Genomic DNA, 85,755 nt, shown 5'->3' with positions numbered 1-85,755 from the left:
CCGCCCCTCTCGCCCCTCCTCCCGCCCTCCCGGATCAGGCTCAGTTCCAGCCATCGTGGCGCCCGCCTCGCCCGGTTGCTCTGCGCGCAGCAGCTCGACGAGTGGGGGATTCCCCGTACGGGCTCTGCCTCCGCCGTGATCACCGCTGTCGTCGCCGAGTTCGCCGCCAACGCCGTCACCCATGGGCGTACTCCCGGGCGGGACTTCGAGGTGCGGCTGACCCTCGCGGCCGAGCTGGTACGGGTCGAGGTCATCGACACCCGGCCCGACCGGCTTCCGCGCGCGCCCGGGATCTCGCCCCCGCCGCCGCTCGACTCCACCGGTGGGCGCGGGCTGTTGCTCGTCGCCGCCTACGCCGAGCGGTGGGGGTGGGTGGTGCGCGACCCGTACACCAAGCTGGTCTGGGCCGAGGTGGGGTACGACGCGTGAGGCCGGGGTACGGGGAGCGTTCCCCCGTACCCCGGCCCCCTCAGTCAGCGATCCTAGAAGTCGTCGTCGAACCCGACCGTGCCCTCCACCGCCACCTGGTACGCCGAAGGACGGCGCTCGAAGAAGTTCGTCAGCTCCTGCACGCCCTGCAACTCCATGAACGAGAACGGGTTCGAGGAGCCGTACACCGGCGGGAAGCCCAGCCGCTGGAGGCGCTGGTCCGCCACGCACTCCAGGTACTCGCGCATCGACTCGGTGTTCATGCCCGGCAGGCCCTCGCCGCACAGGTCGCGGCCGAACTGCAGCTCCGCCGCCACGGCCTCCTTGAGCATGTCCGTGACCTGCTGCTCCAGCTCCGCGTCGAAGAGTTCCGGCTCCTCCTTGCGGACGGTGTCCACGACCTCGAACGCGAAGTTCATGTGCATCGTCTCGTCGCGGAAGACCCAGTTGGTCCCCGTGGCCAGGCCGTGCAGCAGGCCGCGCGAGCGGAACCAGTACACGTACGCGAAGGCGCCGTAGAAGAACAGCCCCTCGATGCACGCCGCGAAGCAGATCAGGTTGAGCAGGAAGCGGCGCCGGTCCGCCTTCGACTCCAGGCGGTCGATCTTCTCGGCCCCCTCTCCGTCAAACACGGCCATCCACTTGAAGCAGAACTGCGCCTTCTCGCGGATCGACGGGATCTCCTCGACCGCGTCGAACGCCGCCGCCCGGTCCGCCGGGTCGGGCAGGTACGTGTCCAGCAGCGTCAGATAGAACTGGACGTGCACGGCCTCCTCGAAGAGCTGGCGCGAGAGATAGAGCCGCGCCTCGGGGGAGTTGATGTGCTTGTAGAGCGTCAGCACCAGGTTGTTCGAGACGATCGAGTCGCCCGTCGCGAAGAACGCGACCAGTCGGCCGATCATGTGCTGCTCGCCAGGGGAGAGCTTGGCGAGGTCGGCGACGTCCGAGTGGAGGTCGACCTCCTCCACCGTCCAGGTGTTCTTGATCGCGTCGCGGTAGCGCTCGTAGAAGTCCGGGTAGCGCATGGGCCGCAGGGTCAGTTCGAAGCCCGGGTCCAGCAGGTTCTTCTGTGCGGAATCAGTGGTGGTCATTACTGGCATGCCTCGCAGGACTCGGGGTTCTCCAGGGAGCAGGCGATCGCGTCTTCGGCGGAGATGACCTCCGTGGACGCCGCCTGCGCGGGTACGGGGGTGGGCTCCGGTCGGGGCGACGCCGACGCCTGCTGCGAGCCCGCCGCGCGCGCGATCTTCGTCGCGGGGCGCGAGCGCAGGTAGTACGTCGTCTTGAGCCCCTTCTTCCAGGCGTACGCGTACATCGAGCTGAGCTTCCCGATGGTCGGCGTCTCCAGGAACAGGTTCAGCGACTGGCTCTGGTCCAGGAACGGCGTACGGGCGGCGGCCATGTCGATCAGGCCGCGCTGCGGGATCTCCCACGCCGTCCTGAACAGCTCGCGGACCTCGGCCGGGACCCAGCCGAACCCCGCCACCGAGCCGCTGGACTCGCGCAGCGCCTCGCGGGTCTGCGCGTCCCACACGCCGAGCCGCTTCAACTCGTCCACCAGGTACGAGTTGACCTGGAGGAACTCACCCGACAGCGTCTCGCGCTTGAAGAGGTTGGAGACCTGCGGCTCGATGCACTCGTACACGCCCGCGATCGAGGCGATGGTCGCCGTCGGGGCGATCGCCAGGAGCAGCGAGTTGCGCATGCCGGTCTCCGCGACCCGGGCGCGCAGCGTGTCCCAGCGCTCCGGCCAGTTCAGCTCCACGTCGTAGTGGTCGGGGTGCAGGACCCCGCGCGCGGCGCGCGTCTTCGACCAGGCGGGCAGCGGGCCGCTGCGCTCGGCGAGGTCGCAGGACGCCTCGTAGGCGGCGAGCATGATCCGCTCGGCGATCTTCGTGGAGAGCGCGGCGGCCTCGGCGGAGTCGAAGGGCAGCCGCTTCTTGAAGAAGACGTCCTGGAGACCCATCGCGCCCAGGCCCACCGGGCGCCACTTGGCGTTGGAGCGGCCGGCCTGCTCGGTCGGGTAGAAGTTGATGTCGACGACGCGGTCGAGGAAGGTCACGGCCGTGCGGACGGTCTCGTCCAGGCGCTCCCAGTCGATTTCGCCGGAGGCGAGGACGAACGCGCCCAGGTTGATCGAGCCGAGGTTGCAGACGGCGGTCTCGCCGTCGTCCGTGACCTCCAGGATCTCCGTGCAGAGATTCGAGGAGTGGACGGTGTGGCCGGGCTCGGCGGTCTGGTTGGCGGTACGGTTCGACGCGTCCTTGAAGGTCATCCAGCCGTTGCCGGTCTGGGCCAGGGTGCGCATCATCCGGCCGTACAGCTCGCGCGCCGGGAGAGACCTGCGGGCCAGGCCGTCCGCCTCCGCCTTGCGGTACGCGGCGTCGAACTCGTCGCCCCACAGGTCCACCAGCTCCGGCACGTCCGCCGGGGAGAACAGCGACCAGCGCCCGTCGGACTCGACCCGGCGCATGAACTCGTCCGGGATCCAGTGCGCGAGGTTCAGGTTGTGCGTACGCCGCGCCTCCTCGCCCGTGTTGTCGCGCAGTTCGAGGAATTCCTCCAGGTCCGCGTGCCAGGTCTCCAGGTAGACGCAGGCCGCGCCCTTGCGCCGGCCGCCCTGGTTGACGGCCGCGACCGACGAGTCGAGCGTGCGCAGGAACGGGACGATGCCGTTGGAGTGGCCGTTCGTCCCCCGGATCAGCGAACCGCGCGAGCGGATACGGGAGTACGACAGGCCGATCCCGCCCGCGTGTTTCGAGAGGCGCGCCACCTGGTGGTAGCGGTCGTAGATGGAGTCCAGCTCGTCCAGCGGGGAGTCCAGCAGATAGCAGGAGGACATCTGCGGGTGGCGGGTGCCGGAGTTGAAGAGGGTGGGGGAGGAGGGGAGGTACTCCAGTCGGCTCATCAGCTCGTAGAGCCGCCCGACCTCGGCCACCGCGTGCTCGCTCTCGTCCTCGGCGAGGCCGGCGGCGACGCGCGCCATGAAGTGCTGCGGGGTCTCGACGACCTGGCGGGTGATCGGGTGGCGCAGCAGGTAGCGGCTGTAGAGCGTCCGCAGCCCGAAGTAGCCGAAGCGGTCGTCACCCGCGGGGTCGATCATCGCGTCGAGCCGGTCCGCGTGGAGCGCCACGAAGGCGGCCGTACGGTCGGCGATCAGGCCCTCGCGGCTGCCGACGGCGACGGAGGCGGAGAAGGACACCGCGCCCTGGGTCGCCGCCTCGTCCGCGATCGTGCGGGTGAGCAGCCGGGCCGCGAGCCGGGAGTACGCCGGGTCCTCGGAGATCAGCCCGGCCGCCGCCTCGGTGGCCAGCTCCCGCAACTCGGCCGCGTCCGAGCGGGCGTTGCGGCCGCGCAGCGCGGCGGCGGCGACCCGGCCCGGGTCGGTGTCGGGCAGATCGGCGGTGAGGTCCGTCAGGGTCCGCAGCAACGCGGTGCCGGGTCCGTCGGCCGTCGGCTCGGCGGTTTCCGTAACGGCTGAGACCGGATCGGCTGGCGCGATGGTCACGGTGATGCTCTCCCTCGCTCGGCTCTGGACCGGCGGAAGGGGAGAACGGGGGAGGCCGTACGCGGGGGTCCGCGGCCCGTTTCCGGGCAGCACCGCCTGCGTACCGCGCCCACCCGGCCCAACCGCGAGGCCCGGACGTCTGGACGTCCGGATCGGGGCGAGCCGGACGTACCGTCGGCAGGTACCCGGACTTACGCGGGCGTGACATATCACGCCAACGCATACCGTTGCGGGACAGTTCCGGATTCGCACCGGATTCCCCTGCGTCGACAGCGAGGTCGAGCATACATCTGGGGGGCGCGCGGTGCGCCACCCCCCAGATGTTGTGTCGTGGGTCGCCTGCGGTAGGGGCGCCGATGCCGGTGCCGGTACGGCCGCCGGGACAGCGGACGGGCCGCCGGGCCCCCGTGGGGAGGCCCGGCGGCCCGTGGTCGTGGCGGCGCCGTACGCCGCCGTGGCGCGGCGGTTCAGCAGCAGCGGAAGCCCTCGCGCGGGTCGGCCTCGCGGGCGTCCGTGCGGCTGCGTTCGAAGGCGCGGCGGGTCATGATCCGGGCCTCCGGGTCGTGGGCGGCCGTGTGGGCGACGTACCAGTCGTACGCCGACTCGCCGGTCAGCTCCCGCACGTACCAGCGGATCCGCCCGGCGATGTGCCGCGCCCTGGCGGTCACGGACGCGGTCACGGACGCGGTCACGGACGCGGACGGGTCCATGGAGGCCGATGCGGTCACCGACGGGTCCACGGACGCGGACGGGTCCACGGAGGCCGATGCCGTCACGGACGGGTCCACGGGCGCGGTCATGACGCGCCGCTCCCCGCGCCCGCCGTCACCTTCGCCTCGGCGGCGGCCAGTTCCGCCTTCTCCTCCGGGGTCGGGAACATCCCCGCAGGGGCGGTGATCCGGGACCTGACGTACGGTGCCTCCGACAGCGCGACGCTCTCCGGGGCGCGGATCGCCCTGACGCAGACCCGCGCGGCGTCGGCGATGACCACGAGGATCAGCAGCGCGAAGAGGGCCGACAGGACCCCGTCCACGGTGGAGTTGGTCACGACCGTGTGCATGTCGTCCATCGTCTTGGCGGGCGGCAGCACCTCGCCCCGGTCGATGGCCGACTGGTACACGTCGCGCTGGGTGAAGAATCCCACCTTCGGATCGCCGGAGAAGATCTTCTGCCAGCTCGCGGTGAGGGTCACGGCGGCGTCCCAGGCGAGCGGTACGGCGGTCACCCAGGCCCACTTCAGCCGGCCGGACTTGATCAGCAGCGTCGTACAGACGGCGAGGGCCACGGCGGCGAGCAGCTGGTTGGCGATCCCGAACAGCGGGAAGAGCTGGTTGATGCCGCCCAGCGGGTCGTGGACACCGACCCACAGGAAGTAGCCCCAGCCGCCGACCACCACCGCGCTGGCGAACCAGACGCCCGGCTTCCAGCTGACCTGGCGCATCGGCTTGTACACGTTGCCGAGCATGTCCTGGAGCATGAAGCGCCCGACGCGGGTGCCCGCGTCCACCGTCGTCAGGATGAACAGCGCCTCGAACATGATGGCGAAGTGGTACCAGAACGCCTTCAGCGCGGTGCCGCCGAGGACGGACGAGAAGATCTCCGACATGCCGAGGGCGAAGGTCGGCGCGCCGCCGGTCCGCGACAGCAGGCTGGTCTCCTCGACGTCCTTGGCCGCCTGGGCGAGCTGGTCGGGCGAGATGGTGAAGCCGAGGTTGGCGACCGCCTGCGACGCCGATTCGACCGTACCGCCGATGACCCCGGCCGGGGAGTTGACGGCGAAGTACAGGCCAGGGTCGATGACGCAGGCCGTGATCATCGCCATGATCGCGACGAACGACTCGGTGAGCATCGCGCCGTAGCCGATCATCCGGATCTGGGTCTCCTTCTGGACCATCTTCGGGGTGGTGCCCGAGGAGATCAGGGAGTGGAACCCGGAGAGCGCGCCGCACGCGATGGTGATGAAGACGAACGGGAACATCGATCCGGCGAAGACCGGACCGTCCCCGCGGCTCGCGAACTCGGTGACCGCGTCCATCTTCAGCGTCGGCAGCGCGATGACCACGCCGAGCGCGAGCAGCACGATCGTGCCGACCTTCATGAACGTCGACAGGTAGTCGCGTGGCGCCAGCAGCATCCACACCGGGAGCACGGAGGCGAGGAAGCCGTACGCGATCATCCAGATGACCAGCGTGCTCGCTTCCAGCGTGAACGTGTCGGCGAGCGAGGACTCCGCGACCCAGCCGCCCGAGACGATGGCGAGCAGCAGCAGCGCCACGCCGATGACCGAGACCTCGGTGACCCGGCCGGGCCGCAGCACCCGCAGATACACCCCCATGAACAGGGCGATCGGGATGGTCATGGCGATGGAGAAGACGCCCCACGGCGAGTGGGCGAGGGCGTTGACGATGACCAGTGCCAGTACGGCCAGCAGAATGATCATGATCATGAAGACGGCGACGAGCGCGGCGGCGCCGCCGAAGGGGCCGATCTCGTCCCGGGCGATCTGGCCGAGCGAGCGGCCGTCGCGGCGGGTGGAGAAGAACAGCGTCACCATGTCCTGGACGGCGCCCGCGAAGATCACGCCCGCCACGATCCAGATGGTGCCGGGCAGATACCCCATCTGCGCGGCGAGGACCGGGCCGACCAGCGGACCGGCGCCCGCGATCGCGGCGAAGTGGTGGCCGAAGAGCACGCGCCGGTCGGTGGGGTGGAAGTCGACACCGTTGTCGAGCCGTTCGGCCGGGGTGGCGCGGGTCTTGTCGACCTTGAGCACCCGGTTGGCGATGAAGCGGGAGTAGAAGCGGTAGGCGATCGCATACGAACCGAGGGCCGCGGCCAGCATCCACGCGGCCGACACCTCCTCGCCGCGGGAGAGGGCGAGCACCCCCCAGCCCGCCGCGCCCACCAGGGCGACCAGCGCCCAGACGGCGATCGATCTGGGAGTGAGCTTCGGGGCCTTGCCCGGTGCGGCTCCGGGGGCGGCTTCGGGCACGGCGTCGGACGCGTCGGTCGGTGCGGGCTCTGGCATGGCGCGTGGTCCCCTCACTGGTCACCTGCTGAACACGCAGGAAAACTAAGCCAGGGGATCGGCCGCCGTCACCCCCCGTCCGGAGATCGGTACGGAAAGTGTGGATTCGGCGCGGAGTTGGTGACGGTTTCGCCGAGTCGGCGCGAGTTGGTCAGTGCGCCGGGCGCCTGAGCCGGGCCACGAACTTGTAGCGGTCGCCGCGGTAGACGGACCGTACCCACTCCACCGGTTCGCCCTGCGCGTCCAGCGAGTGGCGCGAGAGCATCAGCATGGGCAGGCCGACGTCCGTACCGAGCAGTCCCGCCTCGCGCGGGGTGGCCAGCGAGGTCTCGATGGTCTCCTCGGCCTCGGCCAGATGGATGTCGTACACCTCGGCCAACGCCGTATAGAGGGAGGTGTACTTGACCAGCGAGCGGCGCAGCGCGGGGAACTTCTTCGCGGACAGGTGCGTGGTCTCGATGGCCATCGGCTCGCCGCTGGCCAGCCGCAGCCGCTCGATGCGCAGCACGCGTCCGCCGGCGGTGATGTCGAGCAGTCCCGCGAGGGTGTCGTCGGCGGTGACGTAGCCGATCTCCAGCAGCTGCGAGGCCGGTTCCAGGCCCTGGGCCCGCATGTCCTCGGTGTACGAGGTGAGTTGGAGGGCCTGGGACACCTTGGGCTTCGCCACGAAGGTGCCCTTGCCCTGGATGCGCTCCAGCCGTCCTTCGACCACCAGCTCCTGGAGGGCCTGGCGCACGGTGGTGCGGGAGGTGTCGAACTCGGCGGCGAGGGTGCGCTCGGGGGGTACGGGGGTGCCGGGCGGCAGGGTGTCGGTGATGTCCAGCAAGTGCCGCTTCAGCCGGTAGTACTTGGGTACGCGCGCGGTACGGGTGGGCGTGCCGCCCTCGGTCTCGCTGCCGACCCCGTCCGTGGCCATGCCCTGCCTTCCCGACTCCTGCGCTGCTGCGGTCACCGGCTCCTCCGTCTGTCGCGGCTCACATGGTGACACGGTCCGGCCACGGGGTGTCGCCCTCACTCATGTGTCGGTCCGGTAACGGACGTGACAGCCCTTCTTATACACCCTTGACACCCCTAAAGGTCTAGGCCAAGCTCCCGGTACTGGTCTAAACCATTAAAGACCAGGTCCCGGCCCCAGCGGTACTTGTCAGCGGTTCTTGCCGTACGTGTCAGTACTTGTCTTGAGTCTTCGCGGTCTTCGCGGTGGGCAGGGGGGTTGCAGGCATCCCTTGAGGAGGATGGCGTGAAGCGCAAGCTCATCGCGGCGGTCGGCGTCGCGGGCATGATGTTCGGCGTAGCGGCGTGTGGATCGGACGACAGCTCGGCGTCCAAGGACCCCAAGGACCGCGCGGAGACCCTGACCGTCTGGCTGATGTCGGACGCGCAGAGCACCTGGCCGGAGCTGGTCAAGGACGTCAACGCGCAGTTCAAGGAGAAGTACCCGAACGTCAAGGTCAACGTCAACTACCAGCAGTGGGCGGACAAGGCCAAGAAGCTGGACGCGGCGCTCTCCGGTGACAAGTTCCCGGACGTCGTCGAGCTGGGCAACACCGAGACCATGACGTACATCCTCAACGGCGCTCTCGGCGAGATCGACCCGAAGAAGTACGAGAACTCGGACACCTGGATCAAGGGTCTGAAGGACACCTGCTCCTTCGAGGGCAAGCAGTACTGCGTGCCCTACTACGCCGGCGCGCGCGTGGCGATCTACAACAAGGACATGTTCAAGGCCGGAACGGGCTCCGACGAACTGCCCGCCACCGAGGCCGACCTGACCAAGGCGCTCGACAAGATCCAGGCGAAGAACGGCAAGGACAAGGCGTTCTCGCCGCTCTACCTGCCGGGCCGCTACTGGTACGCCGCCATGTCGTACGTCGCCGCGTACGGCGGGCGGATAGCCGAGTACGACGAGGGCGCCAAGGAGTGGAAGTCCACGCTCTCCACCCCGGAGGCCCAGAAGGGCATCCAGCACTTCGTCGACCTGGTGAAGAAGTACAACCACGGCGACAAGACCAAGGACGAGGCGGACCACGCCAACGTCATGGCCAACGAGAAGACGGCCCTCCTCTACGGCAACGGCTGGGAGTCCGGCAGCGTCATCGACCCGGCCCAGAACGGCAACCCGAAGCTGAAGGACAAGATCGGCACCGCCGGGATGCCCGGCCCCGACGGCAAGGCCCTGCCCTCCTTCATCGGCGGCTCCGACCTCGCCACCATCTCCAAGTCGAAGATCCAGGACCTCGGCGAGGAGTGGATCGCGGCCTTCACCAGCGCCAAGTCGCAGGAAGTGCTCGCCTCCAAGAACATCCTGCCGAACAACACCAAGCAGCTGGAGCCGCTGAAGTCCAACCCGGACACGGCGCCCATCGCCAACGCCGTGCCCGACGCGTGGTTCACCCCGATCGCCCCGGGCTGGACCGCCATCGAGAAGAAGGAAACCCTTGAGGTGATGCTGCTCGACATCATCAAGGGCAAGTCGGTGGCCGACGCCACGAAGGCGGCCGACGCGGAGATCGACAAGATGATCAACGAGGAGTCCTGAGCCGACGGCTCACCGTTGATCGTCCGCGGGAGGGGGCGGGGTCCGAGGTCCGTACCGGGCCCCGGACCCCGCCGTCTCCCGTCCTCCGGTACCAGGTCCGAACGGAAGGCCAGCACACGTGAGTGCCGCCGAGATGAAAGCAGCCGACCCGCCGGCAGCCGCCGCACCGGTCCCCGTAGGGGCCGGCGACCCCCGGTCCCCCCGGCCGTCCGAGCCGCCGCCGCGCGCGCGGCGCAAGGCCGGTGCGCTCCTGCCCTACCTGCTGATAGCCCCCGCGTTCGTCGCGATCGCCGCCGTCTTCGTCTGGCCGCTCGTGAAGACCGTCCTCATGTCGTTCCAGGACGTCGGCAGACGGGAGCTGTGGAGCGGACAGGCCGCTCCCTGGGTGGGCTTCGAGCAGTTCACCAACATCCTCGGTGACGGCGAGTTCTGGGCCGTCGTCCTGCGGACCGTCGTCTTCATGGTCATCTGCGTGACCGTCACCATGGCCGCCGGTCTCGGCATCTCCATGCTGATGCAGCGCATGGACACCTGGGTACGGCTGCTGCTCACCGCCGCCCTCGTCGCCGCCTGGTCGATGCCGCTGCTGGTGGCGACCTCCATCTTCCGCTGGTTCGCCGACTCCGACTACGGCGTCCTCAACATGGTGCTGACCAAGTACCTCGGCGTGGACGCCCAGGGCCACAACTGGTTCCTCGACCCCAAGCAGGGCTTCGTCATCATCGGCGCCGTCGTCGTCTGGGGCGCCATCCCCTTCGTCGCCGTCACCCTCTACGCGGCGCTCACCCAGGTCCCCAAGGAGCTGGAGGAGGCCGCCGCGCTCGACGGCGCGGGCGTCACCGGGATCTTCCGGTACGTGACCTGGCCGGTCATCAAGCCGGTCTTCCAGATGGTGGGCACCCTGTCCGTACTCTGGGACTTCAACGTCTTCGGCCAGGTCTTCCTGATCCGGGGCAACAAGCCGGAGCCCGAGTACTCGCTCCTCGGCATCTACTCGTTCGAGAAGGCGTTCGAGTCCAACTCGTTCAGCCAGGGTGCGGCCATCTCCCTCATCACGGTCCTGCTCCTGTCCGGCGTCGCCGTGTACTACCTGCGCCAGCTGCTCAAGATCGGAGAGGTCGAATGAGCGCCTCCACCCCCCAGACCCTCCGGCCGGACCGCAAGAAGAACCGGCTCGTCTACAACCTCCTGGGCCTGGGCGTGTTCGTCGTCATGGCCTTCCCGGTCTACTGGCTGCTCATCAGCTCGCTGCGGCCCAACGTCGAGATCCGCAGCTACGACCAGACCCTGTGGCCCTCCTCGTTCACGCTCGACAACTTCCAGCGGGCCGTGAACCAGCCGAACTTCTCCACCGCCATCCAGTCCAGCCTGATCATCTGCGGCACCGCCGTCCTCGGCGGCATGCTGCTGGCCACCATCGCGGCCTTCGCCATCGGCCGGTTCCGCTTCCGCGGCCGCAAGTTCTTCATGATCGTGCTGCTGACCGTGCAGCTGCTGCCGCCGACCGCGATGCTCATCCCCATCTACATCCAGCTCAACGACCTGGGCGGGCTGAACGAGTACTGGGGCGTCATCGTCATCTACCTGGTCTCGACGCTGCCCTTCGCGACCTGGATGATCCGCGGCTTCGTCATCAACATCCCGCAGGAGCTGGAGGAGTCCGCGATGGTGGACGGCTGCGGCCGGATGGGCGCCTTCTGGCGGGTCACCTTCCCGCTGCTCGCCCCGGGGCTGGCCGCCGCCGCGATCTTCTCGCTGATCACGGCGTGGAACGAGTACCTGCTCGCCTACGTGCTCCTGCAGGACAACGACAAATACACGCTGAACGTGTGGCTGATGAACTTCACCACCTCGCGCGGCGTCGACTACGGAGCCCTGATGGCCGCCTCCACCCTGATCGCCATTCCGGTGGTGGCCTTCTTCCTCCTCGTGCAGAAGTACATGGCGACCGGCCTCACCTCCGGCGCAGTGAAGGGTTAGGAACAGCCGATGACGACGCTCGCATCCTCCACCGACCAGCTCACCCGCGACGCCCTCGCCGTCCTCCAGCCCGGGTTCCTCGGCACCACCGCGCCCGACTGGCTGCTGCGCAGGCTCGGCGAGGGGCTCTCCTCCGTCGGGCTGTTCGGCCGCAACGTCGACTCGCCCGAGCAGCTCGCCGCGCTCACCGAGCGGCTGCGCGCCGAACGCGACGACGTCCTCGTGGCGATCGACGAGGAGGGCGGCGACGTCACCCGGCTGGAGGTACGCCACGGCTCCTCCTTCCCGGGCAACTACGCCCTGGGCATCGTCGACGACCCGGAACTCACCCGGAGCGTCGCCCGCGAGCTGGGCCGCCGGCTCGCCGAGTGCGGGGTCAACCTCAACTGGGCGCCGTCCGCCGACGTGAACTCCAACCGCGACAATCCGGTCATCGGGGTGCGCTCGTTCGGCGTACGGCCCGAGCTGGTGGCCCGGCACACCGCCGCGTATGTCGAGGGGCTCCAGAGCGCCGGGGTCGCCGCCTGCACGAAGCACTTCCCCGGGCACGGCGACACCGCCGTGGACTCGCACCTCGCGATCCCCCGGATCGACGTGGACCTGGACACCGTGCACGCCCGTGACCTGCTGCCCTTCCGCGCGGCGATCGCGGCGGGCTCCAAATCGGTGATGAGCGCGCATATCCTGCTCCCCGCGCTCGACCCCGACCGCCCGGCGACCCTCAGCCGGCGGATCCTCGGCGGTCTGCTGCGCGAGGAGCTGGGCTTCCAGGGGCCGATCATCACCGACGGCATGGAGATGGCCGCCATCGCCTCGGCGTACGGAGTCGAGCGCGGCTCCGTCCTCGCGATCGCGGCGGGCGCCGACGCCATCTGCGTCGGCGGCGGCCTGGCGGACGAGGAGACCGTACTGCGGCTGCGCGACGCCCTGGTGACGGCGGTACGGGCGGGCGAACTGTCCGAGGAGCGACTGGCCGACGCCGCCGCGCGGGTGCGCGGACTCGCCGACTGGGCGCTCCGGGCCAGGGGGACTTCGGGGCCGGGCGCGGACGCGCGGGAGGGGACCGCGCCCGGTACCCCGATCGGGCTCGTCGCGGCCCGCCGCGCGGTACACGTGACCGGTACGGCCGCGCCGCTCACCCGGGCGCCGTACGTCGCCGCCCTGAGCCCCGTCGCCAACATCGCCGTCGGCGACGAAACCCCGTGGGGCCTCGCGGCGGAGCTGGCCCGGCTGCTGCCCGGCACCCGGTCCGGCACCTACGGCGCACCGGCGGACGCGGACGCGGGCGCGGGGACGGGCGCGGGGACGGCGGCGGCGGGACCGGCCGCCGAGGTGCTCGCGGCGGCGGGCGACCGTACCGTCGTCGCCGTCGTGCGCGACGCCCACCGCCACCCCTGGATCGCCGAGACGCTGGACGCCCTGCTCGCGGCGCGCCCCGGCACGGTCGTCGTGGAGATGGGCGTCAACGAGGCGGAGCCCAAGGGCGCGCCGCACATCGCCACGTACGGCGCCGCGCGGGTGTGCGGCCGGGCGGCGGCGGAGATCATCGCCGGCCGGAGCTGACGGAGCTGACGGAGCCGACGGAGCCGACGGAGCCGACGGAGCCGACGGGCCGACGGGCCGACGGAGCCGGTCGAGCTGAGGGACCGTACGACACTGCCGGGCCGCCTCGTGAGGGGCGGCCCGGCAGTGTCGTACACGGGGGAAGGGAAGAGGAGGGAGCGGAGGGGGCGGCTCAGATGCCCTGCCACTCCGGCTTCGCCGCGAACGTCGCGCGGAAGTAGTCGGCGAGCTTCAGCCGCGAGGCCGCCGCCTCGTCCACGACCACCGTCGCGTGCGGGTGCAGCTGCAGCGCGGAGGCGGGCACCAGGGCCGCGACCGGCCCCTCGACGGCCTGCGCCACCGCGTCCGCCTTGCCCTCACCGGTCGCCAGCAGCACCAGGTGACGGGCTTCCAGGATGGTCCCGATGCCCTGCGTGATGACGTGGTGCGGGACCTCGTCGGGGCTGTCGAAGAACCGCGCGTTGTCCTCGCGGGTCTGCCGGGTCAGCGTCTTGATCCGGGTCCGGGAGGCGAGCGAGGAGCAGGGCTCGTTGAAGCCTATGTGGCCGTCCGTGCCGATGCCGAGCAGCTGGAGGTCCACCCCGCCCGCCCCGGCCAGCGCCCGGTCGTACGCCTCGCACGCCGCCTGGACGTCCTCGGCGCTGCCGTCCGGGCCCAGGAAGGCGGCCTCGTCGAGACCGAGCGGCTCGACCACCTCGCGCAGCACCACGGAGCGGTACGACTCGGGGTGGCCCTGGGGCAGCCCCACGTACTCGTCCAGCTGCGCGATCCTGGCCCGCGACACGTCCAGCGCACCGGCCCGCACCAGCGCGGTCAGCGCCCGGTAGACGGGCAGCGGCGTCGAGCCCGTCGCCACCCCGAGGAGCGCGTCGGGCCTGCGGCGCAGCAGTGCGGCGACACTGTCCGCGATGAGCGCGCCGCCGGCGGCGGCGTCCTTGACGATGACAACTTCCACGCGGGGACCTGCCGATCTGGGTCTGAGGATGACTCACGCCTACGACCATTGTGGTATAGACCAATTCTAGCAGAGGGCGCCGGGCGCGCCCCGGCCCGGTGGCGGGGGATCGGCGGACCGTGGTCGACTGGGGTGTGAGCGACTGGGAGGCGCCGGAGATGGCTGCCGGGTATGCGCAGGACGGGCCCGTCGAGCGGCCGGGACGGCTGATGTCCGCCGAGGTGCTGGAGCAGCCCGAAGTGCTGCGGCGCGTCCTCCAGGACGGCGCGCCCCGCATCCGCGAGGTCGCCGCCGTGATCGCGGCCAGGAACCCGCGCTTCGCGCTGCTGTCCGCCCGGGGCACCTCCGACCACGCGGCGCTCTACGCCAAGTACCTGCTGGAGATCCGGCGCGGGCTGCCCTGCGGCCTGGCGTCCATGTCCACCACGACGGCCTACGGCGCCCGCCCCGACCTCACCGGGGTGCTGTTCGTCGCGGTCAGCCAGTGGGGCGGCTCGCCCGACCTGGTCGCCTCCACCTGGGCCGCCCGGGAGGCGGGCGCGATCACCCTCGCGGTGACCAACAACCCGGACTCCTCGCTGGCCGCCGTATCGGAGTTCCACATCGACGTACTGGCGGGCCCGGAGCGGGCGCTGCCCGCCACCAAGTCGTACACCGCCTCGCTGCTCTCCCTCTATCTCTTCGTCGCGGCGCTCGGCGGCGGCGAGCGGGGCGAGGACCACGACGACGGCCGCGCCCTCGCGCTGCTGCCCGACCTCGCGGAGCGGATCGTGGAGCGCCGCGACGAGGTGCGCGCGCTCGCCGCCCGCTACCGGTTCGCCGAACGCGTCGTCGTCACCTCGCGCGGCTACGGCTACCCGACCGCCCAGGAGGCGGCGCTGAAGCTGATGGAGACCTGCTACCTGCCCGCGCTCGCCTTTTCCGGCGCGGATCTGCTGCACGGCCCGCTCGCGATGATCGGCGACACCTCCGCGGTGCTCGCGGTCGTCCCCGACGGCAAGGGCGGCGAGGCGCTGCGGCCGGTGCTCGACCGGCTGCGCGCCCGGGGCGCGGATCTGTTCGTGGTGGGTACGCGGGCGGAGGCGGCCAAGGGCTCGGTGGGCTTCGCGCTGCCCACGGAAGGCGTTCCCGAGCGGCTCCAGCCGATCCTGGAGATCCTGCCGCTGCACCTTCTGACGTACGAACTCGCCCTGCGGCGCGGCCACGATCCCGATGTCCCGCGCGCCATGGCCAAGACCCCGGAATCCAGCTGACCCGTCCGGCTCGCGACTCCCGGGCCGGGCGGCACCCGCGGGCCGCGGCGCCGCGACGGGACCCTCAGCCCGTCGGACACCGCAGCCCCGAATGCTCCGGCCGACGGGTGTGCGGTCCCGCGCGGCCGTGCGAGGGGTCCCGTCGCAGTCAGGGCAGAGAGCGCCCGGAACCCCGGTCCGCCCTCCTGTGCGGGGAGGGCGGAGGCTCTGACATCAATTGTGGACTAGACCATTCTTCGCTGTCCATGCGTGCGCCGGGCCTATTTCCCCCGACCCGGAGCCCCTGGAGCGCGTCTCCCCGGATTCCCCGAGCCTATTTCCCCGCGCCCGCCCCGGCCAGACCTCGATCCGTACGGATCGGCCGGCCACGGGTACGCTCGCGGGTGTGCCCTCCATGAACGACCTCGTACGCCAGCACACCTCCCTCGGTGAATCCGACCTGGAGTGGCTCCATCTGCTGGTCTCGGAGTGGCAGCTGCTCTCCGACCTCTCCTTCGCGGACCTGGTGCTCTGGGTCCCCACCCACGACGGCACCCGCTATGTGTCCGTCGCCCAGATGCGCCCCAACACCGGCCCCACCTCCTACCAGGACGACATGGTCGGCCACCTCGTCCCGCGCGGCCGTCGGCCGCTGCTCGACGCGGCGCTCGACGAGGGCCGCATCGTGCGCGAGGGCGACCCCGAGTGGCGCGAGGAGGTGCCCGTACGGGTCGAGTCCATCCCCGTACGCCGCGACGGCCGGGTCCTCGGCGTCATCGCGCGCAACACCAACCTGCTCACCGTGCGCACCCCCAGCAGACTGGAGCTGACCTACCTCCAGTCCGCCTCCGACCTGGCCCAGATGATCGCGGCGGGTTCCTTCCCGTTCCCCGGCCAGCAGGTCGACATGGACGCCTCCCCGCGCGCGGGCGACGGGCTGATCCGGCTGGACGCCGACGGCATCGTCCAGTACGCGAGCCCCAACGCCCTCTCCGCGTATCACCGGCTGGGACTCGCGTCCGACCTGGTGGGACACCACCTCGGCAGGACCACCGACGAACTCGCCCCCGCCCGGGGTCCGGTGGACGAGGCCCTGGTCAAACTCGCCAGCGGCTACGCGCCCCGCGAGGCCGAGGTCGAGGGCGGCGACGGCGTCATCCAGCTGCGCACCATCCCGCTCAAGCCCAAGGGGACCCGGATCGGCTCCCTGGTGCTGCTCCGGGACGTCACGGAACTCCGGCGCCGCGAGCGCGAGTTGATAACGAAGGACGCCACCATCCGGGAGATCCACCACCGGGTGAAGAACAACCTCCAGACCGTCGCCGCGCTGCTGCGCCTGCAGGCCAGGCGGATGGAGTCGGAGCGGGGCAGGGAGGCGCTCAACGAGGCCGTGCGCCGGGTCGGTTCGATCGCCATCGTCCATGAGACCTTGTCTCAGAATCTGGACGAGCGGGTGGAGTTCGACGAGATCGCCGACCGGGTGCTGGCGATGGTCTCCGAGATCGCGCCGGGGCAGGTCGTCTGCCGCCGGACCGGCCGGTTCGGCGTCCTCGACGCGGAAGTGGCCACTCCGCTCTCGATGGTGCTCACCGAGATCCTCCAGAACGCGCTGGAGCACGCCTTCGCGCCGGGGGAGCGGGGCACGGTCGACGTGTCGGCGGTGCGCGGCGGCGACGCGCAGGCCGGCCGGGTCGACCGGGCCCGCGCGGACACCCGGCTGATGATCACCGTCCAGGACGACGGGCACGGGCTGCCCGAGGGCTTCGACCCGCAGCGCGGCGGAAACCTCGGGCTCCAGATCGTACGGACCCTGGTGGAGGGCGAGTTGGGCGGCACCTTCGACATGGTGCCCGCGCCGGGGCGCGGGACACGGGTGATGCTGGACATTCCGGTGAAGCCGCACAAATAACCGTATTCGCGGCCCGGTTCACCGCCCGGTCCGCCCCCGGCTCACTTGCGGGCGCGTGTCACCCGTACGGGTACAGCAGCGAGCCCCGGACCGTGATGACGGTCCGGGGCTCGGTTCGAAGCTCACACTGCGATGCGCATCGGGGGGTACTGCGCGCTGCGGTTCGGGGGCGGGGCTATGCGTACACGCTGTACGCTCCGCCGTCCAGGGCTCGTGGCAGGGGGCTTCAGGCGGTCGCGTTACGCGCCCGGTTGCGAGCGGCACGGCGCTTCATGGCGCGGCGCTCGTCCTCACTGAGGCCACCCCAGACACCCGAGTCCTGACCGGACTCGAGCGCCCACTGCAGGCACTGCTCCATGACGGGGCAGCGACGGCAGACGGCCTTGGCTTCCTCGATCTGCAGCAGCGCAGGACCGGTGTTGCCGATGGGGAAGAACAGCTCCGGGTCTTCCTCGCGGCAAACGGCGTTGTGACGCCAGTCCATGGCTGCTACCTCTCTTGTGTATGTCGTACGTGTTGCTTGTGAATGTGAACGCTTTCACGAATCCCTCGACAGGGGAAGGGCCGACCGGCAGTGAAACCGCTGCGGTCCTTGTGTTCGAGGAGGGGTTCTTGCTCTCAGAGAGGCCGGTGTTGCGGGCCGTCCCGATCGCCATGTAGAGATTCGCAAACCTCGGCGGCGGATACAACCCCTTCCGGAAAGTTTTTTTGGATTCCTCGGTGTCGACTAGGTCACAGCCGTACTTCCATGGGGTGGATGCCAGCCTAAACGTTCGAGTGAAAGGACTTTGGCCGCTTCCACTCACACAATCACACGCAGTGCCCGTCGTACGCCTGTGAACGTCACGCTCGTACGCACTCCTAGATGGTCACCGTCCATCTGAAAGGGGAGGGGCGCCTTGGAATGCAAGGTGAAGTCGGTGAGGTCGTGCAGCGAGACGGCATGCCGTCCCTGGGGGCCCCGATCGGGGGTGGACGTCAGCAATTGGGTGGCGTATCTGGCCGCCGTGGGCGTCGACATCCTGGTCAGCCCGAGCACGTCGAGAGCCGAGTCGAAGGACGCCGCCGGGGACGCGTAGACGGGACGATTCCCCAGGTAGGTCCAGGGAGCGGTATTGCAGATTATGGAGACGACGAGATCCTCCACCGGATCCTCGCCGGGGCGCTCCAGCGTGATCACGCCATGCCGACGGTGCGGCTCCTCCAGGAACTGCCGTACCACTTGGCGCATATAGAGAGCGTGCGTCGAACGCTTTCCGCGTTCCCGTTGCTGTTCGACCCGGCCGATCACTCCCGCGTCGAATCCGAACCCCGCGCAGAAGGTGAACCAGCGGGACGGCACCGATTCGTCGTCCGTGCCCGGCGTTCCGGCCGCCAGTCCCAGACCGACCGTACGTTCGCTCCGCAGCGCGAGCGCGTCCAGAATCGCGCCGGTCGCCTCGACCGCGTCATTGGGCAGCCCGAGCGCACGGGCGAAGACATTGGTCGAGCCGCCCGGGACGACCGCGAGGCGCGGCAGCCGGTCCGGATCGGGTCCGTTGTGCAGCAGACCGTTGACGACCTCGTTGACCGTGCCGTCCCCGCCGAGCGCCACGACCAGCTCGATGTCGTCGGAGTCCGCTGCCTGCCTGCCCAGATCGCGGGCGTGCCCCCGGTACTCCGTGGTCACCGCCTCCAGCTTCATCTCGCTGGCCAGCGCGTGGATGAGTACGTCACGGGTGCGGGCACTGGTGGTGGTGGCTGCCGGGTTGACCACGAGAAGTGCGCGCATGCCGAGCAGATTACCGGCCTGGCGCCCCGGGGTCGTCCCCGGGACGGCGGGCGCCCGGTGCCCCGGGCGGGACCGCGCCGACACGGCGGGGCCCGGCCGTTACCCTGCAAGGGTGAGCACCAGCGACAAGGGAACCACCCCCAAGACCACCCCCAAGACCACCCCCAGGACCGACTCCAAGGCCACTCCCAGGACCGGCTCCGGGACCGGCCCCGCGACCGCGTCCGCGCCGTCCCCGGCCGACGAAGGACCGCGCCCCGGCCGGCTGACCGCCGCCGCGGCCGTCTGCGGTCTCGAAGGGCTGGCGCTGGCCGTCGGCGGCGTCTACCTGCTGGTGATGGGGCTGCTCGGGCGGCCCGACAGCCCGGCACAGGCCGAGATGGGCGGGGTCACCCTGATCGCGCTCGGCGCGATCCCGCTGCTCGCCGCCCGGGGGCTGCTGCTGCGCCGGAGCTGGAGCCGGGGCCCCGCGATGATCACCCAGATCATGGCCCTGCCGGTGGCCTACACCCTGCTGACCTCGACGGGCGGACTGATCCCCGCGGGGATCGCGCTCGCGGTCGTCGCGGTGACGGGGCTGGTCCTGATCCTCAACCCGGCGACCACCGAGGCCCTGGGCATCAGGGGCCCGGCGCGGGACGCGTAGGACCGGTCGGGCGGGGGAGCGGTCGGGCGGCCGTGCGGCGGCCCCGCAGGGCCGCCCCACCCGTACGGGTGCCCGTACCGGTGGTACCCGCGCCGCCTACTCCTCCACGAGCAGCCGCTCGCGCAACTGCGCCAGCGTGCGCGCCAGCAACCGGGAGACGTGCATCTGGGAGATGCCGACCTCCTGCGCGATCTGCGACTGGGTCATGTTGCCGAAGAAGCGGAGCAACAGGATCCGCTTCTCCCTCGGCGGCAGATCCTCCAGCAGCGGCTTGAGCGACTCGCGGTACTCGACGCCCTCCAGCGCCTCGTCCTCCGAGCCCAGCGTGTCCGCCACGGCCGGGGACTCGTCGTCCGTGTCCGGGACGTCCAGCGACAGCGTGGAGTACGCGTTGGCCGACTCCAGGCCCTCCAGCACCTCTTCCTCCGAGATGCCCAACCGTTCCGCCAGCTCGTGGACCGTGGGGGAGCGGCCGTGCTGCTGCGACAGCTCGGCCGTCGCCGTCGTCAGGGAGAGCCGCAGCTCCTGGAGGCGGCGCGGCACCCGTACCGCCCAGCCCTTGTCGCGGAAGTGCCGCTTGATCTCCCCGACGACCGTCGGGGTCGCGTAGGTCGAGAACTCGACCCCGCGCTCGGGGTCGAACCGGTCCACCGACTTGATCAGACCGATGGTCGCGACCTGGGTCAGATCGTCCAGCGGCTCCCCGCGGTTGCGGAAGCGCCGGGCGAGATGCTCGACCAGCGGGAGGTGCATACGCACCAGCTGATTGCGCAGATCCGCCTTCTCCGGCGAGCCGTCGGGCAGTTTGCCCAGCGCGATGAACATCGCCCGCGCCCCGCTGCGGTCATGTGGATCGTGGTGCTGCTCGCTCATAAAGGCCGCCCGCTCTGCCTGCGCCTGCTCCGCCGCGGCCGTGTGGCCGTCACTTCCGTCCTCCGGGCGCCCGTCCTCCGGGTGGGGACGGGCCTGCTGCTCAGGGATGCCCGCGGGGGAGCGCACCGGCTCCGCCGGAGCCTCGTGCCCTCCCCGCGGTTCCTGTGGGATGCGCCCCTCGTCACGCATCGGACCGTCCCCGTTCGTCACGCCGGCCCGGGTCCCGCGCCGCGCTGTTTGTACAGGCTGATGGTGACCGTACGGTCCTCGGCGACCGTCGAGTCGACCTTGCCGGCCAGTGCGGAGAGCACCGTCCAGGCGAAGGTGTCGCGCTCCGGCGCGCGCCCGTCCGTGGTGGGGGCCGAGACGATCACTTCGAGTGAGTCCTCGACGAGACGGAACACGCAGCTGAGGACGGAACCCGGTACGGCCTGCTGAAGCAGGATCGCGCAGGCCTCGTCCACCGCGATGCGGAGGTCCTCGATCTCGTCGAGGGTGAAGTCCAAACGCGCCGCGAGGCCGGCCGTGGCCGTACGCAGCACAGACAGGTAGGCACCCGCAGCGGGCAGCCGGACTTCCACGAAGTCCTGGGTCCCGGGCTCGCCTGCGATCTGGGACACCCTCACCTCCAAGGTGGCACAAGCTCTTCAGGGCTCCGGGACGGGGAATGTCCAGGAGCCTCGCGGTACGTGTCGTTACGTAGCCGGTCTGGAGTGGCGACGCTATCGCGATCCATGCCGCCGTGTCGCCGGGACCCCCGTCCGACGACCGTCACTCATGGTAAGCATATGGGCACGGAAAGTCGCTAGGGGTCTGCGGCCGTCAATTATGAAGAACCGGCGGAGGGTTGACGTACCCAGCCCTCACACGATCGAACCGTCCACGAAGCACCACCGCCACTCCTCCCCCGGCTCGAAACTGCGCATCACCGGGTGCCCCGTCCGCTCGAAATGCCCGGTGGCGTGCTGGTACGGCGAGGAGTCGCAGCACCCGACCTCACCGCAGAGCAGGCACATCCGCAGCTGCACCGGGTGGCTGCCGGCGGCCAGGCAGGCGAGGCAGGTCTCGCTCCGAGGGGCGGGCTCGGGGCGCGGCAGATCGGCGACATGCGCACACTCGCTCATGATTGCCAGGTTACGACGCGCGCGCGGCCGGCACCGGGCGGGCGTACCAGGTCGGACGGGTCGGACGGGCCGGGCAGGCCGGACGGGCCGGGCAGGTCGGATAGGTCGGACGGGCCGGGCAGGCCGGGCGGGACGGAGCAGAGATGGACGTGTTGCCGCTGATCGCGCTGGTGGCGGGCAGCGCCGCGATCGCCGGGGTGGCGCGCAGGACGCCGGTGGCCGCGCCCCTGCTGCTGGTGGCCGCGGGACTGGTCGCCGCCTACATCCCCGGTGTGCCCGCGTACACCCTCGATCCGCACATCGTGCTGCCGCTGCTCCTGCCACCGCTGCTCTACACGGCGGCCGTGGACAGCTCGTATCTCGACCTGCGGGCCAATCTGCGGCCGGTCGCGATGCTCTCGGTCGGCTACGTCCTGTTCGCGACGCTCGCGGTCGGCTGGCTGGTCCATCTCATGGTGCCCGATCTGCCCACGACCACCGCGCTGGTCCTCGGCGCGGTCGTCGCGCCGCCGGACGCCGTGGCGGCCACCGCCATCGCCCGCAGGCTGGGGCTGCCGAGCCGGATCACCACCATCCTCCAGGGCGAGTCGCTGCTCAACGACGCGACCGCGATCACCGCGTTCAAAGTGGCCCTGGCGGCAGCCGTCGGCACCGGATCGAGCTGGGGCGAGGGGATCGGCGCGTTCGCGCTGGCCTCGGTCGGCGGGGTCGGGATCGGGCTGGTGCTGATGGTGCCGCTGCACTGGCTGCGTACGCATCTGACCGAGGCGCTGCTGCAGAACACGCTGTCGCTGCTCATCCCGTTCGTCGCCTACGCGGCGGCCGAACAGGTCGGCGCGTCCGGGGTGCTGGCCGTCGTGGTGGTCGCCCTCTACCTCGGCCACCGCTCCTGGCAGGTCGACTTCGCGACCCGGCTCCAGGAGGCGGCGGTGTGGAAGATGGTCGCCTTCGTCCTGGAGTCGGCGGTCTTCGCGCTGATCGGGCTGCAACTGCCCGTCGTCCTGCGCGGGCTCGGCGAGTACGGGGTCGGGCAGGCGCTGCTGTACGCGGTCGGGATCTTCGTGGCGGTGGTGGCGGTCCGGTTCGTCTGGGTCTATCCGGGGACCTTCCTGCCCCGCCTGCTGTCCGCCCGGATCCGGGCGCGCGAACCGGACACCAACTGGACGGCCCCGCTGATCATCGGCTGGGCCGGGATGCGCGGCGTGGTGTCCATGGCCATCGCGTTCTCCATCCCGCTGACGCTGAGTGACGGAAAGCCGTTCCCCGGCCGCAATCTCGTCCTGTTCCTGACCTTCGCCACGGTGATCGGCACCCTGGTCGTCCAGGGGCTCACCCTGCCGCCGCTGATCCGGCTGCTGAAGGTGCCGGGCCGTGACCGGCAGGCCGAGACCCTGGCCGAGGCGCAGGCCCAGAGCGAGGCGTCCACGGTGGCCGAACGGCGGCTCGACGAGCTGCTCGCCGACGACCGCAACGCGCTGCCGCGGCCCCTGGCCGACCGGTTGCGCACCGTGCTGGAGCGCCGCCGCAACTCGGTCTGGGAGCGGCTGGGCGCCGTCAACGAGGTCACGGGCGAGTCGGCCGACGAGACCTACCGGCGGTTGTCGCGGGAGATGATCGAGGCCGAGCGCACGGTCTTCGTGGAGCTGCGGGACCGGCGGCGGATCGACGACGAGATGCTGCGGACGCTGCTGCGCAGACTGGACCTGGAGGAGGCGGCGGCGTACCGGGAGAGCGAGTCGGACTGAGACGGGCCGGATCGCGCGGGGTCGCGCGGGTTGTGCGGGGTCGCGCGGTGGCGCGCGGGTGGTGCGGGGTTACGCGGTGGGCTCCGGTACGCCGGTGATCACGGCGGCGACGGCCGTGCCGGGCGCGAAGGCGCCCTCCGCCGCCAGCGTCGTCAGGCCGTACAGCATTTTGGCGACATAGAGACGTTCCACCGCGAGCCCGTGCCGCTGCTCGAAGTCCGCCGCGAACGACTCCAGTTCGGCGGAGGTACGGGCGAAGCCGCCGAAGTGGAACCGGTCGTCCAGCGTCCAGGCGGCGGTGGGGGCGGCGAAGGCGGCGCGCTGGAGATCCCGGGTCGCGGCGTCCAGGAAGCCACCGCGCAGCACCGGGAAGCCCAGGGCCCGCTGCCCGGCGTCGAGCCCGGCGGCAAGCCCCGCAAGGGTTCCGCCGGTCCCGCAGGGGACGGCCACGGTCTCGGCTGCGCCGCGCAGCTCCCGGCCCAGGTCCACGCAGCCGGTCACCGCGAGCGCGTTGCTGCCGCCCTCGGGGAGGAGGTAAACGGAATCCGGATCGAGGCCCGCGTCGGCAAGCAGCGCCGCCACGTGGGCGGGCTCCGCCGCGCGCCGGTAGGCGGCGCGGTCCACGAAGACCAGCCGCATCCCGTCCGCCGCGCAGCGGGCGAGCGAGGGGTTGAGCGGGCGTCCGGCCAGTTCGTCGCCCCGTACGACGCCGACGCTGGCGAAGCCCAGCAGCCGGCCGGCCGCGGCCGTCGCGCGCAGGTGGTTGGAGTACGCGCCGCCGAAGGTCACCAGGGTGCGCCGGCCGCTCTCCGCCGCCGCGCGCAGATTGGGCGCCAGCTTGCGCCACTTGTTGCCGGGAGGGTACAGGTCCACTGGTCCAAGCGCAGCTGAATCCCACTCCAAAGTGGCATGGATAAGGTCTTCACGCTTCAGCAGCAGTCGCACACCCTGGCGCTCGAATCGTTCATCCTGGACTTCCTGCACGGGCGAGGAGGGTCGAGGCTGGAGTGCGGTGTCAAGGTCTACGGGCAGGCTCACACAGTCATTGTGAACGTCGCTTTCCCCCGTGCCGTCAAGGCGTACGGGGCACGCCCCGGCCCCAGAGTTCCTCCGCGTGCTCCGCGAACCTGTCGAACATGCCGCTGTCGCCCTGACGGCGCAGGTGCAGAAGCGGGGAATCATGGCCGACGAGTCGGGCCAGGTGAGGCGTCACGAGAGCGTCGTGGTCGAACCTGAAAACAGACAACGACACATGGTTCACAGCGTCGTCAGCCCTGCTGAAACGCGTCTCCAAGCCGTCTACGGAGCCGAGGCGTCCTAGGTGCTCCAGGCTGATCCTGATGCGAGTGGACACGCTCAGAGCCACATCCTCGATGGCCTCGCGCTGGCGGGTCACCTCGCCCTCGGGGTCACCCAGCAGAAAGCGCACTCTGCACCCTGAATCGATCTTTCGTCGCAGTGTGTCGACGAAGGCTGGTTGTTCGAGCCATACGAAGTAGTTCGTATAACCGGCCAGGAAGATCTCTTCGGTAGCACCTTCGATCAGTTCGCCCCACACCGTTGAAGGGCAGGCGGACCGGTAGGGGTAGGCGTGCACCAGTTCCCGGTCATGACCCGTTTTCACACGCTCCTGCACAGCCTTTGGCCAGATCATCTCTTCGTCCACCTTCAGCGCCTGGCAGGCGTCGACACGGTTCCTTGCATGGGGTACCAACTCTGCGTCTGCCAGCCACCGCTCCACCGTCTTGGGCGCCACACCGATACGGGCAGCAAGCTTCCGGGGAGTGAGCTTCGCATCCGCCATAGCCGATCGTAGAGCGACGTTCAAGACTTCTCCCCGCGACGTTTGGGCCTTCTTGAACCGTAGCGACCTATGTCTCAACTGTCTCTGCTTTGAGGGGAGATACGTCCGGAAAGGGTGAGCAGCATCACACCCATGAACAGCGAGAAGACGACTATGGACGGCCCCCCGCGCCTCATGCTCCCCCCGGAGCTTCCGCGACCGGCCAAGGGGTGTGATGTCTGCGCGGCCTTGGCCAAGCAGCGGCAGGAGGCCCGGGACCGGGGTGATTACTCGGCGGCGACGGACGCGAACGTGGAGATCAGTAATCACCCCCACAGGACCAGGTGACGCCGCTCATGAATTGGAGGTGACGGCATTGGATATGCAGCAGTGGCGCGATGGCCGAAAGTCGGCCGACGACGCGACATACGCACTCAAAGAAGCCCTGGCGGCATGTGGCTTTCCTGAACATCAGTACCGCCATGCCCGGCCTGTGCTGCCCCACTCCGGACGGCCATACGTGCACCTTGGGCTTATCCCCGCCGCCATGGTGGAGAAGATCGCCGAGGCATTGAGACGCGAAGCGTCCTCGAAGCCGTAACGGTCTCCGTGAGCTGAGCCCCTCTGGTTGCGGACCCAGGGGGGCCAAGCCATGCCGTGACGTTCAGCATGCCCCGAGCTGTCGGCCTTCAGCGTCCCACTTTGCTCAGCGCCACGGGCTCACGATCCGACCGCCCGTGCGTGGGCGCTTGGCCGCCTGCCGAAGTGGTCGGGGCTGACGCGGGGCGCATCGGTCTAACTTTTCTCTACTTACTCAAGGGCGCGCCTTCGGCGCGCCGGGCGGTTCGGGCGCCCCCGGCCGGGCATGCGGCCTGACGGCCGGTCCCGGCCGAGCGCCCACCGCCCGCTTACCGGGCCTCCCAGAGGCGTAGGACGCAGGTCCTGGCCTTGGCTGTGCCACCCCTCACGGCTCGCTCGGCACGCCGTTGGGCTGTCTGTGGCTGGGGCGGACGGCACCGCGAGGCTTTAGGCAGCCACCATGGGGCGAGCCTCCAAGAACAGGGGGCCCATCGGTCGCAAACGCGGGCAGGTGCACAGACCCGCCCGATTCGCTGACGAGCGTAAGGCCCCCTGTTCTCTCACCCCATGGCAGCTCCCGCCCAAAGCCTCGCGGCGCCGGCCGCGTGCCCAGGCGCGCCGCGGGGGCGCTGCCGAGCTAAGCGGCGAGTTCCGAATCCGGTAGGTATCGCGACAGCCCGTCGAGCCTCAATGAGTCCACGCGAAGGGGTTGCGGTTTCTCGCCCACCCAGTGGAAGCAGCAGCGCGAGACGAGCTGGTACCAGGAACTCCGCCTCCCTTGCCCGGGGGGTGGCAGGAGCGTGACTGAGTGGAGCACGACGCGGAGCAACATGCGCGCATGCTCAAGATCAGCGGATTCCCAGGCTTCATGAAGCTGATCAAGGTCGTGAAGGATCATGAGGTCCGTGGAATTACTGATCCCCTCCAGTTGGTTGCGCACGGACAACAGTTGCGACTCCACCACCTCGCGCATCTGCTCATAGCGACGTTCGCCCTGGGGGCCCTTGAACCGGCCCAGTACGTAGTAGGCGTTGTCCAGTGAGTCAAGGCGCGCTTGGGTGTTGTCCTTCGCCGAGATCAGTTCGGTGCGCCGTGCGTCCAATTCGGGATCTTGGTACGCCAGCCACCGGCGCGCGAGTTCCTTGAACACTTCATGATCCTCGGTGAACGATGTCACGCGGGCCATGAACGCCGAGGACAGGGCGCTGTCCGCATCCTTCACCAGTACGGTCATGCCCAGGCACGCAGCCTTCCCCATGTTGACTCGCCGGTAACACCGGTACTGTGGACCGCCCTTGGTCATGTTGCCGCCGCACCGGCCGCACTTGAGGAGTCCGGACAGCAACGACTGGGCGGCGGGCTTGCCGCGTCGACCGTTGGCCAGGCCCTCGGAGGTGCGGGAGCGAAGAGAGGTCAGGATGCGGGCTCGCTCGCCTGCGGTGATGACCCCCGTTCCGATGCTTACCGGCTCACCGTCCGGCCCCGTCAGCGGCTCATCGATCAGCCGCCAACGCTCCCGGCCCACCTCGTCCGCGTAGCGCTCGTGCACAGGCATCAGCCCCGCCCAGGCAGGAGAGTGCGCCAGTTGGGTGATCGTGGACGATCGCCACTTGCCGCCCCGCCGGGTCTTCAGGCCCTCCTCGTTGAGCACTTGGGCGATCCATCCCGTCGCCTTGTTCGCGAGCAGCCACTCGGCGATGCGACGCGCTGTCGCGTACTCCTTGGGGTGGTGCTCGGTCTCGGTCCTGCCCTTGCGGACACGCAGGCCGTACGGAGGCTGTCCGCCGGGCCACGCCCCCGTGATCTTCCTCTCCGCCTTGGTCCGCCGGGTTCGGGTCGATGTGTTGTACGACTCGGCGCGGGCTTGCTCGGCCAACCAGGCGAAGAGCCCCCGGTGCTGCGGGATGCTGCTGTCCAGGCCGTCCATGAGTGCCACGAGCCGGGCGCCCTTGGCTTCGAACTGGTCCAGGACCAGGCCGACTTGTCCCATGCCCCGACGGCTCAGGCGGTCGAGCTTCCAGACCAGGAGGTGACGCACCACTCCGGCCAGCACGGCCGCGATGGCGTTGTCGAACTCTTCCCGCTTCACTCCCGCCTTGAAGGCGGACAGCTCCTCTTTCCAGACTTTGCGGACCGTCAGGCCCTCGCGTGCCGCTCGCTCCCGTAGATCACGTTCGTGCGCTTGCAGAGTCGTCTTGTCGTCCTGCAACGTGCTGCGACGAAGAAACAGATCACACAGCTTGGCAGGATCGGTGACCATGCCCATATGCCCACCTTCAATCAAGGTGTGCCGGGCTGTCTACGGAAATAAAGCCCCAGATCAGCCCGACTAACACCAGTCGGCTTGTTTCTGGGCACCTCCGGGTGGATCAGATCGTCGCGCTTGAGCAGCAGCCGTACGCCGTGCCGGGTGAAGCGCTCGTCCTCGGCCGCTCGCAGCGGCGACGGCAGCCGTGGCCGCAGGGTGGCGAGGTCGGGCGCTCCGGACGAGGTCATGGGGCCATTGTCGGCCCGGTGACCCCGGCCCGGGTCATCCGGGCCCACCGGGCGGCCAGGACACTGGGCCGTCGGGCCGCCCAGTCCTCCGGGGCACCGGCTCCTCCGGGCCGCCGCCGGGCCTCCGGGCCGCCGCCGGGCCGTCGGGCCGCCGCCGGGCCGGATCGCCCGGCCGGGCTCACTTCAGCCGGTCACGCACGCGCCCGCGCATGACGTCCATCGTGAAGCCCTTCGGGTCGATCTTGCCCGGCTGCCACTCCAGATGCCCGATCACCGACCCCGCGGCCCAGCCGTGGTGGCGGCAGACGGCCGCCGCGGCCTTCTCGATCGCCGCCAACTGGGCGGCGGGCCACGGGTCCTCGCCGTCGCCGAGGTTCTCGCACTCGAAGCCGTAGAACGCCCGGTTCCCGTCGGTGTCGGCCACGCCGACCGGCGGCAGCCGCTTCTCCGCGATCACGGCGTCCAGCACGTCGCCGTCACCGAGCCCGGCGTGGTTGGCCCGGCCGTAGCCGACCAGGTGCACCGTGCCGTCCTTGGCGATGACGCCGTGGCACAGCGGGCCCGGCAGGGCCGCGTGACCGTCCTTGCAGAGCTGTACGGTCGCCGCCGTGCCCTTGGTGACGGTGTGGTGGATCATGACACCGTGCACCGGGCCCCAGGCCCCTTGCCCGTTGCGGTTGTGCGTACGCCAGTCACCGACCTGGACGACGCTGAGCCCCTCGTCCTTCAGGGCGTTGAGGAAATCGGTCGCGGACATGGGTGGGGCCATGGCCGCCTCCTTCCGGTCATCAGCCGGTCCGTGGGGGGCTGTTGTGCCTGCGACCGTGCTCCGGGCGCTCGCGCTGTGCCGTCACGTTGGGCCGTGGGAATGAACTTCCGCGTGTTGTTCCCAGTTTCTGGCGTTCCAGTCCCACTCATTTGTGTAATGGCGTGCGTACGCCAAGTGATGGAACCATTCTTCTCGCAGGTCGTTTCATGATCGAGAGGAAGACTTCATGTCGGTTGGTGACGAGGTCCGCGCGGTGCAGCCCCCTCAGCAGAGTCTGGGAACAGATGCCGCCCGGAACCTGGCGACCACCACCAAGTCGGCACCGCAGATGCAGGAGATCACCTCGCGGTGGCTGCTGCGGATGCTGCCGTGGGTCCAGGTGCAGGGTGGCACGTACCGGGTGAACCGCCGCCTCAGCTACGCGGTGGGCGACGGGCGGGTGACGTTTGTGCAGACCGCCGACCGGGTCGCGGTCATCCCCGCCGAGCTGGGCGAGCTGCCCGCGCTGCGCGAGTACGACGACGAGGAGGTCCTCGCCGAGCTGGCGCGCCGCTGCGAGCAGCGCGAGTTCGCGGCGGGCGAGTCGCTGGCCACGGCGGGGGACGCGGCGGACGAGGTCTATCTGCTGGCCCACGGCCGGGTGCAGAAGCTGGGCACGGGACCCTATGGCGACGAGGCGGAGCTGGGGGTGCTCGCCGACGGCGCGTACTTCGGCGACGAGGCCCTGGTGGATGGGGAGGCCACCTGGGCGTTCACGGCGCGCGCCGTCACGGCGTGCACCGTCCTCGTACTGACCCGGCGGGACGTGCTGAACCTCGCCGAGCGCGAGGACTCGCTGCGCGGCCATCTGGAGACGCTCGCCGCCATTCCGGAGCAGCGGACCAACAAGTACGGCGAGGCCGCCATCGACCTGTCCGCAGGACACGTCGGCGAAGCGGTCGTGCCGCACACCTTCGTGGACTACGAGGGGGCGCCGCGCGAGTACGAGCTGAGCGTCGCGCAGACCGTGCTGAAGGTCCACAGCAGGGTCGCCGACCTGTACAACCAGCCGATGAACCAGACCGAGCAGCAGTTGCGGCTCACGGTCGAGGCGCTGCGCGAGCGCCAGGAACACGAGCTGATCAACAACCGTGAGTTCGGGCTGCTCAACAATTGCGACTACGGCCAGCGCCTCCAGCCGCACGACGGCGCGCCCACCCCGGACGACATGGACGAGCTGCTCTCGCGCCGCCGCGGCTCGAAGCTCTTCCTGGCGCATCCGCGCGCCATCGCCGCGTTCGGCCGCGAATGCAACAAGCGCGGGCTCTACCCGGACACCGTGGAGGTCGCCGGTCATCACGTGCCGGCCTGGCGCGGGGTGCCGATCTTCCCGTCCAACAAGATCCCGGTCTCGGACGCGCGGACGACCTCGATCATCTGCATGCGTACGGGCGAGACCGAGCAGGGGGTCATCGGCCTCCAGCAGAGCGGCATCCCGGACGAGATCGAGCCGAGCCTGTCGGTGCGCTTCATGGGCATCGACGAGCAGGCGATCATCTCGTACCTGGTGACGGCCTACTACTCGGCGGCGATTCTGGTGCCGGACGCCCTCGGGGTGCTGGAGAACGTCGAAGTCGGCCGCTGGAGCTGAGGCCCCCGCCCCGGGGCGGGCCGGTTCCGGCGCCTCCTCCGTGCCTCTCCCGGTACGGAAGGCCCCCGTCTGCCCGCCCCGGGGCCCGTCCGCACGCCCCCCCGCCGTACGAGGAAAGTGATCCGTGACCATGTCCAGCACGGATGCGCCCATCGAGAGTCACGAGGCCGTGGCCCTGCTGGAGCGCACCCGCACCGCCGTCGATCCCGAACTGCGCGCGGCCGTGGGGTCGTTGCCCGGCGCGATACGACGCGTCGCGAGCTACCACTTCGGCTGGGAGCACGCCGACGGCACCCCGTCGCCCGCCTCCGGAGGGGCGGGCAAGGCGATCAGGCCCGCGCTCGTGCTCGCCGCCGCCCGCGCGCTCGGCGGGGATCCCGAGGCCGCCGTACCGGCCGCCGTCGCCGTCGAGCTGGCCCACAACTTCACCCTGCTCCACGACGACGTGATCGACGAGGATCCCACCAGGCGCCATCGCGCCACCGCCTGGACGGTCTTCGGCACCGCCGACGCCATCGTCGCCGGTGACGCCATGATGGCGCTCGCCCTGCGGCTGCTCGCCGAGGATCCGCACCCCGCGTCGGGTCCGGCGTCGGCGGCGCTCGCCGCCTGCGTCATCGAGCTGTGCGCGGGGCAGCAGGCGGACTGCTCCTTCGAGCGGCGCGACCCCCACGAGGTCTCGCTCGACGAGTGTGTCGCCATGGCGACCGCCAAGACCGGCGCGCTGCTGGGGGCCTCGTGCGCGCTCGGCGCGCTCTACGCGGGCGCCGACCCGGAACGGGTCGAGGCGGTGAACGCGTTCGGCCGCGAGGCCGGGCTCGCCTTCCAGCTCATCGACGACCTGATGGGCATCTGGGGGGACCCCGACCGTACGGGCAAACCCGCAGGCGCCGATCTGGCCGCGCACAAGAAGTCGCTGCCGGTGGTCGCGGCCCTGGCCTCCGGCACCCCGGCGGCCGAGGAACTGGCCGGGCTGTACCGGGGACCGCTGGACGACCCCGGCGCGGTGGCCCGCGCGGCGGCGGCCGTCGAGCGGGCCGGTGGGCGGGAGTGGGCGCAGCTCCAGGCCGCCGACCGGATGTCCCGGGCGGTCCACCAGCTCTCCCGCGCCATCCCCGACCTCACGGCGGCGGGCGATCTGCTGGCCCTGGCCGAATTCGTCACCCGGCGCAGCCGCTGAGGGGCGCCTCCGTGTGCCGGGGCCGCCTGCCGCCGCCGTGTCGTGCGGGCGCGCCGGATACCACTGCCGCATGCCACTGCCGCAGGCCGCCGGCAGAGCGGGCCCCGCGCGTCGCGCGGGGCCCGCGCGTGCGCTGATCCGCCCCAACTCTAGGATGCCGGTGACAAGTTGGCGATCCAGGGGAGGGCCGAACGGATGGGTGTACGGATCAGACAGGCGGACGAGGCCGACCGGGCGACGCTGGTGCGACTGCTCGAAGGGGCCTTCTACGACGACCCGGTGTGCAACTGGGTCTTTCCCGACGACGAGCACCGCCGCAAGGTGAACGGTCTGTTCCTCGGAGTGTTCGCGGATGTCGCCCTCGCCGAGGGCCGGGTGGACCTTACCGAGGACGAGACGGCCATGGCGCTCTGGCTCCAGGTCCCGGCCGGCGCGCCCGAGGAGGAGGACGAGACCCCCGCCCGGATGCGGGAGATCGCCGACCCGGACAACGAGAGGGCCGAGATGGTCGGCCGCCTCACCGGTCTGGTGCACCCCGAGGACCGGGCGCACGAGTACCTGCTGATGATCGCGGTCGCCCCGGAGCACCAGGGCCGGGGCCTGGGCCGCGCGCTGATCGAGCCCGTCCTCGAACGCTGCGACCGCGCGGGCGTCCCGGCGTATCTGGAGGCCAGCAGCGAGCGCAGCAGCCGCCTCTACGAGCGGCTCGGCTTCGCCTTCACCGAACACACGGTGCGGTTGCCCGACGGCCCGCGCATGTGGCCCATGTGGCGCGAGCCGCGCGAACGCTGACGCGCTCGACGGCGCGCTCGGCGGCGTACTCGACGGCGTACTCGACGGCGCCAGAGGGTGGGTCGGGTGTCCTTCCGTCCCGGTTCGCCCCCGGTTCGTTCCCGGTTCGCTCCGGTTCGCGCCCGGTGTGAGATGACGCACCGTCATGAACCGGTGCCCCGTGCTGCGGTGGAATCTCCGCTACCGCTACAGTCCGCTGCCATGACAGCGGAGTCGACGGATTCATGGGCGGGTTGGTACCGGGACCGCCAGGGGGCGGAAGCGATCACCCTCACCGCGGGCGGCCGGCAGGTGCGCACGGAGATCAGGGGAGTGCAGTACGAAGGGCCCGATTTCGCGGCGCTGGAGGCGGTGGGGGCGGGCGAGGCGCTGTCGTCCTGCGTCATGGAGTGGGACATCCCCCTCGCGGTCAGTGCGGGCGGCGCGGTCGAACAGGCCACCCTCAGCTGTCTGCTCGCCCTGGGCGAGCGGGACGACGAGGGGCCGGTGGGACGGGCGGAGCTGAGCCTGACCCTGCACTGCCGGGGGGCGGCCTACGCGTCGGGGATCGCCGGGGGCGGTTTCGAGGAGGCGCTCGGCCGGATCCGCGGCCAGCTGCCGACGGACACGGAGCTGGCCGACCGGCCTCTGGTCGGGGCCTCCTGACCCCGGCCCGGCGGGATGCGCGCGCCGCCCGGCGACGCTGAACCCCCGGCCCTCCGACGGCCTTTCCCTCCGCTGGACGGAAAGGCCGTCGGAGGCGGTACCGCCATCCGGCCACCGCCATCCGGCCACCGCCATCCGGCCGCCGCCATGGCAGCCATCCGGTCGCCGCCGCCATGGCAGCCACCCCGCCAGCGCCGCCCCGCTACTCCGCCGACTCCTCCACCCAGCCGCCGTCCGCCGCCGGGTTGTCGTCGTACACCACGAACTCCTCGCGCACATCGGCCGGTTGGAACCCGACCTCGACCATCGCGTCGAGCAGCCCGTCCAGCCGGGCCCGTGCCGCGGGCCGGCCCGCGCCCGCGACGTGCTGGTTCACCACCCGTTCCTGCACACCTCCCGGCAGCGCCCGGCGGGCGTCGCGCGAGACATGGGCACGGTGCTCCTCGGCGACGGCCGTCAGCCGGCCCGCGTGGTACGGGATCGCCAGCCGCAGGGTGACGCGGTGCTCGAAGCGGCAGTGCGCGGGGAGCGCGGCCGCCTCGGCGTCGTTCTGCGGTACGCCGTCGTTCCAGGGCGCCGCCACCAGCTTCGTCCTGACCACCGTGAACCCGGCCTCCGCCAGCCGCCGGACGCACCGCTCGGCCGCGCCGCGCTGCTCGTCCAGGCTGCCGGAGCCGCGCAGGGTGAGCGTCGGGCGGGACGGGGTGCGGCCCCGGTCCAGGACGACATGGCTGAGCGGCAGGCCGTGGGCGGTGGCCCAGTCGCCGAGCGACGCCCCCCGGCCCCGGCCGGCGGCCCGCACCGTCAGATGTGTCTCGAAATCGCCCTCGATGCAGCGGTCGAGATCGCGCCGGGGCGAGGCGCCGATCTCCGTACGGAAGTCCACCGATCGACGTTACCAAGGGGGACAAGGGAAGGGGCGCACCCGAGGAGATTTCGGGGGCGCCCCTTCGCGTGGGCCGGGTGACGGGTCAGGACACCTTGGCCATGGCCGCCGCGAGGCCGTTCGCCCACAGGGTGTTGACCCGGGCGCGCTCGGCCGCGTTGGGCTGGGAGTTGGTGCAGGAGGTGCCCGGTCCGCCGCCCGACATCAGCTCGCTGCACGGCCCCGAGTAGTGGTCCGGCAGGCCGAGCACGTGCCCGGTCTCGTGGGCCGTGACCCGGGTCGAGTTGTACTGCTGGTTCTGGGCGTAGTCCAGGAAGATGTACCCCTGGCCGTGGCCGTTGGTGCTCGCGTACGAGCCGCGCGAGTCGTTGCCCTCGCGGTAGGTGAAGTCGGCGTTGCTGCCCGACTGGAGCTTCACGTTGGTGACCGCGCTGTTCCAGATCGACGCGCTGGCGGCTATCTGCCCGGCGAAGGTGGGCGCCGCCGAGGCGTTGTAGACCACGGTGACGGCCTGGATGGCGGGGTTGGCGGCGCGCTTCTCGGCGACCGACTTCAGGACCGCGTCGAAGAACGCCTGGTTGCCCGCGGCCTCGGCCTTCGAGCCTTCGTACCCCGCGTACGGGGCGGTGTGCGAGGTGGCGGGCGTGCCGGTGGGGGCGGCGGCCGTGCCGGTGGCGTGGGCGGCGGGTGCGACTCCGACCGCCGTGACGAATGCCAGACCGATTCCGGCGATCGCCGAGATCACCGACTTCTGGGATGTCATGTGGGGGGCTCCTGCTCATTCGTCGAGAACGCGTCCGATGAAGCGCGTTCGGTATCGCAGAGTCTCGATGAGTCCGCCCCTGTGCGGATGATGTCAATGACCGATAACACCAGCGCATCACCCTGGCCGTATTTCTTCGAATGCAACGCAAATTGGAGCGTTTTGGCCATCTGGTGTGGCTGAGAACCCCGCTCTACTCTTCGGGGCATGGAGCTGGAGGTAAGGCATCTGCGGGCCCTGTGTGCCATTGCCGACGCCGGCAGTCTGCACAAGGCGGCCCGGCTGCTGGGGATGAGCCAGCCGTCCCTGACGACACAGCTGCGGCGGATCGAGAACTCCCTGGGCGCCGAGCTGTTCTCCCGCGAACGCACCGGCTGCCGCCCCACCCCGCTGGGCCGTACGGTGCTGAGCCGGGCGCGCCCCCTGGTCTCCGGCATGGCCGCCCTGGTCACCGAGGCCCGTGCGGCGGCCGACCGGAGCGCCGGTCCCCGGCTGCGGATCGGCTCGACCGCGAGCCGCGCGCTGGTGGGCTGGCTGCGCAGGCTCAGACACCGGCTGCCGGGTACGGACATCACGCTCCGGATGGACGTCTCGGCGGGCGCGCTGCTGCGGATGGTCGCGAGCGACCAGCTCGACGTGGCCTTCGTGCACGAGGTCGAGGGCTGCCCGCTGGCCGTGCCCGAGGGGCTGGTCGCGCGGGTGCTGCTGGAACGCGAACCGCAGTTCGTCTCCCTGGCCAGGGACCACCCCGCCGCCGCCATGCCGGTGGTGGATCTCGCGGATCTCGCCGGGGACCGCTGGATGGTGGACCCGACCGTGGACGGTGAGTGGGACGGACTGCGCCGGGTGCTGGGGGAGGCGGGGCTCAATCCGCCCGTACTGCACGGGGATTACGTCACGGCGGCCTCGCTGATCGCGGTCGGCGAGGCGGTCGCCCCATGCCAGCCCACCTCGGCGCCGCGCGACGACATGGTGGTCAGGCCGCTGCGGGACGACCCGCTCGCGGTACGGCTGCTGCTGTTCACACGGCCGGAACCCGGCGGCGCCGAGGTGGGCGCCGGGGGCGCCGCGTACGCCGGGGCCTTCGCCGACCTGGAGGCGGCGTACCGGGAGGCGGCGTTGCGGGCGGAGGACTACCGCCGCTGGCTGGCGCTCCACAAGAGCCCGCTGCTGCACGCTCCGGCGGCCTGAGGGACGGCGAGGACCGGGCGCCCCGGCCCCCCCCAACTCACTCCCGCTCCCGGCTCACCCCTGCCGTACTCCTGTCCCGGCTCCTGCCCCGGCTCCTGTCCCGGCTCCTGCCCCGGCTCCTGTCCCAGCTCCTGCCCCGGCTCCTGCTCCTGCCGGGTCCGGCCCTTGCTCCTGCCGGGTCCGGCCGGTTCCTGCCCGCCGCGGCTGAGCAAGCGGCGGCTCGCGGACGTATGACCGGGTAGGCAGCTTAAGGAGCGATGAGATGGCCCACCGCATGACCGTCCCCGGTCTGTTTCCCCCGCCGGACTACGCGCACGTGGCGGTCGTCGAAACGGGTCGGCGCCTGGCCTTCCTGGCCGGGGCCGTGCCGTTGGACCGGGACGGCAAGCTCGTGGGCGCGGACGACTTCGTCGCGCAGACCGAACAGGTGCTCGCCAACCTGGCGGAGGCTCTGACGGCCGTCGGCTGCGAGCCGCGCGACGTGGTGGCGACCACGGTGTCCGTCGCGACGAGCGACCCGGCGGATCTCAGCCGGGTCTGGGAAGTCGTCCGCGCGGGCGGTCTGCGCACCGGTCCGCACACCTCCACGCTCCTCGGGGTGGCCTGCTTGGGGTACACCGGCCAGCTGGTCGAGATCACGGCCGTGGCGGAGGTACCGGGATGACGAGGAGTGAAGGAGTGTGGGACGTATGCCGACATCACCGAACCGGGTCGCCGTTCTCTCCGACATCCACGGGGTCCTCCCCGCTCTGGAGGCGGTGCTCGCGGAACCGGACGTCGCCGCCGCCGACCGGATCCTGATCACCGGTGACATCGTGGCGGGCCCGCAGCCGGTGGAGGTCCTCGACCGGCTGGCGGCGCTGGGGGAGCGGGCCGTACTGATCGGCGGCAACGCCGACCGTGAACTCGTCGAGCTGCGCGCGGGCCGGATCCCCCACGTCCCGGACGCCATCGGGCCCTGGGCCGCCGGCCGGCTGCGCGACGACCAGGTGGAGCTGCTGGCCGGGCTGCCGCGCTCCCGGTATCTGCGGATCGCGGGGCTGGGGCAGGTGCTGTTCTGCCACGCGACGCCCCGCGACGACGAGGAGATCGTGCTCGTGGACTCCCGGCTCGCGCGCTGGGCCGAGGTCTTCGCGGGGCTCGGCGACGACATCCGTACCGTCGTCTGCGGCCACACGCACATGCCCTTCGTACGGCTCGCCCACGGCCGCCAGGTCGTGAACCCGGGCAGCGTCGGCATGCCGTACGGCCGGCCGGGCGCGCACTGGGCGCTGCTCGGCCCCGGGGTGGAACTGCGGGTCACCGACTTCGACATCGACGCCGCGATCGCCGAGCTGACGGAGACCTCCGGCTATCCGGACATCGCCGAATGGGCCGACTACTTCCTGCACGCCCGCGCCAGCGACGCCGACGCGCTGCACGCCTTCGGGCCGCGTGACGGGCGGTCGGACGGCGGGCGGTCGGACGGCGGGTGAGCGCACGGCGGGCGGTCGGACGGCGGGGGTACGAGGGGGACAGACGCGTCGTCAGGCCCCAGGGAACGCCGACGAGCGCGCACGCGGAATCCAGGGCGTCGGCCATCACCGAAGGTCCCGGCGGCCCGTTCTCGTCCGGGCGCGGTAGAGCGGGGCGCGGAGCCCGTCGGCGGAGTCCGCCGTGACCGGGACACGCGACAACGTGACCGGGACACGCGACAAGACGGGGAGAAGGATGGCATCCTTGGCCGCGCTGACTTTCGGGGCGGCCGCACACGGGGGGCTGCGGAGCATCGATGTCGTGGTCGGTGAACGGCCTTCGTGCCCCCACCCGCCGTCCCGATGCGACAGCCCGTCCGGAAGCCCTCCTTCATGCCCACTGCTCGTACCTCTCGCGCTGCGCCCTCTTCCGCGAAGGGCGCGACGACATCCTCGGCGTCCCCGGCCTGCCCGAGGCACCACCGCGTTCTCGTCCGGGCGATACCGGCGGTGTGGACCTTCCTCTTCGGCCTGTGGGGTCTGTCACGGCAGGGCAGTGTGTGGCGGGACGAGGCCGCGACCTGGCAAGTCGCCCAGCGCTCCCCGTCCGAGATCGTGCACATGCTGGGGAACGTCGATGTCGTGCACGGCTGCTACTACCTGTTCATGCACGCCCTGTTCGCGTGCTTCGGGCCCGGCACCACCACCCTGCGGCTGCCCTCGGTGCTGGCCGCCGCGGTCGCCGCGGCGTGCGTGGGGGCCATCGGCCACCGGCTGGCGGGCCCATGGGCGGGGCTGGCGGGAGGGCTGGCCTTCGGGCTGCTTCCCGCCGTGCAGTTCTACCTCCAGGAGGGGCGTCCGTACGCGCTGGTCGCGGCCGGGGCGGGGATCTCCACACTGCTCCTCGTGGTCCTGCTCCAGGGCCGGGGTCCGGGTGGCCGGGGTCTGGGTGGCCGGGGTCTGCGGGGGTGGCACCTGACGGCCCACTGGGCGGCCTACGGCGGCATCGTCCTGATGAGCGGCCTCCTGAACTGGCTCTCGCTGCTGATCCTTCCGGCGCACATGACGACCCTGATCTGGAGCCGGGCCGACCGGGGCGTATGGACCCGCTGGACCGCGGCCTCGGGGGTCGCCACCGCCTGCGCGCTGCCCCTGGTCCTCTTCAGCCGGGGCCAGTCCGCGCAGGTGTCGTGGATACCGCCGCTCACCTGGCACATGCTGACAGGCCCCGCGGTCCTGCTGGCCATCGGCGGCGCAGGCGCCCTGCTGGACCGGCCCCGGGCGGGCCGTCTGTCGGCGGCGGTCGTCGGACTGCCGCTGCTGGCGGTGCCACAGCTCGCGCTCATCGCCCTCTCCCTGGTCCAGCCGCTCTTCCTGGACCGGTACATACTCTTCAGCCTGCTGGGCCTGGCCCTGCTCATCGGCACCGCCGTCGGCGCGGCGATACGGGCGGCCACCCCCCGGTTTCCCCGCGCGTCGAGATGGATCCTCCCCGTGGCGATCGCCGCCGCGATGGCGGCCCTGCTGCCGCAGGCGCTCGCCAAACGCTCCCCGGCCAGCAGGGTGGACGACGTCCTGGCGGTGACCTCGGACATACGGCGCCTCAAGGAGACCGGCAACGCGGTGCTCTTCATCCCGTCGGCGCGCAGGGACACCGAGTCCGTCACCCCCGGCGCCTTCACCGGCCTGCGCGACATCGCCCTGACCCGGAGCCCGCGCGACTCCGGAACGCTGAAGGGCACCGAGGCCGCCCCGGCCCGGATACGCGCCGCGATGCTCGCCGAGCGCCGCATCCTGCTGGTGACGGACGCGCCGCAGGTGGCGAGGGAGCCGGGGGCCGAGCGCGACAAGGTGAAATCCGCCGTGCTGAGGGAACACTTCAGAGCGATCGCCGACGCACAGGTCCGTGGCCGCAGGGTAACCCTGTACGAGAGACGCGCCCCGGCGCACTGACAGCGACACGACGACCCCCGGACGCGGCCCCCGGACGCGCCCGGTGGCGGGCGGCCGGTGGGGCTCAAGCCTCACAAGACCGCACCCGGACCGTCATGGACGCCGTTCTCGGCGGCCTGCGGACCGGGTGCGGACAGGTAGGCGATGCGACCCGCGTAATCGCAGGTCAGACGGCCTAGCCATAGATCAGGCCTTCTTGGTCTCCCAGAAGATCTTGTCGACCTGCGCGATGTAGTCCAGGGCCTTCTGGCCCGTCGCCGGGTCCGTGGAGCCCTTCGCGGTCGACAGGGCCTTCAGGGTGTCGTTGACCAGCTGGTGCAGCTCCGGGTACTTCTCGAAGTGCGGCGGCTTGAAGTAGTCGCTCCAGAGCACCGAAACGTGGTGCTTGGCCAGCTCGGCGCGCTGCTCCTTGATGACCGTGGCGCGCGCCTGGAAGTGGGCGTCGTCGTTGCCCTGCATCTTCTCCTGGACGGCCTTGACCGACTCGGCCTCGATCCGGGCCTGGGCCGGGTCGTACACGCCGCAGGGGAGGTCGCAGTGGGCGCTGACCTTGACCTTGGGGGCAAACAGGCGGGAAAGCATGGAGCTGTCCTTCCTCGTGATCGTCTTCTCAGGTGGGACATTACTCCGTGAGAAGAGTCTTTTCGCGTGTGCCCCCTGGGGCTTAGGACGAAAGTACGGGGCCGGTACGGGACCCATGGCACCCCGTACCGTGGGAGCGGGAGGTGGCGGATGGCCGAGGACGGGCGGGAGCCGGGGGCGCTGCTGGGGATCGCCGAGGTGTGGGGGCCCTCCATGTATCCCACGCTCAGACACGGCGACCAGCTTCTCGTGCACTACCGTGCCGCGGTGCGGCCGGGCGACGTGGCGGTGCTGAGGCACCCGTTGCAGCAGGATCTGCTCATCGTGAAGCGGCTGATCGAGCGACGCCACGGCGGATGGTGGGTGCTCGGGGACAACCCGGGGGCCGAAGGGGACAGCCGGGTGTTCGGAACGGTTCCCGAGGAGCTGCTGCTGGGGCGGGTCAGGGTGCGCTACCGCCCGCTGGGGGATCAGCGGGGGCCGCGCGCCGTGGCCTCCTGGCTGGTGTCCGCGCTGCGGCCGGTGGCGGCCGAGCGCTCGCTCTCCAGGCGTTTGCGGGCCCGGTAGGCGGCGACGTTGGCGCGGGTCGCGCAGCGGTCGGAGCAGTAGCGGCGCGAGCGGTTGGTGGAGGTGTCGAGGTACGCGTTGCGGCACGGCGCCGCCTGGCACAGGCCGAGCCGGTCCACTCCGTACTCCGTGAGGTGGAACGCGAGCCCCATGGCCGCCGTCGCCGCGTAGCCCGCCGTCGCGTTCGACGGGTGCTCCGCGAGGTGCAGATGCCAGCGCGGCCGGCCCTCGTCGTCCAGGAAGTCGTGGCCAGAGATCTGCGGGCTGACGGGGAACTCCAGCAGCAGCGAGTTCAGCATGTCCACCGCCAAGGTGGCCTCGCCCGCGTCGGCGGCGGTGAAGACCGCGCGCAGCCGGGACCGTACCGAGCGGAAGCGGGTGACATCCGCGTCGGTGGCGCGGCGGGCCGCCTGGGAGCTGGGGCCGAAGAGGGAGCGCACGGTGTCGACCGAGGTCAGGGCGTCCGTGCCGCGGGCCGGTTCCTCGGTGTTGACCAGGCGTACGGCATAGTCCGAGTAAGAGGCCAGTTCCACTTGTAGTCCTTACGGAAGCGGTCTAGGGTCGGGTTCGTCGCGAACGGTAATGACTCGTTCTGCTCTTAGGGTATTACGGAGGTGGGTTTCCATGGCGAAGACGGAGACCGGTACGGGGACCGGAACGGATATCGGCGGCGGGGCCGCCCCCGACTGGCGCGCCTGGCAGGAGAGCTGGGACCGGCAGCAGGAGTGGTACCTGCCGGACCGCGAGGACCGCTTCCGGGTCATGCTCGACATGGTGGAGGCCCTCGTCGGCCCCGCGCCCCGGGTGCTCGACCTCGCCTGCGGCACGGGCAGCATCACCGACCGCCTGCTGCGCCGCCTTCCCCGCGCCACCAGCACGGGCGTCGACCTCGACCCCGCGCTCCTGGCCATCGCCCACGGCTGCTTCGACGGCGACGAGCGCGTCACCCTCGTCACGGCCGACCTCAAGGACCCGGGGTGGCCGGAGCTGCTGCCGCACCGCTCGTACGACGCCGTCCTCACCGCCACCGCACTGCACTGGCTGCACGAGGAACCGCTCGCCGCGCTGTACGGCCGGCTCGGCGCGCTGGTCGCCGACGGGGGCGTGTTCATGAACGCCGACCATATGCCCGACGCGTCCACGCCCCGGATCAACGCCGCCGAGCGGGCCCACCGGCACGCCGCCATGGACCGCGCCAAGGCGGCGGGCGCCGTCGACTGGGCCGAGTGGTGGCAGCTGGTGGCCCAGGACCCGGTACTCGCCGGGCCGGCCGCCGAGCGGTTCAGGATCTACGGTGAGCACGCCGAGGGCGATACGCCGCCGCTGGACTGGCATGTGCGGACGCTGCGCGCGGCGGGCTTCGCGGAGGCGCGGAGCGTCTGGTCCTCGCCCTCCGACGCGCTCGTCCTCGCTCTGAAGTAGGCGCGGCGCGGGCGGTACGGCCGCAGCCGTACCGCCCCTCGTCGCTCCGCCCGCGCGCCCGGTCGCGAGGCCCCTGGCGGGCCCCGCGATCACAGCACCTTGGACAGGAACGACTTCGTCCGCTCGTGCTGCGGATCGGTCAGCACGTCCCGGGGGTGGCCCGACTCGACCACCACGCCGTCGTCCATGAAGACCAGCGCGTCGCCGACCTCCCGCGCGAAGCCCATCTCGTGCGTGACGACGATCATCGTCATGCCGTCCTCGGCCAGCCCGCGCATCACGTCCAGCACATCGCCCACCAGCTCCGGGTCGAGCGCCGACGTCGGCTCGTCGAAGAGCATCAGCTTCGGCTCCATCGCCAGCGCGCGGGCGATCGCCACGCGCTGCTGCTGGCCGCCGGAGAGCTGCGAGGGGTAGTTGCCCGCCTTGTCGGCCAGGCCCACCCGGTCCAGCAGCCGTTCGGCGCGGGCGCGGGCGACGGCCTTGGCCTCGCCGCGCACCTGGACCGGCGCCTCCATGACGTTCTCCAGCGCCGTCATGTGCGGGAAGAGGTTGAAGCGCTGGAAGACCATGCCGATGTCCCGGCGCTTCCTGGCGACCTCGGCGTCCTTCAGCTCGTACAGCTTGTCGCCGCGCTGCCGGTAGCCGACCAGCTCCCCGTCGACCGACAGCCGGCCCGCGTTGATCTTCTCCAGGTGGTTGATGCAGCGCAGGAAGGTCGACTTGCCGGAGCCGGACGGGCCGATCAGACAGAACACCTCGCGCGGCGCGACCTCCAGATCGATGCCCTTGAGAATGTGGGCGGCGCCGAAGGACTTGTGGACGCCCTCGGCCTTCACCATCGCGGTCATGCCATGCCTCCCTTGGGCCGGCCGAGGGACAGCAGATTCACGCGGACGCGCTGGAGCGGGGAGGGCGGCAGGTTCCGGCTGGAACCGCGCGCGTAGTACCGCTCCAGGTAGTACTGGCCCACGGACAGGACCGAGGTCATGACCAGGTACCAGGCCGCCGCCAGGAAGAGCATCTCCACCGGGGCGCCGGAGGACTGCCCGATGTCCTGCGCGTACCGCAGCAGTTCGTAGTACTGGACGGCCGAGACCAGCGAGGTCGTCTTGAGCATGTTGATGACTTCGTTGCCGGTCGGCGGCACGACCACCCGCATCGCCTGCGGGATCACGATCCGGCGCAGCGTCTTGGCGTGGCTCATGCCCAGCGCGTGCGACGCCTCCGTCTGGCCCTCGTCGACCGACAGCAGGCCCGCCCGGCAGATCTCGGCCATGTAGGCGGCCTCGTTCAGCCCGAGACCCAGCAGGGCCGTCAGGAAGGGCGTCATGAAGCTGGACCAGTAGTCCTTGTAGACCGGCCCGAGATTGATGTACTCGAAGACCAGCCCCAGGTTGAACCAGACCATCAGCTGCACGAGGACCGGGGTGCCGCGGAAGAACCAGATGTACGACCAGGCGATCGACGACATCACCGGGTTCTTCGACAGCCGCATCACCGCCAGCACGATGCCGCCGACGACGCCGATCAGCATCGAGACGACCGTGAGCAGCATGGTCTGGCCCACGCCCTCCAGGATGCGGTCGTCGAAGAAGTAGTCGGGGATGGCGCCCCAGTTGATCTTGCCCTGGGCGAACGCGTATACGATCGCGCACAGCAGCGCGATGGCGATCACCGCGGAGACGTACCGCCCGTAGTGCCGTACGGGGATGGCCGCGATGGGTTGCGCGACGGCGGACGGCGCGTTCTGCGGTCCGCTCGGCTTGTCGATCTCGACGCTCACGGAAGCTGCCTTTCCTCGCCCGGCAGGTCAGGAGCCGCCGTTGATCTTGGCTTCCGTCACGGCGCCCTCACCGGCGCCCCACTTGTCGAGGATCTTGGCGTACTCGCCGCTCTTGATGATCGCGTCCATGGCGTCCTTGAGGGCCTTCGCCAGCGGGCTGCCCTTCGCCACGGCGATGCCGTACGGAGCGGCCTCGACCTGCTCCCCGACGACCTCGAAGTCCTTGCCGCCGCCCGAGGTCTTGGCCGCGTAGGCGGCGACCGGGGCGTCACTGGAGCCGACCACGGCGCCACCACTGCGCAGCCGCGTCTGCGCCTGCTGGTCGTTGTCGAACGACTCGATGGAGATCTTGCCCTTCCCGGCGCTCGTACACTTCTTGCTCTCCGCCTTGGCCAGGTCCTCCGAGACGGTGGCGCGCTGGACGACGATCTTCTTGCCGCAGACGTCCGACCAGGTCGTGATGCCGGTCTTCGCGCCCTGCTTGGTGTACAGCGAGACCCCGGCCGTGAAGTAGTCGACGAAGTCGACGCCCTCGCCGACCTTCTTGCCCGTGTCGCTGTCCACGCCGTTCTGGCGGTCCTTGGTGTCCGTCATGGCGGACATGGCCATGTCGTACCGCTTGGAGCGCAGGCCCGTGAGGAGCGAGTCGAAGGTGCCGTTCTCGAACTCGAAGGTGACGCCCAGCTGCTTGCCGAGCGCGTCCGCGAGATCCGGGTCGATGCCCACCGTCTTGCCGGACTTGTCCTTGAACTCGACGGGGGCGTAGGAGATGTCCGAGCCGACCTTGACGACACCCTTGTCCTGGATGGCCTTGGGCAGCTGGTCGAAGAGGGGGGCCTTCGAGGACTCCACGGACTTCTCGCCGCTCTGAGTCTGGTCACCGCAGGCGGTCAGCAACAGGCTGCCGGCGACCACGATCGCGCCTGCCGTGGCGATCCGGGACTTCACGGCGGTCGTACGGCGGATGGTGCGTGCGGTCATGATCAGGGTCCTCCGGCGGATGAGGGAGCTGCCAAGTGGCCGAGCACGCGTCTTCGAGTGTCGCGACCGAGTGTGATGACGGCATCCTGCCATTTGGACTGGCCCATTCAGGCGATCGGGCATGTCAAAATCGGGTAACGGGACACCCCCCGACCCCTGCGTGGCGGTACATCAATCCGGACCATCTGTGGGAATACCTTCTTCCGGCCGGAAAATCTCCGGTTCATTTCCTTCCTTGGGTGTGCATCATGCCGCTTACCGGATGCGTCCGAATTGTTCCGGCATGAGCCATCTCACCGTGGGGTTCACCATCGTGATCACCCGCGGATCACTCGTGGATCATCAGCGGATCACCGGAGGGAATGGACTCGTGAACGATGCGGTCCGTCCGGTATGAAGGACGATTACACCCCTCATCCGGGGCTCCGGGCGCGTGTGCGGCGCGCCCGCGCGTACGTATACATCCCTGCCGGGCGGGCCAACCGCTACGCGGGGCGCGTACGCGATGCCCGCCCACCCCTCCTCACCCAGGAGTGGACACCCTCAACTGATGAAGACTTAAGGGGTCATCTACATGGCAGCGGAGATCGTCAATCCTCGCAGCGACAGTGCTGCGGACAGTGCTGGGGACAGTACTAGGGAGAGTGCTGGGGACAGCGCGACGCACGCCACGGCCGACACCGGCCACGGCACCGACGAGCCCTTCGATCCGGCCTTCGCGCTGCACCGGGGCGGCAAGATGGCCATCCGGGCGACGGTTCCGGTCCGGGACAAGGACGACCTGTCCCTCGCGTACACCCCCGGCGTCGCCAAGGTGTGCAGCGCGATCGCCGAGCGGCCCGAGCTGGTGCACGACTACACCTGGAAGTCGCAGGTCGTGGCCGTCGTGACGGACGGTACGGCGGTGCTCGGACTCGGTGACATCGGCCCCGAGGCGTCGCTTCCCGTGATGGAGGGCAAGGCGATCCTCTTCAAGCAGTTCGGCGGCGTCGACGCCGTGCCGCTCGCGCTCGCCACCACGGACACGGACGAGATCATCGAGACCGTCGTCCGGCTCGCGCCCTCCTTCGGGGGCGTCAACCTGGAGGACATCGCGGCGCCGCGCTGCTTCGAGATCGAGCGCAGGCTCCAGGAGCGCCTCGACATCCCCGTCTTCCACGACGACCAGCACGGCACGGCCGTCGTCACCCTCGCCGCCCTGCGCAACGCGGCGAAGCTCACCGGCCGGCCCCTCGGCGGGCTGCGCGCGGTGATCTCGGGCGCGGGCGCGGCCGGGGTGGCCATCGCCAAGTTCCTGCTGGCGGCCGGGGTCGGCGATGTGGCCGTCGCGGACCGCAAGGGCATCGTCAGCGCCGACCGCGACGACCTGACGGACGTCAAGCGGGAGCTGGCGGCGCTGACCAACCGCGCCGGGCTCTCCGGTTCGCTGGAGGCGGCGCTGAGCGGCGCGGACGTCTTCATCGGGGTCTCCGGCGGTACGGTCCCGGAGCCGGCGATCGCCTCGATGGCGCCCGGCGCGTTCGTCTTCGCCATGGCCAACCCCACCCCCGAGGTGCACCCCGACATCGCGCACCGGTACGCGGCGGTGGTGGCCACCGGGCGCTCCGACTACCCGAACCAGATCAACAACGTGCTCGCCTTCCCGGGCATCTTCGCGGGCGCGCTCCAGGTGCGGGCCTCCCGGATCACCGAGTCCATGAAGATCGCGGCGGCGAACGCGCTGGCCGACGTCGTCGGCGACGAGCTGGCGGCGGACTACGTCATCCCCTCGCCGTTCGACGAACGGGTCGCCCCCGCGGTCACGGCGGCGGTCGCCGCGGCGGCGCGCGCCGAGGGGGTCGCCCGGCGCTGACCTTCGGGACTTCCGTTCGGTGGGCTCTCCGCTCGGCGGGTCCTCTGCGCGGTGGGCTCTCCGTTCGGCGGGTCCTCTGCGCGGTGGGTCATCTGCTCGGGTGGGGCCTCCGCGCGGTGGGTCTTCCGTTCGGCGCGGGCCGTGTCGTACCCCTTTCGCCGGGGTGGGACGCGGCCCGCGGCCGTTGAGGTGTGTCACACGCGCCGCCGGTTCCGGAGGAGCCGCTGCCGCCCTATCGTCGGGTCCATGTTCGCCGCCTACGCCGCACATACCGACTTCGCCGATCCCCTCAAGGGCCTTGAGCTGGGCGAGCGCCCGGACCCCGAGGCGCCTCCCGGCTGGACCACCGTCACCGTCAGGGCCGCGTCCCTCAACCACCACGACCTGTGGTCGCTGCGCGGGGTGGGCCTGGCCGAGGAGAAGCTGCCGATGATCCTCGGCTGCGACGCCGCCGGAGTGGACGAGGACGGCAACGAGGTCGTCGTCCACTCCGTCATCGGCGGCGGCGACCACGGCACCGAGCCCCGCTCGATCCTCACCGAGCGCTACCAGGGCACTTTCGCGCAGCGGGTCGCCGTGCCGCGGGCGAACCTGCTGCGCAAGCCCGCAGAGCTGAGCTTCGAGGAGGCCGCCTGCCTGCCCACCGCCTGGCTCACCGCGTACCGGATGCTCTTCACCAACGCGGGTGTACGGCCCGGGGACTCGGTCCTCGTCCAGGGCGCGGGCGGCGGCGTCGCCACGGCCGCGATCGTCCTCGGCAGCGCGGCGGGACTGCGCGTGTACGCCACCAGCCGGGACGCGGCGAAGCGGGCGCGCGCGGTCGAACTGGGCGCGCTGGAGGCGTACGAGCCGGGCGCGCGGTTGCCGCACCGGGTGGACGCCGTCATCGAGACGGTCGGCGCGGCCACCTGGTCGCACTCCATCAAGTGCCTGCGGCGCGGCGGCACCCTGGTCATCTCGGGCGCCACCAGCGGCGACCGTCCCGCGCACGCGGAGCTGACGCGGATCTTCTTCCTGGAGCTGCGCGTCGTCGGGTCGACCATGGGGTCGCTCGGCGAGCTGGAGGCCCTGCTCGCGTTCTGCGCCGTGAAGGGCGTACGGCCGGTGATCGACGAGGTGCTGCCCCTGGACCGGGCACGGGAGGGCTTCGAACGGATGGCGGCGGGCGGCCTCTTCGGGAAGGTCGTACTGAAGCCCTGAGCCTTCCCTGCCCGCTTCCTTCCTCCAGCCCTTCCTTCAGCCTTTTCTGCAGCCCTTTCTCCCACCGCTTTCTTCCTCTCGCCTCGCTTGTCAATTTTGGTTGACGGTTGGAGGCTGTCAATGTACGTTGACAGGATGACCGAAGCAACGGACCTCGCCGAGCGGGCGGGCGACCGCGACCCCCGGGTCGGGCTCAGGGCGGTCGCCGCGCTGCGCCGACTGCTGGAGCGGCTCGAAGCCGTACAGGTGCGCAGCGCCCGTCACCAGGGCTGGTCGTGGCAGGAGATCGCCGACGAACTGGGCGTCAGCAGGCAGGCAGCGCACAAGAAGCATGGGAGGCAGTGATGTTCGAACGGTTCACCGAGGTCGCGCGCGGCGTCGTCACCGGAGCGGTCGTCCACTCCGAGCGCCTGGGGGCGGACGAGATCACCGAGGAGCACCTGCTGCTGGCCCTCCTCGACCGGCGGGGCACCCGTGCCTCGTTCGCGCTCGCCGCCCTCGGGGTCGGCGACCGGCGCGAGGCCCTGGAGGCCGCGCTCGCGGAGAGCCGACGGCGCGGCGGCCTGTCGAAGGCGGACGCGGCGGCGCTCGCGGGCATCGGGATCGACCTGGGGGAGGTCGTCTCGAAGCTCGAGGAGGCGCACGGCGAGGGCGCCATGCGCTCCGCCGGGCGGCGCGGCAGGCACTGGACGGGGCACCGGCCCTTCGTTCCCGGTGCGAAGGCCGTCCTGACGAGCGCGCTGCGGATCGCCCGCGGTCGCGGCGACCGGCACATCGGCGACGAGCACCTCCTGCTGGCGCTGGCGGCCCACCGCGGCGTGGTCGCGGAGGCGCTGGCGGACCACGGCGCCACGTACACGGCGGTGGAACGCGCCATGTACGGCGGCGCGGGCGGCGGCGCGAACCCGGGGCTGGCCGAGGCGGGCTGACGGCACGGAGGCGGGCCGCTGGTCCGCGAAGCGGGCCGCCGGATCCCGGGCCGCCGGATCCCGCCCGACCAGACCCCGGGCCGCCGGATCCCGGGCCGCCGGGCCCCGGGCCGCCGGGCCCCGGGCCTGTGGACGCGGGTCACCGGGCCCCGGCGGGGCGGATGCCGAAGCGGCTGGAGGGCCGCGGACGGCACCGCGACCGCTGTCACTTCTGCGGTATGTCTCCGTCCGTCGGGGTCTCCCGCAGAAGTGAGCCGAGACGGGCCGCCGCCACCGAAAGATGGCGGCGGGCCTCGCCGAGCTGGCTGTCCGTGACGCCGTTGTCCCGCGCGGCGTCACGGATCTCGTCGCGGAAGCGGTCCAGTACGCGGTCCAGGTCACGGGCCGGGTCGCCCGTCGTCGGCAGGTCCGCGTAGATGTCCACCGGCAGCTTCGTGAAGTCCGGCCCGGACCCTTGGCCCTGGGGCTCCGTGGCCGGGTCCTCCTTCGCGGGACGGGGCCAGGACTGTCCCGCCAGACCGCCCAACTGCCCGGCCAGCTCGGACAGTCCCTCCCTGACCCCGGTGGGCCAGTCGCCCCGGGCGAAGTGGTCCTGGACCTGGTCCTGGACCTGCTTGGCGATGCGCTGCATCTCCTGACGGGCCGTCTCCTGGGCCTCCTTCGCCTGGCGGCGGGCCCGCTGGGCCTCCTCGCGGGCCCGGCGGGACTCGTCCTTCGCCCGGCGGGTCTGCTCCTTCCACTCGTGCTTCGCGCGCTTCAGCTCCTCCTTCGCCGTGCGCCACGAGTCGCTGTCCCCAAACGTCTTGTCCCACTCCGTGTGCCCGCCGCCGTCGCGGCTCTCGGAGGCCGCCGCGCGCATCTCGGTACGCAGCGCACCCGCCGCGCCCCGCACGTCGTCCCTTATCTCGGCGGCCAGCTCCGAGACGGATTCGCGGATCTCCAGCTCCAGATCGGCCAGCTCACCCGTCCGCCCTGCCAGCTCGGCGCGGCCCGCGTCGGTGATGGAGTAGACCTTGCGTCCGCCCTCGGTGGCATGGGTGACCAGGCCCTCGGCCTCCAGCTTGGCCAGCCGGGGATAGACGGTGCCCGCGGACGGGGCGTACAGCCCCTCGAAGCGCTCCTCCAGCAGCCTGATCACCTCATAGCCGTGCCGGGGGGCCTCGTCCAGGAGCTTGAGCAGATAGAGCCGGAGTCGGCCGTGGGCGAAGACCGGAGACATGTCACAGCTCCTTCGAGTCGGCGTTCGGGCCGTCGGCGTCGGCAGCGGGTGCGGGTGCGGCAGCGGGTGCGGGTGCGGTAGCGGCGTCGGCGTCCGTCTTCACGGCGTCCGTCTTCACGGGGCCCGGCTCCGCGGGGACCGGCTTCACAGGGACCGGCTCCGCCGGGGAAGGCGAGGGGGCGGGGATGTGCGGGTCCTCCTCCGCCGGTGGCCTGCGCAGCAGGGCGATCGAGCCGGAGACGGTCGTCGCCTTGAGCGTGCCGGTGCCCGCGCCCAGATTGCCTGTGATCCTCTTCGCGCCCCACTGGCCGCTGACCCGCAGATCGTCGAAGGCGTTGGACACCGATCCGCTCGCGGTGTTCGCCTCGACGCGCGCGTCCGCCGGGTGCGGCAGCCGGATCGCGACCTCTCCCGAGACCGTCGTCAGCTGGATGTCGGTGGGCTTGCCCGCTGGATCGAGGTCGATCACCATGTCGCCGCTGACCGACTCGGCCCGTACGGACGAGCCCGCCCCCTCGACGACCGTCAGATCGCCGGAGACCGAGTGGAAGCGCAGACTCCCGGTGACGGCCTGGGCCTCCAGGCCGCCCGACACCGTATCGGCCCTGACCTCGCCGGACAGCCCCACCAGCGCGGTGTCACCGCTCACCCCGCGCACGTCCGTCCGCCCCCGGACCCCGGAGATCACGGCGCCCGCGCCCACCACTCCGACCTCGACCGCGGTGTCCGCCGGGACGGCGAGGGAGACGACCGCTCTGCGGCGCCGACTCCTGGAGTCGAGCCATGTGAGGAGGCCCTTCCAGGGCAGGTCCTCATAGGCGACGGTGAGGGTGGAGCCGCTGCGGGTCACGATCAGCGGAGGTCCCTCCAGCTGCGAGACCTCCAGGCCGACGCCCGGCCGGTCCGTGCCCACCACGTTGACCGTGCCGTTGACAATGCGCACGCTGAGCGCGGTGACCGGGCCGTCGAAGGTGAGCTTCTCCGGCTCCGCGACTTCCCATGTCGACTCTGCCATGGTGCTGACCTCCCACAGACCGGAATGACGCAACATATCGCGTCTCTTGGTAAACACGATATATCGCGGTGACCCGAAGTCAAGACCCGTCCGGGCTCCCCCGGTGGACCTGGGGGACGAGTCCGGGTCGGTGTCGGGGTGCACCTGGGGGATCGCCCCAGGGGTTTGGTGCCCATACCGGGGCAAAGTGCCCTAGCGTAAGGGCCATGAACGCGACACCCGTGGGAGCGCTGCTGCTGTGCCGGGCCGAGCCGGCGGAGGTCTCGCCCGCCGCCCATCTGCTCCGCGAGCGGCTGCTGCTCGCCCCGGCCGGGGACGGCTGGAGCGTGCTCGTCCCCGAGGGCAAGCCCTGGCTGGACGGCGCGGATCCGGTCGACCGGGTGGTCGCGGGCTGGGCCGGTGCGCTCGCCGTCGGCGCCGGTTGGCCCGTGCTCGCGCTCTGGTGGGACGGCGACCGGTCCGGCTACACGCTGGCGGCCGGTTTCCGCCGCGCCGTCGGCTACGTCTGGCTGGCCGACGGCACCCCGGCGGGCGAGGACGAGGCGATGCGCACCTTCGTGGCCCGGCTCGGCCTCGACCCCGTACTGGACCTCCAGGCGCTGGAGCCGCTGACCCGGACGGACCCGGACGCCGACGCCAGGACCCGGCTGCTCGCGCTGACCGCCTTCCTGACCCGTACCGGACTCACCCTTCCGGCCGGTCTCACCCCCGGCGAACCCGCCGACCGGCTGCGCGAGGTGGCCCGGATCCAGCCGGCCGCCGGGCAGATCGAGTGGGCGGGCTGGCGCGACGCGGTACGGGCCGAGCTGGAGATCGTGGAGGAGGGGCCGCTCGGACCCTGGCTCCTCGGCCCCCGGGCCAGGCTGCTCGGCGCCGCCCAGCTCACCGCCGGAATCCCGCTCTCGCTGTGGGCCGTGCGCCGCCGCAGCGCGGGCTGGGCCTTCGCCGGTGCCCTGCTGATCGCGCACGGTGTGCTGGAACTCGCCTACGAGCGGCTCCGGGTCGAGATCTGAGCCGGGTCCTGGCCCGCGCCGCGGAGCCCGGGATCCCCTGATCCCCGACGGCTACTCGTCGACGCCTACTCGTCGTCCTCGTCGTCCTCGTCGTCCAGCCGCGCCAGCCAGGTGGCCAGGCGCTCCACCGGCACCTCGAAGTCGGGGTTCAGATCGACGAACGTACGCAGCTGCTCGGCCAGCCACTCAAAAGTGACCTCCTCCTGGCCGCGCCGCTTCTCCAGCTCCTCGATCCCGCGGTCCGTGAAATACATGCGGACCAGACTAGGCCCTGTCCGACACATGGCCCGACACATGGCCTGACACATGGCGCCGCCCGCCCCTCGGGCGCCGCGTGCCGGGCGGGATCTGTCAGACCGGGCCCAACACCTGGTGAGGCCCCTCGCGGTGGCCGGGAACCACCTTCGCCGGGCCCGCGAGAACCGTACGGTGGCGAATCGCCGTCCTCCGCCATGTACCTCGCGTGGGCGCCGTACTGCCGCTAATCTGCGGGTAATTGGGGGAATGGGGTTGTCATGGACGAGGACGGGGCCACGGTCACACGCATCGAGCTGCCGGACGGGACGCCCGTCTGGGCCAGGATCAGCGGCGCGGCGGAGCTGGAGCGGCCCTCCGGCGGGCTGGAGTACGCGGACACCGGATTCGCCGACCAGGTGCAGGCCCGGGTGGAGAGCCTCCAGTCCGTCGTGACGGGCGTCGCGCGCTCGCTGGTCGGGCCGTTGCGCGCGGTGCGGCCCGACGAGGTGAGCGTCGAGTTCGGTATCGAACTGACCGCGAAGGCGGGCCGGGTCGTCGGGCTGCTCGCGGACGGCGAGGCCAACGGGGCGATCAAGATCACGCTCACCTGGAGCGGCGGCGGTCCGCCCGCCGATCTGACCGGCCCGCCCGTCGTGCCGTCCCAGGCCGCTCCGGCACCCGGGGGCGCACCTCCCGGCGCACCGGCGCATCCCGACGGGCCCACGCCGCCGGCCGGGAGCGGATGGTGATCGACCCGTACGGCGGCCCCGGCGGGGGCGCGCCGGGTGTCCCGAACGACAGCGTGCGTGCGCTCGTCGACCTCGTCATGGCCGCGACCGTGCGCATCCATGCCGCTGAGCGCGGGTATGACCCTGAGGGGCCGGGCGGAAGCTTCCTGGGGAGCGGCTTCTTCATCGCCCCGAGCTGGGTTCTCACGTGTGCGCATGTGGCGATGCAGGGGGAGGGGCGGGACGTGGCGGTGATCTTCGAAGCCGGTCCCGAATCCGGCCTGACCTCGGTGGCGGGCACCGTCGTCGCCACGCTCCCCGAAGCGGCCCCGGAGCCGAGCGGCGGCCCGGCGCGCCCTCCGCGCGGCGGCTGGCCCGCGCCCGACCTCGCCCTGATCCGGCTCGGCCGGCCCGTCGACCACGCCTGCGTGTACGTCGCGGAGCGGCCCGCGCCGTTCTTCGGCGGCGGCCAGGTGCTCTACACCGGCTGGACGGAGGTGGGCGGCCGGATCAAGCGGCTGACCGGGCGGTGCACCGTCCAGGGCACGGTCGGCGGCTGGGCCGATCCGGACGAGCAGATGCGCCTCGGCGGCGATGTGCTGCCGCCGGGGGTCTCCGGCGGGCCGACCGTCGATCTGACCCGCGGCGAGGTGGTCGGCGTGCTCAAGTCGCAGCTCGTCGGCGGCATGGGCGGGACCTCGATCGGTATCGAGCGGCTGCGCTCGCTGCCGGTGCCGGGCGCGATGGCCGGTACCGAGGCCGACGACGACTACCAGGCGGTCTTCCACGCCCACGACCGGTACCACGCCGACCAGCACGACAGCCGGGTCGGCCGCGGCCCCACCTGGGTCGACGTACAGGACGGCCTCGGCGCCGGCGCCGGCCGGGTCCTCAGCCCGCAGCAGCGCGTCACCCTGCTCGGCAGGCTCGCCGAGCTGCCGCCGCCGGTCTCCACCCACAGCCTGCTCGACCTGCTGGTCCGGCTGCCGGGCGTGCACACCGTCGACCGCTACCCGGCACCGCGCGGCTGGCGCGACGGGCTCGGCGCGCTGTACGAGAACAGGGGCGGCGAGGCCGCGCTCCGGCTCATCCTGAGCTACTGCGTGAGCGTCATCTCCGCCGAGCGCCCCTACGTCACCCAGGCCACGGCGGAGGCCGAGGAGTCGCTGTGGAACTGGGTGGACGGCATCGCGGCCGACCGGCTCTCGCGCGACTTCCGCAATGAGATCTTCCTGCTCAGGGCGGCGGCCAGACACCGCACCGACCGCGAGCAGCGGCGCGCCGCCCCGGCCTACGGCGAGCGGCCCCGCGAGGGCGAGCGCCCCTTCGTCCTGCTGGAGCTGGAGCCGCGCGGCTGGGAGCGCGACAGCTACGACTGGCGGGTCGGCGTCGCCCGGCACACCGGAGAGGTGGTGCCCGTCGGCGAGGACAGCAGGGGCACCGCCGGTCACGAGCTGCCCACCCGGCTGGGCGCCCCGCTGACCGAGGCGTTCCGGCGCTGCGACGAGCCCGACAGCCCCGCCGTGCTCCAGGTCGCCGTCGTACAGGCCGAGCTGGGGTTCGAGGTCGACGGCTGGCGGCTGACGGCGGACGAGCCTCCGCTCGGCGCCGTACGGCCCGTCGTCGTGCGCCCCTCCGACCAGGAGCCGCCCCTCACGGACGACGAGGCGCGCGAGCGGCGGGTGCGCTGGGAGCGGGTCAGGAGCGCCGCGATCCGGGCCCGGATCGTCGACTGCGAGGGCGGACTGCGGGTACCCGTACCGGCGGAGGAGGAGCTGCGGACGCTGGCCCACGAGACCGTGCCCGTGCTCTGCCGCTACGCGGACCGGCCCGACGGGGAGACGGCCGCCGGGCTGACCCGGCTGGTGCGCGGCGGCTTCCACATCGCCCTGCTGCGGCGGGGCAGGGACGGCTCCCACGCCGTCTGCGCGGACTTCCACCGCCGGGCCGTCGCCACCGTCGCGGAGGCGGGCGGCGCCGATCAGCTGCCCCGTACGGTCCTCGACCTGCGCCGGGGCGTCTGGACGGGCCGCACGGAGACGTACTGGTCGGACGGGATCGCCCTGTTCTACGACGATCCGACCCACCCGCTGCCCGGCGCCGGGCAGTTGCTGGAGGCGCCATGAGCGGGGCGGGGCGCGTGCCGGACGCCGCCGGGCAAGCGGGACTTTCACAACACGCCCTGGGACGCGCGTGCCACGGCCGCCACCCTGCCGGACGAGTGACGACGACGAGGACCCGTTATGAGTGAACCGAGCGAGTGGCTCATCTACCGAGGAGCGGGCGAACCGCACGGCGGCATCACCCAGTTGCCCCCGCCGCCGCCGTGGCGCGACTTCGCGGGCCGGGACGCCGACCACGGCGCCGGGGAGAGCGACGGCGACGGCTCCGCCGACCGCAGGCTCGGCGGCTACCGGCACGAGGCGGAGCTGCACCGGCCCGGTGCCGAGGAGCTGGAGATGATCAACGCGGCGCTCTATCTGCGGCGCCCGCTGCTCGTCACCGGCAGCCCCGGCGCGGGCAAATCCACCCTGGCCCACTCGGTCGCGCACGAACTGGGGCTCGGCCGCGTGCTGCGCTGGCCCATCGTCAGCAGGTCGGCCCTCCAGGACGGGCTCTACCACTACGACGCCATCGCCCGCCTCCAGGACGTCCAGCTCGCCGCGCACGGCGCGGCGGCCGGGGTGGACACAACGGCGGGCCGCGATCCTTCGGCGGACATCGGCAGCTACATCAGGCTCGGCCCGCTGGGCACCGCGCTGCTCCCCTCCGACCAGCCGCGCGTCCTGCTCATCGACGAGCTGGACAAGAGCGACATCGATCTGCCCAACGACCTCCTCAACGTGCTGGAGGAGGGCGAGTTCGGCATCCCCGAGCTGGAGCGGATCGCGGACCGGCTGCCGGACGGCGAGGCCGAGGTCCTCACCGACGACGGCAGGAAGGTCAAGGTCAAGGGCGGCCGGGTGCAGTGCCGCGCCTTCCCCTTCACCGTCCTCACCAGCAACGGCGAGCGCGACTTCCCCGCGCCGCTGATGCGCCGCTGTATCCATCTGCGGCTCGGCCGCCCCGACCACCAGCGGCTCGCGACCTTCGTACGGGCGCACCTCGGCGACGAGGCCGCGCGCGTGGGCAACGACCTGATCGCCCACTTCCTGGAGCGCTCGCGCAGCGAACTGATCTCCACCGACCAGCTGCTGAACGCGATCTATCTCACCGACGCCGCCGCCCCAGCGGGCCGGGACCGTCTCGCCGACCTCATCATCCAGCGACTCGACCGGCCGAGGTGATGCGCTGATGCCCGACGTCACGGTACGGCCCGGCCCGGACAGCGAGCCGGATCCGGGACGCGGGCATGCCCGGCCCGAAGGGCGGGAGCACCCGTCGCGCGCGGATGCCGCTGAGCACCCGCCGCGCGCGGATACCGCTGAGCACCCGCCGCGCGCGGATACCGCCGAGCACCCGCCGCGCGCGGACACCGCCGAGCACCCGCCGCCGTACGACGGGACGCTGCTGACCGCGCTGGTCGAGCGGTTGCGCCACGCCGGGCTCGACCCGGACGCGGAACAGCTCTGCGACGCGCTGTGGCTGGCCCACTGGACGGGCCGCGGCCGGGAGCCCGACCGGCGCGACGCGCGCGGCGGCGACGGCCCGCCCCCGGTCGGCGAGCCGCACGCGCCGGGCACCGGCCCGGAGTCCGGCACCGGCTCCGAGGGCGGTCCCGGCACCGGGACGGGCGCCGCGCCGCCGGACGGGCCCGCCGCGCCGCCGGACGCCGACGACGCCGAACGCCCGGTCACGCTCTACCCCATGCCACGTCCCGGCCGGCACCGGGAGCGGTCGGCGGGCGCGCTGGCCGGGCGCCCGCTGGGCGTACCGGTGGCGCCCGCGCTGCCCGCGCCGCTCGAACTCCAGCGCGCGCTCCGGCCACTCCAGCGATACCGGCCCGCCGTGCCGCCCGCGCGCCGTACCCTTGACGAGGTGGCGACCGTAGAGCTGAGCGCCCGAGCCGGCGGGCTGATCATCCCGGTGTTCCGCGGGGTCTCGCGGGCGGACGCGCTGCTCCAACTGGTGCTCGACGCGTCCTCCTCGATGCGCGTGTGGGAGCGACTGTTCACCGAACTCCAGGAGATCTTCAGCCGATTGGGCGCCTTCAGGGATGTCCAGGTGCGCTATCTCCACCAAGGCCCCGAAGGGGCGCCCGCCGTCAGCCGCAGCCCCGACCCGGCCGCCGCGCCGCTCAGCTCAGCCGACCGGCTGAGCGATCCGACCGGCCGCCGCGTCACCGTCGTCGTCAGCGACTGCGCCGGTCCGCTCTGGCACAGCGGACGCGCCCACCGGCTGCTGCACCAGCTGGGCCGACAGGCCCCCATCGCCGTACTGCAGCCGCTGCCGCAGCGCATGTGGAACCGCACCCGGCTGCCCGTCACCTACGGGCTGCTCTCCCGGGGCGAGGGCCCCGGCGGCGCCGCCGTCCTGAAGGTCGACGCGGCCACCGCGCCCGCCGTACGGCCCGGTTCGCTCGCCATCCCCGTACTGCCGCCGGTCGCGGGCGCGCTCGGCGCCTGGGCACGGCTGCTGTCGGGCACCGGCGCGGGACGGATCTCCGGCGCGGTCGGCTGGGTGCGCGCGGACCAGCCACCGGCGCCGGTGCCGCGCCCCGGCAGCCCGCTGTCCTCCCTCCAACTCGTCAGCCGGTTCCGCTCGGCGGCCTCACCGGTCGCGGGCCAGCTCGCCGTCTATCTCGCGGCGGCCCCGCTCTACCTGCCGGTGATGCAGCTCGTACAGCGCACGATGCTGCCCGACTCGGGCCCCTCCGAACTCGCCGAAGTGCTGCTCAGCGGGCTGCTCTCGCGCGCCAAGGGCAACAGCCCGGACGACGAGCCGTGGTACGAGTTCGCCCCCGGCGTCCAGGAGGCGCTGCTCGGACCGCTGGGCCGCGACGAGGCGGTGCTCGTACTCAAACACTGCTCCGAATACATAGAACAGAGATTCGGCAGGGGCGGTCCGAACTTCCCCGCTCTCGTCCTCGCCCAGCTGGAGGACGCCAGACGCGTCCCGATCCACCCCGGCACGGGGGAGGAGACGGACGGCCTCGACGAGCTGTACGGGAGCGCCTTCGACGGCGACCGGGACGGCGACCGCGAACAGCGCGTCCCGCACCCCTTCGCCGAGGTCGCCCGCCGGGTCCTGGACCAGTTCGTCCCGTCCGCGCCGCCCGGCGAGAGCGAACCCGTCGTCAACGTGGCGGTGGAGAGCGCCCGCGACCTGCTGCGCCAGTTCGACTCCGACGGCATGGTGCAGTATCTGATCGACGCCGTACAACTGCTGCGCTCCGCCACCGAACACGAGGAGCCCGGCGGCTTCGACCCGGCGCTGTGGGCCGAGTTCGCGCGCTGTCTGCTGCGGCTCTGGGAGGTCCAGGGCAGCGGCGAACTGCTCAGCGAGGCCGAGCGCGCGGCCGAGCGCGCCGTCTCCCACCCCCGCGCCGTACGCGAACGCGCCGTCCTGGCCAAGGTGCTGCACGCGGCGGCCGACGACCGGCGCAGACGCGGTGACCGGCGCGGCGCCCTGGAGCTGCTGCGCCGGGCCGACCGCGAGTACACGGTGGCGGGCGCGGCGCTCGGCCTCGACCCCGCCGAGGTGCTGCGGCTCACCCTGGACCGGGTACGGGCGCTGGAGACGCAGTGGCTGCTCGGCGGCGACACCGCGCTGCTGCAGAGCGCGATCGGGATGCTGGAGGCGTTCGCCGACGTCTGGCCCGACCAGGAGAACCGGCCCTCGGGTCTGCCGCTGGCCCACGGCAGGACCCTGCTGCGGCTCTCGGGCGCGACGAGCGACACCGAACAGGCCCAGCTCTACGCGGAACAGGCCGCCCGCTCGCTGCGCAAGGCGCTCGCCCCCGGCGACCAGACCATCGGCAGCCAGGCCCGGGTCCAGCTCGACCTGGTGGACGCGCTGCTGCGCTCGGGCGAGGGCCTGGAGGAGGCCGGCCGGCTGATCGAACAGTCGCTGGCGACCGTACGGGACGACCGGCTCATCGCCTCGCTCAGGACCAGGGCGGCCCGGCTGCGGGTCGCGCGCTACGGGCGCGCGGACGGGGCGGGCGAGACGGCGGACGCGGGGGACCTGGAAGAGGCCGCCGAGTACTTCGCCCTCGCCGCGCGCGGCACCGCGCGCGACTCCCGGGCCCACGCCGATCTGCTCGCCGAGTGGGGCAGCGCCCTGCTGACCCGCGCCGCGCTCCCCGACGGCGGCCCCTTCACCGGCGCGGCCGTACGGGTGCTGCGCGACTGCCGTACGGAGACGGTCAGCGGCACGGCCCGCCAGGCGGAACGGCTGCTGATGCTGGGTCAGGCGCTCATGCTCCGGCACCGGATCAACGACGACCGGGTGGACCTGCGGGAGGCGGAGCATCTGTTCGGGCTGGCCGCCCAGGAGGCGCGCGACCCGCTGACCGCCGCCCGCTGCTGGCTGGAGCTGGGACGCTCGCACGTCGAGGCGCACCGCACCCTGCGCAGGCCCGCCCGGCTGGACGACGCGGCCGAGGCGTTCAGGGACGCGGCGGACGCGGCCAGGACGGCGGAAGCGGAACTGGACAATCCGCGACAACTTCTGGAAGCCGTCCACTTGCGTGCGGAGGCCCACCGCCAACGGGGTATGACCTATGAGGAGGCGGGCCGCCCCCGGGCCGCGCGCGAGGCGTACCGGGCGGCGCACGCGGAGTGGCGCAGGCTGCCGGACGGCGGCGGCGAGGCGGCGCGGCTGACCACGGCGCGGCTGGCCGAGCTGGAGCGCTGACCGGGACAGGGACGAACAACGGACGGGGGAATCGTCATGGACGACAGCACACGGAACGGCGGGACGACGCGTCACGGATGGCAGGACACGGCCCGAGGACCGCACGGAGCGGACCACGCGGACCACGACCAGGACCACAGGGACCGCCAGGACCGCCCGGGGACGGCGCCCCTGGGCCCGCCCCCTGCCCCGCCGCTGCCCGACCTGCTCGCCCTCGACCTGGCGGCGCTGCGCACGCTCGACCATCCCGTACTGACCGAGATCCTCACCGATCTGCGGGCCCGCAGCGAGCAGCCCAAGGAGACGCTCTGGGGGTTCACCAACGCGTTCTGAGCCACACCGAGGGACGGGCCCGGCCGCCCATCCACCCTCTCCTGCGGTCCTGCGGTCCTGCGGTCCTGCGGTCCTGCGGTCCTGCGGTCCTGCGGTCCTGCGGTCCTGCGGCCCTGCGGCCCTGCGGTCCTGCGGCCCTGCGTCAGGCGCCGAGGTGGTCCATCACCTCGAAGACCAGCGGCAGCGACGTCGCGAAGGTCGCGGCCGCCCAGCTGAGAGCGAGCGGGCGGCTCGTCCCGGCGGCGCGGGCGACGAACACGGCCGCCGCCGCGGCGAGCAGCGACACGAGTACGGCGATCAGCACCAAGAGTGCCGCCGGAGTGGCGCCGTCGTGTGCCGAGGACGCGGCGAAGGCCGCTCCGTGAGCGACGTGGGTCAGGGTGTCCGCCGCCGTCGTGGCGCCGGGGAAGAGACGTGCCATGGAGTGCTCCTTGAGGTTCCGGCCGCGTGACCCGCTGGGACCCGGTGCCGACGGTGCCGTGGTGCTCGTTGTCCTCGACGCTCTCAACCACCGCTGCACATGGGCCCGCTGCCTGCTGCCGCCGGGCTGACCGACCACTGCGCAGGCGCTGTCGCGTCTGCGGCGCGGCCGAGGGGCGGCGGGCGGCGCGGGCGCCGGGACCGGCCGGAAACGCGGTACCCCACGTATCCGCGCGTTGACATTCAGTCGCGGCCGGATCAGCATGCTGGTGCGCGGGCGCCGGTCCCGACGCTCACCCGCCCGAGGAACGCTCCGGGCGGCGCACCGGGGACGAGCAGCGCGACGACAGCCAAACGACAGCGGGCATCCGTATCACTGGACGCGCGCCGCCCGGAAGCCGGACCGGAGCACCGATCGCGCCGTGAGAAAGGAGGCTGGGGATGGAGTTCCGCGTACTGGGTCCCGTGGAGGTCCAGTTGACCTCCGGCCCCACAGTTCCCTTCAGCGGCAAGATGGCGGCGCTCCTCGGCATGCTCGCCCTCGCGATGCCCCGCGTGGTGAGCAAGTCCGTGCTGCACGAGGTCATCTGGCACGGCGCGGGCGATGTCAACCTGGTGGAGGGGAAGGTCCGCGCGGTGCGCCGCAAGCTCCTCCTGCCCAGCGGCAGCGTGCTGATCACGCAGAACTCCTCCTACCGGCTGGAGACCGAGACCGACGTCGAGCGCTTCATCGACCTGGGCAAGCTGGGCGACACGCGGCTGCGCACCGGGGCGCTGGAGGAAGCCGTCGATGCCTACACCCGCGCGCTGACGGTATGGCGGGGCGAGCCGGTGGCGGAGTTGTCGCATCATCAGCTGGTCAGCGAGGTGACGGCGCTCAAGCACCAGCGCCGCGTCGTACAGCTGGGCAGGACGCGAGCGCTGCTGGAGCTGGGGCAGTTGAGCGAGGGGCTCAAGGAAGCGGAGACGCTGCTGGCCGACGACCCGTACTGGGAGGAGGCCCATCGGCTGAAGGTCCGCGCCCTGTACGAACTGCAGGGCGCGCACGCCGCGTCGACGGCACTGCGCGGGGCGCGCGAGCTGCTGGCGCGGGAGGGTCTGATCACCTCCCGCCAGTGGAACGAGCTGACCGACCAGGTCCTCCGTCGCACGCTCGCCCCGCTGGAGCGCCCCGCAATCCCCCGGCAGCCCGCCGGACCCCGCTCCGCCCCGGCGGCAGGGCCTGCCCCGGCTCCCGCCGCCACGGCGGTGGCGTCGGAGCGCACGGAGAAGTGCCTGGAGAATCTGCCGCCCGCCACCTACGCGAAGTTCGTCATGCGCCCCGCCACCTGGAGGCGGCTGGAGGAGGCGGTCGGGCAGAGCCTTCCCGTCATCTCCGTCATCGGCCTCGGCGGAAGCGGGAAGTCCACTCTCGCCCGGGAGTTCGCCCTGCGGATGTCCGCGGAGGGAGTGCGTTTCCGGGCCGTCGTCTGGGTGTCGGACCGCGAGCGCCCCGGCACCACGACGCTCGGCGCCGTGCTGGACGCGATCGCCCTCACCACCGGCTATCAGGGCCTGCTCGCCCTGGGCGGGAACGTCAAGGAACACGAGGTCCGCCGCATCCTGCGGCGCACACCCACGCTGCTGATCGTCGACAACCACGAGTCGGTCGACGATCCCCGGCTGAACCGGTGGCTCTGCGAGATCCCCGAACCGAGCAAGGCGCTGGTGACCAGCATCGCGCGCGCCAGGGACCTCGCCGAGGGCGCCTTCGAGGTCGAGGTGCACGGCCTCGACGAGGACGAGGCCACCTCGTTCTACACGCAGTGCCTCGACCGTCTTGGCCTGCTCGACCTGCTCGACCGCTCCGTCGAACTCAAGGAGCTGTGGCGGGCCGCGGACGGCAACCCCCGGCTGATGGAGTGGGCGCTGGGCCAGGTGAAGCGCCGTGGACGCTCACTGCGCGACATCACCGCGGAGATCGCGGACATCGAGGACCACATCACCTTCGAGGACCGAACGGGCGACATCGTCGTGCGCGAACTGCTGCGCGGCAGCTGGACGAGCCTGTCCGACCCGGCCAGGCAGGTCCTCAGCGGCCTCGGCTGCTTCCCGTACGGCGTGGAATCCACGGTCCTGCGCGAGGTGGCGGGCGGTCCCGAGGGCTTCCGCGACGCCCTGGAGGAGCTGAGCGACCTGTGCTTCATCTCCCGCCAGAACTCGTCCGGCGCGGAAGGGACTTCGTACATCGCCCACCCGCTGGCGGTCAACCGCAGAGCGGCCAGGACAGGGCCGCACATGGCCGGCGTCCACGACCGGTGGATCCGGCACTTCCTGCGCCTGGCCCGCTCGGTGGGATTCTGCCCGCAGGACATCACCCGGCTCCGCGCGCTCGACGGGCCGAGAGTGCGCCGGAACATCGAATACGCGATGACCTGGTGCATGGAGAACGGCCGCCCGGCCGACGCACTGGAAATGGCGCGGGAGACCCGCTATTACTACTACGTACGCGGAATGTGGGGCGCGGATCCCGACGTACATCTGCTGCGCGCCCGTGCGGCGGCGGAAATCGGGGACCGGGCCGAGGAGTTCGACGCGCTCGTCTATTACCTCAATGTCACCGCGAAACAGGAGAACACCACTCAGGTGGACCGGCACCTGCCCCGGGTCGAGCGGATCCTGCGCGACCCGGACGTGTCCGTCTCCGCCCGCAGCATGGCCGAATACCGGCACGTCGTGGCGCTGCATCTCCTGGCCGAGGGAAGATACGCGGAGGCGACAGCCCAATGGCACGTCAATCTGGCGGATCCCGAAAGCCTCGGTCCCGCGAACTACAACGCCAATTTACGCTGGCTCGCGGTGTGCCTGAGCCGCACCGGGCCCGAGCGCCGGGCCGAGGCGTGGCAGTTGTTCGCCGAGGCCCGCGAACACGCCGTCGCGCACGGATACGAACGTGCCGCGATCCTGATCAGCCTTCAGGTGATGGAGCTGCGGTACGCGAGCGACCCGGGCCGCGAAAGCGCCCGCTCCCTCATCCGCGACCTGGAGGAGCTGCGGGAGCGGGTGGAGCGCACCGCCGATCAGCGCTACATGGCGGATCGCTGCTGGCTCCTCGCCCGCTGCCTGCACCGGTACGGGGAGACCGAGGCCGCCCTGACGCAGGCGGGGACCGCCATGGACCTCTACAGCCGGCTGGGCCTGGTCGAGTGGGCGGCACGCGCCCGCGACCTCACGGCCCCGGCAGCACACGCGCGGCCAAAGACCGAGGGACCGTCCACGCGCCCGCCGTTGGGGAGGGAAAGTGAGAGCACTCACCGCACCTGATGCGACCCAGTCCGAGATCCTGGCTCAACTGGCCGTCACGGAGGCATTGCTGTCCCGCGTCGCGACCAAGGTGTCCGGACGCCAGCGGGACGCCGAGATCGTCCCGATGCCCGATCTGGGGCTTCCGCACAATGTACGGAGAATCCACGGGGGATTCTTCACGGGCGCCTATTACGGCTGGGAGTCCGACGTACCCATGGTGCCGGTCGACGCCACGGTGAACCTGTGCGGCGTATCCGTATTCCGTACGTCCGCGGATTTCCCTGACGCCGCGGAATTCTCGCGGCGCGTCGCCGCCGCGAAGGCGAAGCTGGCCGCGGAGTCCCGTTACGTATGGAACTTCGCCCGCGGGAACCACTTCATCATTCTCGCCGAGGTACGAGGCGACGGCGGCCTGTTGCCGCCCGGCCGCTACCTGGTGCTGCACGCCTCCGCGGCCGAGTTCAAGGACCAGTACAACGGCCTCTACCCGACACCGGGCAACTGGTACGCCGACGCGGTCCGGCACGAGGAGGGCGCGGACGGCCGCTATCTGCGCTACCTGCACGGCGCCCCGGCCGAACGCTTCCACCGGCTGGTGCGCATGCTGGAGGACTACCAGTGCGAACGCCAGTGGTTCTGCGCCTCACTCGTCGCAGGCCGGGAGAGTTCGCTGGAAGAGGTCCTCTCCGTCCCGCACTACGGAATGCCCGACTCCCAGTCGGTGGCCATCGGCTGCCAGTGGCTCGACCCGGCGCGGCCGACGGCTCCCCTGCTGACCCGGCCGGGCGCCCCGCTCTATCTCGTCCGGGCCCGGCCCGGCGGAGCCAACGAGGTGACCACCGGGCGGGGCAGGCGCCTGCTCACCCCGCACGGCCTGGGAGTGAGATCCGACGCCGCCCTCGACCTGGGCTTCCACCCCGGAGCGCTGGGCATCGCCGGACGGCGCTACCGGCTGGAGGAGTCCCTGGCCGGGGCGGGCTTCACCGCCATCCGCGCTTTCGACCGCGACACCGATCTGACGCGCGTTCTCGCCGACTGCCCCGGCACCGTCGTCGCCGAACTCCACCAGAAGTACTCGTACTACCGCTCAGGAGACCATCAGTGAGCACCCTCGACCCGCAGGCACAGGCCCTGATCGACGCGGCGATCGCGAGCGGGCTCCCTCCCGTCCACTCGCTGCCCGCGGCACAGGCCCGGCGGCGCATGCGCTCCGCGTTCATCTGGGGTGACCCGGAACCGATCGAGCACCGCAAGGACCTGATCGCCCCCGGCCCGGCCGGAGACCTGCCCGTCCGTCTCTATCACCCCGCGCCCGGACGACGGCTGCCCTTGATCGTGTTCTTCCACGGCGGCGGCTGGATCGTCAACGACCTCGACACCCATGACCGGCTCTGCGCGCGGCTCGCCGTGGAGTCCTCCTGCGCCGTGCTCTCCGTCGACTTCCGGTGCGCACCCGAACACCCCTATCCGGCACCCGTGGAGGACGGCTACGCGGCGCTGGTGTGGGCCGCCTCGCACGGAGACGTCCTCGGCGTGGACACGTCCCGGGTCGCGGTGGCCGGTGACAGCTCGGGAGGCACGGTCGCCACAGCCGTGTGCATGACGGCCCGCGACCGCGGCGGGCCGGTCATCGGCCAGCAGACACTGATCTACCCGGTCACCGACCACCTCGATCCGCCGACCGCCTCGTACCGGGAGCGGGGGACCGGATACTCGCTCAACCGCGGCTTCATGGAGTGGGCGTGGCAGGCGTATCTGCCCGCCGAGTGGTCCGCGACGGACCCCCGTCTCTTCCCGCTGCGCGCCGCCGACTTGCGAGGACTGCCGAGAACGCTGATGCTGACCGCCGAATTCGATCCGCTGCGCGACGAGGGAATCGCCTACGCCGACCGGCTGAGCGAGGCCGGAGTACCCACCGAGCACTGGCACTTCGACGACCAGATGCACGGCTTCGCCCTGCAGACCCACGCCATCGACCGGGCCCGCCGCGCCGTGGCCGACACCGCGCGCCACATCGCGGCCGTACTGCGCGAGTCGCCCGAGGAGACGCTGTGACCCCGCCCCGCACGGCCGCCCTGACGCTCTACCGGCACGCGCCGACCGACTCCAACGGCGCGGGCGTCTACATGGGGAGCCGCGACCTGCCCCCGATGGAATCCGGCCTCGGCGCGGCAGCGGCGGCGGCCCCCCGGGACGGCGCCGAACACTTCACCCGCTTCTACTGTTCGCCCCTGCGGCGGGCCGCCCGCACCGCGGAGGTGATGTTCCCGGGAGCGGCGATCGAACCCGACCCCCGGCTGGCGGAGCGCTCGCTCGGACAATGGGAGGGGATGGCCCACGCCGACGTCCGCGAACGGCATCCTGAGGCATTCCTCCCCTCGGGCCACCTCGACCCCCGATTCACCCCGCCGGGCGGCGAGGACCTGACCGCGTTCCTCGCCAGGACCACGGACTTCCTGGCCCAGATGGACCGCCTGGACAGGGACGAGCGCGTCGTCGCCGTCAGCCACAACGGCTGGATCAGAAGCGCGCTGCATCTGGCGGGCAGCTTCCCCGTGGAGGAGATCTTCGCCGCGAGCGTGCCGTTCGCCGTGCCCGTCCTGATCCCGCTGGGACACTTCGCCGCCCGCGCCGACCACCCGCTCGGATCGCGGCCATGACACCCCTGGCGCCCCACGCCCCAGCCGGTCGGGGCGCCGGGTGAGACGGGAGCTGGCCTCCTACGAAGCGGGAGCGACGGGCCACCAGCGGCTCTTCGAGATCCATGAGCTGTGGCGGCTGTGCGAGTTCGCACTGCTCAGACGCGGGCTGAAGCGCGTCGACACCGGATCGCACACCTGGCACCTCCTGCAGCACCGGCTGTCCCGCATGTCCTCGGTGGGCGTGGAGCTGCGGATGCGGTCCTGGTTCTACACGCGGAGCCTGCCCTCCTGCGGTCCCGGGCTCTGCGTGTTCCCCGACACCACCGTGCACTATCCGGCCAACCTCTGCGTCGGAACGGAGGTGTTCATCAACCGCGGCGTCACCATCACCGCACCGGCCCCGGTCAGCATCGGGGACAAGGTGCTGATCGGCCCCTACACCGTGATCAACAGCGGCAACCACAGGTTCGCCAGCACCGACCGGCCGATCCGGGAACAGGGGCACGACCTGGCGCCCATCCACATCCAGGACGACGTGTGGATCGGCGCCCAGGCCACGGTCCTGGCCGGGATCACCGTCGGCCACGGCGCGGTGGTCGCCGCGGGCGCGGTGGTGACCCGCGACGTCGTACCGCACGCGGTCGTCGCGGGCGTTCCCGCGCGGGTGGTGAGCCACCGCGGCCGGGCGGCCCCCGGCCCGGAACCGCCCTGAGCGGGTCGGGTACGGCGGGCACCCGGTACCGCCCGTCGCCGGTCCTTTTCGCGGTGAGGGGGCGGTCGCGCAGGACAATCCGCGGCCATCCGTGTTTGCCCCCTGGGCATAACAGGAACACACGCGGGGGACGCACGCCCAGGGTGCGGCCGGCCCGGAGGGGGGAGGACGCGTGGTGTCACGACCGGTGCCGACGACGCCGAACGGGCCCGCCCCTGACACCCCCGTGCCCTTCGGGCAGTTCATCGTGAAGGTCCACGGCCGCTGCAACCTCGCCTGCCGCTACTGCTACCTGTACGCGGGCCCCGACCGCACCTGGCGCGAGCGGCCCGCCGCCGCCTCGCCCCAGGTGCTGGAGCGCACCGCGGTCCGTATCGCCGAGCACGCCGCCCGCCACGGACTGCGCGACCTCGCCCTCGTCCTGCACGGCGGCGAGCCGCTGCTCGCGGGCGCCGGACGGCTGGCGGCCTTCGCGCGCGACGTACGGGAGCGGGCCGGAGCGGACCGTACGGTGAGCGTCACCGTCCAGACCAACGGCACCCTGCTCACCGAGCGCCGCACCGCCACCCTCGCCCGGCACGCCGTCCGCGTCGGCATCAGCCTCGACGGCGGCCGGGCCGCCCACAACACCCAGCGCACCGACCACGCCGGCCGCCCCTCCTGGCCCGCCGCCGCGCGCGGCGCCCGGCTGCTCGCCACGCGCCACCCCGACGCCTACGCGGGCATCCTCACCGTCGTCGACCCGCGCACCGACCCCGTCGAGATGTACGAGTCGCTGCTCGAACTGCGCCCGCCCGCCCTCGACCTGCTGCTCCCGCACGCCAACTGGACCAGCCCGCCGCCCGGCCTGCCCGCACACCGGCTCGCCGATCCGGGCCGCCCCACCCCGTACGGCGACTGGCTCACCGCCGTCTTCGACCGCTGGTGGCGGGCCGGACGGCGGGAGACCAGGATCCGGCTCTTCGAGGAGTGCCTCGCGCTGCTGCTCGGACTGCCGGGCGCCACCGAATCGCTCGGGCTCGACCCCCTCAACGCCGTCGTGGTCGAGACGGACGGCGCGATCGAGCAGGTCGACTCCCTCAAGTCCGCCTACGACACGGCCGCCGCCACCGGACTCGACATCTTCCGCCACAGCTTCGACGACGCCCTGCGCCACCCCGGGATCGCCGCCCGCCAGGCGGGCCCGGCCGCCCTCGCCGACGGCTGCCTGGCCTGCCCGCTGCTCACGGTCTGCGGCGGCGGCCACTACGCCCACCGCTACCGCTCAGGCCAAGGGTTCCGGCACCCCTCCGTCTACTGCGCCGACCTCGACCGGCTGATCCGCCACGCCGCCGCCGCCCTGGCGGGAGCCGCGGCGTGAGCCCGGCCGTCCCCGAGCGGGCGCTGCGCGAACTCGGCCGCACGGAAGGCGGCACGGACGCCCTCGCGCTGCTCGTACGCGACCAGCACACCCGGCGGCTGATCCTGCTGCGCGCCCTGCTCGACGCGGCGACCGCCGCCCCGGCGGCCCCGCGCCCGGCCGAACCGGCCGCCGGGCCGCGCGAGCACTGGGCGCTGCTGGAGGAGGCCGACCGCGCCGACCGCGCCGCCGTACGCGCCGTCCTGCTCCACCCGTTCGCCGGACCGTGGGCGCAGCGCTGTCTGCGCGGGCTCACCGCCCGCGCCCCCACCCCGGAACTCGCCGCGGACCTCGGGTACTTCGGCGCGCTGGCCGCCGCCGCCGCGATCCGGGCCGGGCTGCCGTTCACCGTCCGGCTCGCGGCGCCCGCAGGACCGCTCGTCCTGCCCACCCTGGGCGCGCTGCGCACCACGCCGGGCCCCTCGGCCCCCGTCGACATCACCCTGGCCGAGACGCGGCTGACGGTACGGCAGGACGGCGCGGCGCCGCTCACCCTGGAAGCGGCCCGCGACGTCCCGCGCTCCGCGGACCCGCGCTGGCAGCCCGTGCTCGCGCTGGAGCCGCTGCGGGAGGGCGCCCCGCCCGTCCACCTCGACGACCTCGACCCGTACCGCGTCGCGCCCCCCGGCACCCGGCGGCCCGGCCTGTCCGCCGCCACCGGCCCCGACCCGGCCGAGCGCGCGGGCTGGGCGCGGCTGTGGCCGCGCACCGGCCCCGCGCTGGCGGCCGGCGGCGCCCACCGGGCCGCCGAGGCGGCGGCCCTGCTGCGCTGCCTCGTACCGCTGCGCCCGCCCCCCGGCTCCGCGCCCTCCGGCGAAGGACCCGCGCAGTGCAGCGCCACCCGCCGCGAGGCGTTCGGCGCGGTCCTCAGCAGCAGACCCGCCACCCCCGACCACCTCGCCGCGACCCTCGTGCACGAACTCCAGCACACCAAACTCGCCGCCCTCACCGCCCTCGTCCCGCTGCACCACGAGGACGCCACCCCACGCCACTTCGCGCCCTGGCGCTCCGACCTGCGGCCCTTCGACGGACTCCTCCAGGGCGCCTACTCCCATCTCGCGCTCGCCGACTACTGGCAGCGCCTCGCCCTCGGCGCCGAGCGGCCCTCCCGGAGCGACCAGTGCTGGGCCGAGCACGCCCGCTGCCACGAACAGGTCGGCGCGGTCCTGCCCGTACTCGCCGGCTCCGGCGCGCTGACGCGCGAGGGACGCGCGGTCGTCAACGAGATGATCGCCGTCTACCACCGGCTCTCCGCGCACCCGCCACCCGCCGGACACCGCGTCAGGGCGGCGGCATACGTGCGTACGGCACGCATGATCTGGCGCCAAAGGAACGGAACGTGAAGCGGCACGGCGAAAGGATCGATCCATGGGGCGCAGGGGTATGTTAAAAGGGCGTATGACGACGCAGGGAGACGGTTGAATGCCCGGAGCACACAAGCAAGTTGACGCCACCGGGCCGCAGGTTGTCACCATCAGCTTCGCCGGGTTCAACCGGGCCTGGGCGGCCTGGATCGGGGACCGTCTGGAGCGCCGCGGCCTCTCGGTGGTCTACCAGCGCTGGTATCCGCTGGACGACACCCCGCTGGAGGAGTATCTGCGCGATCTGCTGCTCGCGCCCGGCCCCGTCCTGGTCATCCTCAGCGACTGGTACTTCCAGCTCGGCCCGCGCGGCCACGACGAGTGGAACAGCGCCCTGCGCGCCGTGGTGGAGCCCGCGCGCGACCGGTTCGCCGCCGTCTCCGTCACCACCGCCCCGCTGCCCAGCGCCACCACCGTCTTCGCCGCGGCCGACCTGACCACGGTCGGCGAGACGGAGGCCGAGCGGCGCGTCCTGACCCGCCTCGGCCTGCCGACCGCCCCCGTACCCGCGCACGGCGACACCCGGCTCGGCCCCCGCTACCCGGCCGACGTCCCCGACGTGTGGGGCGGCGTCCCACGCCGTAACACCCGCTTCACGGGCCGCGAGACGCTGCTCAACGACGCCTACAACGCGTTGCAGCAAGCGGGCCGGGGCGCCGGTGTGGTCACCCTCCACGGCATGTCCGGCGTCGGCAAGACCCAGCTCGCCGCCGAGTACGTGTACCGCTTCGGCGCCGAGTACGACGTCATCTGGTGGATCGCCGCCGACAAGCGGGTCAGCTGCCGCCAGCGCCTCGCCGAACTCGCCCCCGCGCTCGGCCTGTCCACCGGCGTCGAGTACGGCGAGCGGCTGCGCGCCTCGCGCGACGCGCTGCGCCGCGGCGACCCGTACAGCCGCTGGCTGCTGGTCTTCGACGGCGCCGACGAACCCGACCAGATCTGGGACCTGGTGCCGACCGGGCCCGGCCATGTGCTGATCACCGCCCGCAATCCGGAGTGGGGCGAACACAACAGCGCCCTGATGGAGGTCCCGGTCTACGACCGCGACGAATCCGTCGCCTTCGTCCGGCGCCGCGCCCCGCGCCTGAGCTACGGCGAGGCCGCGCAGCTCGCGGGCGCGCTGGAGGACCTGCCGCTGCTGCTCGACCAGACGGCCGGCTGGCTCAACGACTCCGACATGACCGTCGACCAGTACATCGAGCTGCTCAGGGGCGGCATCGACCAGGACGTCGTACGGGTCTCCGCCGACTTCCCGCTCGCCTTCCAGACCGGCTGGTCGATACTGCTCAACAAGCTCCGCGAGACCGTGCCCGAATCCGTGGACCTGCTGCGGCTGTGCACGTTCTTCGCGCCGGGCGCCATCCCCGTACGGCTGGTGCGCGACCTGCCCGCGGACACCCTCCCCGAGAAGCTGCGCGGTCTGGTCGACGACCCGGTGCGCTGGACGCGCGCGATCAACAAACTCCGGCAGTACGCGGTGGTGCGCGCCGCCGGGGTCGGCGAGCGCGAGGTCAGGGACCAGGTCGGGGAGAACGGGCCCGGCGGCGCGGGCGACACCCTCTACATGCACCGCATGGTCCACCAGATCGTCCACCAGGACATGCCCGCCCAGGACCACGGCGACTTCATCGAGGTCGTCCGCCGCGCACTGGTCGCCGCCGACCCCGGCCGCCCCACCGACACCCGGCTGTGGCCCCGGTACGCGGAGATCACCCCGCATCTCAAGTGGGCCGACGTCCTCAAGAGCACCGACCCCGACGTGCACACCCTGGTCCTCAACTGCCTGCGCTACCTGTATCTCTCGGGCGAGTACCGGGCGGGCATCAACCTCGGCAGGCGCGCCATGGCGGCCTGGAAGCGGCTCCTCGGCGACACCCACCCGAGGATCTGGGACCTCAGCTACCACTACGCCAACGTGCTGCGCGCCGTCGGCGACTACGCGGGCACCGAGGCCATCGAGCGCGCCGCCGCCGAACAGCTGCGCGCCGAACGCGGCCCGCAGGACCTGGAGTACCTGCGCGCGGCGGGCGGACTCGCCGCCGACCTGCGCGGCCTCGGCCGCTACGACGAGGCGTACGAGATCTCCGGCCGGCTCGTCGCCGCCTACCGCGAACTCGTCGGCGAGCAGGACGCGCGCACCCTGAGCGCGCAGAACAACCTGGCCGTCACCCTGCGGCTGTTCGGCCGTTACGAGGAGTCCCTCGACCTCAACCGGCGCACCCTGGAGGCCCTGCGGCAACTGCTGCGCCCGCGCCACGCCTGGACCCTCTTCTCGGAGATCAACTACGCCACCGACCTGCGGCTCCTCGGCCGCTACAGCGAGGCGGAGTCGCTCCAGTCGCAGAGCGTGCGCGTCCACCGCATCGTGATGGGCCGGGACAACCCGCAGACGCTGCGCGCCGAGCACAACCTCGCGCTGTGCCACTACCGTTCGGGTGAACGCGGCAGGGCCGCCGAGCTGCTCACCCAGGTCCTGGAGAGCTGCGAACGGGTCCTGGGCGAACACGACCCGCTGACCATGATGTTCGCCGCGTCCCAGAGCTGTTTCGCCCGCGAGCACGGCGACATCGACCAGGCCAGGGCGATAAGCGAACAGGTCGTCGCCGGCTATCTGGACATGCTCGGCGAGGGACACCCCTTCCTCGCCGGGACCCGCGGCAACCACGCGCTGATCCTGCGCAACGTCGGCGAGCGCGACCAGGCCCACCTCCTGATGGAGACCGCCCTGAGCGACATGACCGGCGCGGTGGGGGAGCGCCACCCCTGGACGCTGGGCTGCGCCATCAACGCCTCGGCGCTGCGCAACATCGTCGGCGACCCGGAGGGCGCCGCCGCGCTGACCGGCGACACCATCGTCCGCGCCACCGAGACCCTCGGCCGCACCCATCCGCTCACGCTCTCCGCCCGGATCGCGCACGCGGCCGACCTGCGGGCGCTGCGGGACGTGCAGCGCGCCGAGAAGACCGAGGGGGAGGCGCTGGACGACCTGGTGGCGACGCTGGGCGCGCAGCACGTCCACACCGTCGCGGCCCGCTCGCGCAACCGCCCGTACTGGGACTTCGAGCCGCCCATCGTCTGAACGGCGGCGCTGTCCGTACGCCGGAGGGCCCGGCCCCGCGAGCTGATCGCGGGACCGGGCCCTCCGGCGTACGGGCGCGGGTCAGGCGTCGAAGACCTCGCTGACCAGCTGCTGCTGCTCCGCCTGGTGGCGCTTGGCCGAGCCGACCGCGGGCGACGAGGAGTGCGGGCGCGAGATGCGCCGCAGCCGCTCGCCGTGCGGGATGTCGGCGCCGACCGCCAGGTCGAGGTGGTCGATCAGGTTGAGCGCGATGAACGGCCACGCACCCTGGTTCGCCGGCTCCTCCTGCGCCCACAGGTACTTCTCGGCGTTCGGGAACTTGGCGATCTCGGCCTGCAGCTCCGTACCCGGCAGCGGGTACAGCCGCTCCAGCCGCAGGATCGCGGTGTCCGTGACGCCGCGCTTCCGCCGCTCGGCGTCCAGGTCGTAGTAGACCTTGCCGGTGCAGAAGACGACCTTGCGGACCGCGTTCGGGTCCACGGCCTCGTCGCCGATCACCGGGCGGAAGCCGCCGGTGGTGAACTCCTCCGCCTTGGACGCCGCGGCCTTCAGACGCAGCATCGACTTCGGGGTGAAGACGACGAGCGGCTTGTGGTGCGGGTTGTGGACCTGCCAGCGCAGCAGGTGGAAGTAGTTCGACGGCAGGGTCGGCACGGCGACCGTCATGTTGTTCTGCGCGCACATCTGGAGGAAGCGCTCGGGGCGCGCGGACGAGTGGTCCGGGCCCTGGCCCTCGTAGCCGTGCGGCAGCAGCAGCGTGACGCCCGAGGTCTGGCCCCACTTCTGCTCGGCCGACGAGATGAACTCGTCCACGACGGACTGCGCGCCGTTGACGAAGTCACCGAACTGCGCCTCCCACATGACCAGCGCGTCCGGCCTGGCCAGCGAGTAGCCGTACTCGAAGCCCATCGCCGCGTACTCGCTGAGCAGCGAGTCGTAGACGTTGTAACGGGCCTGCTCGTCCGTCAGGTACTGGAGCGGGGTGTAGTCCTCGCCGGTGCCCTGGTCGACCAGGACCGCGTGGCGCTGGCCGAACGTACCGCGGCGGGTGTCCTGGCCGGAGAGCCGGACCGGGGTGCCCTCCATCAGCAGCGAGCCGATGGCGAGGGTCTCGCCCATGCCCCAGTCGATCGTGCCGTCCTCCACGGAGGAGGCGCGGCGCAGCAGCTGCGGCATCAGACGCGGATGGACGGTGACCGTGTCGGGGATGTTGACCTGCGACTCGGCGATCCGCTTGACGACCTCCTGGGAGACCGCCGTCGTCACCGCGACCGGGAACTCCGCCTGGACGTCCGGGATATGCGTCGGGCCAGCGTGCGAGGTGGCCTCGCGGACCTCGGCGAAGACCTTCTCCAGCTGCCCCTGGAAGTCCTGGAGCGCCTGCTCCGCCTCTTCCAGCGTGATGTCGCCGCGGCCGATCAGCGACTCGGTGTAGAGCTTGCGCACCGAGCGCTTCTTGTCGATCAGGCGGACCATCTGCGGGTTGGTGAACTGCGGGTTGTCGCCCTCGTTGTGACCGCGGCGGCGGTAGCAGATGAGGTCGATCACGACGTCCTTGTTGAACGTCTGGCGGAACTCGAAGGCGAGCCGCCCGACCCGGACGACGGCCTCCGGGTCGTCACCGTTCACATGGATGATCGGCGCCTCGATCATGCGGGCCACGTCGGTGGCGTACATGGAGGAGCGCGACGCCTCCGGGGCCGCGGTGAAGCCGACCTGGTTGTTGATCACGATGTGGACGGTGCCGCCGGTGCGGTAGCCGCGCAGCTGCGACATGTTGAGCGTCTCGGCGACGACGCCCTGGCCCGCGAAGGCCGCGTCGCCGTGGAGCGCCAGCGGCAGGACCGTGAAGTCCGTACCGCCCTTGTTGATGATGTCCTGCTTGGCGCGGGCGATGCCCTCCAGGACCGGGTCGACCGCCTCCAGGTGCGAGGGGTTCGCGGCCAGCGAGACCTTGATCTGCTCGCCGTCCAGACCGGTGAAGGTGCCCTCGGCGCCCAGGTGGTACTTGACGTCGCCGGAGCCGTGCATCGACTTCGGGTCGAGGTTGCCCTCGAACTCGCGGAAGATCTGGGCGTAGGACTTGCCGACGATGTTCGCCAGCACGTTCAGCCGGCCGCGGTGGGCCATACCGATGACGACCTCGTCGAGACGCGACTCGGCGGCGGAGTCGATCACCGCGTCGAGCAGCGGGATGACGGACTCGCCGCCCTCCAGCGAGAAGCGCTTCTGGCCGACGTACTTCGTCTGCAGGAACGTCTCGAACGCCTCGGCGGCGTTCAGCCTGCGCAGGATCCGCAGCTGCTCCTCGCGCTCCGGCTTGGCGTGCGCGCCGCGCTCGATGCGGTCCTGGAGCCACTTGCGCTGCTTCGGGTCCTGGATGTGCATGAACTCGATGCCGGTGGTGCGGCAGTACGAGTCGCGCAGCACGCCCAGGATGTCGCGCAGCTTCATCATCGACTTGCCGGCGAAGCCGCCGACCGCGAACTCGCGCTCCAGGTCCCACAGCGTGAGCCCGTGCTCGGTGATGTCGAGGTCGGGGTGCTTGCGCTGGAGGTAGTCCAGCGGGTCCGTGTCGGCCATGACGTGGCCGCGCACCCGGTAGGAGTGGATCAGCTCGAAGACCCGGGCGGGCTTGGTGACGTCCTCGTCGTGCGACGCGTCGATGTCCTTGAGCCAGCGGACCGGCTCGTAGGGGATGCGCAGCGCCTTGAAGATCTCGTCGTAGAACTCGTTCTCGCCGAGCAGCAGCTGACTGACGATCCGCAGGAACTCGCCCGAGGCAGCGCCCTGGATGACCCGGTGGTCGTAGGTCGACGTCAGGGTCATCACCTTGGAGATGCCCAGCTTGTTCAGGGTGTCCTGCGAAGTGCCCTGGAACTCGGCGGGGTAGTCCATCGAGCCGACGCCCATGATGACCGACTGACCGGGCATCAGACGCGGCACGGAGTGGACGGTGCCCAGGCCGCCGGGGTTGGTCAGCGAGACCGTGACGCCGGTGAAGTCGTCCATCGTCAGCTTGTTGCCCCGGGCGCGGCGGACGATGTCCTCGTACGCCTGCCAGAACTCGAAGAAGTTGAGCGTCTCGGCCTTCTTGATGCCCGCGACGACGAGCTGACGGTCGCCGTTGGCCTTCACCAGGTCGATGGCGAGCCCGAAGTTGATGTGCTCCGGCTTGACCAGGGTCGGCTTGCCGTCCTTCTCCGCGAAGGAGTGGTTCATCGACGGCATGGCCTTGATCGCCTGCACCATCGCGTACCCGATGAGGTGCGTGAAGGAGATCTTGCCGCCCCGCGCGCGCTTCAGGTGGTTGTTGATGACGATGCGGTTGTCGAAGAGGAGCTTGACCGGGACGGCGCGCACCGAGGTGGCGGTGGGCACCTCCAGCGAGGCGCTCATGTTCTTCGCGACGGCGGCGGACGGGCCGCGCAGCGTCAGGAACTCGGGACCGGCCGGTGCCTCGGCGGAATCGCCGCCGCCCGCGGCGGGCTTCGCCTTCACCGGCGCCGGGGCGGCGGCGGGCTTCGCGGCGGGCGCGGGCCGCGCGGGGGCCGGGGCCGCCTGCGCGGGCCGGGCGGCCGGTGCGGGAGCCGGGGCCGGTGCCGCGGCGGGCGCCGGTGCGGCGGCCTTGGCGGGAGCCGGAGCCGGAGCGGCGGCAGCGGGCCGCGCGACGGGTGGCTGGGCCGGTGCGGCCGGCGAGGCGGGTACCGCAGCCCCCGCGGCTGCGGACGCGTCGCCGGACTTTTCCGCCGCGCCGGAGGTGCCCGGCTTGTAGTCGGCGAAGAAGTCCCACCAGGCACGGTCGACCGAGTTCGGATCCTGGAGGTACTGCTGGTAGATCTCGTCGACGAGCCATTCATTGGCTCCGAAGGCCGCGGCAGGGTTCTTGCCCTGCCCGTCTTCGTCGGTCGAGATGCTCGCGTTACTGGGGGACTGAGACGACACGGCGTGAACCGCCCTCTTCCGCTTCACAAGGTGATGGACAGCGGGAATCAAGGCTACGCCTACCCGGCCGACACGTGCAGACCGGGCGTGCCATCGTCGTGCAAGTCACATCGGACGGCGGGTTTCAGCGTATGAATTGGCGGGAAACAAGCCAGGTTCCGCTGCGCCGGGAAGACACATCACCCCGGCCACGGCCGGTACACGGCCCGTAGCCCCGCCGGTCCCCGACTCCGTACCCGGAGATCGTGCGTTTTCGCTTCGAACCCTTCGAACTCTACGTCAACCACGAGGCCCGGGTGCTCCCGGCAGAGTGACCCGGATCAGACAGCCGCGTTCCGATTCGGCCACACCGATGTGCCCGCCGTGCAGATCGACGGCCCAGCGGGCGATCGCGAGGCCGAGCCCCGTACCGCCGTCGCTGCCGGGTCCGTGCGCGGAGGGCGCCGTACCCCGGTTGAACCGCTCGAAGACCTGATGCCGCTCCTGCTCCGGGATACCGGGCCCCTCGTCCTGGATCTCCAGCTCCAGCGACTCGGGACCTGGCCCGCCGCCGCGCCGGGCGCGCACGGTGACCCGGCCGTGCGGCGGGCTGTGCTTGACGGCGTTGTCGATGAGGTTGGCGACGACCTGGTGGAGACGTTCCGCGTCCGCGTGCGCGGTCAGCTCGGGCGGCGAGACGTCCAGATGCAGATGGACATCCGTACGGGTGTGACTGACCGAGCCGGACACCCCGGAGACCGGGCGGCGCTGCGAGGCGGCCAGATTGGCTTCCTTGAGCACCCCGGACAGGTACGGCCACACCTCGAAGCGGCCCGCCCGCAGCGGTACGACGCCGTTGTCCAGCCGGGACAGGTCGAGCAGCGTCTCGGTCAGCCGCCCGAGCCGCTCGGTCTGCCGCAGCGCCGTCAGCATCATCTCGGCATCGGCGGCCGTCACCCCGTCCACCACGTTCTCCAGCACGGCGCGCAGGGCCGCGATGGGCGTGCGCAGCTCGTGGGAGACATTGGCGATCAGCGCCTTGCGGTGCTGGTTCTCGGCCTCCAGGTCGTCGGCCATCCGGTTGATCGTCGCCGCCAGGTCGCCCAGCTCGTCACGGCGGTCGGAGCCGCTGACCCGCCGGGTGTAGTCGCCGTGCGAGATCGCCTTGGCGACGGTGCTCATCTCGTCCAGCGGCGCGGTCAGCCCGTGCGCCACGAACTGGGTGATCAGCAGCGTCGCGATCATCGAGAAGACCGTGATGAAGCGCAGCTCGGTCTCCGTGCGCAGCGCCACCACCAGCAGCCCGGTGGTGATGAGGACGGAGATGACGACGAGGGCGCCGAGCTTGGCCTTGATGGACAGCCGCAGCCGGGCCGCGCCTGGCCCGAACCCCAGCAGCGTCCCGAGGCGGGCCGCGAAGCGCGCGCCGGGCCCCGGCGCCGCCCCGGCGCGCGCACGGCGCCGGTCCTCCCAGCGGGGAGCCGGGGCGCCACGCTCCGCGGCAGGCCGCCCGGCGGGAGGCGAGCCGTCCCGGAGCCGCTCGGACGCGGGCCGGGTCATGGAGCGGGCGTCTCCAGCGCGTACCCGACACCGTGCACCGTACGGATCCGCTCCGCGCCGATCTTCCGGCGCAGCGCCTTGATGTGGCTGTCGACCGTACGGGTGCCCGAGGCGTCCGCCCAGTCCCACACCTCGGCGAGGAGCTGCTCCCTGGACAGGACGGCGCGCGGCGTGTTCGCCAGGCAGACCAGCAGGTCGAACTCGGTCGGCGTCAGGTGGACGTCCTCGCCGCGCACCCGCACCCGGCGCTGCGCGTGGTCGATCTCCAGCTCGCCCAGGCGCAGGATGCCGCTGCGCGGCGTCACCGCGGCCAGCGCCGCGCGCTCCACCCGGCGCAGCAGCACATGCACCCGGGCCGCCAGCTCCCGCATGGAGAACGGCTTGGTCATGTAGTCGTCGGCGCCGACGCCGAGCCCGACCAGCATGTCGGTCTCGTCGTCCCGCGCCGTGAGCATCAGCACGGGCACCGGGCGCTGCGCCTGTACGCGGCGGCAGACCTCCAGACCGTCGAAGCCCGGCAGCATGACGTCCAGGACCATCAGGTCCGGCTGCCAGCCCTCGGCCGCGTCGACGGCCGCGGGGCCGTCCACGGCCGTCTGTACGAGAAAGCCCTCGGCCCGCAGCCGCGCGGCGATGGCGTCGACGATCGTCGCGTCGTCCTCGACGACGAGAATCCGGCGCTGCGCGCCGGGCGTCGCGGCGACTCCGGTGTGGCTGGTCTGTGTCTGCTCCATCGCCCGCCCCTGGTACGCGTTCCGCGATCCTTGTTCCGCGATCTGCATGAAGTATGCAGATCCATGTGTCGGGAGCAGCGTAGATGCAGCGGGAGCTTCCCGGCTACGCAGTGCGAACAGCGAGATGGACCACGTCGGGTACGCCTCGGGCAACCGGCACCTCTTCCGCCCTTACCCCTGTGAACCCGGCATTCCGCAACGCCTCACCGAAGGCCGGGGACGGGTTCGCCGACCAAACGGCGAGGACACCGCCCGGTTTCAACCGGTCCCGGCACATGGCGAGTCCGGCCGCCGAGTAGAGGTTCCCGTTGTCCTCGGTGACGGTCCACTCGGGTCCGTTGTCGATATCCAGACAGAGCGCGTCGTAACGGTCCGTGGTCGTCCGGAGGTACTCCACGAGATCGGTGTGCAGGATCACAGTGCGCGCGTCGCGCAGCGCGGCGCCGGAGATCGCGCCGAGCGGTCCCTCGCGGTGCCAGTCGATCACCGCCTCCTCGCGCTCCACGACCGCGATCCGCCCCCATCGCGCGTCGGCGGCGGCGTGCGCGAGGGAGAAGCCGACCCCGAGCCCGCCGACGAGGACGTCCGGCGCCTCGCGCCCGGCCGGGAGCGCGTCCCGGGCGGCGTCGATCAGCAGCCGCTCGGAGCGGCCGTCCGAGGTGTCCATCAGGAAGCAGCCGTTGGCGATGATCTCCAGCCGGGTACCCCTGCGGCGCAGGACGACCTCGCCGTACGGCCCGTCGCGGCGGTCGAGCGTGACAGGCTCGGCGGCGGGGTCGTGGAGATGGTCGGTGGTGGTCGCTGACGCGGGTGCGGACATGCTGTCGGAGCCTCTCCCTCTGGCGGCTGATGGCGGCGGACGCCGACGCCATCCTGGCCGTGGGCGCCGGGCCTGGCCAACCCGATTTCGGCCTAGGGCCTCTCGTTTGGATCATGCCGGGCTCGCGAGCCCTGGCACCGCGCCTCGCCGCGTTGTCGTCCGTCGCCTACGCTCCGCGTGGGCTCCCTCCTCCGCCTTGCGATCCACGGCACCAGACCCCGCTCCCTCATCCGGCCTGATCCAAACGAAAGACCCTAGGCGACCGATGATGGGGGTGTGTCCCCCGTCATGGACGGGGGACACGACGGTCGCGTTCGCTGAGAGTCCCCCGTGGAAGGAGTCGCCGACGGTGAAACGGCTGGAGACGACACGTACGGGGACGGATCCGGGCGGCGGCAGCGGAGCGACGTCGCGGCCGGCCGCCGTACCGGCGCCGCGCCCCGCCGGGCCCGCGGAGGCGTCCCCTCTTGAAGAGGCCGCATTCACGGATCCTCTTCAGGAGGCGGACCGGCTCAAGCCGGGCCCTCTTCAGGAGCCGGGCCTTCTCAAGCCGGGCCTTCTCAAGCCGGGCCTTCTCAAGGCGGGTCCTCTTCAAGAGACGGGTCCTCTTGAAGGGGAAAGGCCCGAGGACGCCGCGCCCGCCGCCCCGCGGCGGTGCCGGACACCCCTGGCCGTGCGGCACGTGAGGCCGCTGCTGCCAGGACCCGTCCGTACCCCGTTCACCTTCTGGTACGCGCTGGTCCTGCTCGGGACCTCGCTCTACGCGGCGTACGCGCAGCGGGAGACCGTCTCCGCGCTGCTGCGGGGCTCCAGCACGGACGTCGCCCACCTCGCCCAGCACCCCGTCCTCGTCCTGGTCGCCAGCGCGCTCTGGGTCGCCGGGGGCCTGGCTTCCCCGTACGCCCTCGGGTTCGCCCTCGTCATGACGGCGCTGGAGCGCCGGATCGGCGGCCGGCGCACGGCCGGGGTCTTCCTGCTCGGCCATGTCACGGCGACCCTGGCGACCGAGGTCCCGGTCGCGCTCTCGGTCGCCGGTGGCCGACTGCCCGCGACGTCGCTGCACCGCCTCGACTACGGCATCAGCTTCGGGCTGATGGCGAGCGTCGGCGCACTGGCCGGGCTGCTCGCCCCGCTGCCGCGCGGGATCCTCCTCGGCGTGGTCGGCACGACGCTGCTCCAGGAACTGCTGGAGTTCGACGACCCGCTCACCGCCTGGGGCCACCCGGTGGCCCTCCTCGTCGGCGTCGCCTGCTGGCCCGCCGCGCGCCGGGCGTACCGGCACACGGTGCGGTCCGCGACGAAACGCGGCGGTGCGGAAGGACATCCGGGTGGTGGGGTGTCGCGATGACCGACTACAAAGGAGACGGCGCCGTGCGGCCGTCGGCCCTGGCCTGGGTGGAACGGCAGCTGGACAGCGGCGAACGGATCGTCGCGACCGAGGCGCTGCACGGCGGCATCACCGCCGAGATGCGGCGGCTGACCGTCCGCGAGCGGGACGGAGCCACCCGCGACCTGGTGCTGCGGACCTTCGTCGCGCCGCCCTTCGTAGATCAGGCCGAGGACCTGCTGAACCGTGAGGCCGAGGCCCTCACCCTGCTCGCGGGGACAGGCGTACCGGCTCCGGCGCTGGTCGCGGCCGATCCGAAGGCCGCGTGGTGCGCGTACCCGTCGCTCCTCATGACACATCTGGCGGGCCGGACGGTCCTCGACGACGAGGGACTGGAGCGGCGCGTCGCCCTGCTGGCCCGCCAACTCGTCGCGATCCACGCGCGGCGGCCCGCCCGGCGGCCCCCGGAGTACGAGGCGTGGACGACCGCCGACGCGGTCGTCCCTCCCCGGGGCGCCGACGCCGTGGCGTGGACCGCCGCGACGGAGGTGATCCGCGGGCCCGCGCCGCCGTACGAGGGGCGGTTCCTGCACCGGGACTTCCACCCGGGCAACGTGCTGTTCGACGCGTCGCCCCCGAGCGCCGACGGTCTGCGGATCACCGGGGTCGTCGACTGGGTGCAGACCTCCTGGGGCCCGGCGGACCTGGACGTGGCGCACTGCTCCAGCAACCTCGCCCTGCTGCACGGCCCGGCGTGGGGTCTGCGGTTCGCCGAGGCGTACGAGGAGGCCGGCGGGGTGCAGGCCGCGGCACCGGACGAGCGGCTGTACTGGCGGCTGCTGGACGCGCTGGCGTTCGCCGGGGGCACGGAGTGGGTGGCGCGGCCGTGGCGGGAGGCGGGCAGGGCGGAGCTGACGGCGCGGGTCGTGGAAGAGCGGCTGGACGGCTACGTTTCCGCCCTGCTGGACACGCTCGCCTGAGCCGGTCTCCCGGGCGGCGTGGGTGCGAGTGAGGGGCGTGAGTGGGGGGCGTGAGCGGGGGCGCGCGAAGCGCCGTCGGCCGATCGCTCAGAGCGAACGCGGCCCGGGGAACATCCGGGGGCTCATAAGCATTGAGTCGGTATAGCTCAACTTGCTTGATGCCGATTGCTTTGCCCGAAGGGGAGATCATGGCCGTCACGTCCACATCGCTCACGCTTCCCGTACTGCCGCTCGACGACGAGGTCGTCCTGCCCGGCATGGTGGTGCCGCTGGATCTGTCCGACGCCGAGGTCCGTGCCGCCGTGGAGGCCGCGCAGGCGGCCGTGCGTGACGGCGGGGACGGGGCGCGCAAGCCCGAGGTGCTGATGGTGCCGCGGATCGACGGAACCTACGCCGCCACCGGCGTGCTGGGCACCGTCGAGCAGGTCGGCCGGCTCTCCGACGGCGACCCCGGCGCGCTGATCCGCGGCCGGCGCCGGGTGCGGATCGGTTCCGGTACGAGCGGGCCCGGCGCGGCCCTCTGGGTGGAGGGCACCGGCGTCGAGGAGATCACGCCCGAGCCGCTGCCCGGCTCCGTGACCGAGCTGGTCAAGGAGCACAAGGCCCTCGCCACCGACTGGCTCAAGCGGCGCGGCGCCTGGCAGGTGGTCGACCGGGTGCAGCAGATCGACGACGTCTCCGCGCTCGCGGACAACTCCGGGTACTCGCCCTTCCTCTCCCTCGCCCAGAAGGTCGAGCTGCTGGAGACGGCCGATCCGGTCGCCCGCCTCAAGCTCGCCACCGGGCAGCTGCGCGAGCACCTCGCCGAGCAGGACGTCGCCGAGTCCATCGCCAAGGACGTCCAGGAGGGCGTCGACAAGCAGCAGCGCGAATTCCTGCTGCGGCGCCAGCTCGACGCCGTGCGCAAGGAGCTGCGCGAGCTGAACGGCGAGGGCGACGAGGACGAGTCCGCCGACTACCGCACCCGCGTCGAGGCCGCCGAGCTGCCCGAGAAGGTGCGCGAGGCCGCCCTCAAGGAGGTCGACAAGCTGGAGCGCTCCTCCGACCAGAGCCCCGAGGGCTCCTGGATCCGCACCTGGCTCGACACCGTCCTCGAACTGCCGTGGAACGAGCGGACCGAGGACCGGTACGACATCAGGGGCGCGCGGGCCGTCCTGGACGCCGAGCACGCGGGCCTGGACGACGTGAAGGAGCGCATCACCGAGTACCTGGCCGTGCGCAAGCGCCGCGCCGAGCGCGGCCTCGGCGTGGTCGGCGGCCGACGCGGCGGCGCCGTGCTGGCCCTCGTCGGCCCGCCAGGAGTCGGGAAGACCTCGCTGGGCGAGAGCGTCGCGCACGCCATGGGCCGCGAGTTCGTCCGGGTCGCGCTCGGAGGCGTACGGGACGAGGCGGAGATCCGCGGCCACCGGCGCACCTACGTCGGCGCGCTGCCCGGCCGTGTCGTCCGGGCGATCAAGGAGGCCGGTTCGATGAACCCGGTCGTCCTGCTCGACGAGATCGACAAGGTCGGCTCCGACTTCCGGGGCGACCCGGCCGCCGCGCTCCTCGAAGTCCTCGACCCGGCGCAGAACCACACCTTCCGCGACCACTATCTGGAGGTCGAACTCGACCTCTCCGACGTGGTGTTCCTCGCCACCGCCAACGTCCTGGAGGCCATCCCCGAGGCGCTGCTCGACCGCATGGAGCTGGTCAGGCTCGACGGCTACACCGAGGACGAGAAGGTCGTCATCGCCCGGGACCACCTGCTGCCCCGGCAGCTGGAGCGCGCGGGCCTGGAGCCCGGCGAGGTCACCCTGGCGGACGACGCCCTGCGCAAGCTGTCCGGCGAGTACACCCGCGAGGCGGGCGTACGGAACCTGGAACGGTCCATCGCCCGGCTGCTGCGCAAGGTCGCCGCCGAGCACGAACTCGGCGAGCGCGAGCTGCCGTTCACTCTCCGCGCGGACGCCCTGCGCGGGCTGATCGGCCGGCCGCACCACGTACCGGAATCCGCGCAGGACCCGGCCGAGCGGCGTACGGCGGTGCCGGGCGTGGCCACCGGCCTGGCTGTCACGGGTGCGGGCGGTGACGTCCTGTTCGTGGAGGCGTCCCTCGCGGACGCCGAGACGGGCGGCGCCGGGCTCACCCTGACCGGGCAGCTCGGTGACGTGATGAAGGAGTCGGCGCGGATCGCGCTCTCGTTCCTGCGCTCGCACGGCGCCGAGCTGGAACTCCCGGTCGCCGACCTCAAGGACCGGGGCGTGCACATCCACTTCCCGGCGGGCGCGGTCCCGAAGGACGGCCCGAGCGCCGGGATCACCATGACGACGGCGCTGGCCTCGCTGCTCAGCGGCAGGCTGGTCCGTACGGACGTGGCCATGACCGGCGAGGTCTCCCTCACCGGCCGGGTCCTGCCCATCGGCGGCCTCAAGCAGAAGCTGCTGGCCGCCCACCGCGCGGGCATCACGACCGTGGTGATACCCAAGCGCAACGAGGCCGACCTCGACGACGTCCCCGCCGAGATCCTCTCCGGGCTGGACGTCCACCCGGTGACGGACGTCCGCCAGGTCCTGGACATCGCGCTGTCCCCGGCCGATGTGCCGGTCGCTGCGGCGGCCTGACGGGTGGCGGCCTGAACGGCGGCGGCCTGACGGGTGGCGCCTTGAACGGCGGCGGCCTGAACGGTGGCGGGCGGCCGGTCCGGAACATCGCGTTCCGGACCGGCCGCCCGCGTGTCACCTGCGTACGCCGTCAGCCGTTCGCCAGCGCGACGACGCGGTCCAGCGCGCCGTTGAACCGGTCGTGGTCCCCGACGACGGGGCCGGTCGACGTGTACTGCCAGATCGTCTGGAAGTCCCAGCCCGCGGGCAGCTCGCCCACCGTGGTGTCGTAGCGGGCGATCCAGAGCGGGTTCGTGGAGCCGAAGCCCGCGTAGTTGCCCGTGCACTCCTTCCACCAGCTGGTCGCCGTGTAGATCGCGGCGTCACGGCCCGTGCGGGACCTGTAGGTGGTGAGGAAGTCCCGGATCCAGGCCACCATCTGGGCCTGCGTCTTGCCGTAGCACTGTGCGCCGTACGGGTTCCACTCGATGTCCAGCACTCCGGGCAGCGTCTTGCCGTCGCGCGACCAGCCACCGCCGCCGTCGACGAAGTAGTTGGCCTGATTGGCGCCGCTGGAGTCGTTCGGGGTGCCGAAGTGGTAGGCGCCCCGGATCATGCCGACGTTGTAGGCGCCGTTGTACTGCTGCGTGAAGTAGGGGTTCTTGTAATAGTTGCCCTCGGTGGCCTTGTTGTACGACCACTTCACGCCGCTGTTCCACAGCGTCGCCCAGACGGAGGGCGTGGACGTCTCCAGCCACCAGGGCAACGTCGACTGGGCGACGCTGTGGAACAGCGGCGTGAAGTGGTCGTACAACAAGGCCACCGAGGGCAACTATTACAAGAACCCC

The 85,755-nt window shown here is 71.8% G+C and carries 70 protein-coding genes, 3 pseudogenes and 1 riboswitch; of the genes and pseudogenes, 41 read left to right on the top strand and 32 right to left on the bottom strand.

Features of this window, described 5'->3' with window-relative positions:
• On the top strand, positions 1–429 hold a 429-nt coding region (locus tag DVH02_RS04040; RefSeq protein ID WP_407697586.1), incomplete at its 5' end, for an ATP-binding protein.
• 53 nt (positions 430–482) lie between these two features.
• Here DVH02_RS04040 and DVH02_RS04035 read toward each other — a convergent pair.
• The 5 genes from DVH02_RS04035 to DVH02_RS04015 all read right to left on the bottom strand — a co-directional run bounded on the left by DVH02_RS04035 (position 483) and on the right by DVH02_RS04015 (position 7,881).
• Positions 483–1,529 (bottom strand): ribonucleotide-diphosphate reductase subunit beta, encoded by a 1,047-nt coding sequence (locus DVH02_RS04035; protein ID WP_114622261.1) that lies wholly within the window; start codon positions 1,527–1,529, stop codon positions 483–485.
• The gene (locus tag DVH02_RS04030; protein WP_114622260.1) at positions 1,520–3,937 is read right to left on the bottom strand and encodes a ribonucleoside-diphosphate reductase subunit alpha; all 2,418 of its coding nucleotides are present in this window, start codon (positions 3,935–3,937) and stop codon (positions 1,520–1,522) included. Before DVH02_RS04030 ends, DVH02_RS04035 begins: the two co-directional genes overlap by 10 nt.
• A 159-nt stretch (positions 3,938–4,096) precedes the next feature.
• Positions 4,097–4,223: riboswitch (cobalamin riboswitch) on the bottom strand.
• A 181-nt stretch (positions 4,224–4,404) separates the two neighbouring features.
• Entirely contained in the window at positions 4,405–4,647 is a 243-nt protein-coding gene (locus tag DVH02_RS04025) for a YbdD/YjiX family protein (protein WP_114622279.1), read from the bottom strand.
• Positions 4,648–4,733: 86 nt separating this feature from the next.
• A complete protein-coding gene (locus tag DVH02_RS04020; RefSeq protein WP_407697587.1) occupies positions 4,734–6,929 on the bottom strand; it encodes a carbon starvation CstA family protein in 2,196 nt (731 codons plus the stop codon).
• 187 nt (positions 6,930–7,116) lie between these two features.
• Positions 7,117–7,881, bottom strand: coding sequence for a GntR family transcriptional regulator (locus tag DVH02_RS04015; RefSeq protein WP_114622258.1), 765 nt, complete (start codon positions 7,879–7,881; stop codon positions 7,117–7,119).
• Between the two features lie 324 nt (positions 7,882–8,205).
• On the opposite strand from DVH02_RS04015, the gene DVH02_RS04010 reads away from it, so the two are divergent.
• From DVH02_RS04010 to DVH02_RS03995, 4 genes are all read left to right on the top strand, one after another.
• On the top strand, positions 8,206–9,504 hold the full coding sequence (locus tag DVH02_RS04010; RefSeq protein ID WP_114622257.1) for a sugar ABC transporter substrate-binding protein: 1,299 nt from the start codon (positions 8,206–8,208) through the stop codon (positions 9,502–9,504).
• A 118-nt stretch (positions 9,505–9,622) separates the two neighbouring features.
• Entirely contained in the window at positions 9,623–10,630 is a 1,008-nt protein-coding gene (locus DVH02_RS04005; protein ID WP_233518022.1) for a carbohydrate ABC transporter permease, read from the top strand.
• Positions 10,627–11,484 (top strand): carbohydrate ABC transporter permease, encoded by an 858-nt coding sequence (locus DVH02_RS04000; RefSeq protein WP_114622256.1) that lies wholly within the window; start codon positions 10,627–10,629, stop codon positions 11,482–11,484. Before DVH02_RS04005 ends, DVH02_RS04000 begins: the two co-directional genes overlap by 4 nt.
• Before the next feature lie 9 nt (positions 11,485–11,493).
• Positions 11,494–13,047 (top strand): glycoside hydrolase family 3 protein, encoded by a 1,554-nt coding sequence (locus DVH02_RS03995; RefSeq protein WP_114622255.1) that lies wholly within the window; start codon positions 11,494–11,496, stop codon positions 13,045–13,047.
• 172 nt (positions 13,048–13,219) lie between these two features.
• Here DVH02_RS03995 and nagB read toward each other — a convergent pair whose 3' ends face one another.
• Positions 13,220–14,002, bottom strand: a complete 783-nt coding sequence (gene nagB, locus DVH02_RS03990; protein ID WP_114622254.1) for a glucosamine-6-phosphate deaminase — start codon at positions 14,000–14,002, stop codon at positions 13,220–13,222.
• A gap of 158 nt (positions 14,003–14,160) precedes the next feature.
• Between nagB and DVH02_RS03985 the strand changes: the two genes are divergently transcribed.
• Positions 14,161–15,255, top strand: coding sequence for an SIS domain-containing protein (locus tag DVH02_RS03985; protein WP_114622277.1), 1,095 nt, complete (start codon positions 14,161–14,163; stop codon positions 15,253–15,255).
• Positions 15,256–15,649: 394 nt separating this feature from the next.
• Positions 15,650–17,143 carry a sensor histidine kinase gene (locus tag DVH02_RS03980; protein ID WP_114622253.1) on the top strand — a complete coding sequence of 498 codons (1,494 nt, stop codon included), beginning with the start codon at positions 15,650–15,652 and terminating at the stop codon, positions 17,141–17,143.
• Between the two features lie 226 nt (positions 17,144–17,369).
• Here the strand turns inward: DVH02_RS03980 and DVH02_RS03975 are convergent, their stop codons facing one another.
• Both DVH02_RS03975 and DVH02_RS03970 read right to left on the bottom strand, forming a co-directional pair.
• Positions 17,370–17,627 (bottom strand): WhiB family transcriptional regulator, encoded by a 258-nt coding sequence (locus tag DVH02_RS03975; RefSeq protein WP_004937597.1) that lies wholly within the window; start codon positions 17,625–17,627, stop codon positions 17,370–17,372.
• Positions 17,628–17,945: 318 nt separating this feature from the next.
• Positions 17,946–18,914: a diacylglycerol/lipid kinase family protein gene (locus DVH02_RS03970; protein ID WP_114622252.1), complete on the bottom strand. Its 969-nt coding sequence runs from the start codon at positions 18,912–18,914 to the stop codon at positions 17,946–17,948.
• A gap of 112 nt (positions 18,915–19,026) precedes the next feature.
• Between DVH02_RS03970 and DVH02_RS03965 the strand changes: the two genes are divergently transcribed.
• Positions 19,027–19,560 (top strand): hypothetical protein, encoded by a 534-nt coding sequence (locus tag DVH02_RS03965; RefSeq protein WP_407697585.1) that lies wholly within the window; start codon positions 19,027–19,029, stop codon positions 19,558–19,560.
• Between the two features lie 96 nt (positions 19,561–19,656).
• On the opposite strand, the gene DVH02_RS03960 is transcribed toward DVH02_RS03965, so the two are convergent.
• From DVH02_RS03960 to DVH02_RS03950, 3 genes are all read right to left on the bottom strand, one after another.
• The gene (locus DVH02_RS03960; protein WP_199566160.1) at positions 19,657–20,622 is read right to left on the bottom strand and encodes an RNA polymerase sigma factor SigF; all 966 of its coding nucleotides are present in this window, start codon (positions 20,620–20,622) and stop codon (positions 19,657–19,659) included.
• Between the two features lie 17 nt (positions 20,623–20,639).
• Positions 20,640–21,053: an ATP-binding protein gene (locus DVH02_RS03955; RefSeq protein ID WP_114622250.1), complete on the bottom strand. Its 414-nt coding sequence runs from the start codon at positions 21,051–21,053 to the stop codon at positions 20,640–20,642.
• 243 nt (positions 21,054–21,296) lie between these two features.
• A complete protein-coding gene (locus DVH02_RS03950) occupies positions 21,297–21,557 on the bottom strand; it encodes a UBP-type zinc finger domain-containing protein (RefSeq protein ID WP_114622275.1) in 261 nt (86 codons plus the stop codon).
• A 143-nt stretch (positions 21,558–21,700) separates the two neighbouring features.
• On the opposite strand from DVH02_RS03950, the gene DVH02_RS03945 reads away from it, so the two are divergent.
• Positions 21,701–23,302, top strand: a complete 1,602-nt coding sequence (locus tag DVH02_RS03945; protein ID WP_114622249.1) for a Na+/H+ antiporter — start codon at positions 21,701–21,703, stop codon at positions 23,300–23,302.
• 69 nt (positions 23,303–23,371) lie between these two features.
• On the opposite strand, the gene DVH02_RS03940 is transcribed toward DVH02_RS03945, so the two are convergent.
• The 5 genes and pseudogenes from DVH02_RS03940 to DVH02_RS03910 all read right to left on the bottom strand — a co-directional run bounded on the left by DVH02_RS03940 (position 23,372) and on the right by DVH02_RS03910 (position 28,929).
• Positions 23,372–24,340 carry a 1-aminocyclopropane-1-carboxylate deaminase/D-cysteine desulfhydrase gene (locus tag DVH02_RS03940; RefSeq protein ID WP_233518021.1) on the bottom strand — a complete coding sequence of 323 codons (969 nt, stop codon included), beginning with the start codon at positions 24,338–24,340 and terminating at the stop codon, positions 23,372–23,374.
• A gap of 34 nt (positions 24,341–24,374) precedes the next feature.
• A complete protein-coding gene (locus DVH02_RS03935; protein WP_199566159.1) occupies positions 24,375–25,106 on the bottom strand; it encodes a phospholipase D-like domain-containing protein in 732 nt (243 codons plus the stop codon).
• Between the two features lie 1,195 nt (positions 25,107–26,301).
• Positions 26,302–27,930: a recombinase family protein gene (locus tag DVH02_RS03920; protein ID WP_114622245.1), complete on the bottom strand. Its 1,629-nt coding sequence runs from the start codon at positions 27,928–27,930 to the stop codon at positions 26,302–26,304.
• A 77-nt stretch (positions 27,931–28,007) separates the two neighbouring features.
• Positions 28,008–28,160: pseudogene (locus DVH02_RS03915) on the bottom strand (1-aminocyclopropane-1-carboxylate deaminase); the annotation flags it as partial.
• A 178-nt stretch (positions 28,161–28,338) separates the two neighbouring features.
• Positions 28,339–28,929 (bottom strand): peptidoglycan recognition protein family protein, encoded by a 591-nt coding sequence (locus tag DVH02_RS03910; protein WP_114622244.1) that lies wholly within the window; start codon positions 28,927–28,929, stop codon positions 28,339–28,341.
• Positions 28,930–29,155: 226 nt separating this feature from the next.
• Here DVH02_RS03910 and DVH02_RS03905 point away from each other — a divergent pair, with 226 nt between their 5' ends.
• The 4 genes from DVH02_RS03905 (at position 29,156) to DVH02_RS03890 (ending at position 33,176) form a co-directional block, all read left to right on the top strand.
• A complete protein-coding gene (locus tag DVH02_RS03905) occupies positions 29,156–30,559 on the top strand; it encodes a family 2B encapsulin nanocompartment shell protein (protein WP_114622243.1) in 1,404 nt (467 codons plus the stop codon).
• A 130-nt stretch (positions 30,560–30,689) separates the two neighbouring features.
• Positions 30,690–31,739: a family 2 encapsulin nanocompartment cargo protein polyprenyl transferase gene (locus DVH02_RS03900; protein ID WP_199566158.1), complete on the top strand. Its 1,050-nt coding sequence runs from the start codon at positions 30,690–30,692 to the stop codon at positions 31,737–31,739.
• Between the two features lie 195 nt (positions 31,740–31,934).
• The gene (locus DVH02_RS03895) at positions 31,935–32,531 is read left to right on the top strand and encodes a GNAT family N-acetyltransferase (RefSeq protein WP_114622241.1); all 597 of its coding nucleotides are present in this window, start codon (positions 31,935–31,937) and stop codon (positions 32,529–32,531) included.
• Positions 32,532–32,732: 201 nt separating this feature from the next.
• On the top strand, positions 32,733–33,176 hold the full coding sequence (locus DVH02_RS03890; protein ID WP_114622240.1) for a DUF6304 family protein: 444 nt from the start codon (positions 32,733–32,735) through the stop codon (positions 33,174–33,176).
• Positions 33,177–33,378: 202 nt separating this feature from the next.
• On the opposite strand, the gene DVH02_RS03885 is transcribed toward DVH02_RS03890, so the two are convergent.
• Both DVH02_RS03885 and snpA read right to left on the bottom strand, forming a co-directional pair.
• Positions 33,379–34,062 (bottom strand): hypothetical protein, encoded by a 684-nt coding sequence (locus DVH02_RS03885; protein ID WP_233518020.1) that lies wholly within the window; start codon positions 34,060–34,062, stop codon positions 33,379–33,381.
• Between the two features lie 85 nt (positions 34,063–34,147).
• Positions 34,148–34,825: a snapalysin gene (snpA, locus tag DVH02_RS03880; protein WP_199566157.1), complete on the bottom strand. Its 678-nt coding sequence runs from the start codon at positions 34,823–34,825 to the stop codon at positions 34,148–34,150.
• Between the two features lie 207 nt (positions 34,826–35,032).
• Between snpA and DVH02_RS03875 the strand changes: the two genes are divergently transcribed.
• From DVH02_RS03875 to DVH02_RS03855, 4 genes are all read left to right on the top strand, one after another.
• The gene (locus DVH02_RS03875) at positions 35,033–36,016 is read left to right on the top strand and encodes a LysR family transcriptional regulator (RefSeq protein WP_114622239.1); all 984 of its coding nucleotides are present in this window, start codon (positions 35,033–35,035) and stop codon (positions 36,014–36,016) included.
• Positions 36,017–36,278: 262 nt separating this feature from the next.
• Positions 36,279–36,680, top strand: coding sequence for a RidA family protein (locus DVH02_RS03865; protein WP_114622238.1), 402 nt, complete (start codon positions 36,279–36,281; stop codon positions 36,678–36,680).
• A 25-nt stretch (positions 36,681–36,705) separates the two neighbouring features.
• A complete protein-coding gene (locus DVH02_RS03860) occupies positions 36,706–37,491 on the top strand; it encodes a metallophosphoesterase family protein (protein ID WP_114622237.1) in 786 nt (261 codons plus the stop codon).
• A gap of 372 nt (positions 37,492–37,863) precedes the next feature.
• A complete protein-coding gene (locus DVH02_RS03855) occupies positions 37,864–39,423 on the top strand; it encodes a hypothetical protein (RefSeq protein ID WP_233518019.1) in 1,560 nt (519 codons plus the stop codon).
• Between the two features lie 186 nt (positions 39,424–39,609).
• Here the strand turns inward: DVH02_RS03855 and sodN are convergent, their stop codons facing one another.
• A complete protein-coding gene (gene sodN / locus DVH02_RS03850; RefSeq protein WP_114622236.1) occupies positions 39,610–40,005 on the bottom strand; it encodes a superoxide dismutase, Ni in 396 nt (131 codons plus the stop codon).
• Positions 40,006–40,155: 150 nt separating this feature from the next.
• Between sodN and sodX the strand changes: the two genes are divergently transcribed.
• A complete protein-coding gene (gene sodX, locus DVH02_RS03845; protein ID WP_114622235.1) occupies positions 40,156–40,572 on the top strand; it encodes a nickel-type superoxide dismutase maturation protease in 417 nt (138 codons plus the stop codon).
• Here the strand turns inward: sodX and DVH02_RS03840 are convergent.
• Entirely contained in the window at positions 40,476–41,105 is a 630-nt protein-coding gene (locus tag DVH02_RS03840) for a CGNR zinc finger domain-containing protein (RefSeq protein ID WP_114622234.1), read from the bottom strand. The two genes, sodX and DVH02_RS03840, sit on opposite strands and share 97 nt — an antisense overlap.
• Positions 41,106–41,196: 91 nt before the next feature.
• Between DVH02_RS03840 and DVH02_RS03835 the strand changes: the two genes are divergently transcribed.
• The gene (locus tag DVH02_RS03835) at positions 41,197–41,994 is read left to right on the top strand and encodes a class I SAM-dependent methyltransferase (RefSeq protein WP_114622233.1); all 798 of its coding nucleotides are present in this window, start codon (positions 41,197–41,199) and stop codon (positions 41,992–41,994) included.
• An 89-nt stretch (positions 41,995–42,083) separates the two neighbouring features.
• Here the strand turns inward: DVH02_RS03835 and DVH02_RS03830 are convergent, their stop codons facing one another.
• From DVH02_RS03830 to DVH02_RS03820, 3 genes are read right to left on the bottom strand one after another with little or no spacing between them, the layout of a single operon-like run.
• Positions 42,084–42,845 (bottom strand): amino acid ABC transporter ATP-binding protein, encoded by a 762-nt coding sequence (locus DVH02_RS03830; RefSeq protein WP_407697584.1) that lies wholly within the window; start codon positions 42,843–42,845, stop codon positions 42,084–42,086.
• Positions 42,842–43,780, bottom strand: a complete 939-nt coding sequence (locus DVH02_RS03825) for an amino acid ABC transporter permease (RefSeq protein WP_114622232.1) — start codon at positions 43,778–43,780, stop codon at positions 42,842–42,844. The genes DVH02_RS03830 and DVH02_RS03825 overlap by 4 nt, the downstream gene beginning before the upstream one ends.
• 27 nt (positions 43,781–43,807) lie before the next feature.
• On the bottom strand, positions 43,808–44,761 hold the full coding sequence (locus tag DVH02_RS03820; RefSeq protein ID WP_114622231.1) for an ABC transporter substrate-binding protein: 954 nt from the start codon (positions 44,759–44,761) through the stop codon (positions 43,808–43,810).
• Between the two features lie 574 nt (positions 44,762–45,335).
• On the opposite strand from DVH02_RS03820, the gene DVH02_RS03815 reads away from it, so the two are divergent.
• From DVH02_RS03815 to DVH02_RS03800, 4 genes are all read left to right on the top strand, one after another.
• The gene (locus DVH02_RS03815) at positions 45,336–46,613 is read left to right on the top strand and encodes an NAD(P)-dependent malic enzyme (protein ID WP_114622230.1); all 1,278 of its coding nucleotides are present in this window, start codon (positions 45,336–45,338) and stop codon (positions 46,611–46,613) included.
• 246 nt (positions 46,614–46,859) lie between these two features.
• Positions 46,860–47,813 carry a zinc-binding dehydrogenase gene (locus DVH02_RS03810; protein ID WP_114622229.1) on the top strand — a complete coding sequence of 318 codons (954 nt, stop codon included), beginning with the start codon at positions 46,860–46,862 and terminating at the stop codon, positions 47,811–47,813.
• Positions 47,814–47,948: 135 nt separating this feature from the next.
• Positions 47,949–48,158, top strand: a complete 210-nt coding sequence (locus DVH02_RS03805; RefSeq protein ID WP_114622269.1) for a helix-turn-helix domain-containing protein — start codon at positions 47,949–47,951, stop codon at positions 48,156–48,158.
• A complete protein-coding gene (locus tag DVH02_RS03800; RefSeq protein ID WP_114622228.1) occupies positions 48,158–48,742 on the top strand; it encodes a Clp protease N-terminal domain-containing protein in 585 nt (194 codons plus the stop codon). Before DVH02_RS03805 ends, DVH02_RS03800 begins: the two co-directional genes overlap by 1 nt.
• A gap of 205 nt (positions 48,743–48,947) precedes the next feature.
• Here the strand turns inward: DVH02_RS03800 and DVH02_RS03795 are convergent, their stop codons facing one another.
• Positions 48,948–49,961, bottom strand: coding sequence for a PadR family transcriptional regulator (locus DVH02_RS03795; protein ID WP_114622227.1), 1,014 nt, complete (start codon positions 49,959–49,961; stop codon positions 48,948–48,950).
• 1 nt (position 49,962) lies between these two features.
• Entirely contained in the window at positions 49,963–50,976 is a 1,014-nt protein-coding gene (locus DVH02_RS03790) for a DUF4097 family beta strand repeat-containing protein (RefSeq protein ID WP_114622268.1), read from the bottom strand.
• A gap of 206 nt (positions 50,977–51,182) precedes the next feature.
• On the opposite strand from DVH02_RS03790, the gene DVH02_RS03785 reads away from it, so the two are divergent.
• Positions 51,183–51,989, top strand: a complete 807-nt coding sequence (locus tag DVH02_RS03785; protein ID WP_114622226.1) for a hypothetical protein — start codon at positions 51,183–51,185, stop codon at positions 51,987–51,989.
• Between the two features lie 65 nt (positions 51,990–52,054).
• Here the strand turns inward: DVH02_RS03785 and DVH02_RS03780 are convergent, their stop codons facing one another.
• Entirely contained in the window at positions 52,055–52,243 is a 189-nt protein-coding gene (locus tag DVH02_RS03780) for a DUF6104 family protein (protein ID WP_114622225.1), read from the bottom strand.
• Positions 52,244–52,504: 261 nt separating this feature from the next.
• On the opposite strand from DVH02_RS03780, the gene DVH02_RS03775 reads away from it, so the two are divergent.
• From DVH02_RS03775 to fxsA, 5 genes are all read left to right on the top strand, one after another.
• Positions 52,505–52,975 carry a CU044_2847 family protein gene (locus DVH02_RS03775; RefSeq protein ID WP_114622224.1) on the top strand — a complete coding sequence of 157 codons (471 nt, stop codon included), beginning with the start codon at positions 52,505–52,507 and terminating at the stop codon, positions 52,973–52,975.
• Positions 52,969–55,080, top strand: a complete 2,112-nt coding sequence (locus tag DVH02_RS03770; protein WP_114622223.1) for a VMAP-C domain-containing protein — start codon at positions 52,969–52,971, stop codon at positions 55,078–55,080. Before DVH02_RS03775 ends, DVH02_RS03770 begins: the two co-directional genes overlap by 7 nt.
• Before the next feature lie 117 nt (positions 55,081–55,197).
• Positions 55,198–56,241, top strand: a complete 1,044-nt coding sequence (locus tag DVH02_RS03765; RefSeq protein ID WP_114622222.1) for an AAA family ATPase — start codon at positions 55,198–55,200, stop codon at positions 56,239–56,241.
• Between the two features lie 7 nt (positions 56,242–56,248).
• Positions 56,249–59,752, top strand: coding sequence for an SAV_2336 N-terminal domain-related protein (locus DVH02_RS03760; protein ID WP_199566156.1), 3,504 nt, complete (start codon positions 56,249–56,251; stop codon positions 59,750–59,752).
• Between the two features lie 36 nt (positions 59,753–59,788).
• On the top strand, positions 59,789–60,085 hold the full coding sequence (gene fxsA / locus DVH02_RS37085; protein ID WP_114622221.1) for an FxSxx-COOH cyclophane-containing RiPP peptide: 297 nt from the start codon (positions 59,789–59,791) through the stop codon (positions 60,083–60,085).
• Between the two features lie 142 nt (positions 60,086–60,227).
• Here the strand turns inward: fxsA and DVH02_RS03750 are convergent, their stop codons facing one another.
• Complete coding sequence (locus DVH02_RS03750; RefSeq protein WP_114622220.1) at positions 60,228–60,506, bottom strand: hypothetical protein; 279 nt, start codon at positions 60,504–60,506, stop codon at positions 60,228–60,230.
• A 440-nt stretch (positions 60,507–60,946) separates the two neighbouring features.
• Here DVH02_RS03750 and DVH02_RS03745 point away from each other — a divergent pair, with 440 nt between their 5' ends.
• The 8 genes from DVH02_RS03745 to fxsT all read left to right on the top strand — a co-directional run bounded on the left by DVH02_RS03745 (position 60,947) and on the right by fxsT (position 72,983).
• Positions 60,947–63,808: an AfsR/SARP family transcriptional regulator gene (locus tag DVH02_RS03745; protein WP_114622219.1), complete on the top strand. Its 2,862-nt coding sequence runs from the start codon at positions 60,947–60,949 to the stop codon at positions 63,806–63,808.
• Complete coding sequence (locus DVH02_RS35040) at positions 63,786–64,895, top strand: hypothetical protein (protein ID WP_158575838.1); 1,110 nt, start codon at positions 63,786–63,788, stop codon at positions 64,893–64,895. Before DVH02_RS03745 ends, DVH02_RS35040 begins: the two co-directional genes overlap by 23 nt.
• Positions 64,892–65,845, top strand: a complete 954-nt coding sequence (locus DVH02_RS35035; protein WP_158575837.1) for an alpha/beta hydrolase — start codon at positions 64,892–64,894, stop codon at positions 65,843–65,845. The genes DVH02_RS35040 and DVH02_RS35035 overlap by 4 nt, the downstream gene beginning before the upstream one ends.
• Entirely contained in the window at positions 65,842–66,450 is a 609-nt protein-coding gene (locus DVH02_RS03735) for a histidine phosphatase family protein (RefSeq protein WP_158575836.1), read from the top strand. The genes DVH02_RS35035 and DVH02_RS03735 overlap by 4 nt, the downstream gene beginning before the upstream one ends.
• Positions 66,451–66,490: 40 nt before the next feature.
• Positions 66,491–67,144, top strand: coding sequence for an acyltransferase (locus DVH02_RS36905; RefSeq protein WP_114622217.1), 654 nt, complete (start codon positions 66,491–66,493; stop codon positions 67,142–67,144).
• 175 nt (positions 67,145–67,319) lie between these two features.
• The gene (locus tag DVH02_RS03725) at positions 67,320–68,504 is read left to right on the top strand and encodes an FxsB family cyclophane-forming radical SAM/SPASM peptide maturase (protein WP_233518023.1); all 1,185 of its coding nucleotides are present in this window, start codon (positions 67,320–67,322) and stop codon (positions 68,502–68,504) included.
• Positions 68,501–69,886: an aKG-HExxH-type peptide beta-hydroxylase gene (locus DVH02_RS03720; RefSeq protein ID WP_114622216.1), complete on the top strand. Its 1,386-nt coding sequence runs from the start codon at positions 68,501–68,503 to the stop codon at positions 69,884–69,886. The genes DVH02_RS03725 and DVH02_RS03720 overlap by 4 nt, the downstream gene beginning before the upstream one ends.
• A gap of 79 nt (positions 69,887–69,965) precedes the next feature.
• The gene (fxsT, locus tag DVH02_RS03715; RefSeq protein WP_114622215.1) at positions 69,966–72,983 is read left to right on the top strand and encodes an FxSxx-COOH system tetratricopeptide repeat protein; all 3,018 of its coding nucleotides are present in this window, start codon (positions 69,966–69,968) and stop codon (positions 72,981–72,983) included.
• A gap of 81 nt (positions 72,984–73,064) precedes the next feature.
• On the opposite strand, the gene DVH02_RS03710 is transcribed toward fxsT, so the two are convergent.
• From DVH02_RS03710 to DVH02_RS03690, 4 genes are all read right to left on the bottom strand, one after another.
• Complete coding sequence (locus DVH02_RS03710; RefSeq protein ID WP_114622214.1) at positions 73,065–76,928, bottom strand: multifunctional oxoglutarate decarboxylase/oxoglutarate dehydrogenase thiamine pyrophosphate-binding subunit/dihydrolipoyllysine-residue succinyltransferase subunit; 3,864 nt, start codon at positions 76,926–76,928, stop codon at positions 73,065–73,067.
• A gap of 279 nt (positions 76,929–77,207) precedes the next feature.
• Positions 77,208–78,467, bottom strand: coding sequence for a HAMP domain-containing sensor histidine kinase (locus tag DVH02_RS03700; protein WP_407697583.1), 1,260 nt, complete (start codon positions 78,465–78,467; stop codon positions 77,208–77,210).
• The gene (locus DVH02_RS03695) at positions 78,464–79,201 is read right to left on the bottom strand and encodes a response regulator transcription factor (RefSeq protein WP_114622263.1); all 738 of its coding nucleotides are present in this window, start codon (positions 79,199–79,201) and stop codon (positions 78,464–78,466) included. The genes DVH02_RS03700 and DVH02_RS03695 overlap by 4 nt, the downstream gene beginning before the upstream one ends.
• Before the next feature lie 103 nt (positions 79,202–79,304).
• Positions 79,305–80,021 (bottom strand): spermidine synthase family protein, encoded by a 717-nt coding sequence (locus tag DVH02_RS03690; RefSeq protein WP_114622213.1) that lies wholly within the window; start codon positions 80,019–80,021, stop codon positions 79,305–79,307.
• Positions 80,022–80,694: 673 nt separating this feature from the next.
• On the opposite strand from DVH02_RS03690, the gene DVH02_RS03685 reads away from it, so the two are divergent.
• The 3 genes from DVH02_RS03685 (at position 80,695) to lon (ending at position 84,928) form a co-directional block, all read left to right on the top strand.
• Positions 80,695–81,369 (top strand): rhomboid-like protein, encoded by a 675-nt coding sequence (locus tag DVH02_RS03685; protein ID WP_199566155.1) that lies wholly within the window; start codon positions 80,695–80,697, stop codon positions 81,367–81,369.
• Positions 81,366–82,328 carry a phosphotransferase family protein gene (locus tag DVH02_RS03680; RefSeq protein WP_114622212.1) on the top strand — a complete coding sequence of 321 codons (963 nt, stop codon included), beginning with the start codon at positions 81,366–81,368 and terminating at the stop codon, positions 82,326–82,328. Before DVH02_RS03685 ends, DVH02_RS03680 begins: the two co-directional genes overlap by 4 nt.
• A 188-nt stretch (positions 82,329–82,516) precedes the next feature.
• Entirely contained in the window at positions 82,517–84,928 is a 2,412-nt protein-coding gene (gene lon / locus DVH02_RS03675) for an endopeptidase La (RefSeq protein ID WP_114622211.1), read from the top strand.
• A 130-nt stretch (positions 84,929–85,058) separates the two neighbouring features.
• On the opposite strand, the pseudogene DVH02_RS03670 reads toward lon, so the two are convergent.
• Positions 85,059–85,637: pseudogene (locus DVH02_RS03670) on the bottom strand (lysozyme); the annotation flags it as partial.
• Here DVH02_RS03670 and DVH02_RS03665 point away from each other — a divergent pair.
• A pseudogene (locus DVH02_RS03665) lies at positions 85,633–85,755 on the top strand (GH25 family lysozyme); the annotation flags it as partial. The pseudogenes DVH02_RS03670 and DVH02_RS03665 sit on opposite strands and share 5 nt — an antisense overlap.

The sequence above is a fragment of the Streptomyces corynorhini genome (genome assembly GCF_003346515.1).
In the GTDB taxonomy this organism is placed as follows: Bacteria; Actinomycetota; Actinomycetes; order Streptomycetales; family Streptomycetaceae; genus Streptomyces; species Streptomyces corynorhini.
Note: the sequence above shows the minus strand (reverse complement) of the source record. Positions and strands in the feature narration are given on the sequence as shown.

Bases quoted from the DNA above. Each gene is read 5' to 3' on its own strand.
- DVH02_RS04035 (WP_114622261.1), bottom strand. From the start codon at position 1,529: ATGCCAGTAATGACCACCACTGATTCCGCACAGAAGAACCTGCTGGAC.
- DVH02_RS04025 (WP_114622279.1), bottom strand. From the start codon at position 4,647: ATGGACCCGTCCGCGTCCGTGACCGCGTCCGTGACCGCGTCCGTGACC.
- DVH02_RS04015 (WP_114622258.1), bottom strand. From the start codon at position 7,881: ATGGCCACGGACGGGGTCGGCAGCGAGACCGAGGGCGGCACGCCCACC.
- DVH02_RS04000 (WP_114622256.1), top strand. From the start codon at position 10,627: ATGAGCGCCTCCACCCCCCAGACCCTCCGGCCGGACCGCAAGAAGAAC.
- DVH02_RS03995 (WP_114622255.1), top strand. From the start codon at position 11,494: ATGACGACGCTCGCATCCTCCACCGACCAGCTCACCCGCGACGCCCTC.
- DVH02_RS03985 (WP_114622277.1), top strand. From the start codon at position 14,161: ATGGCTGCCGGGTATGCGCAGGACGGGCCCGTCGAGCGGCCGGGACGG.
- DVH02_RS03980 (WP_114622253.1), top strand. From the start codon at position 15,650: ATGAACGACCTCGTACGCCAGCACACCTCCCTCGGTGAATCCGACCTG.
- DVH02_RS03975 (WP_004937597.1), bottom strand. From the start codon at position 17,627: ATGGACTGGCGTCACAACGCCGTTTGCCGCGAGGAAGACCCGGAGCTG.
- DVH02_RS03970 (WP_114622252.1), bottom strand. From the start codon at position 18,914: ATGCGCGCACTTCTCGTGGTCAACCCGGCAGCCACCACCACCAGTGCC.
- DVH02_RS03960 (WP_199566160.1), bottom strand. From the start codon at position 20,622: ATGCGTGACGAGGGGCGCATCCCACAGGAACCGCGGGGAGGGCACGAG.
- DVH02_RS03950 (WP_114622275.1), bottom strand. From the start codon at position 21,557: ATGAGCGAGTGTGCGCATGTCGCCGATCTGCCGCGCCCCGAGCCCGCC.
- DVH02_RS03945 (WP_114622249.1), top strand. From the start codon at position 21,701: ATGGACGTGTTGCCGCTGATCGCGCTGGTGGCGGGCAGCGCCGCGATC.
- DVH02_RS03935 (WP_199566159.1), bottom strand. From the start codon at position 25,106: ATGGCGGATGCGAAGCTCACTCCCCGGAAGCTTGCTGCCCGTATCGGT.
- DVH02_RS03920 (WP_114622245.1), bottom strand. From the start codon at position 27,930: ATGGGCATGGTCACCGATCCTGCCAAGCTGTGTGATCTGTTTCTTCGT.
- DVH02_RS03910 (WP_114622244.1), bottom strand. From the start codon at position 28,929: ATGGCCCCACCCATGTCCGCGACCGATTTCCTCAACGCCCTGAAGGAC.
- DVH02_RS03905 (WP_114622243.1), top strand. From the start codon at position 29,156: ATGTCGGTTGGTGACGAGGTCCGCGCGGTGCAGCCCCCTCAGCAGAGT.
- DVH02_RS03900 (WP_199566158.1), top strand. From the start codon at position 30,690: ATGTCCAGCACGGATGCGCCCATCGAGAGTCACGAGGCCGTGGCCCTG.
- DVH02_RS03895 (WP_114622241.1), top strand. From the start codon at position 31,935: ATGGGTGTACGGATCAGACAGGCGGACGAGGCCGACCGGGCGACGCTG.
- DVH02_RS03890 (WP_114622240.1), top strand. From the start codon at position 32,733: ATGACAGCGGAGTCGACGGATTCATGGGCGGGTTGGTACCGGGACCGC.
- snpA (WP_199566157.1), bottom strand. From the start codon at position 34,825: ATGACATCCCAGAAGTCGGTGATCTCGGCGATCGCCGGAATCGGTCTG.
- DVH02_RS03875 (WP_114622239.1), top strand. From the start codon at position 35,033: ATGGAGCTGGAGGTAAGGCATCTGCGGGCCCTGTGTGCCATTGCCGAC.
- DVH02_RS03865 (WP_114622238.1), top strand. From the start codon at position 36,279: ATGGCCCACCGCATGACCGTCCCCGGTCTGTTTCCCCCGCCGGACTAC.
- DVH02_RS03860 (WP_114622237.1), top strand. From the start codon at position 36,706: ATGCCGACATCACCGAACCGGGTCGCCGTTCTCTCCGACATCCACGGG.
- DVH02_RS03855 (WP_233518019.1), top strand. From the start codon at position 37,864: ATGCCCACTGCTCGTACCTCTCGCGCTGCGCCCTCTTCCGCGAAGGGC.
- sodN (WP_114622236.1), bottom strand. From the start codon at position 40,005: ATGCTTTCCCGCCTGTTTGCCCCCAAGGTCAAGGTCAGCGCCCACTGC.
- sodX (WP_114622235.1), top strand. From the start codon at position 40,156: ATGGCCGAGGACGGGCGGGAGCCGGGGGCGCTGCTGGGGATCGCCGAG.
- DVH02_RS03835 (WP_114622233.1), top strand. From the start codon at position 41,197: ATGGCGAAGACGGAGACCGGTACGGGGACCGGAACGGATATCGGCGGC.
- DVH02_RS03830 (WP_407697584.1), bottom strand. From the start codon at position 42,845: ATGACCGCGATGGTGAAGGCCGAGGGCGTCCACAAGTCCTTCGGCGCC.
- DVH02_RS03820 (WP_114622231.1), bottom strand. From the start codon at position 44,761: ATGACCGCACGCACCATCCGCCGTACGACCGCCGTGAAGTCCCGGATC.
- DVH02_RS03815 (WP_114622230.1), top strand. From the start codon at position 45,336: ATGGCAGCGGAGATCGTCAATCCTCGCAGCGACAGTGCTGCGGACAGT.
- DVH02_RS03810 (WP_114622229.1), top strand. From the start codon at position 46,860: ATGTTCGCCGCCTACGCCGCACATACCGACTTCGCCGATCCCCTCAAG.
- DVH02_RS03805 (WP_114622269.1), top strand. From the start codon at position 47,949: ATGACCGAAGCAACGGACCTCGCCGAGCGGGCGGGCGACCGCGACCCC.
- DVH02_RS03800 (WP_114622228.1), top strand. From the start codon at position 48,158: ATGTTCGAACGGTTCACCGAGGTCGCGCGCGGCGTCGTCACCGGAGCG.
- DVH02_RS03795 (WP_114622227.1), bottom strand. From the start codon at position 49,961: ATGTCTCCGGTCTTCGCCCACGGCCGACTCCGGCTCTATCTGCTCAAG.
- DVH02_RS03790 (WP_114622268.1), bottom strand. From the start codon at position 50,976: ATGGCAGAGTCGACATGGGAAGTCGCGGAGCCGGAGAAGCTCACCTTC.
- DVH02_RS03785 (WP_114622226.1), top strand. From the start codon at position 51,183: ATGAACGCGACACCCGTGGGAGCGCTGCTGCTGTGCCGGGCCGAGCCG.
- DVH02_RS03780 (WP_114622225.1), bottom strand. From the start codon at position 52,243: ATGTATTTCACGGACCGCGGGATCGAGGAGCTGGAGAAGCGGCGCGGC.
- DVH02_RS03775 (WP_114622224.1), top strand. From the start codon at position 52,505: ATGGACGAGGACGGGGCCACGGTCACACGCATCGAGCTGCCGGACGGG.
- DVH02_RS03770 (WP_114622223.1), top strand. From the start codon at position 52,969: ATGGTGATCGACCCGTACGGCGGCCCCGGCGGGGGCGCGCCGGGTGTC.
- DVH02_RS03765 (WP_114622222.1), top strand. From the start codon at position 55,198: ATGAGTGAACCGAGCGAGTGGCTCATCTACCGAGGAGCGGGCGAACCG.
- DVH02_RS03760 (WP_199566156.1), top strand. From the start codon at position 56,249: ATGCCCGACGTCACGGTACGGCCCGGCCCGGACAGCGAGCCGGATCCG.
- fxsA (WP_114622221.1), top strand. From the start codon at position 59,789: ATGGACGACAGCACACGGAACGGCGGGACGACGCGTCACGGATGGCAG.
- DVH02_RS03750 (WP_114622220.1), bottom strand. From the start codon at position 60,506: ATGGCACGTCTCTTCCCCGGCGCCACGACGGCGGCGGACACCCTGACC.
- DVH02_RS03745 (WP_114622219.1), top strand. From the start codon at position 60,947: ATGGAGTTCCGCGTACTGGGTCCCGTGGAGGTCCAGTTGACCTCCGGC.
- fxsT (WP_114622215.1), top strand. From the start codon at position 69,966: ATGCCCGGAGCACACAAGCAAGTTGACGCCACCGGGCCGCAGGTTGTC.
- DVH02_RS03700 (WP_407697583.1), bottom strand. From the start codon at position 78,467: ATGACCCGGCCCGCGTCCGAGCGGCTCCGGGACGGCTCGCCTCCCGCC.
- DVH02_RS03695 (WP_114622263.1), bottom strand. From the start codon at position 79,201: ATGGAGCAGACACAGACCAGCCACACCGGAGTCGCCGCGACGCCCGGC.
- DVH02_RS03690 (WP_114622213.1), bottom strand. From the start codon at position 80,021: ATGTCCGCACCCGCGTCAGCGACCACCACCGACCATCTCCACGACCCC.
- DVH02_RS03680 (WP_114622212.1), top strand. From the start codon at position 81,366: ATGACCGACTACAAAGGAGACGGCGCCGTGCGGCCGTCGGCCCTGGCC.
- lon (WP_114622211.1), top strand. From the start codon at position 82,517: ATGGCCGTCACGTCCACATCGCTCACGCTTCCCGTACTGCCGCTCGAC.